The sequence below is a fragment of the Mannheimia cairinae genome, assembly GCF_028649535.1.
GTDB classification, from domain to species: Bacteria; Pseudomonadota; Gammaproteobacteria; order Enterobacterales; family Pasteurellaceae; genus Mannheimia; species Mannheimia cairinae.
This window is the reverse complement of record NZ_JAQSJE010000002.1, coordinates 1-114,850: the sequence shown is the minus strand read 5'-3', so window position 1 is coordinate 114,850 and position 114,850 is coordinate 1. Positions and strand designations below refer to the sequence as shown.

Sequence of the window (114,850 nt, the reverse complement as noted above, 5' to 3'; positions counted from 1 at the left end):
GTACCGTTAAATCGGTTGCCAGAAAAATAAATGGAAAGGTTAATGTTCCCCAAGTACTCGGAATAACCCAATCAGTAAAAGGGACATTAATTTCAAATGTAATCTGCACTAAATAGTTGCTGATTGTAATAATAAAAATATGAAAAAGTGAAAGTAAGATAAGTGAGCGATATTTGCTCTTATCTGCAAAGTAAGTGTTAAAGTTCATTTTGTATCCTTTTTAATGAAAAAAACAACTTGAGGTAAGGGAACTCAAGGGGGCGTAATTCTACAAGCTTTTACGTAAAAATCAAGTTTATATTATTTCCCTATAGGAAATAATTATTCTATGAAACGAATATTTATCATTTTTCAGAAACAAGTACACTAAGCCAATCAACAGATAGTACGAGGAAAAATAATGTTACAAATTAGAAAAGCAACAGAACGAGGGAATGGTTCATTTGATTGGCTTGAAAGTTATCACACCTTTTCATTTGCCAATTACTACGACCCAAAGCATATCCATTTTTCACACTTACGTGTAATCAATGAAGACTTTATAGCCCCAAACCACGGCTTTGGAAAGCATCCGCACGATAATATGGAAATTCTTACTTACGTATTAAATGGCAGAGTTGCACACCAAGACAGTATGGGCAATCAAACGGAAGTAAAGGCGGGCGAATTTCAGATTATGTCTGCAGGCACAGGGATTTTTCATTCCGAAATTAACCCAGATTCAGAAGAAACACTGCATCTTTACCAAATTTGGATTATTCCAAATCAGAAAGATGTGACACCACGCTATAGCCAAGATAAATTTGCAGATAAAGAAGGGGCGACATTAATTCTTTCGCCAAATGCCGATGAAGGTTCGTTTAAAATCTATCAAGATATGAAATTGTGGCGTTACCAATACCCAGCAGAAAAAGCAGAACAAATCACGCTTAACCCAAATCGTAGTTATTGGCTGCAGGTGGTAAAAGGTAACCTTGCGGTAAATGGTATTGAGCTTTCAACTAGTGATGCGTTAGGTATTCGCCAAGAAACCATATTAGAAATTGCTACACAAAGCAATGTCGAGTTTTTATTGTTTGATTTAGTGTAAGAAGCTAGTATTCTTAAAGCAACCAAAAACTAATACGTTAATATCAAAGATAAATCTGCACACAAGCGGTGATTTTTAGGAAACACTTTACTAAAAATCACCGCTTATTTTTTCATCTGTTTCATAAAATAAATTTATATTTGATTAAAAAGGCAAATGGCATTGATAGAAAATAAAAATCAAAACCATTGATTTTAATCAATGAATTCTATCTCCCATTCTTTAATAATAGAGCCTCTTATACCTAATAGGAGTTAAAAATAATGAAAAAATGCCTTATTTCTGCTACTACCTTAGGGTTGGCTAGCTTTTTTTCCGTTGTGGGATATCTACATTTCTTTGATCATTCACAGGCTGAAAAACAACTTGCTACAATGCAATTTGATCAAAAACAGCAAAAGATCGCAAATGTTTTATTGAAAAATGGTTGTCAATACTGCCACTCCCCCTCTGCTGAATTACCATTTTATGCCAAATTTCCTGTTGCAAGCACCATTATGCAAAAGGATATTGAAAAAGGTAATCGCTTTTTCCAATTAGATCCCGTTTTAGAGGGTATCAAGCACCCTGAAAAGCTTTCTGAGGTAGATCTTGCTAAATTAGAAAGAGTTTTAATCAATAATGAAATGCCAATAGCTTCTTTCATTCACCTCCATTGGGGATCCCGCCCTGATGCTGAAGAAAAAGCCCTTCTACAAGATTGGATTCATACTCAACGTGAACGTTTTTTACCAAAAGAAACTAAAGGTGCGGATGCTTCACGTTTCATTCAGCCGATCCCTGAAAGTTTACCAACCGATCCCCAAAAAGTTGCACTAGGGCACGATCTCTTTTTTGATGGACGCTTTTCTGCTGATGGCTCAATAGAATGCCATACTTGCCATCAATTAGATAAGGGAGGTACAGACAGATTACAAACCTCAACAGGTATTGAGGGCAAAAAGGGAGGAATTAATGCACCAACAGTGTATAACGCTGCCTTTAATATTCTACAATTCTGGGATGGGCGTGCTGATTCACTTGCAACGCAAGCAGAAGGACCTCCGCTAAACCCTGTTGAAATGGGGTCTGAAAATTGGGAAGATATTATTGCTAAATTTGAAGCGGATGATGAATTCAAACAACGTTTTTTAAGCATATATCCAAATATAACTAAAGAAACTTTAACAGATGCTATTGCTGAATTTGAGAAAACATTAATTACACCAAATAGTGCTTTCGATCGCTACTTAAAAGGTGATGAAAATGCAATGACTGAGGCACAAAAACGTGGCTATGAGAGTTTCCAAAATGCAAAATGTGATACTTGCCATACTGGTATTGCAATGGGCGGGCAATCCTTTGAATATATGGGATTATATGATGACTACTTTAAAGCACGTGGCACGCCAATTACTGCTGATGATCAAGGTCGTTATTCACAAACCAAAGATCCAAGAGATATGCATCGCTTCAAAGTACCAACACTACGAAATATTGCCTTAACCGCTCCATATATGCACGATGGTACTATAACAGATCTTAAAGAAGCCGTTCGGGTAATGGCACATTATCAAAGCGGTAAAACGTTATCTGATCAAGAGCTAAATGATATTACCTCTTTCCTTGAAGCACTAACTGGGGAATATAAAGGCGAATTATTGAAATAACTTAAACTGATTATCTAACTTATAATGCAAGCGGTTGTTTTTATTAAAATTTTTGCAAATTCCTTTTTAAAAACAACCGCTTGTTGATTATTTTACAATTTATTTCGCTTGTGCATCTTCATATAACCATTTTGCTACTCGTTTCGCAAAGTAGGTTAAAATACCGTCAGCTCCTGCTCGCTTAAAGCAAAGTAAGCCTTCCATAATACACTCTCGCTCTTTAAGCCAACCGTTTTGAATCGCAGCCATATGCATCGCATATTCGCCAGAAACTTGGTAAGCAAAGGTTGGAATACCAAAATTTTCTTTCACTCGCCACACCATATCCAAATATGGCATACCTGGTTTTACCATTACCATATCCGCACCTTCTTGAATATCCATTGCCACTTCGTGTAAACCTTCGTTACTGTTGGCTGGATCGACTTGGTAAGTATATTTATTACCACCTTTTAGATTACCAGCAGAACCCACTGCATCACGGAACGGGCCGTAATAGTTCGAGGCATATTTGGCAGAGTAAGCCATAATCTGCGTATTAATAAAACCATTTTGCTCTAATACTTCACGAATAGCACCAATTCGTCCGTCCATCATATCACTTGGTGCAACAATATCTGCCCCTGCTTGAGCGTGGGAAAGAGCCTGTTTAACCAGTACTTCTGTCGTAATATCATTTAACACGTAGCCTGTTTCATCGATAATGCCGTCTTGCCCGTGGGTGGTAAATGGATCTAATGCCACATCAGTAATTACACCTAATTCAGGAAATGCTGCTTTTAACGCACGAACTGCACGTTGTGCTAGCCCCTCGGGATTATAAGCTTCTTCCGCCATAAGCGACTTTTTACTTTCGCCTACAACGGGGAATAATGCAACCGCAGGCACACCATATTTCACTAATTCGGCAGCTTCAACTAGTAATTGGTCGATAGTCAAACGCTCGACACCAGGCATTGAAGGAACACTTACACGCTGGTTTTCTCCCTCAATCACAAAAACAGGGTAGATTAAATCATTTGCAGTGAGTTGATTTTCTGCCACTAATCGGCGACTAAAATCGTGTTTGCGTAAACGACGCATACGACGTACAGGATATTGAGATTGAATAATTTGCATATAAAATTTCCTAAAAAAATAAAGGCATAACAACAGGTGCTATGCCTTTTCATCAATAATACTATTGTGCAGCCTGCTCTGATGGTTCTTCATCATCTTTCGGTTTATAAAACCTTGCACATATTAATCCTACTTCAAACAATAAGCACATTGGAATAGCTAAAAGTGTTTGAGAGAAAATATCTGGTGGAGTCAGGAACATACCAATTATAAAAGCCGCTACCACAATATATGGACGTTTTCCTCTGAGGTCTTCCGGCGTTGTTACACCTGCCCAACACAATAAAACAATCGCAACAGGCACTTCAAAACAAATACCAAATGCCATAAAAATCGTTAAGACGAAATCAAGATAGCTACTGATATCTGTTGCCATCATTACCCCTTCTGGTGCTGTTTTAGTTAAAAAACCAAATACAAGAGGGAATACCACATAATAAGCAAAGGCTACACCACAATAAAATAACAAGGTACTTGAAACTAATAATGGATAAACCAAACGTTTTTCTTGTTTATAAAGTGCAGGAGCAACAAAAGCCCAAATTTGATACAGAATAAAAGGAACAGACAAAAAAACCGAAACAACAATCGTTAATTTAATTGGTGTAAAAAACGGTGTAGCCACATTGGTTGCAATCATTGTTGCCCCAGCTGGCAGGTTATCCGTTAAAGGTGTCGCCAATAAAGTATAGATGTCATTTGCCCAATAAACTAAGCAACAAAATACAATTAATACACAGACGAAACTGCGTAATAATCGATTCCGAAGCTCAACTAAGTGGGTAATAAGTGGTTGAGAGTCATCAACTTGAGACACTATTCCCCTCCGATTTTTTGTTTGTTTCAACAGAAGCTGGTGTTGCTAAATCATCATCTGGCGGGTAATAAGATTCAAGCGTTAAAAGCGACTCATCGCTTTCCGCAAGTTCTGCTAACTCATCAGCAGATAGCTCGTTATCGCTTGTTTCCACATCAGATTGTTCGCTTAAACTTTCACTTTCAAGCGGTTGATTTTCTTCTGTTTTTTGCGAGTTTTGAGCCTCTAATGCTTGGCTCTCTTGCTCAATTTTTTGTTGAATTTCTGCAACTTCTTCATCTGTCAATTTTTTGACTGACGCTGTTTTGGTTGCATTATTATCAAATTCATTTTTTGCTGAATTTAAAGAATCTTGTAACTGCGTTGCCGACATTTTTAAATCTTCAACCGTTTTGTTTAATTCTGGCGAGAGCGAACTAATATTCAACTCTTCTGCTTTTTTAATACTATCTTTTAATTCTTGTAATTTCAGCTCTTGAGCAAGCTCATTCTGTACATTTGCGGCTAAACCTCTAATTGTACTAACCCAGCCCATTACGGTACGAATCGCAATCGGCATACGTTTGGGGCCAAGCACAATTAAGCCCACAACCATAATTAGTAATAATTCGGAAAAACCTATATCAAACACGGATTAAACCTGCTCTTTGTCTTTTGCTTTTTGTTCTGCAGAAATGGCTTCTTTCGCTTCAACTTTTTCAAACTCAGCGTCTTTTTTATCATCAGCCATTGCCTTTTTAAAACCTTTTACTGATTCGCCTAAATCAGTCCCTAACGTACGTAATTTTTTTGTACCGAAAAGTAATACGATGATTGCAACAACAATCAGAAGCTGCCAAATACTAATACCGCCCATAAAAAACTCCTCTTAATTTAATTAGGGTGAATAATAAGTTGTTATTTATTATATGCCACTTTGACATATAGAAAAGGGGTTTTGCAAAAAATTCCTAAAAAACGACCGCTTATTTGATCTTGCGTCTTCTTTAAATTAATTGCACTAAGATAAAACTAGCCATTCTACAAAATTACCTCCTCTGCGTGAAAATCAATAGCAGTGGAAATAATGTTAATAATGGCACACTCAACCAAATTGGCAAAGATTCAAATTTCCAAAATGTGCCAATGATCACAGAAGCTGAAAGTAAAAGCGTAATAAAACGACTGTTACCGCTTGAATTTTGAGCTTTTAGGCTTTCATTTATTTCCGCTAATCTAAAATTGATCTGCTTTTGCTGCTGTAATGCTTTAAATAGGGCTTCTGGGAATTCTGCAAAATGCTCACGATATTGCGGTAAACGTTGTTTAATATCTCGAATAACCGCTTTTACGCCTACCTGTTCATTTAACCAATTTTGCAGGAAAGGTTTTGCAGTTTGCCATAAATCAAGCTGTGGATAAACTTGTCTGCCCAAACCTTCAATATAAAGTAAAGTTTTTTGCAGTAATACCAACTGAGGCTGAACTTCCATATTAAATTCTCTGGCAACATTAAATAAATTTAACAAGACGTGTCCGAATGAAATTTCAGAAAGTGGTTTGGCAAAAATTGGCTCGCACACCTCTCGAAATGCTTGCTCAAATTTATCAATATCGGTATCGGGAGGAGTCCAGCCGGATTCCACGTGCATTAACGCAACACGGCGATAATCCCGATTAAAAAAGGCAACAAAACTTTCCGCCAAATAGCGTTTATCATTATGGTTTAGGGTGCCGACAATACCGCAGTCAATGCCGATATATTGTGGATTTTCTGGGTGTTCACGATTGACAAAAATATTGCCTGCGTGCATATCTGCGTGGAAAAAACTGTCTCTAAACACTTGCGTAAAAAACACTTGCACACCACGTTCTGCCAAAAGTTTCATATCGGTGCCGTTTGCTTCTAACTCTGCAATATTGGAGACGGGAATACCATAAATACGCTCCATTACAATCAAGTTTTTACGGCAGAAATCTTGGTACATTTCAGGCACATAGAGCATTTCGCTATTTTCAAAATTGGCTTTTAACCGCACCGCATTACTCATTTCTTTTAGTAAGTCGAGCTCGTCTAAAATGGTTTTTTCGTACTCTCGCACCACCTCAACGGCTCGTAAGCGTTTACCATCAGGCGATAATTTCGGAATAAAATGTGCCAGTTTATACATTAGCTCTAAGTCCGATTTAATAACTGGCTCAATACCTGGGCGAATCACTTTCAACACCACATTTTTGCCTGCAAGCGGTTGTTTTTCATTAAATTTTGCCGTATGCACTTGAGCGATGGAGGCGGAAGCTAACGCATTTTCATCAAAATCATCAAACCAAGTATCAAGCGAACCACCGAGGGCTTGTTCCATAATCTGACGGGCAACTTTTCCGTCAAAGGGCTCAACTTTATCTTGTAATAGTGCCAGTTGATCGGCAAGTTCCGGCGAAAACAGATCTCGGCGAGTGGCAAGCATTTGCCCTAACTTAATCCAAACCGGCCCTAACTCTTGCAATGCCAAACGTAAGCGAACCCCGTAAGGCTTATCTTGATGCTGATTTCGCACCCAAAAGAGGGCTTTACGCCCTAATTTCATTTTATGCGTTAAAGGCACATTAGGAATCGCCTCATCAATACCATAGCGTAAGAAGGTGTGAATAATTTGATAAAAACGGCGTGTGTTTTTAAACTGCATTAGCGAATCCCTAATTTTGCAAATTTTTGCTCTAATTTAACCGCTTGTTGGGCGAGTTCTTCCACTTGGTCATAAAAATTAACCGCTTGCAAACGATGAACTAATACCGGTCGCTCTTGCATTAAGTTTTCCACTAAATGCTGATTATTTTGTTCAAATTGCGATTTCACTTTGCCAAATAGTTTCTTCGCAAAATCGGTAGAAGTTTGTGCTACAACATCGCCAACAAAAGGCGAGAGTAATTCGGCAGGGTCTTTTTCAAGCTGTTCGAGTAACGCTGTAAAGTGTTGAAGCACTTGAATATCGCCATTTAACACAAGCGATTTATTATTGATTAACTCCGTTAGCTTTTGCTTGTCCGCCAGTTTTGGTAACGTTTCAAAAGCGAGTGTTACCGCACAATCTGCCTCGCCCTCATAACTGCCAAGCCAATCAGTTCTATTTTCGCTAAACAGAATGAAAAAATCCATTTTCGGCGAAGTTAGCTCAATTTTCAGCACTTTACCGACTAATTTGCGTAAATTCGGTTCAATATGTGGAGAGCGTTTAAGTAGTGCATTAAATGCTGCTTCAATCAACCCAAAAGTAAATTGAGGAAGCATTAGATGTTGTTTGAGATTATTTAAAGCTGACATCACAACCTCTTAGAATTTATATCCACGATGTAGTGCCACAATCCCTGCACTAAGATTGTAGTAATTCACGCTTTCAAAACCGGCTTGTTCCATTATTGATTTAAGTTCATCTTGTTTTGGGTGCATACGGATAGACTCCGCCAAATAGCGGTAACTTTCAGCATCATTAACCACTACTTCGCCCACTTTCGGCAAAATATTAAATGAGTAGAAATTATAAAGCTGACTAATTGGGTCGATAATCGGTTTAGAGAACTCTAATACAAGTAAACGACCGCCCGGTTTTAGCACTCGATACATTGAGCGTAACGCTTTATCTTTATCTGTTACATTTCGTAGACCAAAACTAATCACAATACAGTCGAAGGTATTATCTGCAAAAGGTAGGCATTCGGCATTTGCTTGCACATAGCTGACGTTTCCAACCACACCTAAATTACGCAGTTTTTCTCGCCCGACTTCCAGCATAGAACTGTTAATATCGGCAAGAATCACTTCACCGGTTTCGCCGACAATGCGAGAGAATTTTGCCGTAAAATCGCCTGTTCCGCCAGCTAAATCAAGCACTTTTTGCCCTTTTCGCACGCCGCTGCAATCAATGGTAAAACGTTTCCAAACACGGTGAATACCAAAAGAAAGCAAATCGTTCATTAAGTCATATTTACCAGCCACCGAATGAAACACGTTCGCAACAAGCTGTTGTTTTTCTTCTTTAGCAACGGTTTTAAAACCAAAATGCGTGGTTTCAGATGCTTGTTCTACTGGTTCTTTTTTTTCGAATTCTTGCACATCGCTCATATCAATATCTCTTTACTGAAAATTTAGGTGTAACCATAGCAAAAAAGCGGTCGTTTTTCCTTAATATTTTGCAAATTTTATCAAGTAAACAACCGCTTTCTTGACTAAAAAAGCCAAATTCTGTACCATTCGCACACTATTTTTTATTGAGGATTACACATTTGGACAGTCATAGTCGATACTTAATCGTTTTTTAACCTATCTTGTCTAACCTCATCAGTTACCGACAAGGTCGGTATTGCTCGCCTAGTATCTTTTGTTCCTTTTTGTTACGACCTCCTAACCACTTGGAGTTTACAATGATCCGTGCTTTCGCATTAGATAACGCACGTTTAGTTAGTGTGGATGAAACTAACACCAATCTACTTAATGATGCTATTTGGATTGATTTAATCGATCCCTCAGATGCTGAACGTAGTGTGTTAGAAAATCGATTAGATCAAACATTAGCAGAAGAACGTGAATTAGAAGATTTAGAAGCCTCTGCTCGTTTTTTTGAAGACGAGGACGGTTTACATCTGCACTCTTTTTTCTATTGCTTAGATGACGATAATTATGCCGATATTTCAACAGTCGCCTTTACTATTCGTGATGGGCGATTGTTTACATTTCGTGATCGTGATTTACCTGCATTTCGTTTATACCGTATGCGTTCACGTCGTGAAAAACTGGTGGATAGCAATGCGTATGAACTATTACTCGACTTATTTGAAACTAAAATTGAGCAATTAGCCGATGTAATTGAAGAAATTTATGCCAATTTAGAAAAATTAAGCCGTGTCATTTTAGATGGAAAGAAAGAAAAAGATAACTTTGATGATGCACTTTCCCAATTAACAGAATTTGAAGATGTAAGCTCCAAAGTTCGCTTATGTTTGATGGATACCCAGCGAGCATTAAGCTTCTTATTACGTAAAACAAGGCTGCCTAATAACCAGTTAGAGCAAGCTCGAGATATTATGCGAGATATTGAATCACTTCAACCTCATAATGAATCACTTTTCCAAAAAGTGAATTTCTTAATGCAGGCTGCAATGGGTTATATCAATATTGAACAGAACCGTATTATGAAGTTCTTCTCTTTGGTTTCAGTAATGTTCCTACCTGCAACGCTAGTTGCTTCCACTTATGGTATGAACTTTGAATTTATGCCTGAGCTTAGCTTTAAATATGGCTACCCAATGGCACTTTGCCTAATGATTGTGGCAGCCGCAACCCCTTATATCTACTTTAAGCGTAAGGGTTGGTTATAACGTCTATTTTTTAAAAAGCCTATAATATTATAGGCTTTTTTATACCCTTTTATTGTTCGTTAAACAATCAAAAAACATCAAAAGTGAAAAGTAAAACTCTTTACTTTTAAGTAAGGGTTCCGCTATACTAACAAAAATTAATTCGTTTGAGGATTTCTTATGTTAAGCAAACTACAACACTTAGGCTTAATGATTAAAAATACTATTATTAAGCATCCGCTTGAAATTCTGTTTGTTACCTACATCACTATTGTTTTAGCAAGCAATGTAGCTCATTACGAAACCTTTCAAGACTATGGTAATTTAATTGCACTCTCTCCGCTTTGTTTTGTTTTACTTTATTTATTACGTAAAACCAAGGCATATTGGCTTCTCACCCCTATTCCGATTCTAGTCGCCCTATTTTTTAATAAGATTGGCTTAGATCTAATGATGGATTCTCGCTATTGGGCTGTGCTATTTTGTACTTTTCTATGTTTACTTAGCCAATATTGGTACAAAGATAACCATAACTTTATCGATGAACTCACCAATAAATTAGTCAATCTTGTATTTGCTGGAGCATTGGCTAGCATTGTGTTTGCCGCATTAAGTTGCATTACTTTTGCGATTATTGCCCTATTTAATTTAGATAAATACGATAACTTCACTATTTTTGAAAGATTCGGCATTTTTTCAACTTTTTGGGCATTTCCGGTATTTTTCTTAACCCTTGAACAAAAGCATGCAACCAATGACTCTAAATATTTAAACCGTATTGGTGAAATGTTACTGAATTGGATTTTATCGCCAGCTTTAATGATTTATACGGCTATTATTTATGCCTATGTGATTTTCATTGCAGTACAAGGAGAGATGCCAAATGGTGTTGTGGCTAATGTTGCGTTCCCTTATTTAAGTATTGGATTAGCAATACAAGCGGTTCAATTATTGCTGAAAAATGCAAAATGGCAACTTTTCTACCGCTATTTTGCTTATTTAGCCCTATTACCACTTGCCCTAATTTGGTATGCCATTTATATCCGTTTAAGTAGCTATGGTTTAACGGAGGCCCGTATTTATTTAGTTATTGGGGCAACCACATTAACCATTTGCTATGTGTTACTGATTACTAAACGATTTGCTCAATATCGTCTATTCTCTGCACTTTCAATTGTGATGATTTTAGTTTCCGTCTTCATTTTAGACCCACAAAAAATTGCCCTTGAAGATCAAACTAAACGCTTTGACGATTATTTAGTGCAACATAAATTATTAGATGAAAATAATAAAATTAGCACGCAAGCGATAATTGAACATCAAAAATCATTAGACAATAACAATAACGAACTTGAAGGTTTACATTCAATGATTCGCTATCTTAATAGAGAATATGCTACTGAACAATTTAAGCAAAAATATGGTGTAGAATCTGGCTATGACCTTATTTATAGTTCAAAAGCAAGAGATTATGATCTCAATTATTTTGAAACCTATAATTCTGATGCTATTCGTTTAAGAAAAGATGATTTTGAGAACGCACAGGAATTCTTAGTAATTAACACCCATTTTTATCGTTTATTGCCCTATAACTATAATAGAATTAGCAAAGGTAAATGCCAAAAACCAACTCATCAAGAATATGATTTTAATACCTCAGATCGCACAGTAAAATACGAAGAGGTTGATCAAGATTGTGAAAAAATTGAAAAAGAGCCATTAACGTTTATTATTTCATTTTCAGGTATTGAGCCGACTATTCAATTTAATATGGATGAAATGGTAAAAAACATCTTTGTAAAACATAACTTAGATATAACTGTACGTCAGCCAAAAGAAGTATTGGAAACATTAAAAGCTGATTTACTCAAATTAGATTTAAGTGATAAGGCTGTTTTATCTCTGCGTAGCATTAGACTCGAGTTTATCGAAAACACCGGCTATGTAGTAGAAAGTTTTAGTACTCGTTATTTAATGCTTAAATAACACGTTAATAGTAAAAAAACGGATTATCTGTAAAAAGATAATCCGTTTTATCTTCTTATACAGTAAAACTAATCTTTAAAGGATTCTTTATTTAAATCATACTTTTTCATACGCAAATAAAGTTTTTTACGTGGAATTTTCAAATACTCGGCAACATCATTAATCCGTCCTTGAAACCGCTCTAATACATCGATAATAAGGCTTTTTTCATACTCCTCAATCAATAAATCAAGAGATAATTCACCTTGTTCTTGCTGAGTAAAATTAAAATGTTCTTTTTGAACAGTAACACCCACCGCATAGAGTTCAGCAGTGTGAATTAACTGTGTAATATTACCAAGCCATTGTTGTGATAATAATTGTTTAATAAAACTATCTGTTACTGCTGGTTTTTTCTTTTGTAATTTTTGACACATTACCGATAAATAATGGCGAAACAAAGGCTCAATATCCGCAGGTCGATGGGAAAGCGGAATGCATTCCAGTTGTGTTAATGTAAATGAATAAAATAGCTCTGGCAGTAACCCATATTCCGAAAGAAGTTGTTGGGATGAATACTGACTAATAGCAATGACACGACATTGCGAATGTTGCTGAATAAATTGTACTAGGGCTTTTTGTACTAAGATGCTCAAATATTCAATATTTTTCAAAATAATGACTGCGTTAGTGAGCGATGGTAACTGCTCTTGCAGCTTTTTACTATCTTCTGTATCTAATAACTCTAAATAATATCTACTATCAAAACGAGGTTTCGCTAATTCGTAGAGGTAATTCGCAGAAAGCGTTCTTCCCGTGCCAATTTCGCCAAAAATTAATACGGGTAAATTCGTTTCCGCTAATTGCTGTAAACGCTTACGTTGTGTTTTAATCCAATGACTATTGCCAATAAAATGCGTTTCTAACTCTGTTTGTTGCCATAATTTAGTTGCAAGTTGTGTTTGACGTTGCTGGCTGGCTTGCTCAACTTGCTGTAATAATTGCTCTGGTTTTACGGGTTTTTCAATAAAGTAAAAAGCCCCTTTTTTCATTGCCTCTATTGCCATTGGAACATCGCCGTGCCCAGTAATTAATATAACAGGCAAATGTTTGTCTTTTTGGTGAATTTGCTCAAGAAGTTCCCAACCTGACATTTGCGGCATATAAATATCACTAACAACAATACCTTGCCAATCTTCCTCAATATATGTAAGTGCCGATAAAGGGTTGCTTACACAGATAGTTTGATATCCTTCTAATTCTAATAATGCTTGATAGGCTTGCAGCACGTCTTGATCATCATCAATTAGTAATACTTTATTATTCATTCTCTTCTCTCACTAAATTTTCTATCCATATAGGAAATTCTAAAACAATCATTGCACTTTTTTGCAAATTTGATGCAATATAAAGATTGCCATTAAATTGTTGCATTATTCGTTGGCAAATCGTTAAACCAAGTCCTAATCCAACTTCTTTATTTGTATAAAAAGGCTGCAGTAATTTATCTGAGTTTTCAAGCTGCCACCCCTCTCCGTTATCTTCAATATAAACAGAGGTTTTATTGTTATTTGAACATATTTCTACTTTGATTTGTGGTTGGGTTTTACACGCTTCTAATGCATTAGTAAATAAATTAACAAATACTTGTTCTAGTAAAATTTCATTTCCTTTTATTTGGCCCTCTCCTTTTACTGTTAATTGAGCTTTAATAGGTTGATGACGTAATTCTAATAATTCCCAAGCGGTATAAATTGCTTGATTGAGATTAATAATTTGTAAACATTCATTTTGCGTATGTCGTTTAGTAAATTGACGAAGCCCTTTTACAATCTGTGCAATACGTTCAGATAATTTGCTGATCTTATCGGTATATAACTCGGCTTGTGCTATATCTTTCGCCTTCAATAATTTTTTCAAACTAAATAGATAAATTGACATCGCATTCAATGGCTGATTAATTTCGTGGGCAAGACTTGTCATTGTCTGCCCTACCACGGCTAATTTTGCTGTTTGAATAAGTTCATTTTGGGTATCTCGTAAATTTTGTTCTATTGCACGGCGTTCTTTAATAATTTTTGTATGTTGCGTTAATAAGTAATTAATTTCTGAAATTTCGTCATTTCCAGATACTTCAATAGGTAATTGTTCTTGTCCTTTATTTAACAATTTCACTGACTCAATCAGTTTATTAAAACGAGCCGTTAGATGCCCTTGTACATAAAAATGATTAAAGCACCAAATAAACACTAAAGAGACGACAAATGTCGCAATAATAATTAAACCGCTAATATCTGTTTGTACTTTCATTTGTTGATTTAAAGCGGTCAGATTTTCATTTGTTTTTGCAAGAATATTTTCGGTAATTTTGCGTGTAGATTGCAAAATAGCGGTTTGCTGATGGCTGATCTCAAGCGAGGATTGCTGAAATTGATAAATATTTGCAACCAATATTCCTAAATCTTGATTAGGAGAGATAATATCCGCAAGCATATCGACTATTTGTTGTAAGGTAACAAGGCTCGCACTCTGGTGATGCTTCGGTTGATAATAAAGATCGGCAATTAAACGCTTTAATGTTTGGTATTTCACTAAAATATCACTTTGATCTAAGCTATATAAAAACTGAGAAATCTCGGTTTTTATTTGATCTTCTATATTCTTTAGCTGAGAAATTGCCTGCAACTCATTTTGTAAATCCGATAGGTTATTATCCTTCAAATATATTGAAGACGGTTGCTTGACTAAATTAATCTGCTGCCAATTTAATTCTTGCCCAAGTGCGACAATTTCATTATTAAAATCATCGTGTAACCATTGGATTTTGGTAGTTAACTCTTGTTTTTTCTGTTCAACCCAAAACCCTTGATCTAAATTATCATTAATTTTCAAAATAAGTGATTTTAAATCGCTGATGTTGTCTAAAATGATATTTTTATCAATAATATCATCAGATAAAACCAAAGCTTCTTTTTCAATTTTATCTAATTGTTTATTCAGCTGTTTAAACATTATCTGGCGATTAATATTACTCTTTAAGGCCGCAAAACGATCAAGTTCGTCTAAAAAGTCGCTCACTCGTCCTTCTAGCTTTAAAGCTAAATTTGTTTTAGGAAAGTAGTCATCTAAAATATAGTTTACTTGCTTATTTTGCTGATACCACGAATAAATACTCACAATTCCAATTAGCATAGAGAGTATTAAACTCATCGAAAACGCTTTTTTAAGTATTTGCGTGATGCTGACTGTCTTTTTCATTCTATGTAGCCTAATGCTCCTCAATAGCGATCAATACTTTATTAATTTGTGTTTGAAAAAACTCAGCCCATTTTCTTTCTTGTGCTAAAGCAAAACTACGATTAGTTTTAAACATATCTAAAAACACTTTATCATTAGCTTGTTCTGGTGTAATCGGCATTTCTGTCAGCTCTGCTCGTAAATTAGGTAATTGCTTACCTAGTACTTCCTCTTTATGTTTTAATATTCCCCAAGCTTCTTTGAGCTGAGCTAATCGGAAAGTAATAGCACTATCAAAAAGCTTTTTGACCAAATGTTCACGAGCAAGCAATAAATCGTAATTTAATAATGGTTCTTCTAATAATTTTTGTTGTTCGCTATATAATGGATCTTGCTGATTCAAGGAGGTTAAAGGGTATTTGGCAAAATTATGTGTTGCAACCATCTGTTGCCCTTTTTCCGATAATAAAAACTCAATAAATGCTATAGCTTCCTGCGTATTTTCACTATTGCGATGAATCGCTAAAAAAGTGGGTGAAGCTATTGAATGGGGAAAATACGTAAAATCGACATCTGAATGTGCTGGCTGATTTAAAGCATAGGTATCAATACTAATACCCGCAACAGCTAAGCCTGCCTTTACCTTGTCTGCAACATTGAAACTCCGAGAAGAAATCAATGATAAATTGCTGGATAATGTTAAAAAGTCTTCCCAGCCTTGCTTCCATCCACGTTGCTGCAGCAACATCTCTAACATAATATGATTAGATCCTGAACGAGATGGGGAACTAACTAATACACCATTAAAATAATGAGGATGAAATAAGCTTTCCCAATCCGTTGGCATTGGTAAATGACGATCATTAAGCAGTTTTTTATTATAAAAAATACCATAACCTGAAAAGGCGATAGCCGTAGTTGTTTGCTTTAATTGAGTAGGCACCCATTTATCGTTGTGTTGTAAATTCTTCGATAATGGCAACAAATATTGCTGTTGCTGGAGCTTTTCAAACAGAAAAGGCGAAGAACTCATTACTAAATCAACATTCTCAATATTAGGTTGGGTAAGCAGACGTTCTAATGAGCTTACGGTACGATTAATTAAGCGAATATTTTGGTCTGGATAAATATCTTTCCATTCCTGTTGAATATAATTCATCGTTTCAGGAGAAAACGATGTTGCAATTAAAAGTTCTTTTGCTTGAGCTAGATTAAAAAAAGAAAATGCAAGTAAAGAGCCTATATATCGTATTTTCTTATACATTTTTATACCCATTATTGTGATTTAGATCACGAATTTAAAAAATTTTTTCTCAACCTAAATTTCACAAATCAGTTAATTTTATTCCAATTTTAAGACGATCATTTCACATCTAAACAAAAAGCCTTATATTGAGTCAATAATGACACATAAAAAAGACTAAAAAAGTCAATTTTAACTTAAAAATCAACATCTTGCCTTTTGCCTTCTACATATTACCATACATACTAATTTCTTAAATAAGAAATAAAACATCACTATTTATCTTTTCTAATAAGGGCTTTAACTATGATTTCTTTCTTAGCTTCAAAACAAGGAAAAATTGTTCCAGACTCGGAACAATTAGAGCATTATAATCGCCTAAGATGGCACGCTCTCTTTGGTATTTTTCTAGGCTATGTTGCCTATTACATTTTGCGAAACAACTTTTTACTTTCCTCTCCTGAATTAATTAGTGAATTCGGTTTTACTAAAAAAGATATTGGATTTATTTCAGGTAGTATGTTAGTTGTTTATGGTTTAAGTAAAGGCTTTATGTCTGCTTTGGCCGATAAATCAAACCCTAAACACTTTATGATTTTTGGGTTGGTAATGTCGGCTGCCGTAAACCTAATGATGGGATTTAGTGCTTCATTTTGGGCTTTCTTATTCTTATGCTTACTTAATGGTATTTTCCAAGGTATGGGAGCAGGCCCTGCATATATTATTTTAGCTAACTGGTTCCCTCGTAAATCTCGCGGTATTACAACTGCAACCTTTAATATTTCACATAATGTTGGCGGTGGCTTAGTCGCTCCTATTGCTGGTGCAAGCATTGCTTGGTTAGGGCAAGAACACTGGCAAGCTGCACATTTTATTGTGCCAACTGTTATTGCTGTAGTCGTTGCCATTATTGTTTATATCTTTGGTAAAGGCCGTACATATAATGAAGGTTTATCGCCAATAAGCCAAATCTTAAAAAATGAAAAAGAAGAACTTGTTGTTACTAAAAATGAAAATATTAACTTAACAACTTGGGAAATTTTCCGTGACTACATTATGAAAGATATTAATGTTTGGTTTGTATCATTTATTGATGTATTTACTTATATGATCCGCTTTGGTGTATTAACTTGGCTACCACTTTACTTGCTAGAAACTAAAGGGTTCTCAAAAGGACAAATGGCAGCTGCATTTGCAATTTTTGAATGGGCGGCAATTCCTTCAACACTATTAGCAGGCTGGCTAACAGATACATACTTTAGAGGACGCCGTATGCCACTTGCAATGATTACATTGGTGGGAGTAGGTGCAGCAATGTTTGCATATTGGGGCGGACAAGATCTTCTAACTGTTACAATCGGTGCAGGTATTATCGGTTGCTTAATTTATGTGCCAATGTTCTTATCTTCACTTCAAACCATTGAACTAGTTCCTTCATTTGCAGCAGGTTCTGCAACTGGGCTTCGTGGCTTATTAAGCTATATTTTAGGTAGTTTCTCTGGTACTGCGTTATTCGGTATTCTTGCTGAACGCTTTGGTTGGGATGCAGGTTTCTACCTCTTACTCTTTGCGGTAGTTGGTTGTATTTTCTGCTGTTATATGACTCATTTAGGTGTATTACGCTTAGAAAAGAAAAAACTAGCACAAGCAAATAACTAATCAAAAATGTGCCTTATTCAATTACTTCATTTTTGAATAAGGCACAAATACTTATTACGCTAAACTCGCCACCATCACAGCTTTAATCGTGTGCATTCGATTCTCAGCCTGCTCAAAAGCCACATTTGCCGGAGATTCAAATACTTCTTCTGTTACTTCAATTCCGTTTACTAAAGCAGGATATTTTTCTGCAATTTCTTTGCCGACTTTCGTTTCACAATTATGGAATGCTGGCAAACAGTGCATAAATTTCACTTTTGGATTACCTGTACGTTGCATTAATTCAGGTGTTACACGATAAGGCATTAATAAATCAATACGCTCACCCCAGCTGTCTAATGGTTCGCCCATTGAAACCCAAACATCCGTATGCACAAAATCAACACCTTTTATAGCAGTATCAATATCTTCTGTAACCGTAATTCTTGCACCAGATTCTGTTGCAAATTTTTGGCACATTTCTACTAATGAATCTTCAGGTAATAAGGCTTTTGGAGCACAAATACGTACATCCATTCCTAATTTCGCACCAATTAATAACAGAGAGTTACCCATATTATTACGTGCATCGCCAATATAAACATAGCTAATTTGGCTTAATGGTTTTTCACAATTTTCAATCATTGTTAAAACATCGGCTAACATTTGAGTTGGGTGGAATTCATCGGTTAAGCCGTTAAACACCGGCACCCCCGCATAATCCGCAAGTTCTTGTACAACCGATTGTTTAAACCCACGATATTGAATAGCATCGTACATTCTGCCAAGCACACGAGCGGTATCCTTCATTGATTCTTTATGCCCAATTTGTGAAGAAGTTGGATCGATATAAGTAACGTGAGCACCTTGATCGTGCGCAGCAACTTCAAAGGCACAGCGAGTACGAGTCGAGGTTTTTTCAAAAATTAAGGCAATGTTTTTGCCTTTTAGCGTTTGTTGCTCTGTGCCTGCATATTTAGCACGTTTTAAATCACGAGCTAAGTCTAATAAAAAGCGAATCTCACGCTCGGTATGATTCACTAAACTTAATAAGTGTCTGTTTTTTAAATTAAATGCCATTGTGCTACTCCTGTAAATTAAAACTGATTTATTATGCTATATTTTTGCATAAAAATTCAAACCATTTAAGGTAAATAAAATTCGCCTTTTCCTACTTGAATGACTTTGCCACCAACAAAAATAGTTTTTTGCTCATCTACACCTAAAAATAACTGATTTGGTCTTTGAATTTCTGTCCCTTGTGAAATTGTAAACTTAAGTGGTGTTTGTTGATGAGCGATATGCCAACCGCCTAAATTTGCAGCTGCCGAACCTGTACCAGGGTCTTCAACGATCGCTCCCTGCGATTCAAAAAACAAGCGTGCTTTTATCTTATTTCCTACCCTATGCCAAACATATAAGCTATCTTTTAAGAATATTTTTTCAGTCGGTAAATTTGCATTTATTTTACAATTTTTAACCGCTTGTTCGGAAGATAACTCAACTAATAGTTGCTCAACCCCAGTATTTACAAAGCAAGGTTGAGAAGCAATATCAGCAGGTTTTAGCCCTAACATCTCCGCACATTCATTAATGCTTATAGAAGTATTTTGGAGAGTTACCCCATTTTTCAAAGCAAGAGTCGTTATATCTTGCTGATGATAAATCTCAGCTATGCCTGCATTCGTTTGTAAGAGATATTCAGAAGGGAAATTAAATTGGGAATGTAGTACAAATGCTGCGCCAATGGTTGGATGCCCAGCAAAAGGCATTTCATAATCAGGTGTAAAAATTTTTAATTTTTTGACCGCTTGTTTACTTGTTGATTCTTGAATAAAAACCACTTCAGAAAGGTTAAATTGCCGAGCAATTAATTGCATTTCATCATTATTCAATCCATCAGCCTCATAAAAAACTGCTAATGGATTTCCTCCAAAATGGCTTTCAGCGAAAACATTCACTAAAGCATAATCATATATCTGCATTGATACCTCTAACGATTTACTAATGAATTCTATCAACGCAATCGATTACTTTCAAGCAAAGCTTATTTACATTAGTGCAAAATAATCTCTTTATTAAAAGTGGATTATTTTATATTATTTTCAAACTCACTCTTTAGAGTTAGTTATTTTTGATTTATTTCAAAGTATTAAAAAATAGCTAGAGGTAAACTTACACCTAGTTATTATTTTTTAATTTTTATTTGAGGTTATTATGCTTTATGCAGAATTTTTGCTTTTATTAGCATTTTTATATGCGGGGAGTCGCTTCGGTGGCATCGGCTTAGGGGTTGTGTCAGGGATCGGCTTATTTGTTGAAGTGTTCTTCTTAGGTATGCCATTATCCGCTCCACCAATTAGTGTGATGCTAGTAATTTTAGCTGTAGTTACTTGTGCTTCAATTCTTGAAGCCGCAGGTGGCTTAAAATTTATGCTACAAATTGCAGAACGTATTTTACGTAGCAATCCAAAACGCATTACCTTTCTTGGCCCATTAGTTACCTATACGATGACGTTAATGCTAGGTACTGGGCATTCTGTTTATTCAATTATGCCAATTATCGGCGATATTGCCGTAAAAAACAAAATTCGCCCAGAGCGTCCAATGGCTGCCGCATCTGTTGCCTCACAACTGGGGATTACAGGTAGCCCGCTTTCAGCAGCGGTCGCTTACTATTTGACAGAAATTGTAAAACTACCTGGCTTTGAAGGTGTAACTTTATTAAATGTAGTTGGTGTTACTATTACCGCAACATTCTGTGGTGTAATTGCGATGTCTTTATTTAGCTTACGTCGTGGTAAAGAGCTAGAAAATGACCCAGAATATCAACGTCGTATGCAAGATCCTGAGTTACGCAAACAAATTGAAGAAACCAGTGCAACCTCTTTAAATGAAGAGCTTCCAGCAAGTGCAAAAAACTCTGTTTATCTATTCTTAGCAGCCATTGCCACTATTGTTATCATTGCGATGGTGCCATCAATTAAACCAACGCTTGCAAGCAACGGTAAAGTAGCAGGTATGGACCAAATCATCCAAATCGTGATGCTTACCTTTGGTGGTTTAATCTTAATTTTAACCAAAACTGATCCGAAAAAAGTACCGAATGGTATCGTATTCAAATCAGGTATGGTGGCAACTATTGCAATTTTTGGTATTGCTTGGATGAGTGATACTTACTTTACTCATGCAATGCCAGCATTTAAAGAGGGCGTAACAGAAATGGTAAGAGCTTACCCTTGGACATTTGCTTTTGCACTCTTTGCCGTTTCTGTAGTAGTAAATAGCCAAGCGGTTACCGCAAAAATGATGTTACCTGTTGGTATCGCAATGGGCTTACCGGCACCATTATTAATCGGTTTAATGCCTGCAACCTACGGTTATTTCTTTATTCCGAATTATCCGTCAGATATTGCAACTGTAAACTTTGACGTAACAGGCACAACTAAAATTGGTAAATTCTACTTCAACCACAGCTTTATGGCACCAGGTTTAGTCGGTGTTGTCACTGCTTGTGCAGTAGGTATTACTGTCGCAAATATTTTAATCTAATTATTTACAGAAAACACAAGCGGGCAGATTTGGTAAAAATTTTACAAAATCTGCCCGCTTGCTTTCTCTTATTCAATTATGCTTTATTAAATAATTTCGCATCTAATGAATATTTACCGCCACCGATAAAAATATAAGTTAAGAATAATACAGAATATAGCCCTGCTAACTCCCCGCCATTTAATAATGGTAATAAAACATTACCTTGTGCACCGTGAATAATAAAAAAAGCATATGCCATCATACCTGAAAGTAAGAATGCGGTTTGGCGAGTAAATAGGCCTAAAATAAAGAAGATTCCGCCAACAATTTCTAAAATCCCGCCAGCACCGTAAATTGAGAATAGTGGCACACTGCCATTACCATTGGTCATCGACATTGGAAACTCAAAGAATTTTGAGGTACCGTGCAGTAAAAACATATAGCCGGCGACCACTCGAGCAATCAAAAGAGCAAAAGGTTGTAATTTGTTTAAAGTTGAGTTCATAAGCTTTCCTTAATATTAAATTGTTAAATAAATGTAAATAAATTCAAGATTGTATTCTAATTTAAAAACCAATATTTGATAATCCAATACTTATTAAATAAATTATTTACTATTAAGAAATATTAGGCTCGAGCTAAAGCCCAAACTTGAATATCTTTCACACCTGCTTTTAATAACTCCGAACAAATAGCATTAAGTGTTGAGCCTGTTGTAACTACATCATCAACGATTGCCACACATTCATATTTTTCTGTCGGCTGATAGCTAAATGCCTTACGCAAATTTCGCCTACGTTCCGTTGCGGTTAATTCTCTTTGTGAAACTGTTGCTCGGTTTCTTATTAAACTTTTACTATCTAATGGGATTTGTAGCCATTTAGAAAGCCATCTACCAATTAACTCGGCTTGATTAAAGCCTCTTTGCCAGTTTCGTTGCCAAAAAAGTGGGACAGGCATAATTACTTGAGGCAATAAGAGATATTGTTCTCGCTGAGCCTGCTTAATCGCAAGCAATAACTGGCGAGCAAGAGCTTGATCTAACCAATATTGATGTTGAAATTTAAAGCGATGAATCCAATGAGATAAAGGTGGTTTATACTCATCGATTCGTATAAATCGATGCCATTTGGGTTCATTTCGTAGGCAATAACCACAAGATAAGCGAGATTCTACCGAACTCATTCCACAATGTTGGCAATAAGCTTGTTTGTTAATTAATTTTTGGCAGTGGCTACAAAAACCGTGATTGTTAATTTTTAATAATTTATCGCAATGAAAGCAACGAAAACCAAATATATTCATATTTCTCTCCATTCTTTGCAGATTATCAAAAGAAGCCCTATTTTTTTGGAGTATTTTTGTGACATCACTCGAAAAAGGAGTAAAATCTAAATAGTTTTTAAATAAAAGGAAAAGTAGATGCAAATACCTAAAAAGCCAATCAAAATTGTTTTTTTCGATATTGACGACACCTTATATGTCAAACATAAAACCTATATTCCGCAGTCTGTTACCGAGCAAGTTTTACCAAGATTAAAAGCTAAAGGCATTATTCCTGCCATTGCAACAGGGCGAAATCACGGCTGTTTTCCAAATGCTTTAAAACCCTATTTAGACCCAGCAATCGGCTTTGAGCTTTTTGTGACGATTAATGGTCAGTACAATTTTTATAAAGATCAGATCATTAGCGACTATTCATTAAGCCAAGAGCAAGTAACTCGAATTATTACTAAAGCAAACGAGCTAGGTATTATTTATGCTTTTGTAACCCCTAAAACGATTGCCGTTTCAGAAACTAACCCAATCGTACACGAAGCCGTGTTGCCAATTACGCCAGACTATTTAATCGACCCACTCTATCACGAAAAAGAAGCTATTGTGCAAATGCTCTTATTCTACCCAGAAAGCCAGAAACAAGCGGTTGAAAATAGCGGTATTTTTGCAGATGATTTAAAAGAAGCTCGTTGGCACCCTTATGCTGTTGATATTCTGCGAAAAGAGAATTCGAAAGCCAGAGGCATTCAAGATGTACTAGAAAAACTTAATATTGATATAGAAAGTGCAATGGCATTTGGCGACGGTATTAATGATTTAGAAATGTTGCCAGCCGTTGGTTTAGGAGTTGCGATGGGCAATGGTGTTGAGGAATTAAAAGCGGTGGCTGATTTTATTACCAAGCCGATAGAAGAAGATGGCATTCTATACGCTCTTGAAACATTAAAAGTAATCTAACAACAAGCGGTTGCAAATTTTTGATAATTTACAACCGCTTGTTTTATTTTCTACGTCTAAATAGCTTATCGCCAGCAATCGCTAAGATCGCACCACAGACCACGATTAATGCTCCTACATAACTGATTCCGTTCATATCAGGGTCTGCAAAGATCTCTGGGTAAAACTTATGCCCAAGTAAAGAGAAGATCATCGTAAAAATAGGGAGCATTGTTGTAACCACACTGACTTTGGAGGTATCCCAATGGTTAAGAGCCTCTCCATAAGAACCGTAGCCAATCAGCGTATTTAAACAACAATAGATAAAACAGCCCCATAGAAAACTGCCCTCAATATTGCCTAATTGTGCAGGGGTCGAAAAAGGCATCATAGTGAATGCACAACCAATATAGATGATTAATAGCACCTGTTGCGAGGTAAATAATCTTAATAACAGTTTTTGGGCAATACCGTAAGAGACCCAAATTAAGCTCGCCCCTGAACTTAATAATATTCCTAAAGCATACTTATCTAATTTCAAGATCTCGCCAAACTTATCATTAAAAAACGCAATTAAACCGATAATAAGTAGTAAAAAACCACTCTTTTGGAAAAAACCAAATCTCTCTTTAAACAGTAATACACCGAGTATAATCATTGAAAAGGGAGCAAGTTGCCATAAAACTTGGTTAGTGGTTGGCGAAACATAATTCAACGCTTCTGCAAACAAAAAGAAATTGGCAGATAACCCCAACACACCAAGAACAATAAGCCCAACCTCTTTTTTGCTACAAGCGGTCAATTTTGGTAAACGTTTTGCACAACCTAAAATAAGTAATAATCCGAATGACGCCACCACAAATCTGAACCAAACTAAGGTTTGTGCATCGACAACTTTGAGCACTTGTTGGGCAGCAATAGGAAGAGTTGCCCAAGTCATTGAGGCTAATAAGGCTAAAGAGAAGCCCAATAAAGGTTTTTGATTCATATAGAAGAAATTTTGAATAATTCAGATACAAAAAAACCTCGCTGAATGCGAGGTTTTTCTATTCATTTTGAAATGAAATAGTCAGCTATTATTCTGCGATAATGCTTACATATTTGCGATTTTTCTCGCCTTTCACTTCAAATTTAACTTTACCGTCTGCAGTTGCAAATAAAGTGTGGTCTTTACCCATACCTACGTTTGAACCTGCGTGGAATTTAGTACCACGTTGACGAACAATGATGCTACCTGCTAATACAGATTCGCCACCGAAACGTTTAACACCAAGGCGTTTAGCTTCAGAATCACGACCGTTACGAGTTGAACCACCAGCTTTTTTAGTTGCCATCTACTTGATCTCCTCTGAAATTATGCTTGAATCCCAGTGATTTTCACTTCTGTGAACCACTGACGATGACCTTGTTGTTTACGGCTGTGTTTACGACGACGGAACTTAACGATTTTAACTTTATCGCCACGACCTTGTGCTACAACTTCAGCCACTACTTTTGCACCAGCTACTACTGGTGCACCAATTTTAACATCTTCACCGTTAACGACCATTAACACTGAGTCAAATTCAACTTTCTCACCAGTTGCGATTTCAAGTTTTTCTAAACGAACAACTTGACCTTCACTTACTCGGTGTTGTTTGCCGCCACTTTGGAAAACTGCGTACATATTTACTCCGCTATGTGCCACTGCTTTGCGTTTTTACGTTTGCTTTAGGCACTAATTAAATTCATAAAAATAGGGTTGCAATTCTACGGAAAAACTAAAAAAAGAGCAAGTGCGATTTTAAGAAAAAATGTAAAAATTTGCTAATGCGAGTAAATTCTCGCTTGCTGATAATTAAATTATTCACATTTTTCATTGCGTGAAATTATTTCAGCTCTGTTGCATACTCCTCAACATTCGGCATATCTTTCACTAATCCTTGGTTTTTCAAAAACTCAGCCATTCGCTGATAACGATGGCTATCTAAAGCTCTTGGGCGGTGGGCTAATCTTGGTAAAGTATCTGTCCACGCTCGGCGATTAAGTTCGTTATTCAGCTCTTTCGGTTTATAGCTAACAAAGGCTTCCCAAGCAGCATTTGGATGATTGAGTGTGTAGATAGTAGCTTGTTCAAGAGCGGTTAAAAAAGCAGAGAATTTTGCTTGATTAACCCGATCTTTATGAGCAACAACAATTAATTCATCATAAGCTGGCACACCGTGTTCTTCAGGGAAAAATGCTTTGCCCTTGTGGTTTTCTAACGCAAGCTGATTTAATTCAAAATTGCGGAATGCTCCTATTACTGCATCAACCTGCCCAGATAATAGCGATGGAGAAAGCGACCAATTTACATTGATTAATTCGACATCTTTTTCTGTTAATTGTGCTGATGATAGCATCGCCTTTAATAACGCATCTTCAAAACCACTGACGGAATAGCCGATTTTTTTGCCTTTAAGATCTGCAATGCTATTAATTTTGCTATTTTCTAGAACAACCAGACTATTTAATGGTGTCGCGATGAGTGTGCCAATTCGCATTAGCGGTAAACCTTGAGAGGCTTGCTGTTGCAGTTGTGGTTGGTAATCGACCGCCAAATCGGCTTTACCTGCCGCCACTAATTTAGGTGGCATTGAGGGATCTGCCGGTTCAATAATTTCTACTTCTAAACCCTGTTCGGCAAAATAGCCTTTCTGCTGAGCGACAATGATTGCCGCGTGATCAGGATTGACGAACCAGTCCAGCATTAGCGAGATCTTTTCTTTTGCCATCGTGCTTTGAGCGACAAGTAAAGTAGCAATAGCGGTTAAAGTGCGGTGTAATTTCATTTTGTGTCTCCTTTTGTTTTAAAATTAGTTTCTGTCTAACCCCATTTGCCAAAAAGCTGTTTCCATTCTGCTAGCGGTATTGAAAATATGTTGTAATTCTGTCAGTTGGGATTGATTTAACGGTTGGCATAAGCGATCTAAATAATCGCAAAGTGATTGGCTGTCTGCTTGAAATTCTGATGAAGCATAAGTATCAATCCAACTTTGATACGGATTATCTGGCACTGAAATTGGCTGAATACGGCGAGCGATTTCCGCATAGCCTACAGCACAAGGAGCAAGAGCTGTGTAGAGTTCGGCAAGTCCACCTTTCATTCCGCAATCCAACACATAACGGGTATAGGCAACGCAGGCTGGAGATTCAATAGTGGCAAATAATTCACTCTCACTAATTCCCCATTGGCAACAATAGTCAATATGTAATTGAATTTCACTGAGCAAACCTGCATTCATTTGTTGGGCAAACTGAATATCCTCAAAATTATTCGCTTTAAAAATTCCGAGTGAAATTGCTCGGCTGTATTGAAACAAAAAGCGATAATCTTGCTTTAAATAGTGCTGAAAACTGGCTTTGGGTAAGGTTCCATTGGCAAGTTGTTGCACAAAATCGTGTTCTATATAATCTAACCAATCACGGCCAGCATTTTGGCTAAACTGTTGAATAATAGACATATTTTCTCCCTTTGAAGATTGAAATCAGCGTAAATGCATTGCCCACGGCACAAGACGTTTTAATAATCTATCGGTTAAAAAATAGAGTATTAGGGCAAGGCAAAGCAAAATAAGTAAGGCGGCGAACATTAAATCCGTTTGCATTCTGGCATTACTATGAAGCATTAAGTACCCCAAACCTTGTGATGACCCCACCCATTCCCCAACGATTGCACCAATCGGGGCAACAGAAACTGCAATGCGTAAGCCTGAGGCTAAAGAAGGCAGTGCCGCAGGTAGTTGAACTTTAAACAAGACGGCAAGCGGTGAGATTTGTAAGGTTTTAGCTAAATCTAGCCAAGTTTTTGGCGTATGACGCAAACCGTCAAAACAGGCAGCAGTAACAGGAAAATAGATAATCAATACCGTCATCACAATTTTTGAGGCTAAACCATAGCCAAACCACAACACTAATAATGGGGCGATCGCAAAAACAGGGATTGCTTGAGAAATCACTAATAGAGGCAATAACATTGCAGAAAGCTTTTTATATCGGATGAGCAACAAAGCCGAACCTAATCCAAATAGAAAACCAAGCACTAAGCCGAGCAAAATTTCCAATAATGTGATTTGTGCGTGTTCAACAAGTAATGAAAAGTTATCATTAAATTTTTGCCACACGGCAAGTGGCGAAGGTAATAAATAAGGGGGAACCTTAGCCACACTGACGACAAGTTGCCAAAGTACAATTAAGCAACCACTAATAACAAGCGGTCGAATTAAAGGGATTTTTTGCAAAATTTTCATCGTTTTTCACCGCTTGTCAGTTCGGCAAATAGCTGTTGTTGTAAATCCCATAACTTTTGGTTGCTTATCTCTCTAGGGCGATCGCCTTTTAACGAAATGGGAGTGGAAAGTGTGGCTGGTTGCCCACGTAAAATAAGAATCTCATCACTGACTCTAAGTGCCTCTTGTGGATCGTGAGTAATCAGCAACACGGTTTTATCTTGTAATAACTCAATGGCAAGATCTTGTAATTGGTGGCGGGTTACAGCGTCTAAGGCGGAAAAAGGTTCGTCCATTAAAATTAGAGAGGCATCTTGCATTAATGTGCGTGCTAATGCGACACGTTGTCGCTGACCGCCTGAAAGCTGGTAACAAGGTTTGTGTAAATGCTCTGCAAGCCCGACTTTTTCCAACAAAGATAATGCGTTCTCGCAAGTTTTTTCTGATTTTTGCCCGCTTAAATGGGCCTGTAGTTGAACGTTATCTAAAATCGATAACCACGGATAGAGGCTATCGGTTTGTGCCAGCCACGCCAAACGAGTATTAGGTTCAAAATGAATACTACCGTGTAAAATCGCCTCATTTTCAAGCCCCGCAATAGCTCGCAGTAAAGTCGATTTACCCACACCGGAAGTCCCCAAAAGGCTTGTCCACTTACCTGCTGGCAAACAGAAGTCGAATTGCTCAAAGAGGCGTTGAGAACCAAAAGCCAACGTCAGTTGATGAATTGAAACGCACATTGTTCCCTCCAGAGATTAACTCATTAGGGCGAAAGGAAAATGCGGTTGAAAAATAGAGAGAATATAAGAATGGTGTTTTGGCATAATTAGTTTCCTACGGCAGTGCTAACTGAATCAGGTTCACGGGTATTATCTCAGCCATTGCTCAATGATTTTTTATCTATCAGCAAAATGGCACCCCGACTAAAGTTTGATTAAGTCTAAAAAAGTTTTAATTGAGATGCAAATAGTTTTTTCAATTTTGACGCTAAGCGGATTTAGGGTAGAATGGCGATTAAATTTTACCTAAGATATGGAACAGCGAATGACCACGCAATTAACACTCGAACAAATTCAAACGCTCGCCAATGAAGATATGCAAGCAGTTAATGCTGAAATTTTAGCCCAGCTTAATTCTGAAGTCTTACTGATTAACCAACTTGGGCATTATATTATTGCTGGCGGCGGTAAGCGTATTCGCCCTTTAGTTGCCGTTTTAGCCGCTCGTGCTTTAGGTTATACAGGCAAGAAACATATTACCACTGCAGCATTTATCGAATTTGTGCATACGGCAACATTATTACACGATGATGTAGTAGATGAATCGGATATGCGTCGTGGCAGACCAACTGCCAATGCCACTTTTGGTAATGCAGCAAGTGTGTTAGTGGGAGACTATATTTACACCCGTTCTTTCCAAATGATGACTGATGTCGATTCACTGCGTGTACTAAAAGTAATGTCTGCCGCAACCAATGCTCTGGCAGAAGGCGAAGTTCAGCAACTAATGAATGTGAACGACCCGAATACAACTGAAGAGAACTATATGCGAGTGATTTATAACAAAACCGCTCGCCTATTTGAAGCAGCAACCCAATGTGTTGCCATTGCAGCTAATGCCAGCGAAGAAATTGAAAACGGCTTAAAAGAATATGGTTGTTATTTAGGGACAGCATTCCAGCTGATTGATGATATTCTAGACTACTCTGCTCAAAGCGAAAGTTTAGGCAAAAATGTCGGCGATGATTTTGTGGAAGGCAAACCAACCTTACCATTACTGCACGCAATGCGTGCTGCCGAGCAAGCAGGTAAAACAGAACAAGCAAATTTAATTCGTAATGCGATTGAAAACGGTGGCGAATTAGAGCAAATTCCAACTGTTTTAGCCATTATGCAAGAACATAAATCCCTAGACTATGCAATGGAACACGCCAAGAAAGAGGCTCAAAAAGCAGTCGATGCTTTAGCCGTATTACCAGAAAGTGAATATAAACAAGCGTTAATTTCATTGGCATATTTGTCTGTGGATAGATCTTACTAATTTGCAAAATTTTTTGAAAAAATAACCGCTTGTAGGTGCGTTTGCTAACGCACCACTTTGATTGATTTTATTGGTGCGTTGGCAAACGCACCTTACTTATTGGATTATGACTCAACAACCACAAGAACATATTGAAAGTGTACGTGCCCGTCGCCGTGCACAAAATCAGAAAAAAGATCCGAATGCACCTTTTGTGCGTCCTAAATTAACATTACCGAACGGACACAACAAATTGCTTTTACACTCTTGCTGTGCCCCTTGTTCGGGCGAGGTAATGGAAGCAATTCACGCATCAGGAATTGAATTTACGATCTATTTCTATAATCCGAATATCCACCCGCTCAAAGAATATTTAATCCGTAAGGAAGAAAATATCCGCTTTGCCGAAAAATGGGGTATCCCGTTTATTGATTTAGACGATGATTATGAAAACGATCGCAAAGAGTGGTTTAAAAAAGCAGAAGGTATGGAATGGGAACCCGAGCGTGGCATTCGTTGCACAATGTGCTTTGATATGCGATTTGAAAAAGCGGCGGAATATGCTCATAACAACGGCTTCCCAGTATTCACAAGCTGTTTAGGTATTTCTCGTTGGAAAGATATGAACCAAATCAATGACTGCGGACACCGTGCTGCCGCCAAATTTGACGATGTGGTTTATTGGGATTACAACTGGCGAAAAGGCGGTGGTTCACAACGTATGATCGAAATCAGCAAACGTGAACGTTTCTATCAGCAAGAATACTGCGGTTGTGTCTATTCCCTGCGTGATTCAAACAAATGGCGATTAGAAACAGGCAGACAACGGATTGAGATTGGAAAGCTTTATTATTCGCCGGATTAGAAAATAACTTCCCTCTTTAGAAAAGAGGGATAGAGGGAGATTTGATTACAGAACCAAAATTTCGTATGAGCTTAATTTACTTCTGCCAAATCTCCCCTAACCCCTCTTTGCTAAAGAGGGGGATTAGTTAGAAATATTATATCTAAGTTTAAAATAAATTAAGGAACAAACAAAATGTCAAAATTCGCAATGGTTTTCCCGGGTCAAGGCTCACAAGCGGTTGGAATGCTTGCTGATCTTGCAACGCAGTTCCCTATCGTTGAAAAAACATTCGCTGAGGCAAGCGAGGTGTTAGGTTATGATTTATGGGATTTAGTGCAAAACGGTAGTGCTGAAGATTTAGGGCAAACACAACGCACGCAACCTGCATTACTTGCAGCCTCTGTGGCAATTTATCGTGTATGGCAAGAAAAATATCCTGAATTAAAACCATCGGTAATGGCTGGTCATAGTTTAGGCGAATATTCTGCGTTAGTTTGTGCAGGAGTGCTTAACTTCCAAGATGCGATCAAATTAGTGGAATTACGTGGCAATGCAATGCAACAAGCCGTTCCTGCAGGCACTGGAGCGATGTATGCGATTATCGGGTTAGACAATGAGGCAATCATTTCAGCTTGCGAACAAGCAGCGACTGAGACAGGCGAAGTAGTTTCTGCGGTAAACTTTAACTCACCGGGGCAGGTTGTGATTGCAGGTACAAAAACAGCCGCTGAAAAAGCAGGGGAATTATGTAAAGCAGCAGGGGCAAAACGTGCGTTACCATTAGCGGTAAGCGTGCCTTCACACTGTGAATTAATGAAACCTGCGGCAGAAAAATTAGAAGTAGCATTGCAAAATATCGAGCTAAATCAACCGCTTGTTGATGTTATCAATAACGTAGATGTGGTGGTGGAAACTGATGCAGATGCAATTCGTAATGCTTTAGTCCGCCAACTTTACAGCCCGGTACGTTGGACAGAAACCGTGGAAAAAATGGCACAAGATGGCATTACCACACTTTATGAAATCGGGCCAAATAAAGTCTTAACAGGTTTAACCAGCCGTATTGTGAAAGAGTTATCTGCTAAAGCGGTTAATGACATTGCTTCATTAGAGGCTGTTTCTGCATAAGATTTTGAGACCATTCAATAATGAAATATAACGCATTCATTAAAATCAGCTTATTGCTTGCTTTATTTATTGCACCAATATTATCGGCTTGGAGTATTTCACTCGGTCATTTTGAATGGTCTGCATTGTTTAGAAATTACATTATGTTTGTTTTTGCCTCTGGTATGACCTTCTTGGTGTATTTCTTTTTCAAACATATTCCGATCGACTTTATTGCAGGTAATGCCTTGTCTGTCGCGGTTATTCAAGTTTGGGTAATCTATGGTGTATATCTAGATCGCCATACTCCTACAAATGAACAAATATTGCTCCCACTGTATTTATATAGTAACTTAGGCGTGATGCTTTGCTCTGCCTTTATAGCACTAGTACGTCCTCGTTGTTTACTACCCAATGATACGACAATAACAAAGCTTAGGTTGCGAGGAGCAATGACACCCGTTTTAAGTTATTTATTTACTATTTTATTACTTGTGGCTTTCACAAGGTAACTTCTACTCAGGAGAATTTATGAGCAAAATCGCATTAGTAACAGGTGCAACCCGTGGTATCGGCAAAGCGATTGCCGAAGAGTTTGTCGCAAAAGGCTATACTGTTGTTGGCACCGCAACTTCAGAAAAAGGTGCAGAATCTATTTCAGCTTATTTAGGCAACAACGGTAAAGGTTTAGTGTTAAACGTTACAGATGCTGAATCTATCAATTCTGTATTAAAACAAATTAAAGAAGAATTTGGCGATATTGATGTATTAGTAAACAACGCTGGTATTACACGTGATGGTTTATTAATGCGTATGAAAGATGATGATTGGTTCGATATTATCCAAACAAACTTAACTTCTGTTTACCGTTTATCGAAAGCGGTATTACGTCCGATGATGAAAAAAGGCGGGCGCATTATTAGCATTGGTTCTGTGGTTGGCTCTATGGGTAACCCTGGTCAAACAAACTATTGTGCTGCAAAAGCCGGTTTAGTGGGTTTTTCTAAATCATTAGCGAAAGAAGTAGCAAGCCGTGGCATTACGGTAAACGTGGTAGCACCAGGCTTTATCGCAACCGATATGACTGATGAGCTAAACGAAGATCAAAAAAATGCGATCTTAAGCCAAATTCCAGCAGGCGAATTAGGTTCTCCACAAGATATTGCAAAAGCCGTTGCTTTCTTAGCATCTGATGACGCTCGTTATATCAATGGTGAAACTATCCACGTGAATGGTGGCTTATATATGAGCTAATCCTACATAGGATCCCCTCAAGCCTCTTGCTATTGCTTTAGCAAGAGGCTTTTTTCTTACAAATTTGCAACTTATTAATTACTTTTATTTGACAAATAAAAATAAATAATGCTAAAAGTATTTTGCATAGGTAAATTTTTTATATTTCAAGAAAAGGAGAATCTATGAAGAAACATATCCTAAGCTTATTAACTCTTTCATTGGCATTTGGAAATGCTTGGGCTAATCCTCAAACTGTGACCACAACAGCGGCGGCAGAACAAGCAGCCGTTCGCTACGATACTAGTAAAGATATTTTTCATCCTGTTTTTGCTAAAAACGGAATGGTTGCAAGTGAGCAAGCATTAGCTTCAGAAGTTGGCCTAGCTATTTTGCAGGAAGGTGGAAACGCAATAGATGCGGCCGTTGCTGTTGGTTTTGCATTAGCGGTTGTTTTACCAAATGCAGGAAATATTGGCGGCGGTGGTTTTATGGTTCTACACGATGCCAAAACAGGACAAAATGTCACTCTAGATTTTCGTGAAATGGCTCCATTAAAAGCAAGCCGAAATATGTACCTAGATAAAGAAGGTAACGTTATTGATGGACACTCGCTCTATACGCATTTAGCAGTTGGTGTACCAGGGACTGTTGCTGGTATGGAATATGCCTTAAAAAAATGGGGAAGTTTACCATTAGAGAAAGTTATTTCCCCAGCCATTAAGCTTGCCGAAGAAGGTTTCAAAGTTGGGCCTGCTTTAGCAACCACATTGAAAAAAGAAGCTGATAACTTAGCTAAATGGGAAAGTAGCAAAGCTATCTTCTTCAATGGCGAGCGACCTTTTGCAGAAGGAGAAACATTAGTACAGAAAGATCTTGCTATTTCTCTTAAAAAAATCGCTGAAGGTGGAGCTAAAGCCTTCTATGAAGGCGATATTGCCCAGAAAATTGTTACTGAAATGGAAAAACACAACGGTCTTATTAGCTTAGAAGATATGAAAAATTATCAAGTCGTTGAGCGAAAACCAATTGAAGGGGAATATAGAGGTTATAAAGTTGTAACAATGCCACCACCTAGTTCTGGCGGTATTCACCTTGTCCAAATTCTTAATCTTTTAGAACGTTACCCATTAGCTGAATATGGTATTAACAGTGCTAAAAGTATTCACTATTTAGCTGAGTCGATGAAACTCGCTTATGCCGATCGTTCAGAATATTTAGGCGATCCTGACTTTGTAAAAATCCCGGCACAAGGGCTAACTTCCAAAAAATACGCTGATGAACTCGCTCAAGGAATTGATGAAGCTCGAGCAAAAAGCTCAGATCAAATCAAGCCAGGGGCCCCGCACCCTTATGAAAGCGATCAAACAACCCACTACTCTGTTATGGATAATCAAGGCAATGCGGTTGCAGTTACCTACACACTTAACCTAAATTTTGGAAGTGGCATTGTGGCAGAAGGTACGGGTATTCTTCTAAATAATGAAATGGATGACTTCTCAGCAAAACCTGGCGTTGCAAATGCCTTTGGTTTGATTGGGGGAGATGCGAATGCGATTGAAGCCAAAAAACGTCCACTCTCATCAATGACACCAACAATCGTGATGAAAGATGATAAACCGTGGCTTGTAACAGGTAGCCCTGGTGGAGCTCGTATCATTACAACTGTTTTACAAACCATCATCAATACGATTGATCACAAAATGAACCCTGCTGAAGCGATTGTTGCTCCAAGGGTGCATCACCAGTGGTTGCCTGATGAATTACGGGTAGAAGAAGGCTTAAGCCCAGATACGCTATCAATCTTAAAAGATAAAGGGCATAAAATTAGTGAAAAAGCAACAATGGGGAGGGTTCAAATCATCCAAGCCAAAGATAATGGTTTCTATGGTTATTCTGACCCTCGCAATCCTGAAGGTAAAACCGTTGGTTATTAAAATTTCCATTAAAAGCCAGAATTTTTTCTGGCTTTTTTTATAAATTAGCAACTACAAGCGGTCTTTTTTTGCAAGAATTTTGCAAATATGGCAAAATCTAGCCTTTCTTTTTTTCGTTCTTTTTAAGAACTCTATTTTCAATATTGTGTGTGTTTATGACTAAAAATACTTTTGTAGTCGGCTTTTTGCTGTTTGCTATCTTTTTTGGAGCTGGAAATCTAATTTTTCCACCAAAACTAGGTTATGAAAGTGGTATTGAATTTTTTTCGGCTATTTCAGGCTTTGTTTTAACAGGTGTTGGGCTTCCATTACTTGGTATTATTGTGAGTGCTTTTTATAATGGCGGTTATAAATCGGCATTAGATAAAATTCATCCTTGGTTCTCCCTTGCCTTTTTAGTTTCGATTTATTTAGCAATAGGCCCTTTCTTTGCCGGTCCAAGAACTGCCGCAACTGCCTATGAGATGGCTATAATGCCTTTTTTAAGCGAAGCTAGCCAAATCTCAATGCTGATTTTTACCCTTGCTTATTTCTCGCTTACATTATGGTTAGCACTTAATCCAAATAAAGTCGTTGATCGCATTGGAGCCGTCTTAACCCCTATCTTACTCATTACCATTATTGCCTTGGTTATTCGTTCTATCTCCATTTTAACCGGTGAAGAAGAAATAGCACCAATCACAATTACCGAACAGTCTTACTTCTTTAAAGGGGTCATTGATGGCTACTTAACAATGGATGCACTTGCATCATTAGCTTATTCAGTAATTGTCTTACACGCTATTCGAGGCAAAGGTGTTAGCCAAGCAGCTCTACAAAGACAAACCATTACGGCTGCTATTGTTGCAGCAGTGGCTCTTGGTCTTATCTATATCGCACTCGGCTGGATTGGAAATAATATGCAAATTAGTGCAGAAACAATGGCAATGATTAGCGAAAGAAATTTAGATCTAGGCACCTATATTCTTAACACTATTACAACCGAAGCCTTTGGCGAATTAGGACGTGCCGTGCTAGGCATTATTGTTTCGCTTGCTTGTTTAACAACTGCTGTAGGGCTTGCTGTTTCTGTAAGCGAATATTTCAATGATATTTTCCCTAAAATTTCGTATAAAATTTATGTTATTTTATTTACAGTTATTAGCTTTATTATTGCAAATCAAGGGTTAAAAGAAGTGATTAGTAAATCTATTCCTGTATTACTGGTACTTTACCCTATTGCAATGACGATTATTTTAATGCTGTTAGTTAATTTAATTGTTAAATTGCCGATTACCGCACAACGTCTATCGCTATTTTTAGTTACCATTATTTCAATAGCCTCTGTTGTAGGTGCAGGTTTTACTGCAGATTTACCATTAAAACCTTATTCAATGGAATGGCTACCTTTCGCACTTTTAGGTGGTGTGATAGGGGTGGCTCTTCATCCATTTGTAAGCAAAAAACAATAAATCATCTTAAGGCAGTGAATTCACTGCCTATTTTTTAGGAGCAAAAATGCCTGAATTACCCGAAGTTGAAACCAGCGTGCGAGGTGTTTCACCTTACTTAGTAGGGCAAACAATCAAACAGATTATTGTCCGCCAACCGAAGTTGCGTTGGGTTGTCAGCCCTGAAATTATGGCAATGCAAAATGCAACCATTCAAGCCATAGATAGACGAGCCAAATATCTGATTATTCGCACCAACCAAGGCGATATTATTGTACATTTGGGAATGTCTGGCTCTTTAAGTATTTTGCAGGCAAATCAACAGAATACGGTAGGAAAACACGACCACGTCGATCTTATTACTGCAAATGGCACCATTTTACGTTATAACGATCCTCGAAAATTTGGCTGCTGGCTATGGGCAGAACAGGCAGAAAATCACGAACTTTTACAGAAACTTGGGCCTGAGCCACTTTCTGAGAACTTTACCAGCGATTATCTGTTTGCAAAAAGTCGCAAAAAAACCACCGCCTGTAAAACCTTTATTATGAATAATGATATAGTGGTTGGAGTCGGCAATATTTACGCTTGCGAAAGCCTATTTATGGCAGGAATTCACCCTGAACTTGCCGCACAAAATCTGACAAAAAAACAGTGTGAACGCCTAGTGAAAGTCATTAAAGAAGTGCTAACTAAAGCCATTATTCAAGGTGGTACAACGCTAAAAGATTTTATTCAGCCCGATGGTAAACCCGGCTATTTCGCCCAAGTGCTACAAGTGTACGGACGAAAAGGCGAGGAATGTAATGATTGCGGAACACTTATAGAAACCAAAATTATTGGGCAACGTAACACTTATTTCTGCCCGAAATGTCAAAAACTTCCAAAGTAATAAAAAAGACAGCGAATGCTGTCTTTTATTCTTTACACCTGCAACCAAAACGTGACAGGCCCATCATTTTGTAAGCTAACTTGCATATCTGCGGCAAATTGCCCTGTTTGAGTGTTTATTTTTTGTACGGATTGCTGGCTAAAATAATCATACAACCGTTCCGCCTCTGCAGGACTAGCCCCTTTTGAAAAACTTGGGCGTAAGCCTTTGTTGGTATCGGCCGCTAAGGTAAATTGCGAAACAACGAGTAAACTGCCACCGGCTTGTTGCACATTTAAGTTCATTTTTCCTTCTTCATCAGAAAAAACACGGTAGTTAAGCACTTTTTCTAGCAGTTTATCTGCCTTTGCTTCATCATCTTCTTTTTCAACTCCGAGTAAGACAAGTAGCCCTTGCTCTATCTCGCCAACTATTTGGTTTGCAACTTCAACCTTTGCCCATTTTACTCGTTGGATTAACCCTATCACATCTTCTCCTTATTCATTTCAACTTCTTTTAACACCGCAGCAAATTGCCCGCCTAGTAATACAACCTGCCAACTCAAGTGAATCCACACAATCATTATTGGTAATACTGCTAATGCTCCGTAAATCGCTTGGTAAGAAGGGAAAGTCGTGATATACCAAATAAAGGCTTGTTTTCCTAAGGTAAAGAAAATAGCCGCTAACAATGCACCGATTGCTGCGTGCTGAAACTTCACAAAGGTATTCGGCACAAATTTATACACCAATGAAAACAGCAACCAAATTAAGAAAAATGGCATAAATTCAAGTAAGTGCTGACTTACTGGCAAGATGCCATTTTCATTAAAAATTGCCAACGACATTACATAGGTGCTAATCGCAATGCTTGCTCCGGCAAGAATCGGTCCAAATAATAAAATCGAGAAATAAAGTAAAAAAGAGATAAAAACCGACCGCTTGCGACTGTTATGCCAAATTGTATTTAGCGTTTCATCAATACTTTTAATCAGCATAATTGCCACAACAAATAAACCGATAATACTGATCAACCCCATTCTTTTAGAGTTACTGACAAATAGCTCAATATAATGCGAAACCATATCCCCTGCATTCGGTGCAAAGTTTCCATAAATAAAGGCTTTTAGCTGTTCGGTTGCCTCATCAAAAATAGGAAAAAAAGTAAACACAGAAAACAGCACCATAATCAATGGTACGATCGCTAACATCGTACTATAAGTTAAATAACCCGCTGAAATTGCAATTTTATTTTCGTTGTAACGCTGACCAAATAATTTAATAAATCCCCAAAACTTCTTTAACATTTTATCCTCTTACCAAATAATCACTTTCACACACCCATTTATAGGTAGTTAATGCTTCAAGTCCCATTGGGCCACGTGCGTGTAATTTTTGCGTACTAACCGCTACTTCTGCCCCTAAACCGAATTCGCCACCATCGGTAAAACGTGTGCTGGAGTTAATGTAAACTGCCACTGCATCCACTTGCTGAACAAATTGGCGAGCCAGTTTGTAGTCGGAGGTTAAGATCCCTTCCGAATGTTGTGAGCCATAGGTGCGGATATGTTCAACCGCTTGGCTTAAGCCCTCAACCACCACCACACTTAAATCAAGAGAAAGCCACTCTTGGCTTAACATTGCCTGATCAAGCGGTTCGATTCCGTCTGTTTTTTGCAAATCATCACTATGAATCGTTACCCCTAACGCTTTCATTTTATTTGCAAGTTTTGGTAAAAATTCGACCGCTATCGCTTTATCCACAAGCAAGGTTTCAAGGGTATTACAAGTGCTTGGACGTTGCGTTTTCGCATTGGCGATCACCTCTAACGATTTTTCTTGATCTGCCGTTTTTTCCACAAATAAATGGCAGACTCCAATACCGCCGACAATCACAGGAATAGTCGAATTTTCCTTACAGAACTGATGCAAGCCTGCCCCTCCACGAGGGATTACCATATCTATATAGCGATCTAATTTGAGTAGTTCTAACAACAATGCACGATCCGGATCTGTTACCGCCTGCACTGCTAATTTTGGTAAACCTGCTTTTTCTAATGCATCTTGTACCACATCAACCAACACCGCATTGGTAAATTTAGTCTCTTTTCCACCACGCAAAATAACCGCATTCCCAGTTTTTAAACAAAGGGAGGCAACATCAATAGTTACATTAGGGCGAGCTTCATAAATCGTTAAAATTACCCCTAATGGCACTCGTTGGCGTTCAATTTTCAAACCGCTATTTAACACACCACCATCAATCACTTGCCCGACCGGATCAGCTAGTTTTGCAACATTTCGCACATCATTAGCAATACCATTTAAGCGTGTTGTTGTTAATAATAAACGGTCGATAATCGCCTCTGAAATCCCTTGTGATTTCGCAAATTCAATATCTTTAGCATTGGCTTGTAAAATTTCTTCTACACGTTGCTCAAGGCTATCGGCAATGGTTAATAAGGCTTGATTTTTCTGACGTGTACCAAATTGGGCTAACTCAAAACTCGCAGCTTTGGCTTGTTTGGCAAGAGCGATCATTTGCATAAATTTATTCTCATTTTGATTAAAGTAACGATAATCTACCATTTTCTTTTATGTGAAGAAATATGCAAAAGGGAAGAAAATTAGATAAAATGGGGAAATATGAAAATCCAGTCCCAAAGGGGCTGAATTATGCTTAACCGAGTACGGCTTGCCGTGCTCGGCAATACTAATAAGCACTTATTTCTTTTTGGCATAGAATAAAAATGACTAATCAATCCCAAAAACACTTAATCAATATCCTCCCTCCTCAACTTGCTAACCAAATCGCTGCCGGCGAGGTGGTGGAACGTCCTGCTTCGGTAGTAAAAGAGTTAATTGAAAATAGCCTTGATGCGGGGGCGAATAATATTCAGATTGATATTGAAAAAGGTGGCTCACAGCTTATTCGTATTCGGGATAACGGTTGTGGCATTGCCAAGCAGGATTTGGCTCTTGCTCTTGCCCGCCACGCTACCAGTAAAATCAGCACCCTTGAAGATTTAGAATCTATTTTAAGCCTTGGATTTAGGGGCGAGGCATTGGCGAGTATCAGCTCTGTTTCACGCTTAACGCTCACATCTCGCACCGCAGAACAAAATGAAGCGTGGCAGGCTTATGCTCAAGGGCGAGAAATGGAAGTGGAAATTCAGCCGGCCTCTCACCCTATCGGCACCACGATTGAAGTGGCGAACCTGTTTTTCAACACCCCGGCTCGCCGTAAGTTTTTGCGTACCAACAAAACCGAATTTGCTCATATTGATGAAGTAGTTCGCCGTATTGCGTTGGCAAAACCAAGCATTAGTTTTACCCTTACCCATAACGACAAAATCGTTCGCCAATATCGCAAAGTGCAGGATAACTCTGTGGAACAGCAACAAAAACGGGTCGCAGCAATTTGTGGCAATGAGTTTATTGATCACGCCACTTATATCGACTGGCAACACGGCGATTTACATTTACACGGCTGGGTTGGCTCGCCTCGTTTGGCTCGAATGCAAAATGATTTAAGTTACAGCTATGTAAACGGGCGAATGATGCGAGATAAAACCATCAACCACGCTATCCGTCAAGCCTATGGCGAAAGTATTCCATCGGGCAGTTACCCTGCATTTGTGATCTTTTTAGATTTAGACCCAACCCACGTGGATGTAAATGTCCACCCTGCCAAACACGAGGTGCGTTTCCACCAAGGCAGATTGGTACACGACTTTATTTTACAAGGTGTGAGCAATAGCTTACAGCAAGGTCAAGCCGATTTAGGCTTAACCAATGAACTCAATGAGCCGGCTCCAAACTATCAGCCCGATAACAACCGCCAAGCCGCCGGGCAAAATGTATTTGCCAATGCTCCACTATTTGAGCAACCACAAGCGGTCGAATTTTTGCAAAAAAATGCAAATCGGGGTTCACATTCATCTTCTTCATTTACCCCGAAATTTGAACGCTCAAACACCGTCAGCAAATCGGCTCAAAAATGGTATAACGAATTGGTAGGCGGAGATCTACACTCAAATAAAACTGAAACAATAAAAGTGGAAACACCTGGTTTTGAGCCAAAAACAGTAACCCAAACAGAAGTGGTTTGCGAACCCATTTCGCAAACAATAGGCAATATTACACCGCTTGCAAGCAACCACTCACAGGCACTTGCTATAGTGAAAAACCAAGCCGTACTTTTGAAAGAAGGCGAAAATTTCTACTTAATTTCGCTAGCTAAATTAGCCACCTTAAAATTTGTCCATCAACTCGGCAAAGGGCAATCGCAAGCGTTGCTAATTCCACTTAACATCACGCTTAATGAAACCCAAGCGGAAAATTGGCAAAAATACCGTAAAGGCCTTACCGAGCTTGGCTTTTCAATCACAGAAAAACATTGGCAAGAACAAACAAGACTAACCGTACTTTCCGTTCCACAAGCCGTGCGAGAGCAAAACTTACAACAGCTTTTATTTGCACTCTTTAACGAAAAACAAGCGGTCGATTTAACTGAATTTTTTGCAAAAAAATGCGAAATTCCAACCGCTTGTACCCTAACGGAAGCCGTTGCTTTATTATCGGATATTGAACGTTATGCTAATGGCAAAAAAGAGATTGAAGAGATAAGAAAAGAGGTGGATTTTTCGGAGTATTTGTAAAGGTTAAAAGGCGAAAATTAAGCTCGCCTTTTAACCAAATAAACTAGAATGACTGCCTATGCGTAGGAGTTCCAACTTATCATTCCCAATTTTTCTATAAATCAGCACTAAATCGGGTTGAATATGGCAATCCCTAAAGCCTTTCCATTCACCTGTTAAACCGTGATCGCAATATTTTTCAGGCAACGGTTTATCATTGATCAAAAAATATAGAGCCTCTATTAACGCAGATGATAAGATTTCGGTAGCAGATTTCTTATAATCTCGCTTGAAAGCATTACTATACTTAATCTCTCGCATTAAGTTGCCCCATTAAATCTGCGATATTTTGAGCAGAATTGAATGTTTCTTTTCCTTCTTTAGCCGCTCTAAGCACCTCTATTGTTTCAAAGTTGGGCTGATAATCAAATTGGAATCGTTTTTCCGTTGCAATTTTAGATAATGTCATTCGCATTACATCTGATACGGTTAAACCAATTCCAGCAAGTACTTCGCTAGCTTGTTCCTTAATTTCCGGGCTGATTCTTGCACTAACTAATACACTATTTGCCATAAAACACCTCTTTTGTATATCAAATGATGTACAAAATCATAGCATTTTAGAAAAATAATTCAATATGTTATACTCATTGCAAGTTATAAATAGGAGGGCAAATATGCGTGGTATGCGAAATATTATCGCTCACAGTTACTTTGAAAAACCGTTTATCCTTTACAGATAAACGGTTTGGTTCTTTTCTTTTAATTACTTAGCATTTTTCCACAAAACTTGCATAAGCATTAATAAAGTTTTGCATAGATGTTGCAACTGCCTCAACCGTAATTTCGCCCTTTTCATCAAATACTCCAGCAAATAGATTGCCTACATTTAATGCAAAAGGTAAGGTTGGCATATTAACAAATGAACCTGAGGTAATTGTTCTAACTTGATCTGCTGCTCGTACACCACCAGCGGGGCTTGCTCCAACGGTTACGATTCCTGCCGGTTTACCAATCCATTTGCTTTCTCCCATTGGGCGAGAAACTACATCGATCGCATTTTTTAGCATTGCCGACATACTAGCATTATGTTCAGGTGTAACAAGTAGTATACCGTCTGCAGCAGCTACTGCTTCACGTACACGTGTATATTGTGCAGGGCTATTTTCATCTAGATCTCGATCGTAAAGTGGTAAGTCTGCAATATTCACAACATTTAACTCAATACTAGCCGGTGCCATTTTTTGTAAGTGACGAACAACTAAGTGGCTAAATGATGTTGCACTGCCACTGCCAATTAATACTGCAATTTGTTTTGCCATTTTAGAATCCCTTTAAAGAATGTTTAAATTTGTCTTACATTCTATAATTTTAACTATCAAGAATAAAGCTGTAATAATGAAACAAATTATTTCATAAAAATAAATAATATTTTCGCTATAACTATTTTTATAAAAATACTTATAATACTTTAACACGCTATCTATTTTGTGAGGCTTCTGTGCAAATTTCGAAAAAAATAACACGCTGTATCATACTTTCTACCACTATTGCTATATCAGCCTGTAACTTGGTAATGTACAAACCAACTAGCACAATCAAACAAATTACACCAGATCAAGGATATAGACAAAAAAACATTATCAGTGAAAGTGCTAAAGACGGGAATATTGTAATAATGATGTTTTCTGGCGGGGGAACAAGAGCCGCATCATTAGGTTATGGTGTATTAGAGCAATTTCAGAAGGCTAAAGTTAAAACCACTGATAAGGGCGATACGTTATTAGACAATATTGATATTGTTTATGGGGTATCCGGTGGCTCAGTGCTAGCGGCTTACTTTGCACTGGAAGGAAAAGGTATTATTCCTAAATTTTCTGAGCGTTTCCTTAAAACAAATTTCCAAAAAGATATTATTACCGAAGTATTTTCTCTCTCAAACCTTCCTCGTTTAAGCTCCCCACAATATGGACGAGGCGATTTATTGCAAGAGCGACTTAACCTGACGCTTTATCAGGGAAAAAAATTTGGCGATCTAGTCAAAAATCGTAAGGGGCCTTTTGCCGTAATTAGTGCCACAGATATGAATGCAGGTCAGACAATTACGTTCACCCAAGAAATGTTTGATGGACTTTGCCTTAACTTAAATGATCTGGAAATTGCCCGTGCTGTTGCAGCATCAAGTTCTGTTCCACTTATTTTTTCACCACTTACTTTAAATAATAACGGTGGTAACTGCAATTTCAGTATGCCAAAAGAGTTTATTATACGTGAGGAAGTAATTGATGGCTTAGTCACTAAAAATATAGAAGAGACTAACCATATGTTATCGCTTTACCAAGATAGCAAAGAGCGTCCATTTATTCATTTAGTTGATGGCGGTTTAACTGATAATTTAGGTTTAGCAAGCGTTTTGGATATTTCAGAACTGCTTGGTATTGAAGAGATGTATAAGCAAATAAGCTCGCTTAATGTTAAAAATATTGTTGTTATTAACGTTAATGCACAAAATGAAGTTTCAAGTGAAATAGATAAAACCGCCGATGTCCCTGGCATTTCAGATGTGGTAAATACAATTATTAATGTGCCTATTGATAAAACAACCCAAATTAATTTGCAACGCTATCATCAATTTACAGATAGTTGGAATGAATATGCCCATAAGCAGAAAACAAAAATTAAAATGCATTTTGTTAATTTAGGTTTAAAGGAATTACCGGAAAGTGATTTAAAACGAGATGTATTAAATATTGCTACTTCATTTTATTTACCAGAAAAAGATGTTGATAAGCTACGCAAAGCCGCACGTATTTTATTAGAACAATCGAAAGAATACCAACAAGCATTAAAAGCCTTACAATAAAAAGGCATAGTAGTCACTAATCTGGCTACTATGCCTTGCAATATTTTGTTAGAAAAGAACCGCTTGTTAGCCTTGTGATGAAATGCGTTTCATATCTGTCATATAACCACGTAATTCTTGACCGATTAACTCGATTGGGTGATTACGGATTGCATCATTTACATCACGTAATGTTACGTTATCAACTTCAACTGTTGGAGTTGGTTCACCTAAATCGCCTTTTTCTAAAGTTGGCATAATTTCTTTGGCAAGAATTGGGGTAGCAATATGTGAGAATAAGTAGTTACCGTATTCTGCCGTGTCTGAAATAACCACGTTCATTTCATATAAGCGTTTACGTGCAATAGTGTTTGCAATTAATGGTAATTCGTGCAGAGACTCATAGTATGCAGATTCTTCATAAATACCTGCTGAAACCATTGTATCGAATGCTAATTCCACACCTGCTTTTACCATTGCAACCATTAATACGCCATTATCAAAGTATTCTTGCTCAGAAATTTTAATGCCGTCTGCTTGCGGTGCATTTTCAAAAGCCGTTTTACCGGTTTCTTCACGCCATTTTAATAGGTTCGCATCGCCATTTGCCCAGTCTGCCATCATTGTTGATGAGAATTCACCACTGATGATGTCATCCATATGTTTTTCAAATAAGAATGCTAATTTCTCTTTGATTTGCTCAGAAAGTTCAAATGCACGTAATTTTGCACTGTTAGATAAACGATCCATCATTAAGGTAATACCACCTTGTTTTAATGCTTCAGTAATAGTTTCCCAACCGAATTGGATTAATTTACCTGCATACGCTGGGTCTTTACCTTCTGCAACTAGTGCATCGTAACATACGATAGAACCTGCTTGTAACATACCGCAAAGTATAGTTTGTTCACCCATTAAGTCAGATTTTACTTCTGCCACAAATGAAGATTCTAATACACCAGCACGGTCGCCACCTGTTGCACTTGCCCACGCTTTTGCAATCGCTAAGCCTTCGCCTTTCGGGTCATTTTCAGGGTGAACAGCGATTAGTGTTGGTACACCAAAGCCACGTTTGTATTCTTCTCGCACCTCGGTACCTGGACATTTTGGTGCAGTCATTACAACCGTAATATCTGGGCGAATTTGCTCGCCTTCTTCTACAATGTTAAAGCCGTGAGAATAACCAAATGCCGCACCGTGTTTCATTAATGGCATTACATCGGCAACCACTTTAGAGTGTTGTTTGTCTGGTGTTAAGTTAATCACTAAATCTGCTTCTGGAATTAACTGCTCATAAGTGCCTACAATGAAACCATTTTCCGATGCACGTTTAAATGATGCACGTTTTTCTGCAATCGCTTCTGCACGTAACGCATAGCTAATATCTAAACCTGAATCACGCATATTTAAACCTTGGTTTAAACCTTGTGCACCACAGCCTACGATAACTACTTTTTTACCTTTTAAAAAGTTGCAGCCATCAGCGAATTCATCACGATCCATAAAACGACAGCGGCCTAGTTGGTCTAATTTTTGACGTAAATTTAATGTGTTGAAATAGTTAGCCATTTTTTAATCCTTATGATTAGTTAATGAGTTTGTATGAGGTTTTGTTTGCATATTGTTATATTTAAAATGCATTATACACAACCACATCATTGCGTAAATTGAAAATATTATTATTTAATATTGCAAAAATCGCAACATATTCTATGTTACAAATTATTTAAAAAATTTAACCGCTTGCAATCTTTGGCATAAAGTAGAAAATAGCGACTTAATACTATAGAAGATGAAAGATGAAGATAAAAAAAATAATTTTACAAACCTGTCGTGAATGTGGGCAAGAAGTACGGGTACCTCTAGTACCTAGTGGTGATGCCACCTGCCCTACGTGCAACAATACCTTAAGAAAAAGCAATAGTTGGAATTTAAACCGCTGCACCTTTCTTGCGTTGGCGATTCTAATTCTGCTTCCTTTTGCCCTAAAATTCCCGTTACTAAGCATTGATTTACTTGGTGTAAAAATTAATGCCACTGTTTGGGACGGTATTTGGAAAATGGCAACAGAAGGCTACCCTTATACTGCATTTATGGTGTTAGTTTGTGCGGTTATTATGCCACTTTCGTTTGTATTGTTAATATTGACAATACGGCTACAACGTCTTATTCGCCAACGTCCTCGTTACACGTTAATTTTCCTGACAAAAATTAAAGAGTGGGTAATGCTTGATGTGTACTTGGTTGCCCTTGCAGTTGCCGCTTTTAAAATTCGGGATTACGCAGATTTATCCTTTGGCATACATTTAATTGCTTTTGTCATTGTTGCAATTTTGAATACTTTGCTCTTTATTAAAGTTGAGCCTAAACAAACCTGGGAAAATTTCTATCCAGAATACCATTCCCTGCCTTTTGATCACCCGAGCAAACCAACACTTTGCCCAACTTGTGAATATTGTTTTGATGAGAGGATTCTAGATCTTAAAGGCAGAGAGCGTTGCCCTCGTTGTGAAAGTAATTTATCGATTTCAGATAATGTGAAATTACAACGTGTCTGGGCTTGTTTAATTGCGGGGACTATTATGATTATTCCCGCAAATATTTTTCCGATTTCAACAACAGAGTTAGCAGGAAATGTTTCAGCAGACTCACTTATTTCTGGTGTTATCTTATTTGTTGAGATGGGAAGCTACACTGTTGCTGCAATCGTATTTATTGCAAGTATCGCCGTGCCAGTCAGTAAAATTAGTATTATTCTTTATTTATTACTAGCAATTCACTATAAGTGGCAACATCCTATTCATCGCCAAATGAAATTACTGCACTATGTGCATTTTGTTGGGCGTTGGTCAATGCTCGATTTATTCGTTTTATCGTTGATGATGTCACTGCTTGAAAGAGGGCAAATTTTAAGTTTCTCTGTTGGCGAAGCTGCCTTTTATTTCGGTGCCTCAGTGTTCTTAACAATGTTTGCCTCTGCTAACTTAGATGCCCGAATGTTATGGCGAATTCATTACGATCATCAAGCCAAAAATAAGGTTAATACCGCTTAAATACGATATTAACCTTAGTCAATTATTCTACCTCAGATAACTTTTCTGTTTTCAACAAACTTTGTAGCTGAGGTAGAAGCTGTGTAATCAAGCGAAGTTGCTGAATTAGCACTAAGGCCAGTTCATCTTGTTTTTGTTGATGATCTTTGGCAAATAATGCTAGGTCTTGATCAATAGCGGTCAATTTTGACGATAATTTTGCAAATGAACGACTATCATCAGCAATTTTTGTAATAATGTTCGCCACTTCTCGCCCGTGAGAAAAAAAGACAACCGAAAAATCAACTTGTTGGTTTATTTCCCTGCTAGCAATGCGATAAGCTCCCAGTGTGGAAATATAACCTAGCAAGGTGTAACTCATTCCGAGCAATTTAGGGGCAAATTCTAAATACTTCGCATATTTTTGAGGCTCACTATACATATTGGTAATTGTATTACTTAATGCAGATAAGTGATTATGTACATCTCGGCGAGCAATTCGATAAGGTAATTGCTCATTATACCCAAATTGAAGCTGTGCAATAATATGCCGTAAATAGCTACTGCTTGCTTTTAGGCTATTATACAAATTACTATGTAGGTTCAAATATTTCCAATCTGGCCATAAAAACGAAACTGCCAACCAAGCTATCGCCGTGCCGATTAATGTATCAACAATTCTCATCATTACCCCTGCCTGCACATTAATGCCTGCAATATCAAGGCTTACAAGAACAAATAGCGTAATGTAAAACGTTGAAAACCCATAATGAATCAAGCGGAAGAAAGTATAAAGCGATCCTGTTAGAACAATTAAACCTAGTTGAGCTTCAAGGCTTGAGGCAAAATTAAATAACTGAAGTGAACCACCTACCAGTACACCAAAAATAGTTCCTATTACACGATGAATTAAGCGAGTTTTGGTTGCCGTATAATTGGGTTGACAAACAAAAACCGCTGTTAGCAAAATCCAGTAGCCTTTATTATCAAAGCCTAAAAGAGGAACAATCAAGCTACATAACAACACCACTAAAGAAAGCCGAACTGCGTGGCGAAAGAGCTGTGATTCGAAGGTCAAATGCCCTTTAATTACCTGCACAATATTTCCAAGCCCTGTAATATTTTCTGCTATCAAGCGGTTCGATTTTGTGAAATTTTTACTTAACGGCTCAATGTGTTCAGAATTACCTTTTCCTTGTTCAATTTGTGCAAGTTGGCGTTCGATATTGCCTAAATTATCTGCAATCGAAATCCAACGATAAGCGTGTTGTAAACCTCGTTCCTGATGATAATTCAACGAATTTAATAAACCTTGTAATGCTTTTTCACCTCGCCCACTATGATCATAAACTTCTCTATGGCGTAGTGATACTGCAATTTTCTGACAAGCCACCGCTTGTAATTCCAATACACGCTGAAAGCGAAACATCAGATCGCTATTACTAAGTTCTTGAAATAATTCGTGATATTGATAATGGCTGGAACTGGCTCGTTCTAAAATATCTTGAGCCGTAAAATAATAACGTAGCATTCTCTGGGTACGTAGTTGGCGATGCTGTCTTCTTAAACGATAAAATAAAGAAACTCTCACTTTATCAAAGGCTTGCATCACCTGACTGTTCGCTTTAGCAAGGGCAAGTTGTTTAGCCGTTAAATCATCATCGTCTGGGTCAAAATAGGCTGATTTCGCCAATAAATATTGGCTTAACGCAAGATAAGCTGCCGCTAAATTTTCTTGTACGGTTCGGTTAGGAAAAATCAGATAAATAACAATACCCACTAGACCATATAAAAACGTACCGGCTAAAATCATTACGACGTTGTTATACCAAACAAGATCTGGGCTATAGGTTAAACTGTTATAAACCGCAACAATAAGGGTACCGAAGGCAATAGTGCTATACCGCTGCCCAACCGCCCCAAGCATTACTAGTAAGAAAGTACAAATAACCGAGAGCGGTATAAATAACCAACCTAAATGTAAAGAAAGAGTTGCCCCTAAGGAAGACAGCGAAAAAGCAACAAGACTAATAATAAGGTTTTTTATTCGACCTATAAGACTATTATCTAAATCAACTAACCCGCCTGCAATAATCCCCAACATTAGTGGCATCGCAAAACCTGAAATGTCTAATTGCCAAATAATTACTGCCGCAATATTTAGCGAAATAAACATCGGTAAGGCTTTAATCACATTTTCAGAAAGCCAACTAGCTTCAAATTTTTTAAAAAGTTTGTTCATTTTATTTTCTACAAGCAGTTATAAATAATCTAGAATTTGCAAAAAATCTTGAAATTTTGACCGCTTGCTATGTAGTAAAAAACGTTCTATAACTACCCTAAACGCTCCGCTAAATAACCATCGTAATCTGGCACGCTTACATTTACTTCTTGGTTAAATAATTCTGCATTTAATAAAAAGTTTGCCGAAGTTTCGTTAATCGCAACAGGAATATTCCAGACTGTTGCAATTCGCATTAAGGCTTTAACATCAGGGTCGTGCGGGGCGGCATTCATCGGATCCCAAAAGAAAATCAACATATCGATTTTTTTCTCTGCAATCAGCCCACCTAATTGTTGGTCTCCCCCCATAGGCCCGCTTAATAATGAAGTTATTGCAAGCCCAGTTTCTCGGCTGAGCAAATGCCCTGTTGTGCCAGTTGCATAAAGTTGATGAGACGAAAGTAGCTCTTTATGAGCCTTAGTCCAACGAATTAAATCTTTCTTACAACTATCGTGTGCCACTAAAGCTATCTGCTTTTGTTTTGTAATTAAACGAACTGTCGTTTTCATTTTTGGCTCCTTTGATTAAATATTTGGCTAATGCAATAGACTATTGGCTAAACCACATTGCTGATTTTTTAATGAGCGTTTCTTTATCTTGTTCAAACATTAATGTTGATTTAGCTCTTTTAAGATACTCATCTGCTTGCAATTTTGCAATGCTCGCCAACTCTTTTTCTGGTGCATTACGCCAAATTGCAGCAAGACTTTTTTGCAAAATCAGTTGCACCTCTAAAATTGCTCCACCGTCTCGTGCAATAGGCGAAAAACCATCTTTTATTACGCCACTAAGATCAAATGAAATAATAGATAAACGGTCAAATTTCTTATCTTTTTGCTTTTTAGGTGTCGGCATAATTAATAATTTCATCATTGTTGCCATCACATTAATGGCGGTGCCTGGGTCATTCACCGCAGGAGATAACGCTCGTTGAGCAACTTCACTTAAAACAATAAAACCCCATTCTGGGTCTTGATCAAATGAACGATCTTTATCAATAACAAAACAACGGGTAATCGCATCTATCTCGTTGGACACATCCACTTTAGCCAAAATAGTATCAGGTAAAATTAATTGCCCAGGGCGTACTTCAATATGAATATAAGTTTGTAATTTTTCTGCAATTTCTTGCAATTTCTCCATATGAATATGCGTAAGATAGCCGACACTATTGGCTTGTATTGATTGTGCTTGCATACCTACAACACCTTGCCAACACGCACCCATTTGTGGATCTTGTCGATAAATCTTTAATGTGTTTTCTGTTGCAAAGTAAATTTTATCTAATGTATTGCCTAATCGCCCAAGTTTAGATAGCACATAAATCCACTGAATAAGTGTGAAAATGACGTATATCAACACTAAAATAGTACTTACAAATAGAACAAATTGTCCGTTTTGCCCAAAGAAATCCAACCCTAGTGCTGTTTTCGCAATAATGGCATAAATAAAAGCTGAAATAAAACTTGAGATTGTACGACGACTTGCTTTGTCATCCACCACCAATGTTGTTGCACGAGGGGTTACGCTATTAGCCGCTGAGCTAAATGCGGAAACCATAATTGATAATGAAAACGTGCTTACCGCAAACATTGTAGAGGCAATCACATCTAACAAGCTGTTGAGCGTATCTAATTCAATGTTTGGCAAAATATCAGCGGGTAAAAATACGGTGGATAGCTTAGCGGCAAAAGCAAAGCCTATCGCAAAGAGTGTGGATAAAATAGTTGATAACCATAAACGATTATGTGGTTGTTTTAGATTTAAAAACCAGCGGTAAAACATAGGTTTCCTTGTTTAGAGTTTATTTTCTATGATTGTGAAATAGAGCCTTTGCTCACGCAAGTTTTTTTATCATTATTTTTAGAAAAAATAACCGCTTATTTTCCTGTTTTGCATTGACTAATAGACTGTTATGGCTAAAATCAATTAAAACTTTCTATTTAAAAACAAAGGACTTCCTTTAATGAACTTATACAACATCAAACATCCTGAAGAACAAGTTAATTTTGCTCAAGCCGTACGTCAAGGCTTAGGCAAAAACCAAGGTCTATTTTTTCCTGAAGTATTACCTAAATTAGAAAACATTGATGAGCTATTAGATTTACCACTCGTTGAACGTAGCCAAAAAATCTTATCTGCAATTATCGGCGATGAATTACCACAAGAAACCTTAAATGAAATGGTAAAAAATGCCTTTACTTTCCCAGCACCTGTTACAAAAGTGAATGATGATATTTATGCCTTAGAGTTATTCCACGGCCCAACCTTAGCATTTAAAGATTTTGGTGGACGCTTTATGGCACAAGCATTGGCGAATGTACGTGGCGACGGCAAAATTACCATTTTAACCGCAACCTCTGGCGACACCGGTGCGGCGGTTGCTCACGCATTTTACGGCTTAGAAAATATCAATGTGGTGATCCTTTACCCGAAAGGTAAAATCAGCCCGTTACAAGAAAAATTATTCTGCACATTAGGCGGTAACATTCGTACCGTGGCAATCGAAGCAGACTTTGATGCTTGCCAAGCATTAGTAAAACAAGCCTTTGATGATGCAGAACTTCGCCAAGCAATCGGCTTAAATTCGGCAAACTCCATTAACATCAGTCGCTTATTAGCTCAAATTTGCTACTATTTTGAAGCAGTTGCACAATTACCTAAAGAAAAACGTAGCGAAGTGGTTATTTCTGTACCTAGCGGTAATTTCGGTAACTTAACCGCAGGCTTAATTGCGAAAACTTTAGGTTTACCAATTAAACGTTTTATTGCCTCAACAAATGCAAATGATACTGTTCCACGCTATTTAAAATCAGGCAAATGGGAGCCGAATGCAACGGTTGCAACGCTATCTAATGCAATGGACGTAAGCCGCCCGAATAACTGGCCTCGTGTTGAAGAGTTATTTAAACGTAATGGTTGGGATTTATCAGATTTAGGATCTGATGCGTTAAATGATGCTGAAACTGAAAAAGCATTAAAAGCACAATATGCGGAAGGCTATTTATGTGAGCCACACGGTGCCATTGCTTACCAAGTATTAAAAGATCAATTACAAGCAGGTGAAACAGGTATTTTCTTATGTACCGCTCACCCTGCAAAATTTAAAGAGTCGGTAGAACGTATTTTAGATATTGAATTACCACTCCCTGAAGCATTAGATAAACATAACAAACTGCCATTGTTATCTGATGTAATGGCAAATGATTTTACGAAATTACGTGAATACTTACTAAAATAAACTACAAAATAAAAACGGGGCTTTTGCCCCGTTTTTATTTAACTTTTACAAGCGGTTATTTTTACAAATTATTTTGCAAAATATGCTTCTAGCTCTTCGCTACCGCCAATATGTTTACCACCAATAAATACTTGTGGTACAGATGTTTTACCTGTAATTGCACGCACAGAGATTGTACTTGCATCACGGCCTAAAACGATTTCTTCAAAAGTGTAACCTTTATCTTTTAATAAAGCTTTTGCTTTTGCACAGAATGAGCAACCTGGTTTAGTAATAATTGAAACAGACTCTTTTGGTGCCCAGTCAGGTTTTAAATATTTAATCATTGTATCTGCATCAGATACTTTGAATGGGTCGCCTGGTTCTTGTGGTTCAATGAACATTTTTTCTACCACGCCATTTTTAACTAGCATAGAATAACGCCAAGAACGCTTACCAAAACCTAGGTCATTTTTATCAACTAATAAACCCATACCTTCTGTAAATTCACCGTTACCATCTGGAATTACAGTAATATTTTCAGATTCTTGATCTGCTTTCCAAGCGTTCATAACAAAGGTATCATTAACAGACATACAGATAATGTCATCTACACCTAATGCTTTAAATTCACACGCTAATTCGTTATAACGTGGTAAATGCGTTGATGAACAAGTCGGAGTAAATGCACCTGGTAAAGAAAATACAACAACGGTTTTATTATTAAATAATTCATCAGTTGTAACTTCTACCCACATATCGCCTTGGCGAGTTTGGAATGTAACATTTGGTACTTTTTGACCTGTCATATCTTTAAAAGACATTCAATTTTCTCCTATAATTTTTAGTAATATTGTAAAAAGCGACGCATTGTACTCTCAAATATGGCATAATTCAGCCTATTTAATTAATAGGAAAAAATATAATTTGGAGATATCATTTTGAATATTCGAGATCTTGAATACCTTATAGCCCTTGCCGATCATAAACATTTCCGTCGAGCGGCTGAATCTTGTAATGTCAGCCAGCCAACATTAAGTGGTCAAATTAGAAAATTAGAAGATGAATTAGGCACTATTTTACTTGAGCGAACAAGCCGTAAAGTGTTATTTACTCAAGCAGGCTTAACCTTAGTTGAGCAAGCTAAACTGGTGTTACGAGAAGTTAAAGTCTTAAAAGAAATGGCTAGCAACCAAGGAAAAGATATGTCTGGACCACTTCACGTTGGTGTGATTCCTACATTGGGACCTTATATCTCTCCAATTATCGTACCTAAATTAAAAGAAGAGTTTTCTGATCTAGAACTATATATTTATGAGCTGCAAACAAATCAATTATTAGATCAGCTTGAATCCGGTCAGCTTGATTGCGGTATTATTTCATTTGTAAAAGAAAGCGAATCTTTCATTGAAGTTCCTATCTTTAATGAAGAAATGTATTTAGTCGTACCAGAACAACACGAATGGGCCCAACTCGATAAAATAGATATTGATTTACTAAAAAATCGTGAATTACTCTTCTTAGACGGTGGGCACTGTTTACGCACTCACACATTAGATTATTGCTTATCTATTGGTGCAAAAGAAAATCCACATTTCAAAGCAACGAATCTGGAAACATTACGTAATATGGTTGCCGCTAATGTTGGTTTAGCAGTGATTCCTAAACTAGCTGCTAAGCCAACCGAGGGAGTTCGCTATATTCCATTCGATAATCCAAAACCATTCCGTGAGGTAGGTATGGTTTATCGCCCAGGTTCGCCGTTACGGGCTCGTTATGAACGCTTAGCACAATCAATTATGCATATAATGAAAACAGAGGTTTAAATATGGCTACCGGGGTTAGTGTACGGGCAATCCAAAAAGAAAAAACTCGTAGAGCTTTAGTCGAGGCGGCATTTAATCAACTTAGCCCTGAAAAAAGTTTTTCTAATCTAAGCTTAAGAGAGGTTGCCAGAGATGCGGGGGTTGCTCCAACCTCATTCTATCGCCACTTTAAAGATATGGACGAGCTAGGCTTAGCAATGGTTGATGAGTCAGGTCTATTACTACGCCAATTAATGCGTCAAGCACGTAAACGAATTGCAAGTGGTGGCAGTGTTGTAGTGGTATCCGTTGAAACATTCTTTGAATTAATTTCCGACCGTCCAAATGTTTTCCGTTTATTATTACGTGAAAGTTCTGGAACCTCTCAAGCGTTTAGAACTGCCGCCTCTCGTGAGATTCAGCATTTTGTTGCCGAATTAGCCGATTATATTATGGGTAAAGATAATTATTGTAACCGTGAAATAGCCTATATTCAGGCAGAAGGGCTTGTAACACTAGTGTTTACTGCTGGCTCTCACGCTCTTGATATGAATAATCAAGAAAGAGAACAACTTAAACAACGTGTTATTATGCAGCTAAGAATGTTAATTCGAGGCTCCACTTATTATATACAAGCATCAAACACCTAGAATTAACCTCTTTTGATAAGAGTAGAAGCAACAAAAACCTTCGTTTCTTCTACTCTTTAGCCAGAATTTTTGTGACGACTTTTAAATACTCGATGGCTAATTGATGCTGTTCGGCTAATGCATTCCATACCGCATCTTCTGATAATACACTGTAATGCCCTTTAGTCTCTAAAGGCTCATCAAAACTATGATGAAGCTCCTGCCATTCAGGTGTAGAGTAGAATTGATTAAGTGGCTCTAATAGCTCGTTTGCTTTTTTCCACTGAGCCAATCCTTTTTCTAATTCAGGCAATAAATCCATCCATTCATTGTATAAATTTTGCATTTCTTGAATATTAATTTTTTTCATTACTATTCCTTAATCTATTATTATAATTTTGTGCTAAACTAGCTAAACTTCCATTTCTATTTCCAGAATATATTCAATGAAAATTTTAATTTCCGTTTTTTGTTTATTTCTAATTAGTGCTTGTGTACAACCAACTAGTTTTAATAAAGGGTTTGCAAAAGATAACAAAAATATAACCGCTAGTAAAAAACAGTTAGAATATTCAAAAGATACTCTAATTATATTCTTTGATGCAACCGTAGGTGATCAACATTTAACACAAGCAATTAAAGATGTGAAAGCAAACATTATTTATCGCTATGGTATGATGAATGGTATGGCAATTAAGATCGATGAAAAGGCTAATTTAGAACAATGCTTAAATTACTTTAAATCCGTGAAAGGTGTGCTAAGCGTTGAAAAAGATTACGTTACAATAATTAATTAAGAATTGACTTCAATCAATAGACTACTACTATCTAGGTAAGATTTATTTTTAAGGGCATTTTAGAATAAAGTAAAATCAATATATGATGGAATGTTCTTATGGCAAAATTACCTATTTTTTTAAGTTTATTTTTATTATCTAATATTGGCTTTACCTTAGAAAAAGAGCCTCGCACAATGCCTGCTCGAGGTATGGATAAACCATTACTCGGGCAGATTCTTTTCTTTGATAATATGCTCTCATTGCACGGCAGTCAAAATTGTTCTAGCTGTCATAATCCTGATAAAGCGTTTATTGATGATCGCAATACACCTGCGAATGGGATTGTATCGCAAGGCGATGATCCAACTAAATATGGCAAACGTAATTCGCCAACTATGCTTTATGCAAAATATTCTCCTGATTTCCATTTTGATGAACAAACAAAAGAGTATATTGGTGGGCAATTCTGGGATGGGCGAGCAAAGAACCTAAAAGAACAAGCAGGTATGCCGCCAATAGACCCAAATGAAATGGGAATGCCAAGTAAGTTAGAAGTCGCCAAACGCTTATATAGTCTGCCGATGTACCAACGTTTTTTAAGCCAATTTTATGGTGCAGAGGTATGGAATAGTTATGAGAGCGTTTATGCTGCAATGGAAGATGCCATAGCCACTTTCCAGCACGAGAAAAAACTGCTTGCCCCTTTTGATTCCAAGTATGATTTATACCTAAGTGGTAAAGCAACATTAAGCGAATTAGAAGAAAAAGGCAGAAAATTATTTTTTGATAAAAGCCAAACAAATTGCAGCAGTTGTCATCAACTTCAAAGCAATGCTAATCATAAAGAAGAAACATTTACCAACTACCATTACTATAATTTAGGTGTGCCAAGTAACCCTAAACTTATTGAAATTAATCAATTTGAACCTGATTTTGTGGACTTCGGCTTATTTGAAAACCCTTATGTTAAGGGAGATGAAAAGCAAAAAGGGAAATTTAAAACCCCAACATTACGCAATGTTGCCGTAACCGCACCTTATATGCACAATGGTGTTTTTAAAAATTTAAAAACCGTACTGTTATTTTTAGACAGCTACAACAACCCAGCACGCAAAATAAACCCTGAAACAGGAAAACCTTGGGAAAGGGCTGAATTTGAGCCGACTATTGCTCACGAAAAATTAAAAGCAAAACCATTAACAGATGATGATATTCAAGCATTGGAAGCCTTTTTAAATACGCTTACCGATGAACGCTATCAGAAAATTAAACCTTAAGGAAAACTATGCCCGAGTGGAATATGATTGCTGACACCCTTAACCAGCAAATCAACTTTGATACTATTTTAAAAATCTCTCTTGCTTGCTTATTCGGCGGTATTATTGGGCTTGAACGTGAGAAAAAACGTAAGCCTGTTGGGGTAAAAACCTGCCTGATCATTACAGTGGTTACTTGCTTATTAACTATTGTTTCAATTAATGCTGCAGAATATTATGCTTCAATGTCTGAAAACATCCGTACCGATCCAATGCGACTAGCAGCACAAGTAATTAGTGGCATCGGTTTTATCGGCACTGGGGCAATTATGCATAAAACCCGTGATGCCGTTTCGGGCATTACCACCGCCGCAATGATTTGGGCATCTGCCGGTATTGGTATTACCTTAGGTGTAGGATTTTATGCCGATGCCTTTTTTGCCACCATTGTGATTATGTTAGTGCTTAAATATAGTTCCCGCTTACGCATTCATAAACAAGAAGCACTGCACAGAGTTACAATTCGCTTAGAAGTGAAAGATATGGAATATTTGCCTTTGGTAACGCAATGTATAGAAGATGAGCTATTAAGCGAAATTAATGCAATAAACATTAAAGAACAAGAACGAGAATTGCTTGAATTAACCATTAATGCGAATATTCCAGATAATCTTCAAGCCTATAAAATATATCAAACTATTCGCCAAATTGATGGCATTTATAAAGTCGAAATCAAACATATCATTGATTAAAACGTACTATTATAAAGGGAGCTATTCATAAGCTCCCTCCACAAATATGGTTATAACCAACCTTTTATAAAACTAGCTATCTGCTCAATATTATTAATATCTAACACATTTTCTCGTGCTAATGGGTAATCTGTTGCGGTGGCGATTGTCCATCTATCAAGCTCTGGCAAGGGCTTTTCGATTGCTTTTCGATGAAGTTGGATTTTGGGCATTTGCTCGTGTTTAAAGCCTTCCACCAAAACCAAATCAACCGCAAGCGGGTCAAATTTTGTAATTAATTGCGAAAATTCGACCGCTTGTTTGGTTTCTGTCATCAATGCCCAGCGTTCATCACACACTACCATTGTTGGGTTTGCCCCAGCTTCTCGTAAGCGGTGGCTGTCTTTGCCTTTTTTATCAATATCCACATTGTGATGGGAGTGTTTAATCAAGCCGACACGCACCCCGTAAGCGGTTAATTTTGGAATTAATTTTTCCAATAATGTGGTTTTTCCCGTACCACTGTAACCCGTAATTGCCAGCGTTTTAACGGGGAATTCGGTTAAGCTATTCAAATCGTCTAATGTATTAAAATTGCGAAATGCCGATTTTTGTTCGGAAAAATCAACCGCTACACTTTTCTGTGATTGGAAAAACCAAAAGAGACGACGCTCGCCAGAAGCTAAATAATCTGCTAATGCCTCTTTTACCGAATGATGCACTAAGGCAAAAGTAGGGTGAGCTCGCTCACCATCGTGCACATAAGCGATCTTGGCGTCATTTATACGCAATGCGGTATGCAATTTTTGCAATAAATTGCTTGGAAGAAACGGGGTATCGCAAGGCACAAAAAGTAAATAATCACTATCAATCTGCTCTAAACCGGTCAGCATTCCGCTTAATGGCCCTTGGAAATCAGCTAGGCTATCTTGGTAGTATGGTAAGTGTGGAAACTGTTGTTCGTATTGTTCTAACTCTCTATTAATATTGAGCCAAATACTCTCAACTTGTGGCGAAAGCCTTTCTAAAATATGGGAAATAAGTGGCTTTTGATTAAAAAGTTGCAACCCCTTTTCCACTCCCCCCATTCTGCGAGCTAGCCCACCTGCTAAAATAACCGCTGAAATCTTATCTACCATATTCTCCACTCTGAATTTTTTGCAAAAACTAAGCTAAAAGTATATTATTCCGCCTAAGTTTCAACAAGATTTTAAACAATATTTTTTAAAGAGGCGAATTATGAAATGCAAACGTTTAGAAGAACTGCTTGAATTATTAGGCGAACATTGGCGTAAGAATCCCGATTTACATTTAATCGATATTTTACAACAACTCTCTGTTGAAGTTGGGGAGCCTGATAACTTCGCGGCATTACGTGATGAAGTGTTAATCTATCAACTAAAAATGCGAAATGCCGATAAACACGAGCCAATTCCAGGTATTAAAAAAGATTATGAAGATGATTTTAAAACCGCTTTATTACGTGCTCGTGGAATTTTAAACGATTAATGTTGTCTTAATACTTACTTATTTATTTTGAAGGAATCATTCAATGAAAAAATTTTCATTAAAAACTGTTTTTGTGGCACTTTCTGCACTTTGTGCATTTAATACAACCGCTTTTGCAGCAGATCCTGTTGAAGGCAAAGAATATATTGAAGTTCGTAAAGCACCATCTGCACAGAAAGAAGTTGTTGAGTTTTTCTCATTTTATTGTTCACATTGCTATAATTTTGAACTCTCTTATAAAATCCCAAGCCAAATCAAAGAGCAATTACCAGATGATTCTAAATTAGTACAATATCACGTTAATTTCTTAGGTCGCCAGTCTGACAATTTAACACGTGCTTGGGCATTAGCTATGGCCTTAGGTGCAGAAGATAAAGTAAAAACCGCTTTATTTGAAGGTGCTCAAAAAGATGCGTTTAAATCAATGGACGATATTCGTGCGGTATTTTTAGCAAATGGTATTACTGCTGAACAATTTGACAATGGCATTAACAGCTTTGCAGTGAATGGCTTATATAACAAGCAAGTACAGCTAGCCGATGATTTCCAAATTCGTGGTGTGCCAGCCTTCTTTGTAAATGGTCAATATCAAATTAATACGGAAGGCTTTTCAGATTCAAACTCTACTAACGATTTCATCAAACGTTATGTTGATGCCGTTATATTCTTGAGTAAAAAATAAACATCACTCTACTTTATATAGATGCTGAATAGGTAAATCCAATTCAGCATTTTTTATCTATTTCTTAATTCTTAAGATATCATTTTTCAGGAACATACTATGACCAAATTATCTATTCTAAATCTTGTCCCTATTCGTGAGGGGCAAACCACAAAACAAGCGGTCGATTCTATGCTGAAATTAGCAAAACACGCTGAACAAATCGGCATTGAGCGTTATTGGATTGCAGAACATCACAATATGCGAAACCTTGCCAGCTCGGCAACACAGCTTCTTATTCAACACACATTAGCCAATACTGAAACCTTAAGGGTTGGCTCTGGTGGGGTAATGTTGCCAAACCATAGCCCTTATATTGTGGCGGAACAGTACGGCACACTAGAAACTCTTTACCCAAACCGAGTGGAACTAGGTTTAGGCAGAGCACCGGGAACAGATATGCGTACTGCAACTGCTTTACGCCGTAATGCCCAAAGCTTGCCTTTCCCTGATGAAATTACTGAATTACGTGGTTATTTTGAAGGTACAAACCCTGTTTCAGCTTACCCGGCTCAGGGATTAGATGTTCCATTCTATATTTTAGGATCTAGCCCAGAAAGTGCTTATTTAGCGGCAGAACGAGGATTACCTTACGCATTCGCTTCACACTTCGCTCCACGCTTTATGGATGATGCCGTTGCTATTTACCGTGCAAACTTTAAACCTTCAGCGGTTTTAGATAAACCTTATGTAATTTTAGGAGTAAATGCGATTGTAGCGGAAACCGATCAAGAAGCAGAAAAGCTTGCGACAACCCAAACACAATTTTTCTTAAATGTGGTAACTAATGCACAACAAAATTTACAACCGCCGGTTGAAAATGATGATGCAGTATGGGAAAACTTTGTGAAAGCAGAAATTGTGCCTCATTTCGGCCCCGTTGCTTTCCAACAAAATGCGTTGTACAACCAAGAAAAAGCAGTAGTTAAGCAAATGACAGCTTGCTCATTAATCGGTAGCCAAGCAAGCGTTGAACAGCAATTAAAGGTATTAAAAGAGCGGATAGAAATTGATGAAATTATGGCGGTAAGCTATATTTTTGATGAGCAAAAACAACATCAATCTTACACTTGGTTAAAACAAATTACAGATAAGGTGTAGCAATGAGCAAAACAATGCAACAAAAAGCGGCAGAGGCACATAATATGTGTAAATTAAAAGGCGATTCAATGCTAGATAACGCTGAGCGTCAAATTGCCTTTGAAGCCGTGTATGATAGTGAAGAACAAGCTCAACAAGCGGTCGAATTTTTTACACAAAAAGCAAAATCAGTTGAAACTGAACCTTGCGAAATAACAAGTGAAATTAGCCAAATTGAAGAGGGGTTCCTAATGAAAATGTGGATAACCTTTAGCTGTCAAGCGGAAGTAATTTTATTTCAAATGGCAGTGAGATAGAGCATAAATAAAGCGGTTATTTAAAGTCTGTTTGCAAAAACATTCAAAAAATAACCGCTTGTATCTATTAAGATTATTTCGCTACTTTTGCTTCATTTGTTGGCTTACGACGTTTGCCGATATTCTTAGTGTCTTTATGGCGAGCTTTCACTTTTTGTTTAGCTGCCTCTTTTTTCACTTCTTTTTTCTTTTTAATACGGGCTTTTTCTTTTTTCGTGGTCGTATTTAATTCGCCATCTTTAGGGGCTTTGGTACGAGGTTCTAATCCTTCTACAACTCGAGGCTTTAACGCTTCTTCCGTATAGCGTTTAATTTTTCCTAATAATTTATAATCGTGTGCCTCGACTAATGAAATAGCCGAGCCTTTCTTGCCTGCACGAGCGGTACGCCCAATACGGTGTAAGTAAGTATCTGCACTGTAAGGTAAATCGTAGTTAATCACAAAATCCACATCATCAATATCAATACCTCGGGCGGCGACATCAGTGGCTACCAACACATTAACCACACCTTCTTTTAAACGGGCAATAGCTTGATTACGTTGGGTTTGAGCCATTTCTCCCTCAAGGTAGGTTGAACGTAAGCCACGTTTACGCAAGGTGCCACTCAGTTCCCTCACATCTTCACGACGGCGAACAAAGACAATCGCTTTTTCAACGGAAAATTCACTGATAATGCGTGCTAATAATTTGGTTTTATGCTCCACATTATCGGCGTGATAATACCATTGTTGAATTTTTTTACGCTCACGACGGCTTGGTTCGGCATCCACTTTGATAGGGTCATTTAAGATACGGTTAGAAAAATCCTCTAACAACTCTCCCTCAAGGGTCGCTGAAAATAACCACGTATGTTTACGCCAACGGGTTTCTGCTGCAATTTTCTCAGCATCTTGCCCAAAGCCCATTTGCAACATTCTGTCGGCTTCATCAAAGATCAACACTTCAACTGCACGACAATCAAAATTCTCTTCTTTGATATACTGCATTAAACGACCTGGGGTCGCGACCACAATATCCTGATTGCTATTAAATACTTCGCCGTGATTTTGGTAAGCCACACCGCCAGTAATAGTTGCAATGCTTAGCTTGGTAAATGTTGCTAGCTCTTGAGCTTGCTCTGCCACTTGCATTGCTAATTCTCGGGTTGGTGTGAGCACTAAAATGCGAGGTGCACCGGGCTTACGGCGTGGATAATCTAATAAATGTTGAATAGCCGGCAGTAAAAATGCTGCCGTTTTACCTGTACCTGTTGGGGCTGAGCCGAGCAAATCACGCCCTTCTAAAGCTGCTGGAATAGTGGCTTGCTGAATTGCCGTTGGTCGGCTGTAACCTTTTTTAGCTAAGGCTTTTAATAATTGAGGGCTTAAATCAAGTTCCTCAAAGCTCAATAATTGAGTCATAATATCTTCTCTACTAAATAAATTTTGCGAAAGTATATCACATAAGTGCTTAGATGATTGTGAATAAAGTTATCCTCAAATTTGCAAAAGATTGTTAGAATAAGATCGCTTGTTAAACCTATTAACTTTATAGAAGGAAGAATTATGTTTGTTGAAATTTATGGTCGCTTATCTTGCCCATACTGCGTACGTGCAAAAGCATTAGCTGAAAAAATGAAAAATGAATTAAGTGATTTTGATTTTAAATTTATTGATATGATCGCTGAAAACATTTCAAAACAAGACCTAGAGCCTCGTGTCGGCAAACCTGTTGCAACAGTACCGCAAATTTTTGTTGATGATGCTCACGTTGGTGGCTGTACCGATTTCCAAGCTTTTGTAAAAGAAAAATTTGGGATTGAAGTCTAATTCAATGCAAACGACCGCTATTACAAGCGGTCGTTTTTTTTATGTTATTTTACTAACAACTGTTACTCTTTTGGTAAACGTCTAACGGCAAACATTAACCCGCCCCAAATAATAGATAGTGCTACAGCCATCATAATAATTGCAGGTGTACTCATTATTGCCCCTCCTTAACTTCAAAATGTCCTTGGTTTTTCCATTTCATACGTGAAAGTAAGAAAGCACCAATAACTAAGCTTAATGCCATTCCCCAACCAAAAATATTAACGAACCAAGATGGATAACCTTCGTACCCTTCTTTAAATACTTTGTTAATTTCACTAAAGAGCATAAAGGCAAGAATACCTGTTGTTACCACTATGCATAAACGCCAGATAAAGCCAACTTTAAATGAAGAGGTTTGGTTTAAGTGATCGCCTAATACACCTAATTTTTCACTTGCTACAATCACAACTAATGAGAAGAATGCTACCGCAACAATACCGAAGTAGTTTACAAATTTATCAAACACATCAAGCATTGGTAAGCCTGTAGTTGTACCAAATAAGAATACGGAAACAATCATCATTGGCACGCCAACAATAAAGGTTACTTTTGCACGGTTCATACGTAATTTATCTTGTACTGCCGAAATGATTACCTCAATGACAGAAATAAATGACGTTAATGCAGCAAAGGTTAATGAGCCGAAGAATAAGAAGCCTAATACTTCGCCAAATGGTGCATTGTTAATAATGGTTGGGAAAGCAAAGAAAGCTAAACCGATACCACCTTTTGCAACTTCACTAACTTCTTGTCCAGCTGCTGTTGCCATAAAGCCAAGGGCTGCAAAAACACCGATACCGGCTAATACTTCGAAGCTACTGTTTGCAAAACCGACTACTAAACCTGAGCCAGTAAGATCTGAATCACGTTTTAAGTAAGATGAGTAAGTGATCATAATCCCGAAACAGATTGATAACGAGAAGAAAATCTGACCGTAAGCGGCAATCCATACACTTGAATCTGACAATTTAGACCAATCTGGGGTAAATAAAGCGTCTAAGCCTTTTGATGCACCCGGTAAGAATAACGCAGACACCACCAAGATCATAAACATCACAACCAACACCGGCATTAAGATATTTGCTGATTTTGAAATCCCTTTTTGCACGCCCAAGGCTAACACAATAAGGGCGATTAACCATACGGCAATAAGCGGGCCAACAACCATTCCCACAAAATCAAAACTCACACCATTTGCAATATCGCCCATTTTTAAGAACTCGTCAATAAAGAACTCGATTGGTTTATCTCCCCAAGCTCCGCTAAATGAGAAATAGGTGTAGCTTGCCGCCCAGCCTAGCACAACTGCATAATATAAACCGATAATGACATTAACTAATACTTGCCACCAGCCAAAAATTTCAAACTGTGGGCTGAAACGACGATATGATAATGGAGCACCTGCACGGTGGCGGTGTCCGATTGCATAATCTAAAAAGAGTAAAGGAATACCCGCTGTTAAAAGTGCAACTAAGTAAGGAATAATAAATGCCCCACCGCCATTTTCATAAGTTGTATAAGGGAAACGCCAAATGTTTCCTAAACCAACCGCAGAACCGATTGCCGCTAGAATAAATGCTTTACGTCCAGCGAAGGTTTCACGATTATTTGCCGTTGTTGTTTTCGTTGCCACGGAAATACCTCAAATTATAAAGTTTCTATAAAGTTAAATTTATTAAATGTAATTTAATCACATTTGAGATGCGAATATGCACAAATTCAAACAGAATGTAAAGCGGAAAAATATTGGATTACCGCCTAAAACACCACATATCTCAATATATAAAACTATCAGACCCATAAAAACTCAGAATAAAGCTCTAAAAAAACAAACCAAACAGATAAATATAAATAAAAACAGTATTTAAAGCAGAATAAATTATTTATATTATTTGAAACAAAAAAATAACACATTAGCGATGTCGCCAATGTGTTATTTCTAATATTAAATTACTTTAAAAATACTATTCAGATATAGCTTCTTCTTTTGTTTCAACCGCTAAATATTCAACTTTAGCTTGTTTTACCATATTTTCTGCAACTTCAAGAATCGTTACTTTTAAATTATAGAGTTCGAACTCCATTCCCTCATTTGGAATCTTTTCCAGATGTTCTAAAATTAAGCCATTAAAGGTTCTTGCTTCTTCAAGCGGTAAGTCCCACGCAAATAATTTATTTAGATCACGTAAATTAGCCGAACCTTCAATAATGACCGAACCATCTGATTGTTGCTGTACTTCTTCCTCAAGGGTAGGGGCAGAAGAAGTGGTAAATTCACCAACAATCTCTTCTAAAATATCCGCAAGGGTAACTAAGCCTTTGATGTCACCATATTCATCTACAACTAAGCCGATTCGCTCTTTATTCGCTTTGAAATTCATTAATTGGGTTGTAAGCGGTGTGCCTTCTGGAATGAAATAAACTTCATCAATAGCACGAATCAGCATTTCTTTAGTAAATTCGTTTTTTTCTAACATTAGGCGGAATGCTTCTCTCACCCTTAGAATACCAACGATATTATTATCCATATCGCCTTTATAGATGATCACTCTTGCGTGTGGTGCGTGATTAAGCTGACGCATAATGGCTTTCCAGTCATCGTCAATATCAATTCCACTAATATCATTGCGTGGCACCATTATGTCATCTACCGTTACCTTTTCCATATCAAGAATAGAAACTAACATATCTCGGTGTTCTGCAGGCATAAATTTCCCCGCATCTAATACTACGCTACGCAACTCTTCTGCACTAATCCCTTGTTTATCATTTTTTTGGATACGGAGTAATTTCATTAATGCCGTAATAATCATATTCATTAAAAATACGATTGGATTAAGCAGTTTTTTAAGTGGTGTTAGTACAAAGCTTGCTAAAAAACCTACTTTTTCAGGATAAATGGCCGCCACGGTTTTGGGTAGGATTTCTGCAAAAACAAGCATTACAAAGGTTAATAAGCCAGTTGCAATCGCCACACCTGCCTCGCCAGAAAGTTGCATACCAATCATCGTAGCAATAGCAGAAGCTGCAATATTAACAAGGTTATTACAAATTAAGATAAGGCTAAGCAGAACATCGGTTCTGGCGAGTAATTTTTCCGCTAACTTTGCACCTTTATGCCCTTGAGCAGCAAGGTGTCGCATTTTATAGCGGTTTAAAGACATCAGAGCGGTTTCTGAACTTGAAAAGAAAGCAGAAAGTACTAGAAGAATAGCTAACGAAATAAATAAACTACTCAGGGGAATACTGTCCAAAATTGAATTCCTATATAAATTAATCATAAAGCTATCTAAGTGCTAAATAACAGCTTTAGATAGCTCATCTATTTTAGCCGACTTGCAAAAAATTCGGCTTTTTTAACCGCTTGTTACGGTTAATGAATAAAACGGCTGCCAAAATAGCCGATAGTGAGCAACATAATACCCGAAATTGAATAAATAAGCACCCGTTTTCCTCGCCAATGTAATTTCCACTGACCCAGTATTTGAATACTATAAACGACCCAAGCTAAACTTGAAAAAATCGCTTTATGTATATGCTCTGGAGCAAAGAAATTATGCAAATAAACCATTCCTGAAATTAAGGTTAATGTAAGCATCACTTGTGCGGCTACGGTGAGCGTAAAAAAGTGTCTTTCCACCGACATTAATGGTGGCAAAATAGCACAGAAAAACATTTTTTTGCTTTTTAATTTATGATCTAACCACTTAAGCTGAATAGCATAAATTAAAGCAAGAAAGAATAATGCATAAGAAAACAGAGCTATGCCTAAGTGAAACAGTAAGCCTGTATTTTCTTCTAAATTGCGGATAAAACTACCTTGCACAAAACCTGCCACTGCCACACTACAAATTGCAAAAGCATAAACAATAATTAATGGAAACCAGGCGGTTTTCCATTTAGGTAGAGCAAAGGTTACGCAAGCTGACATAATAAAACTCATCAGCGAAATAACATTCGTTACCGTAAAATTCTGCCCACTAATTAGCAATAGCTCATTGTATAAAGTTGCACTATGCAAAATAACGGCTAATAAGCCAAACCCAAATACTAAACTAATATTCGGTTTTTTGTTTTCAAGCGTTGTATTTTCCAAATTTACTAACGTTGGGGCAACCCAAAGCAAAGTTAAGGAATAAGCCACGATGGCTAAAATAGGGAGTAACATATTTCTCGAGTCTCGCCAAAATAATAAATAAGAATAATTTTCAGAATTCTAATCAAAAGTATCAGTTTTAGCTAGTTTTTGCTATGGTTAGATAACAAATTCCCTAGAAAAACACTCTCTTTTTACCTTAAGTCAAAAAGTTAGCTTGGTTTAATGAATATATTTAGCAAAAAAATAATTTTCCTTTGACTAATTTGCTTTCAATCTGTAATATTCACACCCTATGCAAAAGGTAAAACTACCCCTTACTATTGACCCTTATAAAGACGCTCAGCGTCGAGTGGATTATGAAGGCTACTTTTCAAAAGAACTTCTAAGCCGTTTGGGTGAATCAGTATGTAACGTGCTAAGTGATGCACAAGTTACTCTATCGTTATATGTCGATCCGCAACGTCTAACTGTAATTAAAGGTACAGCCAAAGTTGATGTGGAGCTTGACTGCCAACGTTGTGGTAACCCGTTTACACAAACGCTCGACTGTTCATTTTGTTTCAGTCCGGTGTCTAATATGGATCAGGCGGGCATCTTGCCCGAAATTTATGAACCTATCGAAGTAAACGAGTTTGGTGAAGTAAATTTACTAGAAATGATTGAAGATGAATTTATTCTTGAATTGCCTCTAGTCCCGATGCATAGTGAAGAACACTGTGAAGTGTCCGTGAGTGAACAGGTATTTGGCGAATTGCCCGAAGAGTTGGCAAAAAAACCAAATCCGTTCGCAGTATTAGCTAATTTAAAGAAAAACTAGATCTAGGAGAAAGCCCGTGGCTGTTCAACAAAACAAGAAATCTCGTTCACGTCGTGATATGCGTCGTTCACACGATGCATTAACAACAGCAGCAGTTTCAGTAGATAAAACAACTGGTGAAACTCACTTACGCCACCACGTAACTGCTGACGGTTACTACCGTGGTCGCAAAGTAATCAACAAGTAATTCCTTTCGAGGCATCTCTTGAGTGATATCACGCTAGCGTTAGATGTGATGGGCGGGGACTTTGGTCCCCGTGTTACTATCCCAGCACTTGCAAAAGCGTTAAATCAAAATCCGACACTCTCTTTTCTATTATTTGGTGATGAAAACCAGATAACACCACTTTTAAAAAAGTATTCCCTTACTAATCATCCCAAAATCCAAATTCAACATACCGAACAGATTATTGAATCTGATGTGCCTTTTTCTACGGCAGTTCGCCAAAGTAAAAATAGTTCTATGCGTTTAGCTCTTGAAGCGGTTAAAGAAGGCAAAGCACAAGGCTGTATCAGCGGTGGAAATACGGGAGCGTTGATGGGATTAGCAAAATTATTGATTGCACCTTTACCTAATATTGAGCGACCTGCCCTAACCTCGTTAATTCCAACAATGAACGGGCAATCAACGGTTATGTTGGACTTAGGGGCTAATATTGATGTAAGCAATCACCAACTTGTTCAGTTTACCGAAATGGGGAATATCTTCGCCGAAATAATGCTCGGTTTGGTTTACCCTCGCCTTTCATTACTCAATATTGGTACAGAGGAAAATAAAGGTACAACACAACTAAAAGAGGTTCATCAATACCTTAAAACTCGACTTGATTTGAACTACATCGGTTTTATTGAAAGCGATAAATTAACCAGCTACCTCACCGATGTCATTATTTGCGATGGCTACACGGGTAATATTGCTTTAAAAGCCCTTGAGGGTGCAGCTAAAAATATTATTTCCTTATTTAAGAAAGAAAAAGCAGATTCAAATATTTGCCGCAGTGCCAAAAGCTATTTATTAAAAGCGATTTTTTATCGCTACTACCGCAAATTACAAGAAATCAACCCAGATCGTCATAACGGAGCCACCTTGCTTGGCTTATCCAAAGTTGTAGTTAAAAGCCACGGTGGAGCAAATGCTAATGCCTTTTACTATGCGATTGACTATGCAATCCAACAAATAGAAAACGATATTCCTAATAAGATTTCACAAGGCTTGAGCCAATTAGATAAAAAATAAGCGGACTATTTAGTTCGCTTATTTTCTATTTACCCTTTCAGTTTTGAAACACGTAAACTTACTGCATTGCGATGTGCTTCTAGCAGCTCAGCTGTTGCCATTCGCTCAACAGTTTCGGCAAGATTAAGAAAGCCCTGAGGCGTCAATTCTTGCACAGTCATTCGTTTACTAAAATCCGCTAATCCTAGGCTTGAATAGGTTTTAGTATAGCCATAAGTCGGTAGAACGTGATTAGTACCACTGGCATAATCTCCCATTGATTCCGGCGAGTAAGCTCCTAAGAAAATCGAGCCGGCATTATCCAAATCAGCTAATAGTGAGCGAGCATTTTCTGTTTGCACAATTAAATGCTCAGGTGCATATTCATTGCTAATTTCGACCGCTTGTTTAAGATCTTTTGCAATAAAAGTACGGCTATGAGCAAGGGCTTTACGAGCGGTTTCGCCACGAGGCAATACAGAGACCTGTTTTTCCAACTCATCATCTACCGCTTTTGCTAAATCTTCGCTTGGTGTCACTAAAATCACTTGCGAATCTGCCCCGTGTTCCGCTTGGGAAAGTAAATCACTTGCCACAAATGCAGGGTCGGCAAATTTATCGGCAATCACTAATACTTCGCTTGGGCCTGCCGGCATATCAATAGCTGTACCTACTTGTACAACTTGACGTTTTGCTTCAGTAACAAAAGCATTGCCCGGGCCGAAGATTTTATCGACTTTCGCAACAGTTTCAGTGCCATTTGCCATTGCGATAACGGCTTGAGCCCCACCCACTGCGTAAATGGTTTCCACACCGCAAAGATTAGCGGTATAAAGAATTTCATCTGCAATCGGCGGTGGCGAGCAAAGTACAATTTTCTTACAACCGGCAATTTTGGCAGGAATGGCAAGCATTAACACCGTAGAAAAAAGCGGAGCCGAACCACCCGGGATATAAAGCCCCACCCGGTTAATTGGGCGGGTAACAACTTGGCAACGTACTCCTGCTTGAGTTTCGATATCTACTTCTTGATTTTGCTGTGCTTTGTGAAAAGTCTCAATATTCGCTTTCGCATTTTGAATTGCTTGTTTTAATTCAGGTGAAATACGCTTTTCTGCTTCACTAATCTGTGTTTGTGAAACAATCAAGCTATCTAATTTTACCTTATCGAATTTCTCACTTAGCTCAAATAAAGCACGGTCGCCGTTTGCCAATACGTTGGTTTTAATCTCATCTACTGCTTTTTTGATACTGTCGCCGATAACTTGTGCTGGGCGGGAGAGGTATTGCTGTTTTTCGGTATCTGTTAAGTTATTCCAAATTAGGGTTTGCATAGGGTATTCCTTTTCCCCTAGCACGGCAAAGCCGTACTAGGTTACGTATGATTAAGCCACTTTGTGGCTATTCTAAAGTTTCTTTAAATAATGTTCTAAAAACAATTAAGCCAATAGATTTCTTTGCATAAACAAACTAATAAATTACGCTAACATTTTCTCAATAGGTAACACAAGTACAGAACTTGCCCCCATTTCTTTTAATTGTTCCATTGTTTCCCAGAACAGATTTTCTTGGCTTACTACGTGCATTGCGACTCGAGTTTGGTCATTCGCAAGTGGGAGGATAGTTGGGTTTTCAACACCTGGTAATAATGCAGTAATTTCTTCTAATTTATCTTTTGGTGCGTGTAACATAATATATTTTGATTCTGCTGCCTGTTGAACCCCTTGAATACGAGTAAGTAATTTATCCACTAAGGCCTGTTTCTCTGCAGAAAGTGGCTCTTTACGTTGAATCAAACACGCTGTTGAGCGGTAAATCACTTCTACCTCTTTTAAGCCATTTGCTTCTAAGGTAGCACCAGAAGAAACTAAATCGCAGATAGCATTAGCAATCCCCGCACTTGGTGCAACCTCTACCGAGCCGGTTAATAAGATACTTTTAAATGGCACCCCCTGCTCTTTCATATAGCGTTTTAGTAAGTTTGGATAAGAGGTTGCAATGACAGAATTAGAGAGATCTTGAATATTGTTATAGCTGTGATCACGATCGATTGCTAGCGATAAGCGACAACCGCCAAAATCTAATTGGCGAAGTTTTTTATATTCTACCTTTTCACCTGCAGCCAAACGTCCTAACTCTTCTTCTTCCAACACGTTTTCGCCGATAATGCCGAGATCGACCACACCATCAAAGACTAAACCCGGAATATCATCATCACGCACACGTAAAATCTCAATCGGCATATTTTCCGAATAAGCGATTAAACGCTGATCATTCCAAATAATCTTTACCCCACACTGTTTAAGTAACTCACTACACTCTTTACTTAAACGTCCTTTTTTCTGCATTGCAATTCTTAAACGATTTTGTGTTGCCATTATTGTTTCCTTCTTGATTTTTTAATTTTAAAGATAAAGAAAAACCCTCTCAGAATAGCTTCCGAGAGGGTTAAATTTATATTGCCTTATGCGTACTCGGAAGTCTTATCTTCCGCACACACCAAATGCCCGAAAGATTATTCAGGAAAATGATGGTGATGATGAGTACGAATAATTGTCATAAAATGGTCTCTAGTTAATATTTAAACTACATTGTTTAGGAATTTACCCCTAAATATTTTGGTTTGCAAGTCTTTTTTCTAAAAATTTCTCAAAGAATAAATTATCGCAAACGTTTGCGTAAAGCGGTATAATTTAGCCAATTTTTTACAAATTCAATAAAGTAGGAATCTTAACTATGCAAATCAGCTTAAAAAAAATCTATTCAGGTAAAGTGCGTGATCTTTATGAAATTGATGAGAAAAGAATGTTAATGGTTGCCACCGATCGCTTATCTGCGTTTGATGTTATCTTAGATGATCCTATTCCTCGCAAAGGCGAAATCCTTACCCAAATTTCTAATTTCTGGTTCAATAAACTTGCCCACATTATGCCAAATCATTTTACTGGCGATAGCGTCTTTGATGTGCTACCCAAAGAAGAAGCTGAAGCTATTCAACACCGTGCAGTTGTGTGCAAACGCTTAACACCCGTTAAAATCGAATCTATTGTGCGTGGTTATTTAACTGGTTCTGGTTTAAAAGACTACCAACAAACCGGCACAATCTGTGGCTTAAAATTACCAGCAGGTTTAGTTGAAGCAAGTAAATTGCCGCAACCTATTTTTACCCCTTCAAGCAAAGCAGAAGTCGGTGATCACGACATCAACATTAGCTATGCAGAGTGCGAACGTCAAATTGGCATAGAACTTGCGGCTCAAGTGCGTGATGCAGCCATTAAACTTTATAGCGAAGCGGCTGAATATGCCCTAACTAAAGGTATTATTATTTGCGACACTAAATTTGAATTTGGCTTAGATGAAAATGGTGTGCTAACTTTAATGGATGAGGTTTTAACCCCAGATTCAAGCCGTTTTTGGTCGGTCGAAACCTACCAAGAAGGCACAAATCCACCGTCATTTGATAAACAATTTGTGCGTGATTGGCTAGAAAACAGCGGTTGGAATAAACAAGCTCCTGCACCCAAAGTGCCTGCTGATGTAATTGAAAAAACCGTTGCCAAATACCAAGAAGCATTGGATTTATTAACAAAATAAGATATGTATCGACACTTGGCACGCATTTGCGTGCCAAGTCATTTTTCTTAAAAGCGAAGCTTAAGCTGCCACTCGAAATTCCCTTCATTTAATCGATATTTATCTTTCAAATTCGGGCCACAGGAATTGGAGCCGATACCGCTCATTTTATAATCGACACATAACACAGAATAAGGGCTTTGTTGTAAATCATAGCTGTGGGTTTTCACTGTTAATTCTTCCTGCGTATAAGCAGAGAAATTAAAGCTGAAAGGTTTATCCGCAGTAACAGTTAGCCCTTGTAACTGTACATAATGCGTGTTGAAATGGCTACCGTTTTCCTGTGGTTTGAGGTAATCGGTATGATTTGCCTGTGCTGTGGTTTTATAAAGCCCTAATTTCGCCAAATGGTGTTTGTCTATATAACTTTCGTGTTCGCCATAGCCAAAATAGTCAAGTTGGTTGTTACTTTTATTGAGGAATAAGCGTAAACCAAAGCGAGGTAAGAACGGCAAATGCGTTGGGCGTTCGGCTTTCATCTTAATTTCAAGCTCGCCTGTCGGCAGAATATGGTAAATCACATCAAGGTTTAAAATACGGCTTTTTGAGGTTGCTACAATGCCACATTTCGCCACAATGGTTACACCTGTTTCATCTTGGCTTAATTCTGTATGGTACGCTCGGGTGTAGCATTGATGATAACCTGCATTTTGCCACAATTCACGAATTAAACGGTCGTTATCGGTTGGGGCTCGCCAAATATTGAAATCAAGTGGTTGCTCAATAATGGCAACGCCATTTTTCTCAATATAGCTGAAAATACCTTTTAGTTTATCGAAAGTGTAACGATAGTTGCCGTTTTGAATTTGCCACTGATTTGCAAAATTCTCCACAAAAATAACCGCTTGTTCCGGCTCTTTACGGGTAGGTTCAACCCTATTTTCCTCTAAGATAATTTGGTCAAAGCCTAAATGATGATTTTTGGCGAGCAATTCCGAGCTTTCATTCAAGTAATAGTCCAAGGTTAAAAGCTGTAATTTGCCGTTAGGCTCAGGTAACTCAAGGGCTAAACAAGCGGTCTGATTTGGTTCGCAATTTACCAAAAGTTGCCCTTGTTGCGTGGTTTCCCCATTCTCGCTGAAGGTGTAATGCACGGTTAAATAATCGGCAAGATTGGTGAAATCCAAATAGTTTTTAAGCCAGATTTTCCCCTCTTTTAATGTAGCTCGGGCTGGGCGATTAACATTTTTCAGCTCTAATAAATTGCTGTGTGGAATACGGTCTTGTGAAACTAAACCGTCCATACAGAAATTGCCATCGTGTGGGGTTTCGCCAAAATCGCCACCGTAGCCGAATTTCTCTGAATTTGGCAAATAAGGCGCGTGGTCGCTCCATTCCCACACAAAGCCACCGCACGAGCCAGCATATTGTTGGAAACTTTGGAAATAATCTTCCGCATCGCCACAAGAATTGCCCATTGCGTGCGTATATTCACACAGAATAAAAGGCTTGGTATTGTGTGCATCGGCAAAATACTCATCTAAGCGTTCGGTGCTTGGGTACATTTCGCTGTATAAATCGAGGTTTGAGAGATCGTTTTGGTAGGCGGAATGTTGATAAATCGAGCCTTCATAATGAGTTAAACGGCTAGGATCACGTTGTTTTACCCAGCAAGCCGCCTGTTCAAAATTCTCGCCGAAGCCAGACTCATTACCGAGCGACCAAATTACCACGGAGGTGCGATTTTTATCACGTTCAATATTGGCATAGGTGCGGTCTAAAATTGCCTGTGTAAAAATCGGATCTCTTGCAAAATAACAGAAATTATCGACCGCTTGTTGGCGGATTTCCTCCTGCTTATTTGGGTTTTGCACATTTAAGAAAATGCTGTTTTCTGGGCTTTCAATATAAACTGCACTTGAACCGTGCGATTCAATATCGCTTTCGGCAATCACATAAAAACCAAGTTGGTCGCACAGTTCGGTAAACCAAGGGGCATTGGGGTAATGAGCGGTGCGAATGGCATTAATGTTATGCTCTTTCATTAAGCGTAAATCGGTTAGCGCCTGCGTTTGGCTAATTGCATAGCCTGTTTTCGGGTCGGAATCGTGGCGGTTTACCCCTTTGAATTTAATCGGTTTATGGTTAAAAAGCAGTACGCCATCTTTAACTTCTATTTTCCTAAAACCGATCTTCTGCTCGATCACTTCGCTTTGGTAACTTAAACGCAAACTGTAAAGTTTTGGATCCTCGGCATTCCATAAATGTAAATTGCAAATTTCTTTGCAAAAATGACCGCTTGTTTGCTCAAAAACCAAATAACCTTCTGGGTCGAACAGTTGGAATCGAACCTCTTCCGGCTTATCTGAGAAAATGGTTTCTACCGTTAAAGTCGCTTTGCTGAGCTCTTCATTGAGTTGATATTGAATAAAGAAATCCTGCAGGTAGTTTTGTTCTCGTTCCAGAATATAAACATCACGGAAAATACCCGACATACGGAATTTATCTTGATCTTCTAAATAAGAACCGTCGCACCATTTCAGTACCACTACAACCAAACTGTTTTTGCCGTTTTTAAGAAAATCGGTAATATCAAACTCATTAGTGCTGTGGCTGATTTGCCCATAGCCGACAAACTGCTCGTTAAGGTAAACAAACAGGCAGGAATCCACTCCCTCAAAATTAAGCAGGTAACGCTTGTTCGATTTTGGCTCAAGCTCGATTTCTCGTTGATAAACTCCGCAAGGATTTTCGTGTGGCACATAAGGCGGATCAAAGGGAATCGGGTAGTTAATGTTGGTGTATTGATGCCCATCAAAGCCTTGTGTTTGCCAGTTAGATGGCACAGGAATTTGATGTTGCAATGGCTCCGTTAAAAAATCATCGGGTAGCCGATGTACACTTTCATAAAAATTAAAATTCCAGTTACCGTTTAATAGGGTGAAATAGTCCGAATTTTCCCTTTTTAACTGGCAAGGGGTTTGCCCACTTTTGAACGGAATAAAATAAGCGTGATGTGGGGTGGTGTTAAGACGTAGCAGATTAGGATCTTGATAGTAATTTGGTAATGGCATAATTCGCCCTCAAAAAGTATAGTTGATAATACCTTAATTCAGTTCCTAAATACCGCAATCAGTAATGTATGAAATTGTGAATAGGATCACAAAAAATAAGCGGACTGACAAAATTTTCTTTTTTGAGTTATTCCGCTATAATCACTTTAATTTTATTTCATACTCATTAAGGAATTATCAATGTTATATCCAAGCGAAGAGTTTTTATACGCACCTGTTGAATGGACTGATCACAGTGAAGGTTACACAGACATTCGTTACCACAAATCTGCCGATGGTATTGCGAAAATTACCATTAATCGTCCTGAAGTGCGTAATGCTTTCCGTCCACAAACGGTGAAAGAGATGATCCAAGCTTTTGCTGATGCCCGTTTTGATGAAAATGTTGGTGTGATTGTATTAACCGGTGAAGGCGAATATGCCTTCTGTGCAGGTGGCGACCAAAAAATTCGTGGCGACTACGGCGGTTATAAAGATGACAGCGGTGTGCATCACTTAAACGTACTTGAATTCCAACGTGATATTCGTACTTGCCCGAAACCTGTGGTAGCAATGGTGGCGGGTTACGCTGTTGGCGGTGGTCACGTATTACATATGATGTGTGATTTAACTATTGCAGCAGACAACGCTAAATTTGGTCAAACAGGCCCGAAAGTAGGTTCATTTGACGGCGGTTGGGGTGCAAGCTATATGGCTCGCATTGTCGGTCAGAAAAAAGCCCGTGAAATTTGGTTCTTATGCCGTATGTACGATGCAAAAGAAGCCTTGGATATGGGGTTAGTAAATACCGTTGTACCTTATGCCGATTTAGAAAAAGAAACGGTTCGCTGGTGCCGTGAAATGTTACAAAACAGCCCGATTGCATTACGTTGCTTAAAAGCAGCATTAAATGCAGATTGCGATGGTCAGGCCGGTTTACAAGAGCTTGCAGGTAACGCAACGATGCTATTCTATATGACGGAAGAAGGGCAAGAAGGCCGCAATGCGTTTAATGAAAAACGTGAGCCGGACTTCAGCAAATTCCGCCGTAATCCGTAATTACTGATAATACAAGCGGTTAAATTTGCACAAAAGTTCGGTGTATGTAGCAGTTGCATAAATCAATAGTAGAGGCGGGTTTTATACCCGCCCGCTAAAATTACTAATACTTCGGGCAGGGATAAACCCTGCCCCTACATAAATTGTACTTGTGCATTTTCTACATAATATTGAAAAATTTTGCAATATTGACCGCTTTCCCTTCTATATTAAGTTAATTTTATGTCAGACGCTGAGTTAAACGAACAAAACCAAGAGCCTGAAAAACTTCCGAAAAAGCGAAGTTATATTCTTTCAACCTTATTTAAGCTTGGGCTAATTGGGGCTTGTAGTGTTGCTTTCTATGGGGTTTACCTAGATGGAAAAATCCGCACAAAAATGGACGGACAGATCTGGGAACTTCCCGCCGAAGTTTATGCTCGTATTGAAAGCATTAAAATTGAAGATAGTTTAACACTTGAGCAAGCTAAGCAAGCATTGTTGGATAACGGCTATCGTCAAGTTTCTCAGGTTGCAACACCGGGGGATTTCAAAATTGAAGAAAATACCTTGGTGCTATTACGCCGTGCTTTCCCATTTCCTGAAACACCAGAGCCTCAGCGTGTACTTCGTTTAACTTTTAAAGAGGACAAATTAACTTATATTGAAGATTTAGTACAAGGCAGATTAATCGAAGAATTCCGTCTTGATCCAAAATTACTTGCAATGCTGCATTCCGATAGTGATGAGGAACGCCAAGCCTTACGTTTGCAAGAATACCCACGTTTATTAATTGAATCGTTACTTTTAACGGAAGATAAACGCTTTTATCAACACGATGGCATCAGCCCCATTAGTATTGCACGTGCATTTGTAACGAACTATCAGGCAGGTAGAACAGTGCAAGGGGGAAGTACTTTAACTCAGCAATTAGTTAAAAACTTATTCCTTACAAATGAAAAATCATTGGTTAGAAAAATTAATGAAGCTTTGATGTCGGTTATTCTCGACTTCCGCTACGATAAAAACCGTATTTTAGAAACCTACTTAAATGAAATTTATTTAGGGCAAAATGGGAGTTATCAGGTACACGGTTTTGCACTTGCTAGCCAATTCTATTTTGGACGTCCAATCCAAGAAATTAGCCTAGATCAGATTGCATTATTGGTGGGAATGGTAAAAGGCCCATCGCTTTATAACCCGTGGCGAAACCCGAAAGGTGCAATAGAACGTCGTAATGTGGTATTACGTTTATTACTTGAAAATCAGGTAATTAACCAAGATCTTTATGAATTGCTTAGCCAACGAGATCTCGGCATTCGTGAAAAAGGGACTATTTATCGTGAACAGCCTGCCTTTATGCAGGCTCTAGCCATTGATTTGAAAAATGAGTTAGGCGAGGTGAAATCTGCTCAACTTTCTGGTACTAAAATTTTCACAACATTGGATCGCAAACAACAACGTTCAGCAGAACAGGCTGTTATTACTGGGTTAGAAGATCTTGAAAATAAACATCGCAGAGTGAAAGATCTGCAATCTGCTATTGTGGTTGCAGAGTATAAGACGGGTAAAGTTAGGGCAATTGTCGGGGATCGATTAACGCAATTTGCTGGCTTTAATCGTGCGATTCAATCTAAACGTCAAATCGGTTCTCTTGTAAAACCTTCTATTTATGCGATTGCACTTGCACAGCCAGATCAATTTCGTTTGAATACCCCAATTCAAAACAAGCAGATCTCAATAAAAGTAGGATCAACTTATTGGACACCACGAAACTACGATCGTAGTTTTAGTGGCTCTGTAATGTTAATGGATGCTCTTGTACGTTCATTAAATATCCCAACAGTAAATATTGGGATGAAAGTAGGTTTAAAAAATGTAATTGCTAAACAAAAAGAGATGGGCTGGGATAACACTGAAATCCCACCTTATCCGGCAACGCTATTAGGGGCTTATTCTATTTCGCCTTATGATGTTACTCGCTCCTACCAAGTTATCGCAAATGAAGGTATAAAAAACCCATTAACCACTATTGAGGCGATTATTTCGCATAATGGCGAAATGTTCTACCAGCGTGATGTTGATAAAATTCGTGAGCAAGTTCTCCCACCTGAAGCTGCGGTGCAAACAATGTATGCAATGCAACAGGTGGTTGAGCGAGGTACCGCTCGTAGCCTGCAAAGTGATTTTGCGAATCTGAAATTAGCTGGTAAAACAGGCACAACCAATAATGCACGAGATACTTGGTTTGTCGGTGTTGATGGCGAACACGTAACAACAGTTTGGCTTGGGAAAGATAACAACAGTGATACACACTTAACAGGTTCAAGCGGTGCACTTTACGTCTATAAACAATACTTACAGCGTGCCCTACCTACAACGTATAGACTGCCTAAATTAAATACAATGCAATGGGTAGGTATTAATAGTTATGGAAGTTGGAGTTGCGACAGTAGTCGCCAAATCCCTGTATGGCGAGATAAAGGGCAACGTTACTGCACCAGTGCAGGTACTGTTATAGAAACAAGACCTAGCGTATGGGATGCACTCTCACTTAAAAAAGAAAATAATGAAAATACGAAAGCAGAAGAAGCTGAAGGGCGACAAAATATTCCAAGTGAAGAAATTGCACCAATAGAATAGAAATAAATTTGATAGCCATTATCATTCAAACAACCAATCATAATAGGCTTTAACTATCAAAAGTATATGTTATAACCATTTGCTATTTCTATTTTTGAGCAGTAATATATCCTTGTAAATAGCAATTTATTAACAAAATAAAGGGGAACATATTATGGCAATGTCAAATATCGGTTTAGATAGAGAAGCAACAAAAAAATTAGCAGATGAATTAAATGGTTTATTAGCAACTTACCAAGTATTCTACACCAACGTACGTGGTTACCATTGGAACATTCGTGGTGTAAACTTCTTTGAATTACACGCAAAATTTGAAGAAATCTATGATGATTTAGTAGCTAAAATTGATGAAATCGCAGAGCGTATTTTAACCTTAGGCCATACGCCAAACAACGCTTTCAGCCAATACTTAACTCAATCTCAAATTAAAGAACACATTGGTGTGTCTGCGGCACAAGAGTGCTTAAGCGGTACATTAGATGGTTTTAAAACACTTTTAGGTCAGCAACGTGAAATCCTTGCTCTTGCAAATGATGCAAACGATGAAGGTACAGCTTCACAAATGAGCGACTACATCAAAGAGCAAGAAAAATTAGTATGGATGTTCACAGCAGCTTGTGCAGAGTGTTCAGACTATGCAAAAGGTTGTTCTTGTAACTAAGTTGCAATAGCATAATTAAGCCCCGATAATATAACATTATCGGGGTTTTCTTGTTTTTAGCGGTTTACAATGTCGAAAGGTTTTCAATTTAAACAATTTTTTATTCAGCACGATAAATGTGCAATGAAAGTTAATACCGACGGAATCTTACTCGGGGCGGTTGTTCATATTCAAAATTGTAAGCATATTTTAGATTTAGGTACAGGTTCTGGATTAGTTGCCATTATGCTTGCCCAGCGTACAAGTGAAAATTGTGAAATTACAGGGTTAGAACTCGAACCAAATGCCTATTTACAAGCGGTCGAAAATGTGAAAAATTCTGCGTGGGCAAGACAGATTAGTATCCTACAAGGAGATGTGATGCAACAAACTTTTCCTCCAAAATTTGATTTAATCGTCAGCAATCCGCCTTATTTTGAAGACAGTCTTGCCAGTAAAACCCAAGAAAGAGATCTAGCAAGATCAGTAACGCTCCATACTCATTTTGATTGGTTGAAACAAGCTCAACATTGGTTGTCTGAAAATGGTAGAATAACAATGATTTTACCTTCAGAGGCCGCAAAAAAGCTAATTTCACAAAGCTCGCAAGTAGGCTTATATTGTATTGAAAAATGGCAGATCTTAACAAAGGTTGGGAAAATGCCTAAAAGAATGATCGTGAGCTTTAGCTCTCAAGAATTAGAATGTCAGTATAAAGAGTTAGTCATTTATAATGAACATAATCAATATACCGATGAATTTAAACAGCTTACCCAAGCTTTTTATTTAAATTTTTGATGTAAAAAAACCGACCAAGCGGTCGGTTTTTAGCGTATTTTTGCAAAAATCTTACTCATTAAACTCTGTTAAGTCTAACATTTCTTGCGATAAGATAATGCCGGTTAAATCAGCATAAACATAATCTTCAGGGAAGAATGTTACCCCGCCAAAATTAACAGGTGTATCTACTTCACCAACATCTTTGCTATCTGCCCCTACAGGAATTGGTGCAAGAGCGTGAATACCTATATCTAATCTTTCTAAAATATCTAATTGACGAACAGCACCATATACGATGATTCCTTCCCAGCCGTTATCTAGTGCTAGTTGAGCAAGTTCCGCATCAATTAATGCTCGGCGAACTGCACCACCGCCATCAACTAATAGTACTCGCCCCTCGCCTTCTTCTTCCAGCACTTCAGCAATTAAACCGTTACTTTCAAAGCATTTTACTGTTGTGATCTTACCGAAAAAGGATGATGCTCCCCCAAAGCTTGAAAAAATAGGTTCGACAACATCAACTTGATCAGAATAAAGATCGCAAAGCTCAGAGGTATCAATACGCATAATATGCTCCTGTTATTTTAATTATTTCACTAATATTAAAGTATAAACCTTCGTTGAAAATTTGCAAAATTTTCTACAAAAATACCCGCTTGTTTCACTAATTTATTTAACCGGAAGAGTATTATTTTTAATATGCAATTCCATTTGATTGTAAGGAATGGAAATACCAGCTTCATCAAAGGCTAATTTGATTTGCTCTGTAATTTCCCAATAAGCTGCCCAATAGTCTATCGTTCTTACCCAAGGGCGAACAACTAGTTGCACGCTATTTGCTGCCAATGCACCAACTGCAACCACAGGTTCTGGCTCTTTTAACACAAAAATATTCTCAGCTAAGATGCGGCTAACAATCTCTTTTGCTTCTTTTAAATTTGATTCATAAGAAATATCAAAAATAAAATCAATACGGCGAGTTGGATTATTAGAGTAATTAATAATATTATCTGAGAACACTTTACCATTAGGAAGCAGTACTGTTTTGTTATCACCTGTACGAAGCTCTAATACTAATATCCCCATTTTTTCCACTACCCCACTCATACCGCTGGTTTCGATAAAATCGCCTTTACGGAATGGCTTGAAGATAAGCAACATTACACCAGCAGCAAAGTTTTGTAATGAATTTTGAAGGGATAAACCAATCGCTAAACCTGCAGCACCAATTAATGCAACTAATGAACTCGTATTAATACCTAATTGGGAAAGCGAAGCAATTACCACAATCAACAATAATAAGAAGTAACTAATTGAAGCAATAAAGCTTTGTAACATCTCGTCTCTTGTTGATGTAAATGCAGCCTTACCAAGCAATTTACTGATTAATCGTGCTACAAATTTACCAACTACAAAAATAGCAATAGCAAGTAACAATTTAGTACCATAGGGAATAAGCCATTCATTTAATAACGTATCAACATTCATATTACTCACTTTATGAATGATTTGCTCTGTATGTGCTACCACATCAACAGTTTCTGTTGCTTTCTCTGTCATCTGTTTTCCTTAATAAAATTAAAAATTTAACCAACTTTAAGGGCAATCCTAAAAGGCTGGCTGTTTTTGTGCTAAAATTTAAAACGATATTTTCCCTAAAAGACAGAGTAATGACAACAGAAAAAGTAATTAGTGCTAGCGTTCAATTTTTCACCATTAGTGAAGATGAGGCTGGACAACGTCTAGATAATTTTTTATTAGCCAAACTTAAAGGTGTGCCGAAAAGTTTGGTTTATCGTATGGTGCGTAAAGGTGAAGTGCGAGTGAACAAAGGGCGGATTAAGCCGGAATATAAACTTCAACCCGATGATGTGGTACGAGTGCCACCTGTACGAGTTGCCGAGAAAAATGAACCGCAAATTTCAACCAAACTGAATAAAGTAGCAGAATTAGAACATCAAATACTGTATGAAGATGATGTTCTGCTTGTTATCAATAAACCTTCCGGCATTGCCGTACACGGTGGTAGCGGTTTAAGTTTTGGCGTTATTGAAGCCTTACGCGCATTACGCCCACAAGCCCGTTTTTTAGAGCTGGTTCACCGTATTGACCGTGATACATCAGGCATTTTATTAGTAGCTAAAAAGCGTTCTGCCTTACGTAACTTACACGAGCAACTGCGTGAAAAAACGGTGCAAAAAGATTATTTAGCCCTTGTGCGTGGGCAATGGCAAGCCCATACCAAAGCGATTAAAGCCCCACTGCTTAAAAACGAACTGGCAAGTGGCGAGCGAATTGTGCGAGTAAGCGAAGAAGGCAAACCGTCGGAAACCCGTTTTCGCATAGAAGAGCGTTATTTAAATGCAACCTTGGTAAAAGCCTCCCCCGTTACCGGACGCACGCACCAAATCCGTGTGCATACCCAATATGCTGGTCATCCGATAGCTTTAGATGATAAATACGGCGATAGTGAATTTGATGCCAAAATGAAAACTGCAGGCTTATCACGCTTATTTCTGCACGCCTATTCAATTCGTTTTGAACACCCGAAAACCGGCGAAGAAATGGTCATTACCGCACCGTTGGATAACACCTTAAAAGCTGTATTAGCCAAATTAAGAGCTGAAAAATAAAGCTAAAAATAGGAGATAGCGCAAGCGTCCACGCTTGTGCTTATATTCAAAATTGGTACAAGCGTGGACGCTTGCATCATCAATATATAGCTGAAAGTTAGGCATAATATGGAATAAATATTATCCTTGCCCTTGTAAGTGAGAGTTTGATTAAGAGTACAATAAAATGAAAATCCATTTCCAAAATTTTCAAAAAAAAGACCGCTTGTTAGACTTAACTAAGCCACAAATTATGGGGATCTTAAACTTTACTCCTGATTCTTTTTCGGACTCGGGCAAGTTTTTTTCCCTTGATAAAGCCTTATACCAAGCAGAAAAAATGCTTAACGAAGGGGCAAGTATTATTGATATTGGCGGAGAATCCACCCGCCCGAATGCCCCTGTTGTGAGCTTAGAAGAAGAGCTTGAGCGTGTGGTGCCGGTAGTTGAGGCAGTTCGTAACCGTTTTGATTGCTTAATTTCGGTAGATAGTTCTAAAGCCGAAGTTTTCAAACAAGCTGCGAAAGCCGGAATGGATATGATCAACGATATTCGAGCCTTAACCGAGCCAAATGCCTTAGAAACGGCAGTGGATCTAGCCCTGCCAGTCTGTTTAATGCATATGCAAGGCAATCCGCAAAATATGCAGCAAAACCCAGAGTATGACGATGTGTTAGAAGAGGTGGCAGATTTTCTAAATCAACGCATTTTTGCCTGTATGAGTGCCGGTATGCCGAAAGAGCATATTATTTTAGACCCCGGCTTTGGGTTTGGTAAAACCGTTCAACATAACTACCAACTGTTGAAACACTTAAAAGCCTTTGTCAATTCTGGGTTCCCTGTGCTGGCTGGGCTTTCTCGTAAATCAATGATTGGGGCGGTGTTAGATAAACCTGTGGAGCAGCGTATGGTGGGCTCTGTAGCAGGAGCATTATTAGCGGCACAAAACGGAGCGAAAATCTTACGGGTACACGATGTTGCAGAAACTGCTGATGCCCTTAAAATTTGGCAAGCAATGTTAGACTCAGATAATTTAGCATCAAACAATTAAAAGGAATAAAAATGACAACTTTAGTTTATGGCATTAAAAATTGCGATACCGTTAAAAAAGCCCTGAAATGGCTAGAAGAAAATCAACAACAACCTAAATTACACGACTACCGTGTTGATGGCTTAAATAGTGATTGGCTGGCTGAAATGGAAACCAAATTCGGTTGGGAAAACTTAGTTAATAAACGCAGTACCACCTGGCGTAATTTAGATGAATCGATTAAAAATAATCTTAATCGTGAAATGGCACTTAGGGTGCTAACCGAGCAACCAACGCTAATTAAACGCCCGATTGTGATTAAAGAGAACATTGCGTTACTCGGTTTTAATGAAAAAGAGTACCAATCAGCGTTTAACCAATAAATCATAATGTATGAGAGAAAATTCCCCTCTTTAGAAAAGAGGGGGTAGGGGAGATTTGATTGCGATTTAATCTTCGCAATATCTCAATTAGCCCTCATCTCTCAAATCCCTTGCAAAAAACTAACCAAAAACAACCGCTTGTATATGATGAAAAACGATATTATCTCCCTTGCCCAAAACCTAATCCGCCGAGATTCAATCAGTCCTAACGATAAAGGCTGCCAAGCTGAAATTGCCGAACGCTTGCAAAAAGTTGGCTTTAACATTGAATGGCTACCCTTTAACGACACACTAAATTTATGGGCAACCCACGGTGTTGAAAACGGCATTGAAGAGCCTTGTATCGCTTTTGCCGGGCATACCGATGTAGTACCGGTCGGCGATGAAAGCCAATGGCACTATCCGCCCTTTTCTGCCGAAATTGTAGATGGCATATTATACGGGCGAGGAGCGGCAGATATGAAAGGCTCCCTTGCTGCTCTTGTAGTCGCTGCTGAAACGTTCGTAAAAAACAATCCAAACCATAAAGGTAAGGTAGCATTGCTGATTACCTCCGATGAAGAGGCCGCTGCCAAAGATGGTACGGTAAAAGTGGTAGAAACCTTAATGGCTCGCAATGAAACAGTGCATTATTGTGTGGTGGGCGAGCCTTCAAGCGGTAAAGTGTTAGGCGATGTTATTAAAAATGGTCGTAGAGGCTCTATTACCGCCGATCTCTATATCGAAGGCATTCAAGGACACGTGGCTTATCCGCACCTAGCCGAAAATCCTGTGCATACCGCATTAGGCTTTTTAACGGAATTAACCACTTACCAATGGGATAACGGCAACGAATTTTTCCCACCGACTAGCTTACAAGTTGCCAATATCAAGGCAGGAACGGGCAGTAATAATGTCATTCCGGGCGAGCTTTATGTTCAATTTAATCTGCGTTATTGCACCGAAGTAACAGATGAGATTATCAAAGCTAAAGTGGCGGAAATACTAGAAAAATATGGATTAAAATATCGCATTAGCTGGAATTTATCAGGCAAACCTTTCTTGGCAGGCAATGGTAAATTAGTGGCGGCTGCCGTACAAGCGGTCGAAAATGTAACAAAAATTACACCTAAGCTTGATACCAGTGGCGGCACTTCAGATGGACGCTTTATCGCCTTAATGGGAACCGAGGTGGTGGAGTTTGGGCCATTGAATGCGACTATCCATAAAGTCAATGAATGTGTCAGCGTGGAAGATTTAGCAAAATGTGGCGAAGTTTATTACCAAGTACTGGAGCGGTTATTAAACAATTAACTTAGTTATATCATTTGCACACAATATAACAAAATAGCATATTATTTTACTAAACATTATTAGCCATCTAGACGGCTTTATATTTAAATACCTCTAAATTCACAATTTTTAGAGGTATTTTTTATGATATTAACAGGGCTTTTATGTGGTTTCTTATTAGGCTTTGTAATGCAAAGAGGTCGATTCTGTATTACAGGTGCATTTCGTGATTTATATGTAACAAAAAGTAGCCGTATGTTTGTGGCATTATTAATTGCCATAACTATTCAAGCCATAGGCATCTGGAGTTTATATGAAATCGGCTCTTTTAATTCACCTGCAGAAAGTTTACCGCTAATTGCAGTACTAATCGGGGCATTTCTGTTTGGTTTAGGCATTATCTATGCGGGTGGGTGTGCAACAGGTACTTGGTATCGTGCTGGAGAAGGTTTAATTGGAAGCTGGGTCGCTTTAATTGTTTATGGGCTATTCTCTGCGTCTATGAGAACGGGGGTCTTATCTCCATTAAATCAAGAATTAAAAAGCAATGTATTGGAACATCGCACAATTTATGAAACATTAGGTATTTCGCCTTGGGTTTTAGTGGGAATCTTAACCATTATTACATTATCTCTGGTTGTTTATCATCTCAAAAAACCTAGAGGAAAAACTATTTCACTAAAACCACGTAAAACAGGATTAGCACATATTTTATTTGAAAAACGCTGGCATCCTTTTGTTACAGCAACGCTAGTTGGCATTATCGCACTATTGGCCTGGCCTTTAAGTAATGCAGCTGGCAGAAACTTTGGTTTAGGTATTACAACCCCTACTGCAAATGTTATTCAATATTTTGTATTCGGCGATAATAAGTTTATCAACTGGGGAGTATTTTTAGTATTAGGTATTTTGATTGGCTCGTTTGTTGCTGCAAAATTTTCCAATGAATTCCGTTTCAGAGTGCCTGATGCAACCACAATTTTACGTAGTGCATTTGGCGGTGCGTTAATGGGAATTGGTGCAAGTTTAGCGGGTGGCTGCTCTATCGGTAATGGTTTAGTTGAAACTGCATTTTTCTCTTGGCAGGGTTGGATCTCATTACCAATTATGATTCTTGGTACATCGGTTGGAGCTTATTTCACTATTATTCGTCCACAACGTTTAAAAGGTTAATTTTTTAGGAGTATTATAATGAATGTTCGTTTACCAACATCAGGGCTTGTATGCCCATTTCCATTAGTAGAAGCAAAAGCTGCAATGGCAAAACTAAACAAAGGTGATAGTTTAACGATTGAATTTGACTGCACGCAAGCAACAGAAGCAATTCCAAACTGGGCTGAAGAAGAAGGTTATGACGTTAGCGATTACCAACAAATTGGTGATGCGTTATGGGAAATAACCGTTATTAAATAAATTATTAGGCTTTGAACTATCAAAACAAGCGGTTAATTTTCTTTCAAAACTTGCAAAAATTTGAGAAAAATTAACCGCTTGTAAGACTTCTCGCCGCTATCACACCCAATAGTGTTAATAAAATTCCGCCAATTAAATGTAAACTTAATACAGTAATAAATTCGCTCCATTTACCAGCTAAAAGCTTTTCACTCAACTCTGCAGAAAAACTAGAAAATGTAGTGAAGCTACCTAGAAATCCTGTAATAAATAATAAGCGTTGGCTGTCGCCTAAATTAAACCCCATCGCAATACCAATCAAGAAACAACCTAGCCAGTTTGCCAATAGCGTACCAAATGCCAAGTGGCTAGTAATAGGATTCAGCCATATTGCCAACTGCCAACGAGACAAGGCACCAAGTATTGCCCCTGCTGAGATAAGGAAAATTGAGTACATATATTGCTCTATAAAATAGCCTGTAAGTATTATTAAGGCTATTTTAGCCTTGATTAAATAAACTGTCTAAAATAAGGCAAGAAAAGAGAAATGTTATGGTTAGAGAAAATTAAGAGAGCTAAAGCGATATTTGCAAAATTTTTGCTAAAAATAACCGCTTGTTGCTCTCTTTTTAGTTTGAAGGAGTACAAGTTTATTTAGTGCACCGTTGCTAATGCCATTGAGAGTAATGTAATTGGGTGAATGCAGGTTTTGTTGGTGGACATATCAATTTGCCACTTACAAGTTTCACATTCGGAAATAATGTAATCAAAGTTACCCTCATCAATCCGCTCAAATAACGTTTTACCTATTGCTTGCGAGGTTTCATAGTTTTCCGCTTTAAAACCGTAGGTGCCTGCAATACCGCAACATTGAGACGGTAACATAACAATTTCCAAGTTTGGAATTTGACGTAGCACTTCAAGGGTGTAAGGAGCCCAACCGGCTTTATCTACGTGGCAAGCTGTGTGGTAAGCAACCCGTAATTTTAATGGTCGAAGAGGTAATGTTCGTTTTTCTTCAATCATCAATTTATAGAGATAGCGTGTCGCAAATGCAATATGAGAACGTACTTCAGTATTTTCTATCCCTAATACGTGTGCATATTCATCACGAATATTGGCGGTACAACTTGAAGAGGTGCCGATAACTTCGAGTTTACGCTCTTCAACAACTTTCTCTAACTGTGCTTGGTTGAATTTAGCCACGCTTTCTGCCCGATTTGGGAAACTATTTACCATCAGCGGCAGGCCGCAACATTTCTCTTTCTCTAGTAACACAACCCCAATATTGAGTGCATTCATCACGTCAATGAGTTCTTTTCCTAATTGCGGATTGTTGTAATTAACATAACAACCGTGATAATAGGCTACTTTCTCTTTGTATAATGCCTGACGTTCAGCGACATTGCGTTTATACCATTGGCGGAAGGAACCAAATGAATATTTTGGTAGGCTACGATGCTGACTAACTTTAATTGTTTTTTCCAATATAAAACGTGTTGCTTTTAAGCTTGTAATGGTATTCACTATTGGGGCTAATGGTGTGTTCATTGCGCCCATAATATCGGTATTACTTAAAATTGCATCACGCAATTTCAGCATTAATGGTTTATTTTGTTGCGTTAAATGCTGATTTCTTGCTCGTACAATAATATCGCCAATTTTTACATCTGACGGACAGGCAATTTCACAACGTTTACAATTTGTGCAATATTTTAAGGCTTCATCGTAGAAATCTGGGCTTTTTAAGCGTAATCGTTCGCCATCAGGACCGGCTTGTTTCGGGCCTGGGTAAAATGGATTATTACGAGAAACAGGGCAAACCGCCGTGCAAGCAGTGCATTTAATGCAACTTTCAAAGCTAGGATCAAAATGTTGATGTTTTACTGGAGATTGCATATTTTGTTTTGCACTGTCTATTAATTCCATAATATTCATAGCTCACCCCCAATTAATTCTGCTACGGTTAAAGCCGTTACGACTGCTACACCCGAACCACAGCCTAATTCAATACCGTTATAACCGCCAATTACACTACCAATTGCATATAAATTGGTTAGGAATGTTCCTTCTTTACTCACTTGGTATTGTTTATTAATGCTAACCCCTGCTGATTGATAAGGTTGTGGTGTGGCAAAACGTTGTGCCGTCCACGACAAGCGATCATTTTTATCAAACATTTTACAGTTTAAAATATCTACTCCAAAAACAGGCTCATAAATCCGATCAAACTCAGCAATCAACCCGTTACTAAAGAAGCTGCCTGAGGCAAGCACAAAATTTTTCGCACTAATTGCCATTTCTTCGTGAGTTTGGGTATAGATTTCAGTTACACGACTATCCTCAAATTCCGCTTTTATTGCTCGATCGCCATTCATCATAATACCGCCAAGCTGTTCAAAACGATTACGAAGCTGTTTACGTTGGCGAATGCCTAATAGTGAAGGAGGCAAAGTCGGCAGTTCAAATAATGCTAAGCCCGTTGCATTTTTTAAGATTTCAAAAAACTCTTGATCATCTAAGCCAAAACACGCCGGAAGGAACACCGCCTTTGCACTACCTGCAGCTTGCTTGATTTCTTTCACTAAGCTACGGAAAGAGAGTTTATGTTCTAGCAACTGGGCAATATTAACACTTCTAAATTCACGACTATGCTCACGTAAATAATCCAACTCAGGAATTTTTAGAAAATCAGTATGGATTTGGCAATGTTTGAATTCAGGGTTTTGTTTTAAATTCTCTGCCAGCATATGAGGTTGAAAATCGTGGTAGCCTTCAATACCTAGAATAGCAATATTATCAAACGCAAAAGCCTCATTATATTTAATAGTCGGCACACTATTTGGCGAAAGCCAGGTTTCTCTTAAACCGCCAAGAGGAGTAACCCGCTTATGATTTGCAAGCACAGAACCAACTAAACCTAAATTTAATGAGATGGCAAGTTGTTCAAACTGTTGTGCTTTCGCTAATACTTGTTCAGCCCCAAGTAAACTATAAGGGTGTTCAGGAGCTTGAGCTTGCAGTTGAGGAAATGCTTTGCAAAATTCTTGTACAATTTGACCGCTTGGTAGCTTGCCAAGTAAATCAAATGAACCTGAAGCAAATTCCATCGCCGCCTGCCCATTATTAATGATGGCACAACGTTTACCCTTTTCTTGTAAGGCGATACCGCAAGTAAGACCGGCAATGCCTCCGCCGATAATGACAACATCAAAATTCATTGTTATTTACCCCCTCTGCAGCTTGCGGCTGAACATCATTTAAACCAAGTAAGCTGTAATAAATCCAACTGGTAAATTCTGCCTCTCGCATTGCATCCCCCCATAAAATAGGCTCAATGCCACGCCAACGCTCTTCCATAAAAGCAGAAAGTTGGGTGGTGGACTGAGCAGGGGTCGCCACATTAAAGCGATTCATTAAACCAGCAGCTCGGCAAGCACAGAGTTCTGCTTGGCAGGTTCCCATTCCAACTCTGGTTCGGCGACGTAAATCAACAAGGTTATTTACGTTTAACTCTTCAACGGCATAACGTATTTCGCCTGCTGTTACCGCTTCACATTCACATACTAAAGTGCGGTCAAGTCGCTCATTTTCCAATAATCGTGTTGCTCGAGAACCGTGGCGATAAACTGTTGAGTGGCGAATTGTATTAGGCAATGAAATAAGTTTTTTGCTCGTTTCCGTTTTATTTTCAGTCGAGCCTGGTAGTGGGCGGTCAGCTGTTACACAGCGGTCGGATTTATTCAGTTTTTTGCAAACAAGGTCGGTTGCCCATTCAGCCATTAAGCGATAAGTCATTAACTTACCGCCTGTAATGGTAATAAAGCCATCTAAGCCATCACGTTCAGCGTGATCTAACAAGACAATACCGCGGCTAACATTTCGTCCAGATGGATCATCATCTGTGGCAACCAGAGGGCGTACTCCCGCATAAGCTCGTAACACACGGGTATGACGTAAACTTGGGGCTAATTTTTCGCCTTCACGGAAAAGAATATCAACCTCTTCCGGGGTCACTTCCATATTATCTATTTGATCGTAAGGAATACGGCTTGAAGTAGTGCCAATCACGCAAATAGTATCACCTGGGACAAGGATATCGGCATCAGCCGGTTTGCGGCAGCGGTTAATCACAAGGTTATTAATACGATGCCCCATAATCAGCAAGGCTCCTTTTGCCGGGAACATTCTAATTTTTAGGTCAGCATATTCTGCAATTCCTTGCCCCCAAATACCGCCTGCATTCACGACGATTGGTGCAAAGAATTGGCGTTCTACGTGGTTTTTATGATCGTAAACTTTTGTTCCGATCACTCGCTCCCCCTCTCGAATTAACCCTTTCACTTCACAGTAGGTAAAAATCTGTGCACCGTTTTCCGTTGCATCTAACATATTAGCGGCAGTTAAGCGAAAAGGATCGACTGTACCGTCAGGTACCACTACCGCACCAATTAGTTCAGGATTAACAGAAGGTTCCAGCCGTCTGGCTAAATCAGGTTCAATGGCCACTGCTTCAATGCCAGATGCAGTACAAGATTCAATAAAGGTTTTTTGATAATTTAAGTCATCTTCAGGTAGGGTGATAAATAGTCCTTTGGTATCTTCAATACAGTGATGAGCAATACGCTTAAGGATCATATTTTCTTCAATACATTCACGGGCAGACTCTTGATCATTTACCGCATAACGTCCGCCACTATGCAATAAACCGTGATTACGCCCAGTTGCCCCCGTGGCAATATCACGGCGTTCTAATAACACACATTTAAGCCCACGCAATGCACAGTCTCGAGCAATTCCAGCTCCTGTTACACCGCCACCGATAATAATGACATCTGTTGAAATAGGTGAGAAATCACCAACATTTTGATAATTTTGGTAGATTTGAGGTGATATAGGCATAGCACACTCCCCCACAATAATAAAATAAAGTAAAAGAAAACAACCATATTTTAGTAAAATGAGCGTTTTCGCTCAATATTTTTCAAAAACAATGTTCTGATTTTGTGATATTGCTCACAATTATTGTGAGGCAAAATCTTGTTTAATATATTTACTATAAGAAAGCGGTTATTTTTTCTATTAATTTTACAAAATAAAATTATTTACTCACGTTTGTTAAGAATTAAAAAATAAATAATTTAAAGATAGAATGGATCAATAAGTGATAAAAATAATGAGATAAAGATATTAAAAAGAACTCAATTTTTAGATTAAGGCTATTTTATTGAGTTCTTTTTAATTAAAGTTTACTTACATAATAATATTATAAAGTATTGCGGCTAATACCCCACCTGTAATAGGACCTAAAACTGGCACCCAACTATAAGCCCAATCTGCAGGAGTATTTAATTTTTTACCTAAGAACAAACCTAGCGTTAAACGAGGCCCAAGATCACGAGCAGGATTAAGTGCATAGCCTGTAGTACCACCTAAACTTAAACCTAATGCCCAAATTAAAATCGCAACCGGAATAGCACCAACAGAACCTAAGCCGATAGGTGTCGATTCAGTAGTACCAGGAAGCGTAATATCAGCTCCTGTGATATAGAAAATAACAAATAGTAGAACGAATGTTGCGATTACTTCACTGATGAAATTATTTGGATAATTTCTAATTGCAGGCTCTGTACAGAAACAAGCTCGTTTTGAACCCGCATCTTCAGTTGCCGCAAAATGATCTTTATAAGAAAGGTAAACGAGAAATGCACCAATCATCCCACCTAGCATTTGTGCACCAATATAGCCTATAACCATAGACCAATCAAAAGCACCTCTAACGGCTAACCCAATAGTTACTGCAGGGTTGAAATGGGCTCCACTATAGGGGCCTGCAATAACAACAGCAACATATACTGCAAAAGCCCACGCTGTTGTGATAACAATCCAACCTGAGTTTTGCCCTTTTGTTTTATTCAAACAAACATTAGCCACAACCCCATTACCCATTAATACTAAAATAATCGTACCTAAGAATTCTGCTAGATAAGCGTTCATAAGTAACTCTCCTTATTATTATTGAATGAAATGATAATTATCTAAATTAGAAAAAGATAATCATCAAGCGGGCAATTCGTTTGTTCTCACTCAATATTAATAATTTTGTTACTTAATTAATTTGTTGTTTAATTAAGCAAGTGCATTATGATCTGCACCTAATAAATTATTCAAGATAATTTGTTTATTTTTTCTTAAAAATGTTAGTTTGATCACAAATTTAATAAAATAATTAAAAAATTTGTGATAAACATCACAATTTTTAAAAATATACATTTTCATTATGGATTAAATGGATTAATTTTTAAACGCAATTTGTTTGTTTACGCTCAAAAAACCTATATATGTTGAGTGATTTACATATTACAAAACCAAACAGTTTAAGGGGATTTATTATGTCTGATAAAAAATACATCATTGCATTAGACCAAGGTACTACAAGCTCTCGAGCAGTTTTATTAGATCACGATGCGAATGTTGTAGAAGTCGCACAGCGAGAATTTACACAGATTTATCCAAAAGCTGGTTGGGTAGAGCATAATCCAATGGAAATTTGGGCAACACAAAGTTCTACCTTAAATGAAGTGGTCGCAAAAGCAGGCATTAAACCTGATAGCATTGCAGCGATTGGGATTACCAACCAACGTGAAACGACCATTGTGTGGGAAAAAGAAACCGGTAAACCTATTTATAATGCCATTGTGTGGCAATGTCGCCGAACCTCCGATATTACCGATAAATTAAAAGCCGAAGGGCACGAAGATTATATTCGTAAAACGACAGGTTTAGTTGTCGATCCTTACTTCTCTGGCACAAAAGTAAAATGGATCTTAGATAATGTGGAAGGAGCAAGAGAAAAAGCCGAACGTGGTGAGCTATTATTTGGTACGGTCGATACTTGGTTAGTTTGGAAATTAACCCAAGGGCGAGTACACGTAACTGATTACACCAATGCTTCTCGTACGATGTTATTTAACATTCACACTAAACAATGGGATGACAAAATGTTGGAATTACTCAACATTCCTCGTTCAATGTTACCTGAAGTGAAGAACTCTTCTGAGGTTTATGGGCAAACCAATATCGGTGGTCAAGGCGGTGTGCGTATTCCTGTTGCAGGGATTGCTGGCGATCAACAAGCTGCACTTTACGGACACCTATGCGTAAATGAAGGACAAGCAAAAAACACCTATGGTACTGGTTGCTTTATGTTGATGCACACGGGTAAAACGGCAATCCAATCACAAAATGGTTTATTAACTACTATTGCGTGTAATGCGAAGGGTGAGCCTGAATATGCTTTAGAGGGTTCAGTCTTTATTGCAGGTGCATCCATTCAGTGGTTACGTGATGAGCTAAAAATTGTTCACGATAGTTTTGATAGTGAATATTTTGCAACCAAAGTCCCAGATTGTAATGGTGTATATGTTGTACCAGCCTTTACTGGCTTAGGTGCACCATATTGGGATCCGTATGCACGTGGTGCAATCTTTGGCTTATCTCGAGGTGCAAATCGCAATCATATTGTACGTGCAACACTTGAATCTATCGCATATCAAACTCGTGATGTATTAGAAGCAATGCAATCGGACTCAGGTGCAAAATTACAATCATTACGTGTTGATGGCGGAGCTACCGCTAATAATTTCTTAATGCAGTTCCAAGCTGATATTTTAGATACTAAAGTTGAACGTCCGCTAGTTAAAGAAGTTACTGCTTTAGGTGCAGCTTATCTCGCAGGGTTAGCAGTCGGTTTCTGGAAAGATTTAGATGAACTTAAAGATAAAGCGGAAATTGAACAAACCTTTACACCAGATGGTGATCAAGAAAAACGAGCAAGACGTTATAAAGGTTGGAAAAAAGCCGTTCGCCGTTCATTAGAATGGGCGAAAGAAGATGCCGAAGAATAATTTTAAAGCTAGATTATTTAGGGGTATAGGAAACTATACCCCTTTTTTAATATCTTTTAGTTATACCAAATAGTCTTTTTTAATTTGTTGGGGCAAATAGTTTTCTTTATGATAGTTTTACATTCATTTAATAAGGAACGATTTATGTCTAAATTTCAAATTCATACGATTGAATCAGCACCAGAGGCGGCTAAAGATGCTCTGAAAGCGGTTCAACAAGCTAATAATGGTTTTATTCCTAACTTAATTGGTGTCTTAGCGAATGCACCAACCGCATTAGAAACCTACCGTACTGTAGGCGGTATTAATGGGCGTAATAGCTTAACGGCTGAAGAGCGTGAAGTGGTGCAAATTACCGCTGCAGTTGTTAATGGTTGTGGTTTCTGTGTGGCGGGCCATACCAAAATCGCATTAAAATTATTAAAAATGCCAGATGAAGTTGTAAACGCTTTACGTGCTACGGCTCGCATTGATTCTAACCCCAAATTAGACACATTAGTTCGTTTTACACTGGCAGTAATGCTACAAAAAGCAAAATTAACCGAAGCACAATTAAACGAGTTTTTTGCTGCAGGTTATAACCAATAAAATGCCATTGATGTCATTTTAGGGGTAAGTTTGGCAACCCTTTGCAACTACGTAAACAATATTGCAGAAACACCAATCAATCCTGAATTACAACCTTTCGCATAAATATAACTAAGGCAGCCTTTCGCTGCCTTTTTAACTCATTTGTGATTTTCACTGCCTTTTTATAACACAGCTAATGCACTCTCATAATCAGGTTCTTGTTTGATTTCAGGCACCAATTCGCTATGTAATACCCTGTTATTCTCATCTAATACAATAACTGCTCGTGCTGTTAAAGCTGCTAACGAGCCTGAGCTAATATCAACACCCAGTGTGGAATGTAGCTGATGATGGCGGAATGTTGATAACGATGTTACATTCTCAATGCCTTCTGCCCCACAAAAACGAGCTTGAGCAAAAGGCAAGTCTGCTGAAATACATAATACAACCGTATTTTCTAAATTAGCGGCTTTTTGATTAAATACACGTACAGATGTTGCACAAATACCCGTATCAATACTTGGAAAAATATTTAATACTTTACGTTTGCCTGCAAAATCTGATAGTGATACCTCACCTAAATCGGTATTTACTAATGTAAAATCAGACACCACATCACCTTTTTGAGGAAATGTACCAGAAACGTCGATTGGATTTCCTGCTAATGTTACGTTACCCATTGTGTTCTCCTTATGCTAAGTAATTACAAGCGGTTTAAATATAACGATTTTTTGCAAAATAAGGAACCTCTCAATTTAATCACCATAACCTTTAGAAAGTAGCTTGATTTTGCTATACTCATAGACATCTCATTTTTAAGGTCATTCACTATTATGTTAAAAATTTTCCGTATTTTTTTAGTCGCTCTTGCCGCTATTTTAATTTCGATTGTAGGTACATTTTACGCTCTAGTTCGTTTACGTCATCCAAGTAGTGTGGGGGTTGTCGCACGCTGGTTTGGTTCATTACACACTTTAGTCGGTTTAAAACTGATTACCCGTAAAAAGCCTGAAATTAACTACCCTGTTATCTATATTGGTAACCATCAAAACAATTATGATATGGTTACTATTTCTTCAATGGTTGCAGAAAATACTGTAAGCATTGGTAAGAAAAGCCTTATCTGGATTCCTTTTTTTGGTCTAGTGTATTGGGCAACAGGTAATATTTTTATTCACCGTGAAAAACGTTCAAGTGCGATTGAAACAATGAATAAAGTGGGTGATATTGTAAAAGAACGCAAAGTATCTATTTGGATGTTCCCTGAAGGCACAAGGAGTAGAGGTCGTGGACTATTACCATTCAAAACTGGAGCCTTCCATTTAGCTATATCTGCAGGTGTTCCGATCGTACCAGTTGTCTGTTCTGATCTGCATAATAAAGTAGATTTAAATCGTCGCCATAACGGTACTGTTATTTGCGAAATGTTAGAGCCTATTGATACATCAAATTATTCTCGTGAAAACGTGAAAGAGCTAATAGAAAAATGCCATAACATTATGCAAGCGAAGTTTGAACAGCTAAACCAAGAAGTTGCTCAGCTAGACAACACTCAAAACACTTAGTTTTCTTACCTGTGATTGCTATGGAAAAAAACTTAACCAGACGCCAATTATTAAAAGGTTCTGCTTTAGCTACTGCATTATATTCTCTACCTCAAACCGCTCTAGCGGCAGAACGTCCAGCCCTTAAAATCCCACCTTTAATGGATATTGGGCGAGGCAGACCTGTTCGTTTAGATTTGCGTCCCGCTCAAACACAATTCGACAAAGGAAAATTAGTCGATGTTTGGGGTGTAAATGGGCAGTATTTAGCCCCAACAGTACGTGTCAAATCAGGGGATTTTGTTCGATTAACCTATTTGAATAATCTACCGCAAAAAATCTCAATGAATATTCAAGGCTTACAAGCCTCAAGCGAGATGATAGGTTCTGTGCATAGAGTGCTTGAACCTAAAAGTAGTTGGTCTCCGATTGTCTCTATTAATCAAAAAGCGTGTAGTTGCTGGTATCACGCAGATACAATGTTAAATTCTGCTTTTCAAATCTATCGTGGATTAGTCGGTTTTTGGCTAATTGAAGATGCACAAAGCCGAAAAACAGATTTACCAAATAAATATGGTGTTAATGACATCCCCTTAATTTTGCAGGACCAACTTCTAAACAAAGACGGAGTGCAAGTTTTAGATAAGAATGCCCCACAATTTCTAGGCAAACGCTTATTTGTTAATGGACAAGAATCCCCTTACCTAAATGTACCTCGAGGTTGGATAAGATTACGCTTAGTCAATGCTTCGCTTTCACGAACTTATGATTTAAGGCTAGATAACAAACAACCCCTTCATTTAATTGCAACAGGTTTAGGAATGTTAGCTGAGCCTTTGGAAATGGAATCTATCCGCCTTGCACCAAGTGAGCGTGTAGAGCTATTGATTGATTTAAGCGAAGGTAAAACCATTTCATTAATAAGCGGTCAAAAAAGAGATATTTTTTACAAAATCGGGCAGATTTTCTCAAGTGATGATGAATTAGCCGACAATGTAATTTTAGAACTCCGCCCTGAAGGTATGGCGGCTGTGTTAAATACCAAACCTAGCTTGCCGGAATTTAACTTAAACGAGTTTAATTTAAAAATTAATCAAGAACGTCTTTTTAATATTAGCCCGTTAGATTATTTAATTAATAAAAAGCGATTCGACCCGAAACGTATTGATTTTACGGCTGAAAAAGGCAGTGTAGAACGCTGGTACCTTAGAAGCGAACAAGCGGTTGGATTTACGTTACAAGGTGCAAAATTTATCATTGAAACCCAAAACAGAAAGCCTTATCCAATTAAACAACTCGCTTGGCGAGATACAGTTTGGTTAGAGGCAAAACAAGAAGTTACCATTCTTGTGCGTTTTGATAATACCTCCAGCGAGCAATACCCTTTTACCTTCGGTGTAAGTGATTTTATGCTACGTGATAGAGGTACGATGGGTCAATTTAATGTAATTGAAAATGGACAATAAAGAACTGATAAGCGATAATGCCCAACAGTTTTGCCCATAAAAAGGAAACAACAATGAACCAAGAATTTTTAGATTTTGAATTACCAATCGCTGAACTTGAAGCGAAAATTGAGTCTTTAAGAGCGGTTAGCCAGCAAGATGATAAAATTGACCTTGATGATGAAATTAATCGTTTAAAAAAGAAAAGCGAAGAATTAACTAAAAAAACCTTTGCCAACTTAGATGCTTGGCAAATTTCACGTATGGCTCGCCACCCAAACCGCCCTTACACACTAGATTATATTGAGCATATCTTTACAGAATTTGACGAATTGGCAGGCGATCGTGCATTCGCTGATGATAAAGCGATTGTTGGCGGTATTGCTCGCCTTGACGGTCGTCCTGTAATGGTTATCGGCCACCAGAAAGGTCGCACTGTAAAAGATAAAGTTAAACGTAATTTCGGTATGCCAGCACCAGAAGGTTATCGCAAAGCCCTACGCTTAATGGAAATGGCTGAGCGTTTTAATATGCCAATTATTACGTTTATTGATACACCAGGAGCCTACCCGGGCATTGGAGCGGAAGAACGTGGTCAATCTGAAGCGATTGCTCGTAACTTACGTGAAATGTCACAACTTTCGGTACCTGTTATCTGTACCGTTATCGGTGAAGGTGGCTCTGGTGGTGCATTAGCTATCGGTGTAGGCGATAAAGTCAATATGTTACAGTACTCGACCTATTCTGTGATCTCGCCTGAAGGCTGTGCTTCTATTTTATGGAAAAGTGCTGAGAAAGCTTCAACAGCAGCAGAGGTAATGGGTTTAACCGCTCCTCGCCTAAAAGAATTAGAGCTAATTGATAACATCGTGCCAGAACCACTAGGTGGAGCACATCGTAATGTTGAGCAAATTGCACAAAGCTTAAAACAACGAATCATTGATGATTTAGTTGAGTTAGAGCAACTAAATAAAGAAGAATTGTTAGAACGCCGTTATCAACGCTTAATGAACTACGGTTACGTATAACAGTTATATCACTTAAAACAAGCGGTAAGATTTTTGTAAAACTTTGCAAAATCTTGCCGTTTTACTTTAAATCAGTTGATAAGCTAAAAGATAAAAATAAACACTAGAAATGGTGCCGACTACCGGAATCGAACTGGTGACCTACTGATTACAAGTCAGTTGCTCTACCTACTGAGCTAAGTCGGCAAATTGAACGTTGCGAAAACAACGGGCTGAATTATAGAGATTTTTTAACTATCTGCAACCCTCGCCTTACCTAACTGATTAAAAAATAACAATTTTTTTACACCTATCTGGAGTGAACGAATGAAAAATGTGCTATCTATCCAATCTCACGTTGTCTATGGTTACGCTGGGAATAAAGCAGCAGTGTTCCCAATGCAGTTGCTTGGCGTTGATACTTGGGCACTCAATACTGTGCAATTTTCTAACCACACGCAATATGGAAAATGGAAAGGAATGGTAATTCCGAAAGAGCAGATTGGTGAAATTACTCAAGGAATTGATGAAATTGATGCCTTACACGAATGTGATGCCGTATTATCAGGCTATATTGGTGCTGCTGAACAAGGCGATGAAATTTTAAAAGCAGTCGCAAATATTAAAGCGAAAAACCCTAATACTATTTATTTCTGTGATCCAGTAATGGGACATCCAGATAAGGGCTGTATTGTAGCTGATGGTGTAGCGGAGTTTCTACGAGACCAAGCAATGGCACAAGCTGATATTATTGCACCGAATTTGGTTGAACTGCGTGAGCTTACTGGCTTAGAAGTTGGGAACTTTGAGCAGGCTCTTGCTGCAATTAAATTTATTCTAACAAAAGGTCCTAAACGAGTCTTAGTAAAACACCTAAGCAAAGTAGGTCAAGACCCTGCAAAGTTTGAAATGGTATTAGCAACACAAGCAGGTATTTGGCATATTAGTCGCCCATTACACGAATTTAAAGCGAAAGATCCTGTAGGTGTTGGCGACTTAACTAGCGGTGTATTTTTAGCCAATTTACTAAATGGGAAATCTGATATAGAAGCATTTGAACACACCGCAAATGCCGTAAATGATGTAATGTCTGTCACTGCTGAAAGTGGTAAATATGAATTACAAATCATAAAAGCCCGTGAATTCATTATTAACCCAATAAGCCAATATAAAGCAATAAAAATTGCTTAACATAACAAGCGGTTGTTTTTTCAAAAATTTTGCAGATTTAAATAGAAAAACAACCGCTTGATCACTAAAACATTTGGGCATTCAAACTGATATTAAGCGGTGTATAGGACAAAATAGTTGGTAAAAAGTGACTTAATACCTTATATTACAAGGCTTTAAGCCCCCTCTTTGAAAAATGAACAAAAACTGCCCTATATGTCCATTAAGCAAAAAAGAGATACACCTTTCGGTATATCTCTTTTTCTATAGCTGATTGCTATCAAATATAAACTAAGTAGTTCTATTATTTGATGATTTTAGCAACAACACCAGCACCTACTGTACGACCACCTTCACGAATCGCAAAACGTAAACCTTCGTCCATTGCGATTGGGTGAATTAAGCTTACTGTCATTTTGATGTTATCGCCTGGCATTACCATCTCAACACCTTCTGGTAACTCGATTGTACCTGTTACGTCTGTTGTACGGAAGTAGAACTGTGGACGGTAACCTTTGAAGAATGGAGTGTGACGACCACCTTCTTCTTTTGATAATACGTAAACTTCTGATTCGAAGTCTGTGTGTGGTGTGATTGAACCTGGTTTCGCTAATACTTGACCACGTTCGATTTCTTCACGTTTTGTACCACGTAATAATGCACCAACGTTTTCACCCGCACGACCTTCGTCTAATAATTTACGGAACATCTCTACACCAGTTACTGTTGTTTTCGTAGTTTCTTTGATACCTACGATTTCAACTTCATCACCAGTACGGATGATACCACGCTCAACACGACCTGTTACTACTGTACCACGACCTGAAATTGAGAATACGTCTTCGATTGGTAATAAGAATGGTTTATCAATCGCACGCTCTGGCTCTGGAATGTAAGAGTCTAAGTGACCTGCTAATTCAATGATTTTTTCTTCCCACTCTGCTACGCCGTTTAACGCTTGTAACGCTGAACCACGTACGATTGGTGTATCATCACCTGGGAAGTCGTATTGAGATAGAAGTTCACGAACTTCCATTTCTACTAATTCTAATAACTCTTCGTCATCTACCATATCGCATTTGTTTAAGAATACGATAATGTAAGGAACACCTACTTGGCGACCTAATAAGATGTGCTCACGAGTTTGTGGCATTGGACCATCTGTTGCTGCTACTACTAAGATAGCACCGTCCATTTGTGCCGCACCTGTGATCATGTTTTTAACATAGTCCGCGTGTCCCGGGCAGTCAACGTGTGCGTAGTGACGAGTTGGAGTATCATATTCAACGTGTGAAGTATTGATAGTAATACCACGCGCTTTTTCTTCTGGTGCATTATCGATTTGGTCGAATGCACGAGCAGCACCACCGTAGTGTTTTGCTAATACAGTTGTAATTGCTGCTGTTAAAGTTGTTTTACCATGGTCAACGTGGCCGATTGTACCCACATTAACGTGCGGTTTTGTACGTTCAAATTTTTCTTTAGACATTTTCTAAAAGCCTCTTAAACAAAAACGGTTACAATGGAACAAAAGAACCCATTAACCATAATGTAGAAATTAATACCAATAATTTTTTGCGTTAAGAAAGATAGAATTTAGATGAAAGTGGTGCTGATAGGCGGATTTGAACCGCCGACCTCACCCTTACCAAGGGTGCGCTCTACCAACTGAGCTATATCAGCGTTTGGAGCGGGCAGCGGGAATCGAACCCGCATCATTAGCTTGGAAGGCTAAGGTAATAGCCATTATACGATGCCCGCTGTTCTAAATTCGTCTGTCCTGCGCGATTCAAAATAAAGAAGTGGTGGAGGGAGAAGGATTCGAACCTTCGAAGGCTGAGCCAACAGATTTACAGTCTGCCCCCTTTGGCCGCTCGGGAACCCCTCCACATTATATTTTTGAATACTCATTTACGTTTAGACAATGATGGTGCCGACTACCGGAATCGAACTGGTGACCTACTGATTACAAGTCAGTTGCTCTACCTACTGAGCTAAGTCGGCATTGCTGTGTCGTAAGCAAGTGATGTGCATTATAGGGAAATTTTAACTGTGTGCAAGTGTTTTTTTAAAAAAATATTAAAAAAGCGTTCTTTCGATTTTTTAATATACAAAATGTCTATTTTTTATAAAAAATAATAACTTTTGGCGTAATAAATACGACATAGAGATACTTTATATTGTATAGTTGCTACTCCACTTTTCTTATAAAGATATTAAATTAATTATCAAAAAATTTGAGATGTTGGCAATGAGCCTAGAAAAAAAACCAAAAATTACTCCTTTTCTCACCTTTGATCGCCAGCAATGGGCAGGTTTACGTAAATCTGTGCCATTAAAGCTAACAGAACAAGATCTAAAGCCTTTATTGGGTTTTAATGAAGAGCTTTCATTAGAAGAAGTACGCACAATTTATTTACCACTTGCCCGTTTAATTCAATACTATATAGAAGAGAACTTAAAACGTCAGACCGTATTGCATCGTTTTCTTGGTATCGAAACCCCAAAAGTACCTTACATTATTAGCATTGCCGGAAGCGTATCTGTTGGTAAAAGTACCTCTGCTCGTATTTTGCAGGCACTACTCTCTCATTATCCAAATGAACGAAAAGTGGATTTAATTACAACAGATGGTTTTTTATATCCGCTTTCCACATTAACAGAAAAAAATCTCCTTAAGAAAAAAGGATTTCCTGAATCCTACGACATTCATAGCTTAATTCGATTTGTTTCTGAAATTAAATCGGGTGAACGCAATGTAAAAGCCCCGATTTACTCGCACTTAACTTACGATATTATCCCAGACCAATTTAATATTGTAGATCAGCCTGATATTGTAATTTTAGAAGGGCTTAACGTTTTACAAAGTGGAATGAACTATCCTTCAAGTCCGCACAATGTTTTTGTATCTGATTTTGTCGATTTTTCTATTTATGTCGATGCAGAAGAGTCATTACTTAAGAAATGGTATATCAACCGTTTTTTAAAATTTAGACGCAGTGCTTTTGCCGATCCAAACTCATATTTCCATCACTATGCAAGCCTTTCGGAACAAGAAGCGATAGAAACGGCTTCTACGATATGGGAAGAGATTAATGGATTAAATTTACGCAAAAATATTCTACCAAGCCGAGAACGAGCCAACCTTATCTTAATTAAAGGTCAAGATCATGCGATTGAAACTGTTAAATTAAGAAAATAATTGATATAGCACGCTTTTTCTAAAAATCCGTTATTGTTGTAACGGATTTTGCCTATGTTTTATTTTAATCAATGCTTATTTGCTGATTTTTTGGTAAGCTAGCTATTCTATTATCGGTCTAAATTGAGTATTACCAATGAACAAAAAATTTATATTACCTTTAATTATTTTTTTAGCTTTATCTGTGGCATTTATGATTCAACTTGCACGTAATTCACAAGGTGATGACCCGAAAAGACTAGAATCTGCTTTAATTGGCAAAAGTATTCCTGCATTTAGCCTAGAGTCTTTAATTGATGAAAAGCAGCAAATTAATGAAAATGTTGTCAAAACAGGTACCCCTCGTTTGTTAAATGTATGGGCAACTTGGTGCCCCACTTGTTATGCAGAGCACGAATATTTAACTCAACTGGCAAAACAAGGTGTTGAAATTGTGGGGATTGACTATAAAGATGAACGTCCAAAGGCGATGAAATTCTTGGCAAACTATGGTAATCCATATAAAGCAATCATCTTCGATCCGAAAGGCTCTTTAGGTTTAGATCTCGGTGTTTACGGTGCCCCCGAAACTTTTATTATTGATGGTAATGGCATTATTCATTACCGCCACGCAGGCGATGTGAATGATCAAGTATGGAACCAAGTACTTAAACCAATTTACGAAAAATTAAAATAGAGATAAAACTAATGCAAAAATTATTTCCTTTACTCTTTATTTTCGCTAGCAGTATAGCTATATCTGCACCTGTTGAAATTAATCAGTTTGACAGCCCACAGCAAGAGGCAGATTATCGTGCTTTAATCCAAGAGCTACGCTGTCCGCAATGTCAAAATAACAATATCGCAGACTCTAATGCGACAATTTCAACGGATATGCGAGCAAAAACCCTAGAACTCCTAAAAGAAGGGAAAAATAAATCGGAAGTTGTAGATTATATGATCGAACGCTATGGCAATTTCGTTACCTATAATCCGCCAATGACACCTGCAACTATTGTATTATGGGTATTGCCATTATTATTAATTACTCTTGGTTTTGGGCTTGTATTAAGAAGAAAAAAAGCCAAACCACAAGCGGTTAATTCTTCGCAAAATATTGTAAATACTACACAAAATTTAAATCAAGACGAGCAAGAACGTCTTAACCAAATTTTAAATAATAAGGAAGATAAATGAATTTCTGGCTAGCAATTATATTTCTTACATTAATCGTTTCTATTGTAGCGTTTTACCCGTTACTGAAAAAAAATAAACAAATCAATGACACTAAACGTGACAACTTAAATAAAGCCTTTTATTTCGACCGTTTAAAAGAAGTCGAAAATGAGGCGAATGAAGGGGTTATTGATGATCCCGAGCAGACTAAATTAGAGCTACAACAAAGTTTATTAGATGATATTCCAGAGACTAAACAAGATACCACCGTTCGCTCAAACTTAAATTTAGGTAAAGCGTGGTTTGTTTCTCTGATTATTTTAGTTACTGGTGCTAGTTTTGCGATTTATAGCAGTGTAGGCTCTTGGTTTTCTAATTCAATGCTCAATACGACTCATCAAAAGTTAGATTACTTTTATGAGCGTTTAAAAACAGAAGATACCAATCCACTTTCAACAGAAGATATGAACCAATTTGCAATGGCATTGCGAGTGGATCTACAAAATAACCCAGCAGACGATCAAAAATGGTATATGCTTGGGCAAGTTGGTATGGCATTAGATGATGGGCAATTAGCTCACGACGCTTTCAGTAAAGCGGCACAATTAAAACCAGATAACCTAACCTATAAGCTTAGCCACGCCCAGTTATTATTATTTTCTGAAGCCCCAGAAGATAAAAAACAAGGTGAGGCATTATTAAAAGAGGTTATCCGCCAAGACCACACTAATTTTAATGCACTTAGCCTATTAGCATTCCGTTCTTTTGAACAAGAAGATTTCAAAATGGCGGCGATGACCTGGGGAGTGATGTTAAAACTACTACCGGATAATGACCCTCGTAAAACAACAGTTGAACGTAGTTTGAATATGGCATTATCAAATTTAAGCGATGCAGAAAAACAAGAATTGCAAAAAGGTGGAGAAAAATGACCGCTTGTAAACCACTAAATAAAGACAAATTAAAGATTGGCTTAGTTTCGGTGTCAGACCGAGCTTCGCAAGGTGTATATCAAGATCAAGGTATTCCAGAATTAGAAGCTTGGCTAAAAGCGGCATTAACGGAAGAGTTTGAGGTAGAAACCAGATTAATTCCAGATGAACAAAGCGTGATTGAGCAGACTTTAATTGAGTTAGTGGATACTCACGCTTGCCACTTAGTTTTAACTACAGGCGGCACTGGGCCTGCTAAACGTGATGTAACCCCAGATGCCACACTTACAGTTGCTCATCGAGAAATGCCAGGGTTTGGCGAACAAATGCGACAAGTAAGTCTTCACTTTGTTCCAACCGCCATTCTCTCTCGCCAAGTGGGTGTAATTCGACACAGTTCTTTAATTTTAAATTTACCAGGGCAACCCAAAGCGATTAAAGAAACACTAGAAGGGGTAAAAGATGAAAACGGCAAGGTGCTAGTAAAAGGCATTTTCAGTGCCGTGCCTTATTGTTTACAACTTTTAAGTGATATTTATGTCGAAACTCACGCTGATATTTGTGCTAGCTTTCGACCGAAATCGGCTCGCCGTGAAAAATAGGAATTGTCAAAATGAAAAAAATCGAAGCCATTATTAAACCTTTCAAACTTGATGATGTGCGTGAAGCCCTAACTGATGTTGGTATTACAGGAATGAGTATTACCGAAATTAAAGGTTTCGGCAGACAAAAAGGGCATACCGAGCTTTACCGTGGTGCAGAATATGCGATTGATTTTCTGCCAAAAGTGAAAATTGAAATTGTGATTCCAGATGAACTCGAAGAGCAATGTATTGAAGCGATTATGGAAACTGCCCAAACAGGCAAAATCGGTGACGGCAAAATTTTTGTCTATGATGTGGGGCGTGTTATCCGTATTCGTACGGGCGAAGAAAACGAAGATGCGGTTTAATTTAAAAGGACAAAATGAAAAAAACAGGTCTTACTTGGCTATGGCTTAGCCTAGCTATTATTATTGCTGACTTATGGTCAAAATATATTGTGGTACAAAACTTTGAATTTGGCGAAAGCATTAATCTTTTACCGATTTTCAACCTAACTTATGCCCGTAATTATGGTGCTGCATTTAGTTTTTTAGCCGATCATTCCGGTTGGCAAAAATATTTTTTCTTAGGGCTAGCGATTGTTATTTCTGCTGCGTTAATTTTTTCTTTATATAAAAATCAAGCGGTTAAAAAATTAGAAAATTCTGCGTATGCTCTAATTATTGGTGGTGCTTTAGGTAATGCGATTGATAGAGCTTATAATGGCTACGTTGTCGATTTTCTACATTTTTATTGGGATATTTATCACTACCCAATATTTAATATTGCGGATATTGCTATTTGTGTGGGAGCAGGCTTACTGATTTTAGAAGCCTTCGTAGCCAAAAAAGAAAAGAAAAATAAGAGTGATTAAATGAAAATTTTATTAGCAAACCCTCGTGGTTTTTGTGCGGGTGTAGATAGAGCAATCTCTATTGTTGAATTAGCTTTAGAAATTCACGGAGCCCCGATTTATGTTCGCCACGAAGTCGTCCATAATAAATTTGTAGTGGATGGCTTAAAAGCGAAAGGGGCAATTTTTGTTGAAGAATTAGATGAAGTGCCAGATGGTGCCATAGTGATCTTCTCTGCCCACGGTGTATCACAAGCAGTTCGTCAAGAAGCAAAAAACCGTGGTTTAAAAGTGTTTGATGCAACTTGCCCGCTTGTTACCAAAGTACATATGCAAGTAGCAAGAGCCAGCCGTAAAGGTACTAAAGCGATTTTAATCGGGCACGAAGGACACCCTGAAGTGATTGGTACTATGGGGCAATATAATAATAATGAAGGCGGTATTTACTTAATTGAGTCGGTAGAAGATATTGCAAATCTACCTGTTACCAATAATGATGAGCTAACCTTTATGACGCAAACCACCCTCTCGATTGATGACACAATCGGTGTAATTGATGCGTTAAAAGAGAAATATCCGGCTATTCAAGGGCCTCGCAAAAATGATATTTGCTATGCAACCACAAACCGCCAACACGCAGTGCGAGAACTGGCAGAACAATCTCAATTAGTCTTAGTGGTCGGTTCCAAAAATTCATCAAATTCTAACCGTTTAGCTGAACTCGCTTCTCGAATGGGGGTTAAGGCTCAACTTATTGATGGCCCTGAAGATATTAATCCGTCTTGGTTAGATGGTGTGGAAACAATCGGCATTACAGCGGGAGCGTCTGCCCCTGAAGTACTAGTGCAATCGGTAATTTCGCATTTAAAAACGTTAGGGGTTACTGAAGTAGAAACCCTTGTTGGTAATGAAGAGAATATCGTCTTTGAAGTGCCAAAAGAGTTACGTATTAATGAGGTAAAATAATGGCAGAAATCAACCGCTTCAAATTGGAATGGGAATGCCGCCGAGGTATGCGTGAGTTAGATAAAATGATTATGCCGTTTTATAAAAATCATTTTGACGAACTTAATGAAACCCAGCAACAAGCTTTTGTGCAAATGCTTAGCTATACCGATCCTGAGTTATTCCGTTGGGTTATGCACCAAGAAGCTGCACCAACACCAGAAATCTCAGAATTAATAGAGATTATTCGCTCAAAAATAGAACGTTAATATATTCACCGCTTGAGTCATAGCAAGCGGTGATTTTTTCTTAACTATTTACAAATGGAATAACTATTAAATCAATTTGCAAAAAATTAAGGAAATTTAACCGCTTTTTGTATTAAATTATTGATTTATTCTCAATTTTTGCTTTAATGTACCCCGATTTTTCTTTTCCCAATTTTAAATAATATAATGAGGCATATTATGGCAGATAGTTTTAGCGTAACACGTCGTTTTTTTGATGATAAAAATTACCCACGAGGTTTCTCTCGCCACGGTGATTACACAATTCGTGAATCACAAACATTAGAGCAATTTGGGCAAGCTTGTTTAGCACTAGAAAATGGCGAACGTGAACCTGCAACTCAAGAAGAAAAACGCTTCGTAGCCGTAATGAAAGGTGAAGAAATCGCAGAAAGTATTATTGAAAAAGCGTGGTTAAAATACCGCTCACTTACAACTAAAACAAAGCGTATTTATACCTTATCTGGTAATGCTGGCAGTGATGCTGGCGACGATTTCAGTGCAACTGAATAATTTAGTTTAAAACCACGAAGTAATTCGTGGTTTGTTTTTTCCTTATTCTATTTTGTGGTAAAAAATGACACTCCCTATCGAACAATATTCTGATCTTCTTGCAAAAAAAAACGAAAATTTGACCGCTTTATTAAGCCCGTTTAGCCCACCTTCGCTTGAAGTATTTGCATCTAAACCGAGCCATTTTCGTATGCGTGCGGAATTTAGAGTATGGCACGATGAAGGCGATCTTTACCACATTATGTTTAACCAACAAACTAAAGAACGTTATCGAGTCGATAGTTTCCCGATTGCAAGCGAGCTCATCAATAAAATGATGCCATTGCTTTTAGCCGAAATAAAAGGTAATGAGCTTCTTACTCGTAAATTATTCCAAGTCGATTATTTAAGCACCTTAAGCGGCGAAATTGCCGTCTCCCTGCTTTATCACAAAAAGCTCACAGAGGAATGGATTGAACAGGCTCAACAGCTTAAATCTCGCTTAGAAAAGCAAGGCTTTAAAGTTCAGATTATCGGGCGAGCAACCAAACAAAAAATCGCACTTGATTGCGATTATGTTGAGGAAGTGCTGCCAATCAACGGTCAAAATTATATTTATCGCCAAGTGGAAAACAGCTTTACCCAGCCGAATGCAGAAATGAATATCAAAATGTTGGAATGGGCTAGAGAATGCACTAAAAACAGCCGAGGCGATTTACTAGAGCTTTACTGCGGTAATGGTAATTTCTCGATTGCATTAGCCGAAAATTTCCGTAGAGTGCTGGCAACGGAGATTTCTAAATCTTCGGTGCAATCGGCTCAATATAATATTGAAAAAAATGGTATCGATAATCTACAAATTATCCGAATGTCTGCAGAAGAATTTACCCAAGCAATGAATGGTGTACGTGAGTTTTATCGCTTAAAAGGTATCAATTTAAAAGAGTATGAATGCAATACTATTTTTGTTGATCCTCCTCGTGCTGGTTTAGATCAAGACACGTTAAATATGGTACAGGCTTACGAACGTATTCTTTATATTTCTTGCAATCCGCATACATTAGCAGAGAATTTACAGCAGTTATGCCAAACGCATCGTATTGAAAAAGCGGCATTATTTGACCAATTCCCTTATACACATCACGTAGAAAGTGGTGTTTGGTTGATAAAGAAATAATTTATGTTGAAAAAAAGAACGAATAATCAGATTTTAAGATTTATTGCTTGACGATTATCACAATAATCTCTATTATTGCACACGTTTTCAACGGAGGAATGGTCGAGTGGTTGAAGGCACCGGTCTTGAAAACCGGCGAGGGTTTACGCCCTCCGTGAGTTCGAATCTCACTTCCTCCGCCATCAAATTTATAATCTGTTGATTCTTATCAGCAGATTTTCTCTTTTAAGAGAAATTACAATTCTAAATGTTTTCAATCCGGAGGAATGGTCGAGTGGTTGAAGGCACCGGTCTTGAAAACCGGCGAGGGTTTACGCCCTCCGTGAGTTCGAATCTCACTTCCTCCGCCATTATTTAAGCCTGTTGATAAATAATTATCAGCAGGTTTTTTTACATTCTAAATCGCCTATCAAATCCATTATAGATAAAAAGTTGAAATTAAAATCAACTTCCTTTAGTATAATTGAGATTTATTATCAATTATGGGCATCAATGAAAGTTATTTATATTATTTTGGGATTTCTTTGCGTAGGATTAGGTGTTATAGGTGCAATCTTGCCAGGGTTGCCAACCACACCTTTTTTATTATTAGCCTTATATTGTTTCACGAAAGGCTCAGAACGTGTTCGCCTGTGGTTTATTCAAACAAAATTATATAAAAAATATCTGCAAGAATATGATGAAAAACGTGCGATGACAATGAAGCAAAAAATTACTATTCTTGCGATTGCTTTCCCATTTACTTTAATCGCTTTTCTTACCTTGCCACACATTGCAGGGAAAATTGCATTAGCCGTGGTGGTGGTAATTCAATATTGGTATTTTTTCTGTAAAATGAAAACGCTCAAAGCAGAGCCTGCTCAGTCTTGATCTTCTTTTTTACGTCTTGCCCTTGGGTGAGCCGAATCATAAATTTTAGCTAGATGTTGAAAATCTAAGTGGGTGTAAATTTGTGTTGTTGAAAGACTGCTATGCCCCAATAATTCCTGCACTGCCCGTAAATCGCCACTCGCCTCGAGCATATGCGTTGCAAAAGAGTGGCGTAACTTATGCGGATGTAAATGGCTTTCTAGCCCTTGCTTTTCTCCCCATTTTTGCATCACAAGTTGAATGGAACGGTTAGATAGTCGCCCGCCTCGATTATTCAGAAAAACCGCATTATCTTGTGGTTTAAACTGAAGTCTAACCTCAAGCCAGCGAGAAATCGCCTTTAATGCTTTAGAGCCTATCGGTACAATACGTTCTTTGCTTCCTTTACCCTGAACTCTTACCTCTTTTGCCGATAAATCCATATCGCCTAAATCTAAGCCCTGTAGCTCTGATAATCGTAAGCCAGAACTATACATTAGTTCCATCATTGCTAAATCTCGAATATCATTCGGCTTATCGCTTTCAATTTCTAGCAACTGCCCTACTTGCTCGGCATCAATATTTTTCGGTAAATGTTTACCCACTTTTGGCGACTTCACGCCAAGCGTTGGGTTTGCTGACATTCGCCCGATTTTAATAAGATAAACATACCATTGCCGTAGGGCGACTAATCGCAAACCGATACTTTTTGCTCCAAGCCCTTGTTTATGACTTTGCGTTATCATCCAACGAACAGAAGAACTTTCCACCTCTTCCCAATGCTCAATTCCAGCTTTTGTAAATAGCTCGCTTACCGCTAATAATTGACGTTGATAGTTACTTAGCGTATGAGGGCTGACTTGCTTTTCAATACGTAAGAAGTCCCAATAAGGTTGAGTTTGTTGGAAAAGAGGATTAGGGTTTGACATAGATTAGCTCTCGACAAGCGGTTATTTTTGCATAATTTTTTGCAAATAAATCCCCTCATTAAGAGGGGAAATCAATTAGGCTAAATTTAGCTGTCCAATGCGGATACCTACATTGCCTAATGCAATAGGGCTTAGGTACTCACCTAAAAACTCAAAGAGCTCATTTACATCAGTAAAACTGCGTTTAATTTTGACTTCATCTTCAACTTTACGGATAAATTCATAACGTACATTTCCACCTTCAATAATTGCTTCAAGTGTTAAAAATACGCTTTCAAAATAGTGGCTTAATGATCCTTCAAAGCCCGGATCGCTTACACGTACGTTCCATTGATTACTAAATAAAACTTCGGTTTTAACTGACATTGTGTTTCCCTCATTGGTAAATTATTTACTCTTGGCTTGAGTAAATAAAGTGTTCATCACATTTTCTTCCTGATAAATCCGTACACCTAATATGACTAAATAAACTGGCAATACAAAAGTGAGTGTATGCCAAGCGTGACACATTAAGCCTAGCCCTATTAATTCAGGAATAATGTTTAAAAAATAGTTCGGATGTCTAATTGTTCTAAACAAAAAACTCGTATTAATTTTATGTTCTGGCAGAATATAAAGTTTAACAGTCCAGATCTCGCCTAATGCTTTGATGACCCAGAATAACGCTACATAAGCCAGAAATAAAATCACAAATCCAACTACTGCAATACTGTCAAAAGTATAAGCGGTTGTATTTGCTTCGTAAATTGCTGATAAATAAAAAACAATATGTGCAATAGAAAGTAAGATAGAATTTTTCTTACCATATTGTACCGCTTGTTTCTCAATTAAACGTTTCTCATTTTGAATTGATATTTTCAAACTAAATAAACGCACAGCAAAAAACAATATAAACAGAATGTTTATAATCAGCATTTGCTCTCCTTTTAAAAATAAATGATGCTTATTTTATATTTTTATAGTTACTACCTATAAGCATTCTAATTTTAGCATTTTTTTCGCAAAACTTGATGTAGCGAGCCAAAAAAAC

At 37.9% G+C, this 114,850-nt stretch carries 115 protein-coding genes, 7 tRNA genes, 1 pseudogene, 1 riboswitch and 1 other annotated feature (1 of these 125 cut by a window edge); of the genes and pseudogenes, 63 read left to right on the top strand and 60 right to left on the bottom strand.

The window, feature by feature from the left end:
* Window positions 1-208: the 5' end (the start) of a 7-cyano-7-deazaguanine/7-aminomethyl-7-deazaguanine transporter gene (locus PTQ27_RS02720; RefSeq protein ID WP_273749584.1), read on the bottom strand. It extends 458 nt beyond the left edge of the window; 208 of the gene's 666 nt are visible here — the first part of the coding sequence; it begins with the start codon at window positions 206-208; the stop codon falls past the left edge of the window.
* Between the two features lie 192 nt (window positions 209-400).
* On the opposite strand from PTQ27_RS02720, the gene PTQ27_RS02715 reads away from it, so the two are divergent.
* Window positions 401-1,090, top strand: a complete 690-nt coding sequence (locus PTQ27_RS02715) for a pirin family protein (protein WP_273749585.1) — start codon at window positions 401-403, stop codon at window positions 1,088-1,090.
* Between the two features lie 263 nt (window positions 1,091-1,353).
* Window positions 1,354-2,739, top strand: coding sequence for a cytochrome-c peroxidase (locus PTQ27_RS02710; RefSeq protein WP_273749586.1), 1,386 nt, complete (start codon window positions 1,354-1,356; stop codon window positions 2,737-2,739).
* A gap of 99 nt (window positions 2,740-2,838) precedes the next feature.
* Here PTQ27_RS02710 and hemB read toward each other — a convergent pair whose 3' ends face one another.
* From hemB to ubiE, 7 genes are all read right to left on the bottom strand, one after another.
* The gene (gene hemB, locus PTQ27_RS02705) at window positions 2,839-3,858 is read right to left on the bottom strand and encodes a porphobilinogen synthase (protein ID WP_273749587.1); all 1,020 of its coding nucleotides are present in this window, start codon (window positions 3,856-3,858) and stop codon (window positions 2,839-2,841) included.
* A gap of 61 nt (window positions 3,859-3,919) precedes the next feature.
* Window positions 3,920-4,675, bottom strand: a complete 756-nt coding sequence (gene tatC / locus PTQ27_RS02700; protein WP_273749588.1) for a twin-arginine translocase subunit TatC — start codon at window positions 4,673-4,675, stop codon at window positions 3,920-3,922.
* Window positions 4,662-5,306 carry a Sec-independent protein translocase protein TatB gene (gene tatB, locus PTQ27_RS02695; protein WP_273749590.1) on the bottom strand — a complete coding sequence of 215 codons (645 nt, stop codon included), beginning with the start codon at window positions 5,304-5,306 and terminating at the stop codon, window positions 4,662-4,664. Before tatB ends, tatC begins: the two co-directional genes overlap by 14 nt.
* A gap of 3 nt (window positions 5,307-5,309) precedes the next feature.
* Complete coding sequence (gene tatA, locus PTQ27_RS02690; RefSeq protein ID WP_273749592.1) at window positions 5,310-5,531, bottom strand: Sec-independent protein translocase subunit TatA; 222 nt, start codon at window positions 5,529-5,531, stop codon at window positions 5,310-5,312.
* A 172-nt stretch (window positions 5,532-5,703) separates the two neighbouring features.
* A complete protein-coding gene (gene ubiB / locus PTQ27_RS02685) occupies window positions 5,704-7,341 on the bottom strand; it encodes a ubiquinone biosynthesis regulatory protein kinase UbiB (RefSeq protein WP_273749593.1) in 1,638 nt (545 codons plus the stop codon).
* Window positions 7,341-7,976, bottom strand: coding sequence for a ubiquinone biosynthesis accessory factor UbiJ (locus PTQ27_RS02680; protein WP_273749595.1), 636 nt, complete (start codon window positions 7,974-7,976; stop codon window positions 7,341-7,343). The genes ubiB and PTQ27_RS02680 overlap by 1 nt, the downstream gene beginning before the upstream one ends.
* Window positions 7,977-7,985: 9 nt before the next feature.
* Window positions 7,986-8,774, bottom strand: a complete 789-nt coding sequence (gene ubiE / locus PTQ27_RS02675; protein ID WP_273749596.1) for a bifunctional demethylmenaquinone methyltransferase/2-methoxy-6-polyprenyl-1,4-benzoquinol methylase UbiE — start codon at window positions 8,772-8,774, stop codon at window positions 7,986-7,988.
* A 299-nt stretch (window positions 8,775-9,073) separates the two neighbouring features.
* Between ubiE and corA the strand changes: the two genes are divergently transcribed.
* Together corA and PTQ27_RS02665 are read left to right on the top strand one after the other, a co-directional pair.
* Complete coding sequence (gene corA, locus PTQ27_RS02670; RefSeq protein WP_273749597.1) at window positions 9,074-10,027, top strand: magnesium/cobalt transporter CorA; 954 nt, start codon at window positions 9,074-9,076, stop codon at window positions 10,025-10,027.
* A gap of 159 nt (window positions 10,028-10,186) precedes the next feature.
* Entirely contained in the window at window positions 10,187-11,992 is a 1,806-nt protein-coding gene (locus PTQ27_RS02665) for a DUF4153 domain-containing protein (protein WP_273749598.1), read from the top strand.
* 68 nt (window positions 11,993-12,060) lie between these two features.
* On the opposite strand, the gene PTQ27_RS02660 is transcribed toward PTQ27_RS02665, so the two are convergent.
* From PTQ27_RS02660 to PTQ27_RS02650, 3 genes are read right to left on the bottom strand one after another with little or no spacing between them, the layout of a single operon-like run.
* Window positions 12,061-13,299: a sigma-54-dependent transcriptional regulator gene (locus tag PTQ27_RS02660; protein WP_273749599.1), complete on the bottom strand. Its 1,239-nt coding sequence runs from the start codon at window positions 13,297-13,299 to the stop codon at window positions 12,061-12,063.
* Window positions 13,292-15,229: an ATP-binding protein gene (locus PTQ27_RS02655; protein ID WP_273749600.1), complete on the bottom strand. Its 1,938-nt coding sequence runs from the start codon at window positions 15,227-15,229 to the stop codon at window positions 13,292-13,294. The genes PTQ27_RS02660 and PTQ27_RS02655 overlap by 8 nt, the downstream gene beginning before the upstream one ends.
* A 10-nt stretch (window positions 15,230-15,239) precedes the next feature.
* Window positions 15,240-16,472, bottom strand: coding sequence for an ABC transporter substrate-binding protein (locus PTQ27_RS02650; RefSeq protein WP_273749601.1), 1,233 nt, complete (start codon window positions 16,470-16,472; stop codon window positions 15,240-15,242).
* 285 nt (window positions 16,473-16,757) lie between these two features.
* Here PTQ27_RS02650 and PTQ27_RS02645 point away from each other — a divergent pair, with 285 nt between their 5' ends.
* Window positions 16,758-18,110 (top strand): MFS transporter, encoded by a 1,353-nt coding sequence (locus PTQ27_RS02645; RefSeq protein ID WP_273749602.1) that lies wholly within the window; start codon window positions 16,758-16,760, stop codon window positions 18,108-18,110.
* Between the two features lie 54 nt (window positions 18,111-18,164).
* Here the strand turns inward: PTQ27_RS02645 and PTQ27_RS02640 are convergent, their stop codons facing one another.
* Complete coding sequence (locus PTQ27_RS02640) at window positions 18,165-19,169, bottom strand: ornithine carbamoyltransferase (RefSeq protein WP_273749603.1); 1,005 nt, start codon at window positions 19,167-19,169, stop codon at window positions 18,165-18,167.
* 65 nt (window positions 19,170-19,234) lie between these two features.
* Window positions 19,235-20,074, bottom strand: a complete 840-nt coding sequence (locus tag PTQ27_RS02635; RefSeq protein ID WP_273749604.1) for a PhzF family phenazine biosynthesis protein — start codon at window positions 20,072-20,074, stop codon at window positions 19,235-19,237.
* A gap of 232 nt (window positions 20,075-20,306) precedes the next feature.
* On the opposite strand from PTQ27_RS02635, the gene PTQ27_RS02630 reads away from it, so the two are divergent.
* Entirely contained in the window at window positions 20,307-21,641 is a 1,335-nt protein-coding gene (locus PTQ27_RS02630) for an anaerobic C4-dicarboxylate transporter (protein WP_273749605.1), read from the top strand.
* Window positions 21,642-21,717: 76 nt separating this feature from the next.
* On the opposite strand, the gene PTQ27_RS02625 is transcribed toward PTQ27_RS02630, so the two are convergent.
* Both PTQ27_RS02625 and PTQ27_RS02620 read right to left on the bottom strand, forming a co-directional pair.
* On the bottom strand, window positions 21,718-22,128 hold the full coding sequence (locus PTQ27_RS02625) for a DoxX family protein (RefSeq protein WP_273749606.1): 411 nt from the start codon (window positions 22,126-22,128) through the stop codon (window positions 21,718-21,720).
* Between the two features lie 122 nt (window positions 22,129-22,250).
* Window positions 22,251-22,928 carry an amidophosphoribosyltransferase gene (locus tag PTQ27_RS02620; RefSeq protein WP_273749607.1) on the bottom strand — a complete coding sequence of 226 codons (678 nt, stop codon included), beginning with the start codon at window positions 22,926-22,928 and terminating at the stop codon, window positions 22,251-22,253.
* Window positions 22,929-23,045: 117 nt separating this feature from the next.
* Here PTQ27_RS02620 and PTQ27_RS02615 point away from each other — a divergent pair, with 117 nt between their 5' ends.
* Window positions 23,046-23,858, top strand: coding sequence for a Cof-type HAD-IIB family hydrolase (locus PTQ27_RS02615; RefSeq protein ID WP_273749608.1), 813 nt, complete (start codon window positions 23,046-23,048; stop codon window positions 23,856-23,858).
* 43 nt (window positions 23,859-23,901) lie between these two features.
* Here PTQ27_RS02615 and PTQ27_RS02610 read toward each other — a convergent pair whose 3' ends face one another.
* The 7 genes from PTQ27_RS02610 to PTQ27_RS02580 all read right to left on the bottom strand — a co-directional run bounded on the left by PTQ27_RS02610 (window position 23,902) and on the right by PTQ27_RS02580 (window position 28,824).
* Window positions 23,902-24,825: a DMT family transporter gene (locus tag PTQ27_RS02610; RefSeq protein WP_273749609.1), complete on the bottom strand. Its 924-nt coding sequence runs from the start codon at window positions 24,823-24,825 to the stop codon at window positions 23,902-23,904.
* Between the two features lie 88 nt (window positions 24,826-24,913).
* On the bottom strand, window positions 24,914-25,171 hold the full coding sequence (gene rpmA, locus PTQ27_RS02605; RefSeq protein ID WP_005711421.1) for a 50S ribosomal protein L27: 258 nt from the start codon (window positions 25,169-25,171) through the stop codon (window positions 24,914-24,916).
* A 20-nt stretch (window positions 25,172-25,191) separates the two neighbouring features.
* Complete coding sequence (gene rplU, locus PTQ27_RS02600; protein ID WP_005618624.1) at window positions 25,192-25,503, bottom strand: 50S ribosomal protein L21; 312 nt, start codon at window positions 25,501-25,503, stop codon at window positions 25,192-25,194.
* 202 nt (window positions 25,504-25,705) lie between these two features.
* Window positions 25,706-26,647, bottom strand: coding sequence for an ABC transporter substrate-binding protein (locus PTQ27_RS02595; protein ID WP_273749610.1), 942 nt, complete (start codon window positions 26,645-26,647; stop codon window positions 25,706-25,708).
* 24 nt (window positions 26,648-26,671) lie between these two features.
* A complete protein-coding gene (gene tenA / locus PTQ27_RS02590) occupies window positions 26,672-27,319 on the bottom strand; it encodes a thiaminase II (RefSeq protein WP_273749611.1) in 648 nt (215 codons plus the stop codon).
* A gap of 24 nt (window positions 27,320-27,343) precedes the next feature.
* Window positions 27,344-28,105 carry an ABC transporter permease gene (locus PTQ27_RS02585; protein WP_273749612.1) on the bottom strand — a complete coding sequence of 254 codons (762 nt, stop codon included), beginning with the start codon at window positions 28,103-28,105 and terminating at the stop codon, window positions 27,344-27,346.
* Window positions 28,102-28,824: an ABC transporter ATP-binding protein gene (locus tag PTQ27_RS02580; protein ID WP_273749613.1), complete on the bottom strand. Its 723-nt coding sequence runs from the start codon at window positions 28,822-28,824 to the stop codon at window positions 28,102-28,104. Before PTQ27_RS02580 ends, PTQ27_RS02585 begins: the two co-directional genes overlap by 4 nt.
* Before the next feature lie 74 nt (window positions 28,825-28,898).
* A riboswitch (TPP riboswitch) is annotated at window positions 28,899-29,016 on the bottom strand.
* Window positions 29,017-29,128: 112 nt separating this feature from the next.
* On the opposite strand from PTQ27_RS02580, the gene ispB reads away from it, so the two are divergent.
* From ispB to mutM, 8 genes are all read left to right on the top strand, one after another.
* Window positions 29,129-30,124, top strand: a complete 996-nt coding sequence (gene ispB, locus PTQ27_RS02575) for an octaprenyl diphosphate synthase (protein WP_273749614.1) — start codon at window positions 29,129-29,131, stop codon at window positions 30,122-30,124.
* Window positions 30,125-30,230: 106 nt separating this feature from the next.
* A complete protein-coding gene (locus tag PTQ27_RS02570) occupies window positions 30,231-30,968 on the top strand; it encodes an epoxyqueuosine reductase QueH (protein ID WP_273749615.1) in 738 nt (245 codons plus the stop codon).
* Window positions 30,969-31,142: 174 nt separating this feature from the next.
* Window positions 31,143-32,078, top strand: a complete 936-nt coding sequence (fabD, locus tag PTQ27_RS02565) for an ACP S-malonyltransferase (protein ID WP_273749616.1) — start codon at window positions 31,143-31,145, stop codon at window positions 32,076-32,078.
* A gap of 20 nt (window positions 32,079-32,098) precedes the next feature.
* Entirely contained in the window at window positions 32,099-32,569 is a 471-nt protein-coding gene (locus tag PTQ27_RS02560) for a hypothetical protein (protein ID WP_273749617.1), read from the top strand.
* A 19-nt stretch (window positions 32,570-32,588) separates the two neighbouring features.
* The gene (gene fabG / locus PTQ27_RS02555) at window positions 32,589-33,311 is read left to right on the top strand and encodes a 3-oxoacyl-ACP reductase FabG (protein ID WP_273749618.1); all 723 of its coding nucleotides are present in this window, start codon (window positions 32,589-32,591) and stop codon (window positions 33,309-33,311) included.
* A gap of 164 nt (window positions 33,312-33,475) precedes the next feature.
* Window positions 33,476-35,227, top strand: coding sequence for a gamma-glutamyltransferase (gene ggt, locus PTQ27_RS02550; RefSeq protein ID WP_273749619.1), 1,752 nt, complete (start codon window positions 33,476-33,478; stop codon window positions 35,225-35,227).
* A gap of 155 nt (window positions 35,228-35,382) precedes the next feature.
* Window positions 35,383-36,678 (top strand): branched-chain amino acid transport system II carrier protein, encoded by a 1,296-nt coding sequence (gene brnQ / locus PTQ27_RS02545; RefSeq protein ID WP_273749620.1) that lies wholly within the window; start codon window positions 35,383-35,385, stop codon window positions 36,676-36,678.
* A 46-nt stretch (window positions 36,679-36,724) separates the two neighbouring features.
* The gene (gene mutM, locus PTQ27_RS02540; protein ID WP_273749621.1) at window positions 36,725-37,549 is read left to right on the top strand and encodes a bifunctional DNA-formamidopyrimidine glycosylase/DNA-(apurinic or apyrimidinic site) lyase; all 825 of its coding nucleotides are present in this window, start codon (window positions 36,725-36,727) and stop codon (window positions 37,547-37,549) included.
* A gap of 32 nt (window positions 37,550-37,581) precedes the next feature.
* On the opposite strand, the gene dtd is transcribed toward mutM, so the two are convergent.
* From dtd to proA, 3 genes are read right to left on the bottom strand one after another with little or no spacing between them, the layout of a single operon-like run.
* A complete protein-coding gene (dtd, locus tag PTQ27_RS02535) occupies window positions 37,582-38,016 on the bottom strand; it encodes a D-aminoacyl-tRNA deacylase (protein WP_273749622.1) in 435 nt (144 codons plus the stop codon).
* Complete coding sequence (locus PTQ27_RS02530; protein WP_273749623.1) at window positions 38,013-38,834, bottom strand: virulence factor BrkB family protein; 822 nt, start codon at window positions 38,832-38,834, stop codon at window positions 38,013-38,015. Before PTQ27_RS02530 ends, dtd begins: the two co-directional genes overlap by 4 nt.
* Window position 38,835: 1 nt before the next feature.
* Window positions 38,836-40,074, bottom strand: coding sequence for a glutamate-5-semialdehyde dehydrogenase (proA, locus tag PTQ27_RS02525; protein WP_273749684.1), 1,239 nt, complete (start codon window positions 40,072-40,074; stop codon window positions 38,836-38,838).
* Window positions 40,075-40,277: 203 nt separating this feature from the next.
* On the opposite strand from proA, the gene mutL reads away from it, so the two are divergent.
* Window positions 40,278-42,188, top strand: a complete 1,911-nt coding sequence (mutL, locus tag PTQ27_RS02520; RefSeq protein ID WP_273749624.1) for a DNA mismatch repair endonuclease MutL — start codon at window positions 40,278-40,280, stop codon at window positions 42,186-42,188.
* 30 nt (window positions 42,189-42,218) lie between these two features.
* Here the strand turns inward: mutL and PTQ27_RS02515 are convergent, their stop codons facing one another.
* From PTQ27_RS02515 to PTQ27_RS02505, 3 genes are all read right to left on the bottom strand, one after another.
* Complete coding sequence (locus tag PTQ27_RS02515; protein ID WP_273749625.1) at window positions 42,219-42,488, bottom strand: type II toxin-antitoxin system RelE/ParE family toxin; 270 nt, start codon at window positions 42,486-42,488, stop codon at window positions 42,219-42,221.
* A complete protein-coding gene (locus tag PTQ27_RS02510; protein ID WP_273749626.1) occupies window positions 42,475-42,741 on the bottom strand; it encodes a type II toxin-antitoxin system RelB/DinJ family antitoxin in 267 nt (88 codons plus the stop codon). The genes PTQ27_RS02515 and PTQ27_RS02510 overlap by 14 nt, the downstream gene beginning before the upstream one ends.
* A gap of 196 nt (window positions 42,742-42,937) precedes the next feature.
* Window positions 42,938-43,489 carry an NADPH-dependent FMN reductase gene (locus tag PTQ27_RS02505; RefSeq protein WP_273749627.1) on the bottom strand — a complete coding sequence of 184 codons (552 nt, stop codon included), beginning with the start codon at window positions 43,487-43,489 and terminating at the stop codon, window positions 42,938-42,940.
* Between the two features lie 254 nt (window positions 43,490-43,743).
* On the opposite strand from PTQ27_RS02505, the gene PTQ27_RS02500 reads away from it, so the two are divergent.
* Complete coding sequence (locus tag PTQ27_RS02500) at window positions 43,744-45,030, top strand: patatin-like phospholipase family protein (protein WP_273749628.1); 1,287 nt, start codon at window positions 43,744-43,746, stop codon at window positions 45,028-45,030.
* A 66-nt stretch (window positions 45,031-45,096) separates the two neighbouring features.
* Here PTQ27_RS02500 and ilvC read toward each other — a convergent pair whose 3' ends face one another.
* The gene (ilvC, locus tag PTQ27_RS02495; RefSeq protein ID WP_273749629.1) at window positions 45,097-46,578 is read right to left on the bottom strand and encodes a ketol-acid reductoisomerase; all 1,482 of its coding nucleotides are present in this window, start codon (window positions 46,576-46,578) and stop codon (window positions 45,097-45,099) included.
* Between the two features lie 230 nt (window positions 46,579-46,808).
* Between ilvC and PTQ27_RS02490 the strand changes: the two genes are divergently transcribed.
* Entirely contained in the window at window positions 46,809-48,062 is a 1,254-nt protein-coding gene (locus PTQ27_RS02490) for a paraquat-inducible protein A (protein ID WP_273749630.1), read from the top strand.
* Between the two features lie 22 nt (window positions 48,063-48,084).
* Here PTQ27_RS02490 and yccS read toward each other — a convergent pair whose 3' ends face one another.
* The 3 genes from yccS to PTQ27_RS02475 all read right to left on the bottom strand — a co-directional run bounded on the left by yccS (window position 48,085) and on the right by PTQ27_RS02475 (window position 52,110).
* Window positions 48,085-50,283 carry a YccS family putative transporter gene (gene yccS / locus PTQ27_RS02485; protein ID WP_273749631.1) on the bottom strand — a complete coding sequence of 733 codons (2,199 nt, stop codon included), beginning with the start codon at window positions 50,281-50,283 and terminating at the stop codon, window positions 48,085-48,087.
* Window positions 50,284-50,375: 92 nt separating this feature from the next.
* Entirely contained in the window at window positions 50,376-50,834 is a 459-nt protein-coding gene (gene mgsA / locus PTQ27_RS02480) for a methylglyoxal synthase (protein ID WP_273749632.1), read from the bottom strand.
* 40 nt (window positions 50,835-50,874) lie between these two features.
* On the bottom strand, window positions 50,875-52,110 hold the full coding sequence (locus tag PTQ27_RS02475; protein WP_273749633.1) for a DUF2254 domain-containing protein: 1,236 nt from the start codon (window positions 52,108-52,110) through the stop codon (window positions 50,875-50,877).
* Window positions 52,111-52,291: 181 nt separating this feature from the next.
* Between PTQ27_RS02475 and thrC the strand changes: the two genes are divergently transcribed.
* Entirely contained in the window at window positions 52,292-53,566 is a 1,275-nt protein-coding gene (gene thrC / locus PTQ27_RS02470; RefSeq protein ID WP_273749634.1) for a threonine synthase, read from the top strand.
* A gap of 68 nt (window positions 53,567-53,634) precedes the next feature.
* Here the strand turns inward: thrC and PTQ27_RS02465 are convergent, their stop codons facing one another.
* Entirely contained in the window at window positions 53,635-54,369 is a 735-nt protein-coding gene (locus tag PTQ27_RS02465; protein ID WP_273749635.1) for a glutathione peroxidase, read from the bottom strand.
* Window positions 54,370-54,486: 117 nt separating this feature from the next.
* Here PTQ27_RS02465 and oxyR point away from each other — a divergent pair, with 117 nt between their 5' ends.
* Together oxyR and fabR are read left to right on the top strand one after the other, a co-directional pair.
* A complete protein-coding gene (gene oxyR, locus PTQ27_RS02460) occupies window positions 54,487-55,371 on the top strand; it encodes a DNA-binding transcriptional regulator OxyR (RefSeq protein WP_273749636.1) in 885 nt (294 codons plus the stop codon).
* A gap of 2 nt (window positions 55,372-55,373) precedes the next feature.
* Window positions 55,374-56,000, top strand: coding sequence for an HTH-type transcriptional repressor FabR (gene fabR / locus PTQ27_RS02455; RefSeq protein WP_273749637.1), 627 nt, complete (start codon window positions 55,374-55,376; stop codon window positions 55,998-56,000).
* Window positions 56,001-56,049: 49 nt separating this feature from the next.
* Here the strand turns inward: fabR and PTQ27_RS02450 are convergent, their stop codons facing one another.
* On the bottom strand, window positions 56,050-56,349 hold the full coding sequence (locus tag PTQ27_RS02450; RefSeq protein WP_273749638.1) for a DUF4298 domain-containing protein: 300 nt from the start codon (window positions 56,347-56,349) through the stop codon (window positions 56,050-56,052).
* 76 nt (window positions 56,350-56,425) lie between these two features.
* On the opposite strand from PTQ27_RS02450, the gene PTQ27_RS02445 reads away from it, so the two are divergent.
* The 3 genes from PTQ27_RS02445 (at window position 56,426) to PTQ27_RS02435 (ending at window position 58,766) form a co-directional block, all read left to right on the top strand.
* Entirely contained in the window at window positions 56,426-56,776 is a 351-nt protein-coding gene (locus PTQ27_RS02445) for a hypothetical protein (protein ID WP_273749639.1), read from the top strand.
* 98 nt (window positions 56,777-56,874) lie between these two features.
* Complete coding sequence (locus PTQ27_RS02440) at window positions 56,875-58,035, top strand: cytochrome-c peroxidase (RefSeq protein ID WP_273749640.1); 1,161 nt, start codon at window positions 56,875-56,877, stop codon at window positions 58,033-58,035.
* An 8-nt stretch (window positions 58,036-58,043) separates the two neighbouring features.
* Entirely contained in the window at window positions 58,044-58,766 is a 723-nt protein-coding gene (locus PTQ27_RS02435; protein ID WP_434802818.1) for an MgtC/SapB family protein, read from the top strand.
* A gap of 50 nt (window positions 58,767-58,816) precedes the next feature.
* On the opposite strand, the gene mobA is transcribed toward PTQ27_RS02435, so the two are convergent.
* Entirely contained in the window at window positions 58,817-59,884 is a 1,068-nt protein-coding gene (mobA, locus tag PTQ27_RS02430) for a molybdenum cofactor guanylyltransferase MobA (protein ID WP_273749641.1), read from the bottom strand.
* Window positions 59,885-59,984: 100 nt separating this feature from the next.
* Between mobA and PTQ27_RS02425 the strand changes: the two genes are divergently transcribed.
* From PTQ27_RS02425 to PTQ27_RS02410, 4 genes are all read left to right on the top strand, one after another.
* On the top strand, window positions 59,985-60,254 hold the full coding sequence (locus PTQ27_RS02425; RefSeq protein WP_273749642.1) for a YihD family protein: 270 nt from the start codon (window positions 59,985-59,987) through the stop codon (window positions 60,252-60,254).
* A gap of 43 nt (window positions 60,255-60,297) precedes the next feature.
* The gene (gene dsbA / locus PTQ27_RS02420; RefSeq protein ID WP_273749643.1) at window positions 60,298-60,936 is read left to right on the top strand and encodes a thiol:disulfide interchange protein DsbA; all 639 of its coding nucleotides are present in this window, start codon (window positions 60,298-60,300) and stop codon (window positions 60,934-60,936) included.
* Window positions 60,937-61,035: 99 nt separating this feature from the next.
* The gene (locus tag PTQ27_RS02415; RefSeq protein ID WP_273749644.1) at window positions 61,036-62,076 is read left to right on the top strand and encodes an LLM class flavin-dependent oxidoreductase; all 1,041 of its coding nucleotides are present in this window, start codon (window positions 61,036-61,038) and stop codon (window positions 62,074-62,076) included.
* Window positions 62,077-62,078: 2 nt separating this feature from the next.
* On the top strand, window positions 62,079-62,372 hold the full coding sequence (locus tag PTQ27_RS02410; protein WP_273749645.1) for a YfcZ/YiiS family protein: 294 nt from the start codon (window positions 62,079-62,081) through the stop codon (window positions 62,370-62,372).
* A 73-nt stretch (window positions 62,373-62,445) separates the two neighbouring features.
* Here the strand turns inward: PTQ27_RS02410 and srmB are convergent, their stop codons facing one another.
* On the bottom strand, window positions 62,446-63,774 hold the full coding sequence (gene srmB, locus PTQ27_RS02405) for an ATP-dependent RNA helicase SrmB (protein ID WP_273749646.1): 1,329 nt from the start codon (window positions 63,772-63,774) through the stop codon (window positions 62,446-62,448).
* 144 nt (window positions 63,775-63,918) lie between these two features.
* Between srmB and PTQ27_RS02400 the strand changes: the two genes are divergently transcribed.
* Complete coding sequence (locus PTQ27_RS02400; RefSeq protein WP_273749647.1) at window positions 63,919-64,182, top strand: GrxA family glutaredoxin; 264 nt, start codon at window positions 63,919-63,921, stop codon at window positions 64,180-64,182.
* A 62-nt stretch (window positions 64,183-64,244) separates the two neighbouring features.
* On the opposite strand, the gene PTQ27_RS02395 is transcribed toward PTQ27_RS02400, so the two are convergent.
* The 4 genes from PTQ27_RS02395 to PTQ27_RS02380 all read right to left on the bottom strand — a co-directional run bounded on the left by PTQ27_RS02395 (window position 64,245) and on the right by PTQ27_RS02380 (window position 68,392).
* Window positions 64,245-64,337 (bottom strand): methionine/alanine import family NSS transporter small subunit, encoded by a 93-nt coding sequence (locus PTQ27_RS02395; protein WP_273749648.1) that lies wholly within the window; start codon window positions 64,335-64,337, stop codon window positions 64,245-64,247.
* A complete protein-coding gene (locus PTQ27_RS02390; protein ID WP_273749649.1) occupies window positions 64,337-65,857 on the bottom strand; it encodes a sodium-dependent transporter in 1,521 nt (506 codons plus the stop codon). Before PTQ27_RS02390 ends, PTQ27_RS02395 begins: the two co-directional genes overlap by 1 nt.
* A gap of 331 nt (window positions 65,858-66,188) precedes the next feature.
* Window positions 66,189-67,478: an HlyC/CorC family transporter gene (locus PTQ27_RS02385; RefSeq protein ID WP_273749650.1), complete on the bottom strand. Its 1,290-nt coding sequence runs from the start codon at window positions 67,476-67,478 to the stop codon at window positions 66,189-66,191.
* A gap of 119 nt (window positions 67,479-67,597) precedes the next feature.
* Window positions 67,598-68,392 carry a cytochrome C assembly family protein gene (locus tag PTQ27_RS02380; protein WP_273749651.1) on the bottom strand — a complete coding sequence of 265 codons (795 nt, stop codon included), beginning with the start codon at window positions 68,390-68,392 and terminating at the stop codon, window positions 67,598-67,600.
* Window positions 68,393-68,615: 223 nt separating this feature from the next.
* Here PTQ27_RS02380 and yceD point away from each other — a divergent pair, with 223 nt between their 5' ends.
* The 3 genes from yceD to plsX are packed head-to-tail and all read left to right on the top strand — an operon-like array spanning window position 68,616 to window position 70,377.
* Window positions 68,616-69,140 carry a 23S rRNA accumulation protein YceD gene (gene yceD / locus PTQ27_RS02375; protein WP_273749652.1) on the top strand — a complete coding sequence of 175 codons (525 nt, stop codon included), beginning with the start codon at window positions 68,616-68,618 and terminating at the stop codon, window positions 69,138-69,140.
* Window positions 69,141-69,156: 16 nt separating this feature from the next.
* The gene (rpmF, locus tag PTQ27_RS02370; RefSeq protein WP_005598552.1) at window positions 69,157-69,327 is read left to right on the top strand and encodes a 50S ribosomal protein L32; all 171 of its coding nucleotides are present in this window, start codon (window positions 69,157-69,159) and stop codon (window positions 69,325-69,327) included.
* An 18-nt stretch (window positions 69,328-69,345) separates the two neighbouring features.
* Window positions 69,346-70,377, top strand: coding sequence for a phosphate acyltransferase PlsX (gene plsX, locus PTQ27_RS02365; protein WP_273749653.1), 1,032 nt, complete (start codon window positions 69,346-69,348; stop codon window positions 70,375-70,377).
* A 29-nt stretch (window positions 70,378-70,406) separates the two neighbouring features.
* Here plsX and hisD read toward each other — a convergent pair whose 3' ends face one another.
* Both hisD and hisG read right to left on the bottom strand, forming a co-directional pair.
* Window positions 70,407-71,690 carry a histidinol dehydrogenase gene (gene hisD / locus PTQ27_RS02360; RefSeq protein ID WP_273749654.1) on the bottom strand — a complete coding sequence of 428 codons (1,284 nt, stop codon included), beginning with the start codon at window positions 71,688-71,690 and terminating at the stop codon, window positions 70,407-70,409.
* 144 nt (window positions 71,691-71,834) lie between these two features.
* Entirely contained in the window at window positions 71,835-72,734 is a 900-nt protein-coding gene (gene hisG / locus PTQ27_RS02355) for an ATP phosphoribosyltransferase (RefSeq protein WP_273749655.1), read from the bottom strand.
* Between the two features lie 35 nt (window positions 72,735-72,769).
* Window positions 72,770-72,896, bottom strand: a sequence feature (His leader region).
* Window positions 72,897-73,092: 196 nt separating this feature from the next.
* Between hisG and PTQ27_RS02350 the strand changes: the two genes are divergently transcribed.
* Window positions 73,093-73,950 (top strand): phosphoribosylaminoimidazolesuccinocarboxamide synthase, encoded by an 858-nt coding sequence (locus PTQ27_RS02350; protein ID WP_273749656.1) that lies wholly within the window; start codon window positions 73,093-73,095, stop codon window positions 73,948-73,950.
* A gap of 47 nt (window positions 73,951-73,997) precedes the next feature.
* On the opposite strand, the gene PTQ27_RS02345 is transcribed toward PTQ27_RS02350, so the two are convergent.
* Window positions 73,998-77,003, bottom strand: a complete 3,006-nt coding sequence (locus PTQ27_RS02345) for a glycoside hydrolase family 2 TIM barrel-domain containing protein (protein ID WP_273749657.1) — start codon at window positions 77,001-77,003, stop codon at window positions 73,998-74,000.
* 180 nt (window positions 77,004-77,183) lie between these two features.
* Between PTQ27_RS02345 and menB the strand changes: the two genes are divergently transcribed.
* The 4 genes from menB (at window position 77,184) to PTQ27_RS02325 (ending at window position 82,101) form a co-directional block, all read left to right on the top strand.
* Window positions 77,184-78,041 (top strand): 1,4-dihydroxy-2-naphthoyl-CoA synthase, encoded by an 858-nt coding sequence (gene menB / locus PTQ27_RS02340; RefSeq protein WP_273749658.1) that lies wholly within the window; start codon window positions 77,184-77,186, stop codon window positions 78,039-78,041.
* A gap of 222 nt (window positions 78,042-78,263) precedes the next feature.
* Complete coding sequence (mrcB, locus tag PTQ27_RS02335) at window positions 78,264-80,663, top strand: penicillin-binding protein 1B (RefSeq protein ID WP_273749659.1); 2,400 nt, start codon at window positions 78,264-78,266, stop codon at window positions 80,661-80,663.
* A gap of 154 nt (window positions 80,664-80,817) precedes the next feature.
* On the top strand, window positions 80,818-81,324 hold the full coding sequence (locus tag PTQ27_RS02330; protein WP_273749660.1) for a Dps family protein: 507 nt from the start codon (window positions 80,818-80,820) through the stop codon (window positions 81,322-81,324).
* 69 nt (window positions 81,325-81,393) lie between these two features.
* Window positions 81,394-82,101: a tRNA1(Val) (adenine(37)-N6)-methyltransferase gene (locus tag PTQ27_RS02325; RefSeq protein ID WP_273749661.1), complete on the top strand. Its 708-nt coding sequence runs from the start codon at window positions 81,394-81,396 to the stop codon at window positions 82,099-82,101.
* Window positions 82,102-82,152: 51 nt separating this feature from the next.
* Here PTQ27_RS02325 and rraA read toward each other — a convergent pair whose 3' ends face one another.
* A complete protein-coding gene (rraA, locus tag PTQ27_RS02320) occupies window positions 82,153-82,650 on the bottom strand; it encodes a ribonuclease E activity regulator RraA (RefSeq protein ID WP_273749662.1) in 498 nt (165 codons plus the stop codon).
* A gap of 102 nt (window positions 82,651-82,752) precedes the next feature.
* Window positions 82,753-83,643 (bottom strand): mechanosensitive ion channel family protein, encoded by an 891-nt coding sequence (locus tag PTQ27_RS02315; RefSeq protein ID WP_273749663.1) that lies wholly within the window; start codon window positions 83,641-83,643, stop codon window positions 82,753-82,755.
* Window positions 83,644-83,753: 110 nt separating this feature from the next.
* Here PTQ27_RS02315 and rluC point away from each other — a divergent pair, with 110 nt between their 5' ends.
* From rluC to PTQ27_RS02285, 6 genes are all read left to right on the top strand, one after another.
* Window positions 83,754-84,716, top strand: a complete 963-nt coding sequence (gene rluC / locus PTQ27_RS02310) for a 23S rRNA pseudouridine(955/2504/2580) synthase RluC (RefSeq protein WP_273749664.1) — start codon at window positions 83,754-83,756, stop codon at window positions 84,714-84,716.
* A 166-nt stretch (window positions 84,717-84,882) separates the two neighbouring features.
* Window positions 84,883-85,746, top strand: coding sequence for a dihydropteroate synthase (gene folP / locus PTQ27_RS02305; protein WP_273749665.1), 864 nt, complete (start codon window positions 84,883-84,885; stop codon window positions 85,744-85,746).
* Between the two features lie 11 nt (window positions 85,747-85,757).
* The gene (locus PTQ27_RS02300; protein ID WP_273749666.1) at window positions 85,758-86,108 is read left to right on the top strand and encodes an ArsC family reductase; all 351 of its coding nucleotides are present in this window, start codon (window positions 85,758-85,760) and stop codon (window positions 86,106-86,108) included.
* Between the two features lie 147 nt (window positions 86,109-86,255).
* Window positions 86,256-87,401, top strand: coding sequence for a succinyl-diaminopimelate desuccinylase (gene dapE, locus PTQ27_RS02295; RefSeq protein ID WP_273749686.1), 1,146 nt, complete (start codon window positions 86,256-86,258; stop codon window positions 87,399-87,401).
* A gap of 123 nt (window positions 87,402-87,524) precedes the next feature.
* The gene (locus PTQ27_RS02290) at window positions 87,525-88,553 is read left to right on the top strand and encodes a YeeE/YedE family protein (RefSeq protein WP_273749667.1); all 1,029 of its coding nucleotides are present in this window, start codon (window positions 87,525-87,527) and stop codon (window positions 88,551-88,553) included.
* 18 nt (window positions 88,554-88,571) lie between these two features.
* The gene (locus PTQ27_RS02285) at window positions 88,572-88,793 is read left to right on the top strand and encodes a sulfurtransferase TusA family protein (protein WP_273749668.1); all 222 of its coding nucleotides are present in this window, start codon (window positions 88,572-88,574) and stop codon (window positions 88,791-88,793) included.
* Window positions 88,794-88,863: 70 nt separating this feature from the next.
* Here the strand turns inward: PTQ27_RS02285 and PTQ27_RS02280 are convergent, their stop codons facing one another.
* The 5 genes from PTQ27_RS02280 to PTQ27_RS02260 all read right to left on the bottom strand — a co-directional run bounded on the left by PTQ27_RS02280 (window position 88,864) and on the right by PTQ27_RS02260 (window position 94,769).
* Entirely contained in the window at window positions 88,864-89,229 is a 366-nt protein-coding gene (locus tag PTQ27_RS02280) for a CrcB family protein (protein WP_273749669.1), read from the bottom strand.
* A 197-nt stretch (window positions 89,230-89,426) separates the two neighbouring features.
* On the bottom strand, window positions 89,427-90,710 hold the full coding sequence (glpC, locus tag PTQ27_RS02275) for an anaerobic glycerol-3-phosphate dehydrogenase subunit GlpC (RefSeq protein WP_273749671.1): 1,284 nt from the start codon (window positions 90,708-90,710) through the stop codon (window positions 89,427-89,429).
* Window positions 90,707-91,993 carry a glycerol-3-phosphate dehydrogenase subunit GlpB gene (gene glpB / locus PTQ27_RS02270; RefSeq protein ID WP_273749672.1) on the bottom strand — a complete coding sequence of 429 codons (1,287 nt, stop codon included), beginning with the start codon at window positions 91,991-91,993 and terminating at the stop codon, window positions 90,707-90,709. Before glpB ends, glpC begins: the two co-directional genes overlap by 4 nt.
* Window positions 91,983-93,674: an anaerobic glycerol-3-phosphate dehydrogenase subunit A gene (gene glpA / locus PTQ27_RS02265; RefSeq protein ID WP_273749673.1), complete on the bottom strand. Its 1,692-nt coding sequence runs from the start codon at window positions 93,672-93,674 to the stop codon at window positions 91,983-91,985. The genes glpB and glpA overlap by 11 nt, the downstream gene beginning before the upstream one ends.
* Before the next feature lie 351 nt (window positions 93,675-94,025).
* On the bottom strand, window positions 94,026-94,769 hold the full coding sequence (locus PTQ27_RS02260; protein ID WP_273749674.1) for an MIP/aquaporin family protein: 744 nt from the start codon (window positions 94,767-94,769) through the stop codon (window positions 94,026-94,028).
* Window positions 94,770-95,164: 395 nt separating this feature from the next.
* Between PTQ27_RS02260 and glpK the strand changes: the two genes are divergently transcribed.
* Window positions 95,165-96,679, top strand: coding sequence for a glycerol kinase GlpK (glpK, locus tag PTQ27_RS02255; RefSeq protein ID WP_273749675.1), 1,515 nt, complete (start codon window positions 95,165-95,167; stop codon window positions 96,677-96,679).
* Between the two features lie 144 nt (window positions 96,680-96,823).
* Window positions 96,824-97,372 (top strand): annotated as a pseudogene (locus tag PTQ27_RS02250) (carboxymuconolactone decarboxylase family protein).
* A 59-nt stretch (window positions 97,373-97,431) separates the two neighbouring features.
* On the opposite strand, the gene tpx reads toward PTQ27_RS02250, so the two are convergent.
* Complete coding sequence (gene tpx, locus PTQ27_RS02245) at window positions 97,432-97,929, bottom strand: thiol peroxidase (protein WP_273749676.1); 498 nt, start codon at window positions 97,927-97,929, stop codon at window positions 97,432-97,434.
* A gap of 153 nt (window positions 97,930-98,082) precedes the next feature.
* On the opposite strand from tpx, the gene PTQ27_RS02240 reads away from it, so the two are divergent.
* From PTQ27_RS02240 to accA, 3 genes are read left to right on the top strand one after another with little or no spacing between them, the layout of a single operon-like run.
* On the top strand, window positions 98,083-98,814 hold the full coding sequence (locus tag PTQ27_RS02240) for a 1-acylglycerol-3-phosphate O-acyltransferase (RefSeq protein WP_273749677.1): 732 nt from the start codon (window positions 98,083-98,085) through the stop codon (window positions 98,812-98,814).
* Window positions 98,815-98,834: 20 nt separating this feature from the next.
* Window positions 98,835-100,259: a multicopper oxidase domain-containing protein gene (locus PTQ27_RS02235; RefSeq protein WP_273749678.1), complete on the top strand. Its 1,425-nt coding sequence runs from the start codon at window positions 98,835-98,837 to the stop codon at window positions 100,257-100,259.
* A 53-nt stretch (window positions 100,260-100,312) separates the two neighbouring features.
* Window positions 100,313-101,266, top strand: coding sequence for an acetyl-CoA carboxylase carboxyl transferase subunit alpha (gene accA, locus PTQ27_RS02230; protein ID WP_273749679.1), 954 nt, complete (start codon window positions 100,313-100,315; stop codon window positions 101,264-101,266).
* A 110-nt stretch (window positions 101,267-101,376) separates the two neighbouring features.
* On the opposite strand, the gene PTQ27_RS02225 is transcribed toward accA, so the two are convergent.
* A tRNA-Thr gene (locus PTQ27_RS02225) sits at window positions 101,377-101,452 on the bottom strand.
* Between the two features lie 120 nt (window positions 101,453-101,572).
* On the opposite strand from PTQ27_RS02225, the gene pdxY reads away from it, so the two are divergent.
* The gene (gene pdxY, locus PTQ27_RS02220) at window positions 101,573-102,436 is read left to right on the top strand and encodes a pyridoxal kinase PdxY (protein ID WP_273749680.1); all 864 of its coding nucleotides are present in this window, start codon (window positions 101,573-101,575) and stop codon (window positions 102,434-102,436) included.
* Window positions 102,437-102,719: 283 nt separating this feature from the next.
* Here the strand turns inward: pdxY and tuf are convergent, their stop codons facing one another.
* The 5 genes from tuf to PTQ27_RS02195 form a co-directional block, all read right to left on the bottom strand.
* Entirely contained in the window at window positions 102,720-103,904 is a 1,185-nt protein-coding gene (gene tuf, locus PTQ27_RS02215) for an elongation factor Tu (RefSeq protein WP_273771105.1), read from the bottom strand.
* A 118-nt stretch (window positions 103,905-104,022) separates the two neighbouring features.
* Window positions 104,023-104,098 (bottom strand) — tRNA-Thr (locus tag PTQ27_RS02210).
* A gap of 3 nt (window positions 104,099-104,101) precedes the next feature.
* Window positions 104,102-104,176 (bottom strand) — tRNA-Gly (locus tag PTQ27_RS02205).
* 42 nt (window positions 104,177-104,218) lie between these two features.
* Window positions 104,219-104,303: transfer RNA gene (locus PTQ27_RS02200), tRNA-Tyr, on the bottom strand.
* Window positions 104,304-104,343: 40 nt separating this feature from the next.
* Window positions 104,344-104,419, bottom strand: a tRNA-Thr gene (locus PTQ27_RS02195).
* A 247-nt stretch (window positions 104,420-104,666) separates the two neighbouring features.
* Here PTQ27_RS02195 and coaA point away from each other — a divergent pair.
* The 14 genes from coaA to PTQ27_RS02125 all read left to right on the top strand — a co-directional run bounded on the left by coaA (window position 104,667) and on the right by PTQ27_RS02125 (window position 112,912).
* Window positions 104,667-105,617 carry a type I pantothenate kinase gene (gene coaA, locus PTQ27_RS02190; protein ID WP_273749475.1) on the top strand — a complete coding sequence of 317 codons (951 nt, stop codon included), beginning with the start codon at window positions 104,667-104,669 and terminating at the stop codon, window positions 105,615-105,617.
* A gap of 136 nt (window positions 105,618-105,753) precedes the next feature.
* On the top strand, window positions 105,754-106,293 hold the full coding sequence (locus PTQ27_RS02185) for a DsbE family thiol:disulfide interchange protein (protein ID WP_273749474.1): 540 nt from the start codon (window positions 105,754-105,756) through the stop codon (window positions 106,291-106,293).
* A gap of 11 nt (window positions 106,294-106,304) precedes the next feature.
* Window positions 106,305-106,793, top strand: coding sequence for a cytochrome c-type biogenesis protein (locus PTQ27_RS02180; RefSeq protein ID WP_273749473.1), 489 nt, complete (start codon window positions 106,305-106,307; stop codon window positions 106,791-106,793).
* The gene (gene ccmI / locus PTQ27_RS02175; protein WP_273749472.1) at window positions 106,790-107,704 is read left to right on the top strand and encodes a c-type cytochrome biogenesis protein CcmI; all 915 of its coding nucleotides are present in this window, start codon (window positions 106,790-106,792) and stop codon (window positions 107,702-107,704) included. Before PTQ27_RS02180 ends, ccmI begins: the two co-directional genes overlap by 4 nt.
* Window positions 107,701-108,306: a molybdopterin adenylyltransferase gene (mog, locus tag PTQ27_RS02170; protein ID WP_273749471.1), complete on the top strand. Its 606-nt coding sequence runs from the start codon at window positions 107,701-107,703 to the stop codon at window positions 108,304-108,306. Before ccmI ends, mog begins: the two co-directional genes overlap by 4 nt.
* A gap of 11 nt (window positions 108,307-108,317) precedes the next feature.
* The gene (gene glnB / locus PTQ27_RS02165; protein ID WP_273749470.1) at window positions 108,318-108,656 is read left to right on the top strand and encodes a nitrogen regulatory protein P-II; all 339 of its coding nucleotides are present in this window, start codon (window positions 108,318-108,320) and stop codon (window positions 108,654-108,656) included.
* 14 nt (window positions 108,657-108,670) lie between these two features.
* Window positions 108,671-109,162, top strand: a complete 492-nt coding sequence (gene lspA, locus PTQ27_RS02160) for a signal peptidase II (protein ID WP_273749469.1) — start codon at window positions 108,671-108,673, stop codon at window positions 109,160-109,162.
* Window positions 109,163-110,107 (top strand): 4-hydroxy-3-methylbut-2-enyl diphosphate reductase, encoded by a 945-nt coding sequence (gene ispH / locus PTQ27_RS02155; protein ID WP_273749468.1) that lies wholly within the window; start codon window positions 109,163-109,165, stop codon window positions 110,105-110,107.
* The gene (locus PTQ27_RS02150; RefSeq protein WP_273749467.1) at window positions 110,107-110,355 is read left to right on the top strand and encodes an FAD assembly factor SdhE; all 249 of its coding nucleotides are present in this window, start codon (window positions 110,107-110,109) and stop codon (window positions 110,353-110,355) included. The genes ispH and PTQ27_RS02150 overlap by 1 nt, the downstream gene beginning before the upstream one ends.
* Window positions 110,356-110,553: 198 nt before the next feature.
* The gene (locus PTQ27_RS02145) at window positions 110,554-110,886 is read left to right on the top strand and encodes a MaoP family protein (protein ID WP_273749466.1); all 333 of its coding nucleotides are present in this window, start codon (window positions 110,554-110,556) and stop codon (window positions 110,884-110,886) included.
* A 64-nt stretch (window positions 110,887-110,950) separates the two neighbouring features.
* A complete protein-coding gene (gene trmA, locus PTQ27_RS02140) occupies window positions 110,951-112,042 on the top strand; it encodes a tRNA (uridine(54)-C5)-methyltransferase TrmA (protein WP_273749465.1) in 1,092 nt (363 codons plus the stop codon).
* 92 nt (window positions 112,043-112,134) lie between these two features.
* Window positions 112,135-112,224 (top strand) — tRNA-Ser (locus PTQ27_RS02135).
* A gap of 78 nt (window positions 112,225-112,302) precedes the next feature.
* Window positions 112,303-112,392 (top strand) — tRNA-Ser (locus tag PTQ27_RS02130).
* Between the two features lie 142 nt (window positions 112,393-112,534).
* A complete protein-coding gene (locus PTQ27_RS02125) occupies window positions 112,535-112,912 on the top strand; it encodes a YbaN family protein (protein ID WP_273749464.1) in 378 nt (125 codons plus the stop codon).
* Here PTQ27_RS02125 and xerC read toward each other — a convergent pair.
* The 3 genes from xerC to PTQ27_RS02110 form a co-directional block, all read right to left on the bottom strand.
* Window positions 112,903-113,820 carry a tyrosine recombinase XerC gene (gene xerC / locus PTQ27_RS02120; protein WP_273749463.1) on the bottom strand — a complete coding sequence of 306 codons (918 nt, stop codon included), beginning with the start codon at window positions 113,818-113,820 and terminating at the stop codon, window positions 112,903-112,905. The genes PTQ27_RS02125 and xerC overlap by 10 nt on opposite strands.
* 75 nt (window positions 113,821-113,895) lie before the next feature.
* Window positions 113,896-114,186 (bottom strand): DUF5377 family protein, encoded by a 291-nt coding sequence (locus PTQ27_RS02115; RefSeq protein WP_273749462.1) that lies wholly within the window; start codon window positions 114,184-114,186, stop codon window positions 113,896-113,898.
* A gap of 21 nt (window positions 114,187-114,207) precedes the next feature.
* Complete coding sequence (locus tag PTQ27_RS02110) at window positions 114,208-114,735, bottom strand: isoprenylcysteine carboxyl methyltransferase family protein (RefSeq protein ID WP_273749461.1); 528 nt, start codon at window positions 114,733-114,735, stop codon at window positions 114,208-114,210.
* Window positions 114,736-114,850: the final 115 nt, after the last annotated feature.

Bases quoted from the DNA above. Each gene is read 5' to 3' on its own strand.
- PTQ27_RS02715 (WP_273749585.1), top strand. From the start codon at position 401: ATGTTACAAATTAGAAAAGCAACAGAACGAGGGAATGGTTCATTTGAT.
- PTQ27_RS02710 (WP_273749586.1), top strand. From the start codon at position 1,354: ATGAAAAAATGCCTTATTTCTGCTACTACCTTAGGGTTGGCTAGCTTT.
- hemB (WP_273749587.1), bottom strand. From the start codon at position 3,858: ATGCAAATTATTCAATCTCAATATCCTGTACGTCGTATGCGTCGTTTA.
- tatA (WP_273749592.1), bottom strand. From the start codon at position 5,531: ATGGGCGGTATTAGTATTTGGCAGCTTCTGATTGTTGTTGCAATCATC.
- ubiB (WP_273749593.1), bottom strand. From the start codon at position 7,341: ATGCAGTTTAAAAACACACGCCGTTTTTATCAAATTATTCACACCTTC.
- PTQ27_RS02680 (WP_273749595.1), bottom strand. From the start codon at position 7,976: ATGTCAGCTTTAAATAATCTCAAACAACATCTAATGCTTCCTCAATTT.
- ubiE (WP_273749596.1), bottom strand. From the start codon at position 8,774: ATGAGCGATGTGCAAGAATTCGAAAAAAAAGAACCAGTAGAACAAGCA.
- corA (WP_273749597.1), top strand. From the start codon at position 9,074: ATGATCCGTGCTTTCGCATTAGATAACGCACGTTTAGTTAGTGTGGAT.
- PTQ27_RS02665 (WP_273749598.1), top strand. From the start codon at position 10,187: ATGTTAAGCAAACTACAACACTTAGGCTTAATGATTAAAAATACTATT.
- PTQ27_RS02660 (WP_273749599.1), bottom strand. From the start codon at position 13,299: ATGAATAATAAAGTATTACTAATTGATGATGATCAAGACGTGCTGCAA.
- PTQ27_RS02655 (WP_273749600.1), bottom strand. From the start codon at position 15,229: ATGAAAAAGACAGTCAGCATCACGCAAATACTTAAAAAAGCGTTTTCG.
- PTQ27_RS02650 (WP_273749601.1), bottom strand. From the start codon at position 16,472: ATGTATAAGAAAATACGATATATAGGCTCTTTACTTGCATTTTCTTTT.
- PTQ27_RS02645 (WP_273749602.1), top strand. From the start codon at position 16,758: ATGATTTCTTTCTTAGCTTCAAAACAAGGAAAAATTGTTCCAGACTCG.
- PTQ27_RS02640 (WP_273749603.1), bottom strand. From the start codon at position 19,169: ATGGCATTTAATTTAAAAAACAGACACTTATTAAGTTTAGTGAATCAT.
- PTQ27_RS02635 (WP_273749604.1), bottom strand. From the start codon at position 20,074: ATGCAGATATATGATTATGCTTTAGTGAATGTTTTCGCTGAAAGCCAT.
- PTQ27_RS02630 (WP_273749605.1), top strand. From the start codon at position 20,307: ATGCTTTATGCAGAATTTTTGCTTTTATTAGCATTTTTATATGCGGGG.
- PTQ27_RS02625 (WP_273749606.1), bottom strand. From the start codon at position 22,128: ATGAACTCAACTTTAAACAAATTACAACCTTTTGCTCTTTTGATTGCT.
- PTQ27_RS02620 (WP_273749607.1), bottom strand. From the start codon at position 22,928: ATGAATATATTTGGTTTTCGTTGCTTTCATTGCGATAAATTATTAAAA.
- PTQ27_RS02615 (WP_273749608.1), top strand. From the start codon at position 23,046: ATGCAAATACCTAAAAAGCCAATCAAAATTGTTTTTTTCGATATTGAC.
- PTQ27_RS02610 (WP_273749609.1), bottom strand. From the start codon at position 24,825: ATGAATCAAAAACCTTTATTGGGCTTCTCTTTAGCCTTATTAGCCTCA.
- rpmA (WP_005711421.1), bottom strand. From the start codon at position 25,171: ATGGCAACTAAAAAAGCTGGTGGTTCAACTCGTAACGGTCGTGATTCT.
- rplU (WP_005618624.1), bottom strand. From the start codon at position 25,503: ATGTACGCAGTTTTCCAAAGTGGCGGCAAACAACACCGAGTAAGTGAA.
- PTQ27_RS02595 (WP_273749610.1), bottom strand. From the start codon at position 26,647: ATGAAATTACACCGCACTTTAACCGCTATTGCTACTTTACTTGTCGCT.
- tenA (WP_273749611.1), bottom strand. From the start codon at position 27,319: ATGTCTATTATTCAACAGTTTAGCCAAAATGCTGGCCGTGATTGGTTA.
- PTQ27_RS02585 (WP_273749612.1), bottom strand. From the start codon at position 28,105: ATGAAAATTTTGCAAAAAATCCCTTTAATTCGACCGCTTGTTATTAGT.
- PTQ27_RS02580 (WP_273749613.1), bottom strand. From the start codon at position 28,824: ATGTGCGTTTCAATTCATCAACTGACGTTGGCTTTTGGTTCTCAACGC.
- ispB (WP_273749614.1), top strand. From the start codon at position 29,129: ATGACCACGCAATTAACACTCGAACAAATTCAAACGCTCGCCAATGAA.
- PTQ27_RS02570 (WP_273749615.1), top strand. From the start codon at position 30,231: ATGACTCAACAACCACAAGAACATATTGAAAGTGTACGTGCCCGTCGC.
- fabD (WP_273749616.1), top strand. From the start codon at position 31,143: ATGTCAAAATTCGCAATGGTTTTCCCGGGTCAAGGCTCACAAGCGGTT.
- PTQ27_RS02560 (WP_273749617.1), top strand. From the start codon at position 32,099: ATGAAATATAACGCATTCATTAAAATCAGCTTATTGCTTGCTTTATTT.
- fabG (WP_273749618.1), top strand. From the start codon at position 32,589: ATGAGCAAAATCGCATTAGTAACAGGTGCAACCCGTGGTATCGGCAAA.
- ggt (WP_273749619.1), top strand. From the start codon at position 33,476: ATGAAGAAACATATCCTAAGCTTATTAACTCTTTCATTGGCATTTGGA.
- brnQ (WP_273749620.1), top strand. From the start codon at position 35,383: ATGACTAAAAATACTTTTGTAGTCGGCTTTTTGCTGTTTGCTATCTTT.
- mutM (WP_273749621.1), top strand. From the start codon at position 36,725: ATGCCTGAATTACCCGAAGTTGAAACCAGCGTGCGAGGTGTTTCACCT.
- PTQ27_RS02530 (WP_273749623.1), bottom strand. From the start codon at position 38,834: ATGTTAAAGAAGTTTTGGGGATTTATTAAATTATTTGGTCAGCGTTAC.
- proA (WP_273749684.1), bottom strand. From the start codon at position 40,074: ATGCAAATGATCGCTCTTGCCAAACAAGCCAAAGCTGCGAGTTTTGAG.
- mutL (WP_273749624.1), top strand. From the start codon at position 40,278: ATGACTAATCAATCCCAAAAACACTTAATCAATATCCTCCCTCCTCAA.
- PTQ27_RS02515 (WP_273749625.1), bottom strand. From the start codon at position 42,488: ATGCGAGAGATTAAGTATAGTAATGCTTTCAAGCGAGATTATAAGAAA.
- PTQ27_RS02510 (WP_273749626.1), bottom strand. From the start codon at position 42,741: ATGGCAAATAGTGTATTAGTTAGTGCAAGAATCAGCCCGGAAATTAAG.
- PTQ27_RS02505 (WP_273749627.1), bottom strand. From the start codon at position 43,489: ATGGCAAAACAAATTGCAGTATTAATTGGCAGTGGCAGTGCAACATCA.
- PTQ27_RS02500 (WP_273749628.1), top strand. From the start codon at position 43,744: ATGTACAAACCAACTAGCACAATCAAACAAATTACACCAGATCAAGGA.
- ilvC (WP_273749629.1), bottom strand. From the start codon at position 46,578: ATGGCTAACTATTTCAACACATTAAATTTACGTCAAAAATTAGACCAA.
- PTQ27_RS02490 (WP_273749630.1), top strand. From the start codon at position 46,809: ATGAAGATAAAAAAAATAATTTTACAAACCTGTCGTGAATGTGGGCAA.
- yccS (WP_273749631.1), bottom strand. From the start codon at position 50,283: ATGAACAAACTTTTTAAAAAATTTGAAGCTAGTTGGCTTTCTGAAAAT.
- mgsA (WP_273749632.1), bottom strand. From the start codon at position 50,834: ATGAAAACGACAGTTCGTTTAATTACAAAACAAAAGCAGATAGCTTTA.
- PTQ27_RS02475 (WP_273749633.1), bottom strand. From the start codon at position 52,110: ATGTTTTACCGCTGGTTTTTAAATCTAAAACAACCACATAATCGTTTA.
- thrC (WP_273749634.1), top strand. From the start codon at position 52,292: ATGAACTTATACAACATCAAACATCCTGAAGAACAAGTTAATTTTGCT.
- PTQ27_RS02465 (WP_273749635.1), bottom strand. From the start codon at position 54,369: ATGTCTTTTAAAGATATGACAGGTCAAAAAGTACCAAATGTTACATTC.
- fabR (WP_273749637.1), top strand. From the start codon at position 55,374: ATGGCTACCGGGGTTAGTGTACGGGCAATCCAAAAAGAAAAAACTCGT.
- PTQ27_RS02450 (WP_273749638.1), bottom strand. From the start codon at position 56,349: ATGAAAAAAATTAATATTCAAGAAATGCAAAATTTATACAATGAATGG.
- PTQ27_RS02445 (WP_273749639.1), top strand. From the start codon at position 56,426: ATGAAAATTTTAATTTCCGTTTTTTGTTTATTTCTAATTAGTGCTTGT.
- PTQ27_RS02440 (WP_273749640.1), top strand. From the start codon at position 56,875: ATGGCAAAATTACCTATTTTTTTAAGTTTATTTTTATTATCTAATATT.
- PTQ27_RS02435 (WP_434802818.1), top strand. From the start codon at position 58,044: ATGCCCGAGTGGAATATGATTGCTGACACCCTTAACCAGCAAATCAAC.
- mobA (WP_273749641.1), bottom strand. From the start codon at position 59,884: ATGGTAGATAAGATTTCAGCGGTTATTTTAGCAGGTGGGCTAGCTCGC.
- PTQ27_RS02425 (WP_273749642.1), top strand. From the start codon at position 59,985: ATGAAATGCAAACGTTTAGAAGAACTGCTTGAATTATTAGGCGAACAT.
- dsbA (WP_273749643.1), top strand. From the start codon at position 60,298: ATGAAAAAATTTTCATTAAAAACTGTTTTTGTGGCACTTTCTGCACTT.
- PTQ27_RS02415 (WP_273749644.1), top strand. From the start codon at position 61,036: ATGACCAAATTATCTATTCTAAATCTTGTCCCTATTCGTGAGGGGCAA.
- PTQ27_RS02410 (WP_273749645.1), top strand. From the start codon at position 62,079: ATGAGCAAAACAATGCAACAAAAAGCGGCAGAGGCACATAATATGTGT.
- srmB (WP_273749646.1), bottom strand. From the start codon at position 63,774: ATGACTCAATTATTGAGCTTTGAGGAACTTGATTTAAGCCCTCAATTA.
- PTQ27_RS02400 (WP_273749647.1), top strand. From the start codon at position 63,919: ATGTTTGTTGAAATTTATGGTCGCTTATCTTGCCCATACTGCGTACGT.
- PTQ27_RS02395 (WP_273749648.1), bottom strand. From the start codon at position 64,337: ATGAGTACACCTGCAATTATTATGATGGCTGTAGCACTATCTATTATT.
- PTQ27_RS02380 (WP_273749651.1), bottom strand. From the start codon at position 68,392: ATGTTACTCCCTATTTTAGCCATCGTGGCTTATTCCTTAACTTTGCTT.
- yceD (WP_273749652.1), top strand. From the start codon at position 68,616: ATGCAAAAGGTAAAACTACCCCTTACTATTGACCCTTATAAAGACGCT.
- hisD (WP_273749654.1), bottom strand. From the start codon at position 71,690: ATGCAAACCCTAATTTGGAATAACTTAACAGATACCGAAAAACAGCAA.
- hisG (WP_273749655.1), bottom strand. From the start codon at position 72,734: ATGGCAACACAAAATCGTTTAAGAATTGCAATGCAGAAAAAAGGACGT.
- PTQ27_RS02350 (WP_273749656.1), top strand. From the start codon at position 73,093: ATGCAAATCAGCTTAAAAAAAATCTATTCAGGTAAAGTGCGTGATCTT.
- PTQ27_RS02345 (WP_273749657.1), bottom strand. From the start codon at position 77,003: ATGCCATTACCAAATTACTATCAAGATCCTAATCTGCTACGTCTTAAC.
- menB (WP_273749658.1), top strand. From the start codon at position 77,184: ATGTTATATCCAAGCGAAGAGTTTTTATACGCACCTGTTGAATGGACT.
- mrcB (WP_273749659.1), top strand. From the start codon at position 78,264: ATGTCAGACGCTGAGTTAAACGAACAAAACCAAGAGCCTGAAAAACTT.
- PTQ27_RS02330 (WP_273749660.1), top strand. From the start codon at position 80,818: ATGGCAATGTCAAATATCGGTTTAGATAGAGAAGCAACAAAAAAATTA.
- PTQ27_RS02325 (WP_273749661.1), top strand. From the start codon at position 81,394: ATGTCGAAAGGTTTTCAATTTAAACAATTTTTTATTCAGCACGATAAA.
- rraA (WP_273749662.1), bottom strand. From the start codon at position 82,650: ATGCGTATTGATACCTCTGAGCTTTGCGATCTTTATTCTGATCAAGTT.
- PTQ27_RS02315 (WP_273749663.1), bottom strand. From the start codon at position 83,643: ATGACAGAGAAAGCAACAGAAACTGTTGATGTGGTAGCACATACAGAG.
- rluC (WP_273749664.1), top strand. From the start codon at position 83,754: ATGACAACAGAAAAAGTAATTAGTGCTAGCGTTCAATTTTTCACCATT.
- folP (WP_273749665.1), top strand. From the start codon at position 84,883: ATGAAAATCCATTTCCAAAATTTTCAAAAAAAAGACCGCTTGTTAGAC.
- PTQ27_RS02300 (WP_273749666.1), top strand. From the start codon at position 85,758: ATGACAACTTTAGTTTATGGCATTAAAAATTGCGATACCGTTAAAAAA.
- dapE (WP_273749686.1), top strand. From the start codon at position 86,256: ATGAAAAACGATATTATCTCCCTTGCCCAAAACCTAATCCGCCGAGAT.
- PTQ27_RS02290 (WP_273749667.1), top strand. From the start codon at position 87,525: ATGATATTAACAGGGCTTTTATGTGGTTTCTTATTAGGCTTTGTAATG.
- PTQ27_RS02285 (WP_273749668.1), top strand. From the start codon at position 88,572: ATGAATGTTCGTTTACCAACATCAGGGCTTGTATGCCCATTTCCATTA.
- PTQ27_RS02280 (WP_273749669.1), bottom strand. From the start codon at position 89,229: ATGTACTCAATTTTCCTTATCTCAGCAGGGGCAATACTTGGTGCCTTG.
- glpC (WP_273749671.1), bottom strand. From the start codon at position 90,710: ATGAATATTATGGAATTAATAGACAGTGCAAAACAAAATATGCAATCT.
- glpB (WP_273749672.1), bottom strand. From the start codon at position 91,993: ATGAATTTTGATGTTGTCATTATCGGCGGAGGCATTGCCGGTCTTACT.
- glpA (WP_273749673.1), bottom strand. From the start codon at position 93,674: ATGCCTATATCACCTCAAATCTACCAAAATTATCAAAATGTTGGTGAT.
- PTQ27_RS02260 (WP_273749674.1), bottom strand. From the start codon at position 94,769: ATGAACGCTTATCTAGCAGAATTCTTAGGTACGATTATTTTAGTATTA.
- glpK (WP_273749675.1), top strand. From the start codon at position 95,165: ATGTCTGATAAAAAATACATCATTGCATTAGACCAAGGTACTACAAGC.
- tpx (WP_273749676.1), bottom strand. From the start codon at position 97,929: ATGGGTAACGTAACATTAGCAGGAAATCCAATCGACGTTTCTGGTACA.
- PTQ27_RS02240 (WP_273749677.1), top strand. From the start codon at position 98,083: ATGTTAAAAATTTTCCGTATTTTTTTAGTCGCTCTTGCCGCTATTTTA.
- PTQ27_RS02235 (WP_273749678.1), top strand. From the start codon at position 98,835: ATGGAAAAAAACTTAACCAGACGCCAATTATTAAAAGGTTCTGCTTTA.
- accA (WP_273749679.1), top strand. From the start codon at position 100,313: ATGAACCAAGAATTTTTAGATTTTGAATTACCAATCGCTGAACTTGAA.
- pdxY (WP_273749680.1), top strand. From the start codon at position 101,573: ATGAAAAATGTGCTATCTATCCAATCTCACGTTGTCTATGGTTACGCT.
- tuf (WP_273771105.1), bottom strand. From the start codon at position 103,904: ATGTCTAAAGAAAAATTTGAACGTACAAAACCGCACGTTAATGTGGGT.
- coaA (WP_273749475.1), top strand. From the start codon at position 104,667: ATGAGCCTAGAAAAAAAACCAAAAATTACTCCTTTTCTCACCTTTGAT.
- PTQ27_RS02185 (WP_273749474.1), top strand. From the start codon at position 105,754: ATGAACAAAAAATTTATATTACCTTTAATTATTTTTTTAGCTTTATCT.
- PTQ27_RS02180 (WP_273749473.1), top strand. From the start codon at position 106,305: ATGCAAAAATTATTTCCTTTACTCTTTATTTTCGCTAGCAGTATAGCT.
- ccmI (WP_273749472.1), top strand. From the start codon at position 106,790: ATGAATTTCTGGCTAGCAATTATATTTCTTACATTAATCGTTTCTATT.
- mog (WP_273749471.1), top strand. From the start codon at position 107,701: ATGACCGCTTGTAAACCACTAAATAAAGACAAATTAAAGATTGGCTTA.
- glnB (WP_273749470.1), top strand. From the start codon at position 108,318: ATGAAAAAAATCGAAGCCATTATTAAACCTTTCAAACTTGATGATGTG.
- lspA (WP_273749469.1), top strand. From the start codon at position 108,671: ATGAAAAAAACAGGTCTTACTTGGCTATGGCTTAGCCTAGCTATTATT.
- ispH (WP_273749468.1), top strand. From the start codon at position 109,163: ATGAAAATTTTATTAGCAAACCCTCGTGGTTTTTGTGCGGGTGTAGAT.
- PTQ27_RS02150 (WP_273749467.1), top strand. From the start codon at position 110,107: ATGGCAGAAATCAACCGCTTCAAATTGGAATGGGAATGCCGCCGAGGT.
- PTQ27_RS02145 (WP_273749466.1), top strand. From the start codon at position 110,554: ATGGCAGATAGTTTTAGCGTAACACGTCGTTTTTTTGATGATAAAAAT.
- trmA (WP_273749465.1), top strand. From the start codon at position 110,951: ATGACACTCCCTATCGAACAATATTCTGATCTTCTTGCAAAAAAAAAC.
- PTQ27_RS02125 (WP_273749464.1), top strand. From the start codon at position 112,535: ATGAAAGTTATTTATATTATTTTGGGATTTCTTTGCGTAGGATTAGGT.
- xerC (WP_273749463.1), bottom strand. From the start codon at position 113,820: ATGTCAAACCCTAATCCTCTTTTCCAACAAACTCAACCTTATTGGGAC.
- PTQ27_RS02115 (WP_273749462.1), bottom strand. From the start codon at position 114,186: ATGTCAGTTAAAACCGAAGTTTTATTTAGTAATCAATGGAACGTACGT.
- PTQ27_RS02110 (WP_273749461.1), bottom strand. From the start codon at position 114,735: ATGCTGATTATAAACATTCTGTTTATATTGTTTTTTGCTGTGCGTTTA.